A 115,343-nucleotide genomic window follows, 5' to 3' on the forward strand; every position below is an offset into this window, starting at 1 on the left:
CCGACGAGATCAAGGCGATCAGCACCAAGGCCCTCGCCGGCCTCGACGTCACCAAGCTGAGCACCGGCAACGTCGCCGCCCTCAGCAAAGCACAGGCGGCAGCGCTCTCTTCGGCACAGTTCGCAGCTCTGTCGACCGATCAGATCAAGGCCCTCGGTTCGGAGCAGGTCTCCGGTCTCAGCTCCGCTCAGATTGCGACCCTGAGCAGCGCCGAACTGGCTCTGTTCTCGACCGATGAAATCAAGGCCATCAGCGCCACCGCCATCGCCGGTCTTACCCTGGCTGGTCTCGGCACTGAAAACGCCGCCGCTCTGACCAAGACGCAGATCGCCGGCCTGTCTTCGACGCAGCTTAACGCTCTGTCCTCCGACAGCCTTGCCACCTTCTCGACCGACGAGATCAAGGCGATCAGCACCAAGGCCCTCGCCGGCATCGACGCCAGCAAGCTGAGCACCGGCAACGTCGCCGCCCTCAGCAAAGCACAGGCGGCAGCGCTCTCCTCGGCGCAGTTCGCAGCCCTGTCGACCGACCAGATCGCAGCCCTCAACTCCGATCAGGTCTCCGGCCTCAGCTCCGCGCAGATCGCGACCCTGAACAGCACTGAACTGGGCCTCTTCTCGACCGACGAGATCAAGGCCATCAGCGCCAATGCCATCGCAGGCCTTTCCACCGCTGCCATCGCTGGTCTCAGCAGCAGCCAGGCCGGTGCACTCTCAGCCCAGCAGCTGAGCACAATGAACGATGCACAGGTCGAGGCGGTCATCAAAGCCTACAGGGCAGTATAAGCCTTAAACGACCCGACAAAACCTGCGACGCGGCTCAGGCCGCGTCGTAACATTTTAATTGCAGAATGCCCCAGAGGACATTCAGTATCTGTCATGGCAAAAATATCCGTCATCATCCCGGCCTATAACATGGCCAGTCTTATCGGCGAGACACTCGACAGTGTTCTGCGCAATGAAACCGAGATGGATATCGTCGTCGTCGACGATGCCTCCACCGACAATACCTGCGACATCGTCGAGCAACACATCGCGCGGCACGACAATATAAGGCTGATGCGCAGCGAGACGAACACCGGGCCGGGCGTTGCCCGCAACAGGGCGCTGGCGACCATCGACAGCGAATATTGCCTGTTTCACGATGCTGACGACCTCCTGCATGAAGGAGCCGTCGATACCGTTCTGCCCTTGATGGATGAGACGAATATCGATGTCGCCGCATTCAGATATAGCGTGCTGAGAACGGCCGATGGTCCTGCCGGAGAAATGGCGCCTATCGACAAGAATATCTGGGATAGCGTCCTCGGCAGCCGCGACAGCGCAATGATCGACCTCGACTCGACCGCGCAATTCCTGGTGACGATCAATTACCCGTGGAACAAGATACTGCGGACATCTTTCATTCGCCGGACGAACTGGCGATTCTCCACGGCGCGGATCAACGAAGATATCCTGCCGCATTGGGCGGTCTATATGAATGCCGGACGGTTTCTGGCCATTAACAGCAGCCTGACAACACACCGCCTCGTCCCGGGGCGGGAGCAACATACGAGCACGTTCGACGAGCGCCGGCTTGAGATGTTCGCGGCGCTGAGAGACATCGAAAAGCTTTTCCTGGACAATCCGATCTTCAGGGCAAAATATTACCCGATCTTCATCGTCTTCAAGGCGGGTTTGCTGGAATGGGCGGCCAAGCAGATGCGGCAGGACCTGCACGGTCTTTTCCGCGAATATGTCGCACATTCATATCAATACTTCACGGATGAAGACTTCGACAGTGTCTATCGGATCAACCCGTCGATCGCGCTGGCGAGCTACAGGATGAAATACTCTCATCGTTAGACATGAGAGCGATCCTTACTGCGGCATGACAGCATCAATCTCCCGGAAGCCGGCGCCTGACCGGGAGGAAACTTCGTCCGGCCACGCCACCGGCTGATCTGGGCAAGCAACCCCGCTTCAAACACATCCAGCCACAGGCAAGTTACCTGCGATAGCTAAGGACGGCCCATCAACAGGCTGTTCTTATCTTCGACCCTTTGTCGCTTGCCGCAGGATGTCATGACCGCCAATCCCGTCTCACCTTCAAACGACGCCGCCGCTCCCAGCGCCCTTGATCTTGCGCGGAACCAGCGGATGAGTCTCATGGATCTGCTGAGCGTAACCGAGGCGCTCAGTGCTGCCGGTCAGCGAGCCGCGGCTGCGGAACTCTACAAGACCTGGGTTGCGTTCAACGACAACAATCCCGTCATTCATCTCGCCTATTTCAACTATGCCGTTGCGCTCAGCCAGCTTGGCGACCGCGCGGGCGCCGTCCAGGCGTTCCGCGCCTGTTTGAAGGCCAATCCGCAATTCGCTCCCGGTTACATCAATCTCGGTCGTGTCCTCGAAGATAGCGGGTTGATCGGCCAGGCCGTGGAACAGTGGTCGCATTATGCCGAAACGACGAAGCACCTCGACGCCGAAGCGATCGGCCATCGGCACATGGCCCTGCAGAACATCGGCCGGGTTCTTGAAGGCGCCGGAAAGCTCGAGGACGCTGAAACCGCTCTGCTGCAGGCATTCGAGCTGCGGCCGGAATTGCCGGAGGCAGGCCAGCACTGGGTGTCGTTGCGGCAGCGCCAGTGCAAGTGGCCGGTGCTTGCTCCTTCAAACCACGTCTCTGCGCGCAAGATGCTCGATGCGATGTCCTCGCTGACGCTGAGCTGTTACGCCGACGATCCTATGTTCCAGCTGGCCAAGGCATACCGCTATAGCAAAACGGTGGTCGGCACGCGGCCGGACCTCAGCCGTTTTCCGCGCAGGTCGCCGAAGCTGAAGTCCGGAACCGGTGAACGACTGCGCGTCGGTTACCTCTCGTCGGATCTTCGGGATCATGCCGTGGGCTTCGCTCTCTGCGAGGTTCTGGAATTGCATGACAAGGACAGCCTTGAGGTCTTCGCCTATTATTGCGGTAACGTCCGCAACACGGACAGCACGCAGGAGCGGATCAAGGCAGCGGTCCATTGCTGGCGGGATATCCATGGCCTGGACGATGCCGCTGCGGCCTCGCAGATCATCTCCGACGAAATCGATATTCTGATCGACGTGAACGGCTACACCAAGGACGCGCGCACGAAGATTTTCGCCTATCGCCCCGCGCCGGTCATCGTCAGTTTCTGCGGTTACCCGGGATCGATGGGAAGCCCGTTCCATCAGTACCTGATTTCGGACGGCTACATGATCCCGCCGGAGAACGACATCTATTACTCCGAAAAGGTCCTGCGCATCGCCTGCGACCAGCCGCTAGACCGCAAGCGGCCCATCGCCGCCCGGCCAAGCCGGGCCGAGGTCGGATTGCCGGAGGATGCGTTCGTCTATGCCAGCTTCAACGGCATGCAGAAGATTACCGAAAGCTGCTTTGCGCGATGGATGACGATCCTGTCGCAGACGCCGGGCAGCCTGTTATGGCTGCTGGCAGGCGATGAAGACGTCAATCAGCACCTGCAGGCCATCGCAGAAAAAAGCGGCGTCTCACCTGACCGGCTCGTCTTTGCGCCGAAGGTTCCGAACCCGCAGCACATCGCCCGTATCGGCGTTGCCGATCTGTTTCTGGACACGTTCCCCTATGGCGCTCACTCCACGGCCGCGGACGCCATAACATCCGGCCTGCCCGTCCTCACCATGTCCGGCAAGACATTTGCGGCACGCTTCTGCGGCAGCATCGTCACCGCAGCGGGCGTTCCGGAAATGATTTGTTCTTCGCCGGAAGACTATGTCGCCCGCGCCATCGGTTTCGAACGCGACCGGAAGAAGCTTCTGGAGGTCAGGGAATCGATCGCCCGACAGCGGGATACCAGCGTATTGCGGGATATTCCCGCTCTGGCGCGCCGTCTCGAAGAGCTGTTCTGGCAAATGCAGGGCGAATGCGAACGCGGCGAGACGCCGGTGCCGGATCTTGGCAATCTCGATCTTTATTACGAGCTGGGCGCGGAAGCCGTTTTCGAGAACATAGAGTTCGAAGACGAGCAGAGCTATCGCAATCGCTATCTCAAGAAACTCGCCCAATGGCACGACTATTCGCCAATTCCCTATGACAATCGCCTCTGGCGGAAACCGGATAACTGAGCAGGGGATAGTCTCGACCGGCCGGGGCATGCGCTGCACGGCACCTCTTCGATGCAAATCTCGACCGCCCGCCGGGCGACATATGAACGGGACTGATTACCAATGTTCGCGGACGAAAGAATTGTCATTGTGGGCGCCGGGCTTTCCGGCGCGGTCATCGGCCGGGAGCTGGCGCTGGCAGGCCACAGGGTCGATATCGTCGATGCCCGCGATCACATTGCCGGCAATTGCCACACCGAACGCGACGGTGAGACCGGCGTTATGGTGCATGTTTACGGTCCACATATTTTCCATACCGACGACAAGGAAGTCTGGGACTATGTGAACAGCTTTCAGACATTCATGCCTTACAAGAACCGGGTCAAAACGACGAGCGGCGAGCGCGTCTATTCGCTGCCGGTCAATCTGCACACGATCAACCAGTTCTTCGGCAGGAATTTCCGGCCAGATGAAGCCAGAGCCTTCATCGAGGAAAAGGCCGACAAGTCGATTACTGATCCACAGACCTTCGAAGAGCAGGCGTTGCGCTTCGTCGGCCGCGATCTCTATGAAGCCTTCTTCAAGGGATACACCGAGAAACAATGGGGCTGCTCGCCGACGCAACTGCCGGCCTCGATCCTGAAACGCCTGCCCGTGCGCTTCAACTATGACGACAACTACTTTTTCCACAAATATCAGGGCATGCCGGAAACCGGCTATACCGATATGATCGAACGCATCCTCGATCATCCGAACATCAGCGTCAAACTTGGCACACATTTCCAGCGCGCCGAAGCGCCTGCCTCTGCACACGTCTTCTATTCCGGTCCGCTCGACGGCTATTTCGACTTCGAATTCGGCCGTCTGGCGTATCGGACGCTTAATTTCGAACGCTTCACCTATGACGGCGACTACCAGGGCTGTGCGGTGATGAATTATGGCGACGTTTCGGTGCCCTTTACCCGCATCACGGAACACAAGCACTTTTCTCCGTGGGAAGACCATACCGGCTCCGTCTGCTACAGGGAGTTCTCCCATGAATGCGGCCCGCAGGACATTCCCTACTATCCCATCCGGCTGGTCGAGGACAAAGAACAGCTCGCCGAATATGTGGCGCGCGCCGAACGGGAAGCGTCGGTAACCTTTGTCGGGCGGCTCGGGACCTATCGTTATCTCGACATGGATGCGACCATTCGCGAGGCGCTCGACACCGCCCGGCTCTATCTCGCCCGGCGAGCGGAGGGCGCTCCCATGCCGGCATTTCTGCATTCACCCGTTTGAGGCGGACACGCTCGTTCTCTTCCATAAATGCAGGCACTTAACGCTCCGGCGGCCGAAGCGTAGCAACTTCAGGTTCAGGCAAGCCCGATTGCGTACTCAACATCTGAAAAATGGTGGACCTGAGTAACCGATGCCCCTCCGGGGGGGCTCGGGCGGAAAATCCACCTGTTGGGCCTGGACTTTAGGATTTTTCAGACATGACGTCGATCATTTCTTCCCTGAACGTCAATCAGATCAGATATCTTTCGACAGAGGCGGTCGCGGCCTGGACAACCGACGACGTGGCGTCGCTTTCCACAACGCAGATCAAAGCGCTCTCGTCGGCCCAGATCGCGGCACTGGATGTGGAGGATGTCAAAGTCCTCAACTCACAACAGTTGAGCGCCATTTCGCAGGGCGCCATCGTTGGCTTGACACTGGATCAGCTCAATATTCTCGATCAGTACGCCATCAAAAGCCTGAATTCGAGCCAGATTTCTGCGCTCACCACCACCCAGCTCCATGCCCTGACGACGGAACAGGCGGAGGCTTTGACCTCATCTCAGGTGCGCGCCCTCAATGCGACGCAAATTGCCGCCCTGAGCGCGGAAGATATAGCGACGTTCTCAACCGCCGACATCGCCGCAATCACGAGCAAAGCCATGCCGGGCTTGAGCACCGAGGTGATCGCAGGGCTGACCCCGGATCAGATCGCGGCCCTGAGCACGAGCGCCGTTGCGAGCCTGACGACCGACCAGATCGCGGTCCTGAACCCGGAACAGGCCGAAGCCCTGTCGCCGGCGCAGGTCAAAGTGCTGAGCTCGATGCAACTCGCTGCCCTCGGCACAGACGATATAGCGACATTCTCGACCGCCGACATCGCGGCGATTACCGTCAAGGCCATGCCGGGCCTCAGCACCGAGGCAATCGCAGCATTTAGCCCGGATCGGATCGCCGCCCTCAGCGCAAGCACGATTGCCGGTCTGACGATCGACCAGATCGAAACCCTGAGCACCGCCCAGATCGCCGCATTGACCACGGCGCAGATTGCCGCACTCAAGACGACGCACATTGCCGCCTTAAGCACCAGCCAGGTCGAAGCCCTGTCGCCGGAACAGGTGAGGTCGCTGAGCGCGGCGCAATTCGTGGCCCTGAGCGCGGAAGACATCGCGACATTCTCAACCGCCGATATAGCGGAGATCACCGGCAAAGCCATGCCCCGTCTGGGCACGGAGACGATCAGCACGCTGACCAAAGAGCAGATCGCCGCATTGACGACGGCCCAGATGAACGCCCTCGGCGTAGCGCAGTTCCAGGCCTTGAGCGCTGCTCAGATCGAGGCCCTGTCAACCGCTCAGATTGCCGCCCTCAGCACCGGCGTGGTCGCAAACCTGATAGCCGACCAGATCGAAGCCTTCAGCACCCAGCAGGTGGAGGCCCTGTCCTCGGCACAGGTGAAGTTGCTGAGCTCGATCCAGCTTGCGGCCCTGAGCGCGGAGGACATAGCAACATTCTCGACCGCCGATATCGCGGCGATCACCGGCAAAGCCATGTCCGGCCTGAGCGCGGATGCAATCGCGGCGCTGTCCACCGCCCAGATCGCCGCCCTGACCACCAGCGCCATTGCCGGCCTGACGGCCGATCAGATCGAAGTTCTGAGCACCGAGCAGGTCGAGGCGCTGTCGCCGACGCAGGTGAAGTCCCTGAGTTCAGCGCAGCTTGCAGCCCTGAGCATCGAGGATTTGGCGACATTCTCGACCGCCGATATCGCAGCGATCACGAATAAAGCCATGTCGGGCTTGAACACCGATGTTATCGCGGCCTTCACCACGGCTCAGATCGGCGCCCTCACCACCAGCGCCATTGCCGGCCTCACTTCCGATCAGATCGAAGCCCTGAGCGGCAATCAGGTCAGCCTTCTATCCACCGCGCAGATCAAGGCGTTGAGCTCGGTTCAGGTCGCCGCCCTGGGCAACGATGTGGCCGCCCTGTCCACCAGCCAAACGGCCATGTTGAGCACATCGGGCATCAAGGGCCTGACCAGCGATCAGGTTGCGGCCCTCAGCATCGATCAGTTCGCGGCCCTGACCACGGCCCAGATCGCGGCTTTCGGCTCGGGACAGATTGCGGCATTGAGCACGGACAATATAGCATCGCTTTCCGTGGCCCAGCTTGCGGCAATGAGCACCTCCGGCATCCTCGGACTTTCGACCGGCCAGATCGCCGCCCTCAGCACCGATCAGGTTTCCAGGCTGTCGACCAAGCAGATGGCGCGGTTGAGCGCGGCACAAATTGCCACCCTCGGCACAGACGACATAGCCGCTCTTTCGACAGCCCAGATCGCCTCCCTGAGCGCTGCGGGCATTACGGGACTAAGCGCGCAGCAGCTGGCGACCCTCACCACCAGCCAGGCCGAAGCCTTAACGAGCGCGCAGATCGTCAATCTCGGCTCCACACAGATTTCGCAGCTGGGGACGGACGATCTGGCGAAATTCACAACCAAGGACATCGCCGCGATCACGTCCAGCGCAATCGCAGGACTGTCGGCAGAAACCCTCGCTTCCCTGACGACAACCCAGATTGCCGCCCTGAATGTACAAAGCATCGGTGCGTTGAGCACCGCGCAGATCGCCGCCTTGAGTATCGCCCAGGTCGAAGCCTTGACCACCGCCCAGGTCGGCGCTCTCAGCTCGAAACAGATCGCCGCCTTGAGCGCGGACGACATTGCGACATTCTCGACCAAGGATATCGCCGCGATCAGTTCCAGTGCGATCGCCGGATTGTCGGCAGAGACCATCGCCTCCCTGACGACAGCGCAGATTGCCGCCCTGAACGTGCAAAGCATCGGTGCGTTGAACACCGCGCAGATCGCCGCCCTCAGCACCGCTCAGGTCGAGGCCTTGACCAGCGCCCAGGTCGGCGCTCTCAGCTCGACGCAGGTAGCGGTCCTGAGCGCGGAGGATATGGCGACGTTCTCGACCAAGGACATTGCCGCCCTCAGTTCGAATGCCATTCCGGGCCTGTCCACGCAAACCATAGCGTCGCTGACAACAGCGCAGATCGCAGCGCTGAGTACGGCTGGCATTGGCGGGTTGAGCACCGGACAGGTCGCAGCGCTTACTGGCGATCAGGTGGACGCCCTGACCAGTACCCAAATCGCGGCACTCACCTCCAAACAGGTTGCGGCCTTGAGCGTGGCTGACATCGCCTCGCTTTCAGCAGTCCAGATAGCCGCCTTCAGCACTGCGGGCATAACGGGCCTGACCACTGACCAGATCGCAGCCCTCGACACCGCGCAGGTCGAGGCTTTGACCGATACACAGGTCGGTGCTCTCAGCTCGAAACAGATTGCGGTCTTGGGTACGGACGATATGGCAACGTTCTCGACCAAGGACATTGCTGCGATCAGTTCAAATGCCATCCCGGGCTTGTCAACGGAAACCATAGCATCGCTGACCACGGCCCAGGTCGCGGCCTTGAGTGCGGCTGGCGTTGGAGGGCTGAACACCGGGCAGGTCGCCGTCCTGACGAGCGATCAAGTCGACGCCCTGATCAGTATTCAGGTCGGCGCCCTCACCTCCAGACAGGTTGCCGCCCTCAGCGTGGCCAGCATCGCCTCGCTTTCGGCAACCCAGATAGCCGCCCTCAGTACGGCGGGCATAGCGGGCCTGACCACCGATCAGATCGCCGCTCTCAACACCGCTCAGGTCGAGGCCTTCACCAGTGCTCAGATCGGCGTCCTCAGCGCAAAACAGATTGCGGCCCTCAGCGCCGGTGGCCTTGATACATTTACCGCCGCCGAGCTGGCTGTCATCAGCTCGAGCGCGATCTCGGGCCTGTCGACAGCGGCAATCGCTTCGCTGACGACGGCGCAGATCGCAGCCCTCGGCGCGGCGGCAGTACCCGGCCTGACCACCGCCCAGATCGCGGCCCTCGGCACCGGTCAGGTGGATGCCCTCACCAGCGCCCAGATCGCCGCCCTCACCTCCAGGCAGGTTGCGGCTCTGAGCGTCGCCAGTATCGCCTCGCTCTCGGCAGCCCAGATCGCCGCCCTCAGCACGGCGGGCACGGCGGGCCTGACCACCGATCAGATCACGGCCCTCGACACCCTTCAGGTCGAGGCCCTGACCAGCAGTCAGATCGGCACTTTCAGCTCGAAACAGATCGCGGCCCTCAGCGCCGGCGATCTCGATACATTCACTGTCGCCGAGCTGGCCGCCATCAGTTCGAATGCGGTCGCGGGCCTGTCGACAGCGACCATCGCCTCGTTGACGACCGCTCAGATCGCCGCGCTGGGCGCGGCGGCAATACCGGGCCTGACCACGGATCAGATCGCGGCTCTCGGCACCGGTCAGGTAAGCGCACTGACCAATGCGCAGATCGGCGCCCTCACCTCCAAACAGGTTGCGGCCCTGAATACGGCCGACATCGCCTCCCTTTCCGTCAGCCAGATAGCGGCTCTGGACGCCAAGGCGATTGCGGGCCTTGGCAGCGCACAGACCGGCGCGTTGAGCATTGAACAGGTCCAGACATTATCCACCCGGCAGATAGCATCGCTGAATTCGGATGCGCTCAAGGGCCTGTCCGCGGAGATGCTGGAAACCTTCTCGACGGAGGAACTCGCGGCTATCGGCTCAAGCGCGATAAAGGGACTGTCCACGGACTTTATCGCCGCTCTTTCCACCGCCGAGGTTGCGGCCCTGAGCACGGCTGGCGTCGCCGGATTGACCAGCGATCAGATCAATGCCCTCGGCAAGGACCAGATCGAAGCACTCTCCACCAGCCAGATCGCCGCATTGAGTTCGGCCGGACTTGCGGGATTGACGGCGGATGATCTGGATGCATTCTCGACCGGCGAACTCGCCGCCATCAGTTCGACGGCGATAAAGGGACTGTCCGCCACCGTCGTGGCCTCCCTGTCGTCTCAGGAGATCGCCGCATTGACGACGGGCCAGGTGGCTGCGCTGAGCTACGGTCAGGTCGCGGCGATGGGGTCCGCGCAAATCGGAGCGCTGTCACTGTCACAGGTCAGCGTCCTCAACGCGCTGCAGGCAGCCGCGCTTGGCGGCGACGACCTGACGGCATTTTCCACCGAGCAGATCATCAGCCTGAGTTCGAGCGCGATCTCGGGATTGGGCACCGGTACGCTCGCTGCCCTGACGGCATCCCAGGCGGCGGCCTTCACGCCAGGCCAGGTCGCCGCCATGACATCGGCGCAGGTTACGGCCTTGAACAGCGCCAAGACCACCAACAGCTCTGTGCAGGATATCGCCTCCCTGATCTCAACCACCGACGAGACGACTTCGACCCAGGACAGCGCGACCAGCACCTCAGTGGAGGCTTCGAGTGAAACGCAGGAGGCGTCCGACGTCGCTGCAACCATTTTGTCCTATCTGGACGTCTGACTTTAGCCTGCGAATAGGGAAATAACCGGGCCGGGATAGCTGCCGTCGCCTGATGGCAGCCGCCATTTCGCCGGCTCATCAACCATGCGTCGGTTTGCGTTCAGACCGGGGCCGGGCTGCTCGTCGCTGGCGCAAGGTTCCGTGCGATTTCTCCGGCAACGAAGATCGCATGCTCGGTAACCTGGGGCAGGCCCATCAGCTCACCGAAGGTTCCGCGCGCCAGCGGACCGCCGATCAGCAGCGTTTCAATGGCCTGGCCGCGGCTATCGATGGCGCGGGATCGCTCGTCGCAGTGGATGCCCAGCCCCGTCGGGCAAAAGGTCAGAAGACCCGCCTGCTCCAGACCGGAAAGAAAAGCCTGCGATTTCAGAATTCCACCATGGGCGGGACCGGTCGTCACGACAATCGCATCGACATCGAGCCGCGCGATGTCCCTTTTACCGCGAAACCGCAGATCGACATGCAACGAACCGTCTTCGCCAGCCTTTGCGGACACAAGCGACCCGGCGACGATCTGTAACCGGCCCGAAATTATGGCCTCATCCAGAAGTTTCTCCACCTGCGGCGCGATCCTGAACCGGTGCGCGTCCCAGAAGGGCCGCAGCCACCGCACCACCCTGCGCTTTTCGATCAGCGGAAGGTTCCGCCATATGTCGCGTCCCTGCAGGCGAACGGCGTCCAGAACGCCATGCCAGCTCGCACCGCCCGCCTGCGACACTCGTACAGCCTCTCGAATCCGCCGCAATAGTTCCGACGCGCTTTTGGACGGCGGATCGACAAAATCGCCGTAGGGTTCCTGCGGCAAGGCCGGATGGCCACGCGACCGCAAGCCGCGGCGCGACAGCGAGACGACCCGCGCATGATGGCCGCGCCGGTGGAGCGCGGCAAAGGCATCAGCCGCGGTCAAGCCATTGCCGACGATCAGAATGCGGTCACCCGCAGCGATATTTTCCAGCGCAGCGTCCGCATTCAAGTCCGCCACCAGTTTCGGATGACCGGCAAGCGGTTTCAACACCTGCGGAAGCGCCGGCGGCGGATGGCTTGTCGCAACCACCACGATGTTCGCGAAGTGGCTATCGCCGTCTGCGGTTTGCAGCTCCCAGCCATCCGCATGGCGGGCCACATGTTCCACAGTGCTGCGCCTGTGCTCAACGATGCCAGCATCCAGCAGGGGCGCGATCTCGGCCGCGACATACGCGCCGAAGACCCTGCGTTGCGGATAGGCCTGCCCGTCGGGCAAAACCGCTGCTGCATCGCCCGCAAGCGCGTTCGACCTGTCGAGATAATGGAGGAAATTATCCGGATCATCAGGATAAAGCGTCATGCGCCCGGCCGGCACGTTGATCCGGTTGGCCGGCTCCGGCGTGGAATAGGCAAGCCCCGCACCCAATGCCGCTCTCGGCTCGAACACGACGATCCGCACATTTTCGAACGCCCCAGCGGCTCGATGGAGATGAAGGGCAATCGCTGTCCCGCTAAATCCACCGCCTATGATGGCGATAATGGCATTCTTCCGGCTCACTGACATTTCAACTCACGCGATCTCGGCGGCACGCCCCGAATAACGTCCAATTTTAGCAGCCGGGATGAAAAATTCACAGCGATGCGTGTCAGGCCGCGCAGGTTCGAACGTATTCGTCCCGTCCGGTTCGGCTGCGGCACTTTCGGCGGATGAGCGGCAAAGGCCGCCGCTCCACCTTTTCTGCCTGCGTTATTCGGCTGCAATCGCCGCGCTTTCTTCGGCCCCTTCGAGTGCGCGCACCAGCGGAATGACGTGCTTGCCGAAATACTCGACCTCCTCCTGGAAATGCAGGAAACCGAGCAGGATGAGATCGGCGCCGGCGCGCTTCAGGCGCACGATGCGTTCCGCCACCTGTTGGGGGGTGCCGATGAGGTTTGAGCGGAAACCGTCATTGTACTGAACGAGATCCTCGAAGCTGGATTTCGCCCAGTTGCCCTCTCCTTCCGGGGAGGCCTTGCCGGCATTCTTCACCTCATGGCCAAACGCATTGACTGCTTCCGGATTGGCCTTCTCGATGATTTCGGCAAGCACGGCCTTTGCCTCTTCCTCCGTCTCACGCACGATGGCGAAGGCATTTACGCCGACCTTGACCGAATGATTGTTCTCAGCCGCCTTGGCACGGATGTCATCGACCTGCCTTGCAATTTCTTCCGGGGTATTACCGTTAGTGAAATACCAGTCGGAAACGCGGGCCGCCATATCGCGGGCTGCGCGCGAAGAACCGCCCTGAAAGATTTCAGGCTGCGGATCGATCGGTTTCGGCTTCAGGGAATAATTGTTGAATCGATAGAAATCGCCGCGGAAGGTGAAGCTGTCTTCCGTCCAGATGCCGCGCAATGCACGGATGAACTCCTCCGAGCGACGATAGCGCTCGTCGTGATCGAGCCACGGTTCGCCGATGGCATGGAACTCGCCGCGAAACCAGCCGCTAACAATGTTGACCGCGACGCGGCCATTGGTGAGGTGGTTAATCGTGGCAATCTGTTTTGCAGCGAGCGCCGGGTTCCACGGCCCCGGCAAAATGGCGGCAATGACCTTCAGCGTCTTTGTCGACTCCAGCAGGGAATGGCTGAAAGACACAGATTCATGCTGGAACTCGGCGCCGTAACCGGCCGTGAATCGAATCTGGCTCAGCGCATAATCAAAACCGCTCGCTTCCGCGATCTGCGCGAGCTTGCGGTTATAGTCGATGGTCCAGCTGGTGCGTTGCTCGATATTCGAGATGACGAGGCCACCGGAAACATTCGGAACCCAATAGGCGAATTTAACGGGCTCGGCTGTGCGTGCGGTCATGATAAATTCCTCTCTTGCAATCTCAGTTGGCAGCCGCTTCGCGTGAAACGACGGAAAGGGTCGGATGGTGATCGCCGCCGCCAAGCGCTTTGGCGGGTAAAAGCTCGAACAGATCGGCGACGGCGCGCTCAATGCGCGCTTCGACAGCCGGGTTTGAAAGCGTGTATCCGGTAAAATCCGCCTCGACGGCATAAACCGTGGTCGGCACGGTAACAGCGCCGAAGAAGCCGAACAGCGGACGGAACTGGTGTTCCAGCATCAGGCCATGCAGCGGCGAGCCGCCGGTCGCGGCAAGGATCACGCGTCGACCCTGCAGGGCACGGAAATCGACGAGGTCGAATAAATGCTTGAGCGCGCCCGTATAGGAGGCGCGATAGACCGGCGAACCGACGACGAGCACATCGGCAGCCTCCACGGCATCGACAATCGCACGCCCGGCCTCGTCGAGCTCATCTGCGCGCAATGCACGAAATAGAACCGGGGCGGCATCGGCAAGATCGATGAGGTCGGTTTCAACCTTCGCCGTCCGCCCGATCGCGGCAACAATTCGTTCAACGACATGCGCCGTGCGGGATGGCCGCTTCACACTACCGGAAATGCCAAGGATCTTCATATCCATTCGCCCTTCTTTTGTGTGTATTTTCTATGTTTTTAATAGTCTATCAAAGACGCTCATTCCAAAAGCCGTATATTTTGAGAAATGCTTTCGCGTATTGAGCCGAAGCGCCGACTGTTTCACACGGGGCAAGGCGGTCGCTGCAAGCGCCGAAGCGGAAAGCCGCTCATGCCCCGGCCGAGCGGATATTGCCCAAAAGCAGGACACCGGGGATCTCCGATCCCCGGTGCCAATATTTAGAGCGATGCTTTCAGCGCCTCAACTGAAGGCGACGTAAAGGCAGGGCAAGGATCAAAACTCCTCCCAGTTGTCGGGGGCGGTATTCAACGCGGCATTGCCTGAAAACGCCGCCCTTATCCTGCCGCCAAGCGCACGTGCGGGAGATGCTGCGGGCCTGTCGGCGACCGATGCCGTGCGAACGGGCGCGGAGGCCTCGCCATAACCGCCTTCGGACAGTTTGAACTGCGCGATCAGCCCGTTGAGCGAAGACGCCTCGCGTGCAAGCCCGTGGCTGGCGGCCGTGCTTTCCTCCACCATGGCGGCGTTCTTCTGGGTATCCTGATCCATCTGGTTCACGGCCGTATTGATCTGCTGAAGACCGGAGGACTGCTCCTGTGCCGATTCCGCGATGGCCGCAACGTGCCGGTTGATTTCCTGCACCTCCGTTACGATCAGTTCCAGCGCCTTGCCGGTTTCACCAACCAGCTGCACGCCCTGTTGAACCTGACCGTTGGAGGTCGTGATCAGGTTCTTGATCTCCTTGGCCGCACCGGCGGAGCGTTGCGCCAGTTCGCGAACCTCCTGCGCAACAACGGCAAAGCCCTTGCCCGCCTCACCCGCACGGGCAGCTTCAACGCCGGCATTCAGCGCCAGAAGGTTCGTCTGGAACGCGATCTCGTCGATCACGCCGATGATGTTGGAAATCTCATTGGCGGATGTCGCGATCTGCTCCATTGCAGCGACGGCCTGCTGCACCACCTCTCCGGATTTTTCAGCGCCGACTTTTGCACGGCCGACGAGGTGACCCGCTTCCTGCGCCCGTTTCGTGGCGTCCTTCACCGTCGTGGTGATCTCTTCCAGCGCAGCCGCAGTCTCTTCAACGGCGGCAGCCTGCTGCTCCGTGCGTCTCGCCAGATCGTCCGCTGCAGACCTTATCTCATTGGCGCCGGCGTCGATGCCGCGCGCGTTCTGCGCCACCTGACTCAAGGTCGACTGCAACTGTTCCGCAGCCCGGTTGAAATCGCCGCGGATACCGTCAAGACCGGAGACGAACGGCTGAACGATCCGGTAAGTAACGTCGCCCTGGGCGATCTTCGAAAGGGCCGTGGCAAGATTGTCGACGGCAAACTGTACGTCGGCAGCTTCCCTGGCCTTCTGTTTCTCGCGCTCGATCCGGTCCTTTTCCGAAGTCGACCGGTTGGCCTCCGTTTCATTCTCAAGCCGGAGGCGTTCGATTGCGCTTTCGCGAAACGCCTGAACCGCAGCGGCCATCTGGCCGACTTCATCCCTGCGATCCATTCCGGAAATTTCGCTTGCCGTATCACCGGCCGCCAGCGATTCCATGCGCGCGCGAAGCCGCGCAATCGGGGTGGTGATGCCCCGGGAGGAAATGAGCAGGCCAAGTGCGATCACAGCCAGCGAAACGAGCGCGAGCGTAATCAGGCCCGTCCAGATCGTCGTATTGGTGCTGGCTGTAAGGCGTTCTCTCCCCTCATTCATGACCTGGATGAGCTGCTCATTGCCGGCGCTGATCTTTGGCGAGACTTCGGCAATTTTCCGAAGCACGTTGAGCGCCATCTGCTGCGCTTCGGCGCGTTGCCCTGCCTGCATGAGGGCGATGACCTGATTGCCGATCTCCTCGACTTCGACAACACCCTTGAGGATATCGCGGGCGGCATCCGTGCGCGCCGGCACCAGCTCCATGATCTTGTTCTGGCGTTCCTCGAGCTGCTTACGGTCGGCTCTGAAGGTTTTGACGGCAGCTTCGAAATCAGCGCTGGCCGGGTCGTTAAGGCTGGCGCGAAGCATCTGCATGCCGAGTGCATTGAGGTTCCCGCTGGTTCTGGCGTTCAGAACCGCAGCAAGGGCCTCATGGCCGATGAAATCGCTATAGACGCTGTCGGTGCCTTTATATTGCAGGCTGACGTAGCTTATTCCGGAAAGCGACATCAGGCTCATCAACGAGATGACAAAAACGACCTTCGTTTTTATCTTGGTATTGTTCAGGAAAGACATGAATGGCCTCAAGGCAAGCACTCCTCCAGCCGCCCTCTCAGGAGGCCGGGGAATATATAATGAAACATCGCGGGTAGCTGTTGCCCCTCCTCATAGGGCGACAAGCGGATGCCTTTTTCGAGCCGCCGCCGGGCGGGTCGTCATGGGTCCGCTTGTTCTACCGGCTCCGCCGATGAAACCTTGGAACCTGCGTATTTTAGATTTCACAAAATCACTAAATGAAGTGTTACCCGGGATAGGCAAGTGCTGACAATTCGCCGCGCCGCAGACCGGTTCGAGCATCGTTTTCAAGCCTGGCAGCAGCCGGTGCCGTTATCCGGAAACCCGTAACCTACGCAACAACGGCGGTGCCCGCTCGGGCAATCAGGCTATCGTGCCTGCAATGGGCCGGGACTGGATCGTTCGGCCCGATAAAACGAAGCTGCAGATGAAGATGCAGCCGCGCCTGCAAACGCTCAAACAGCCGCTTGCAGGCGGAAGCGTTCCTGTCCTCCTCGCCGGTCAATTTGCCGATGAGGCGCATGAACCAGCCGTCATAGGCCTGCACATAAAGGAACCATCGTGTCGGGTCCGGCGCACCGGGCGGCGTGTCGCGGCAGAGCCAGATGGCGTGCGCATGCTGAAACAGCGGATGAAGCGTGCCTTGCAGCAAGGTGAGTTCGGATGCTTCCAACCCGTGAGGATGGAGACCGGTATGGTTGGCGGCGGATCGGACGGCATCTTCGCTCGTCCACAGGCGGTCGGCGATCTGCCGATGCTGCTCCCCCGCCGGCCTGTCTCCCACCCGCAGGCAGAGTTCGCAGAGGTGGCGATGGAGCCGATACTTCGAGAAAGAGGGATTCCGGCCGATACGGTGCCACAAGGACATCGCTCCGTGTATGTCTCCGGCTTTCTCCATATCCTCTGCCCGTAGCTGTAGAAGCGTCACCTCTTCAGGCGAATACCGCAACCCTTCCGCGATCGCCTCGGCGCGAAGCATGCCTGACGGATCGAATTTCTCCGCCAGCAGCGCCAGTTGCAGCCAGTCCTGCTCGTCGAACATCTGTTGTTCGCGACGCTGCAGGAGCCTTGAGAATTCGCTGCGCTGACGGATATGCCAGTCTTTTGCGTCCTGCCAGCCTCGTGCGGCTTTGTCGCGCCAGTCTGCATCAAGCCGTGCCGCGATGTCGGGGGCTTCTTCCCCCAACCATTCCGTGGCAGCGGAAGTCTCTTCGAGACGCCAGGGCAGATGATCGGGAAGCGGGCCTGCCGGATCAAACGCCGTCGCGGCAATGCGCTCCGACAAAACGGGATGGGTGCTATGACTATCCGGTTTCTGGCAGAGGTCTTCATGCAGCCAGACGGCCGCCTGCGCGCCATCTCGCGGGCGACTGTTCTCCGGCTCTGTCAACATCAGGGCGAAGGGCCGCGCCTCGGCGATGTCATCCTTGTCTGCCCCAGCAAACATATCCGGCCAGAATTGGCTGGACAGGGCTCTTTGCCGCAATGTGAGAGCGATTTCCGTCTCAAATGCGATGTCGGCGCCGCAGACCGTGATCGCCCGCGCATCGGCAACCGCCTCGCAGCGACGGGAAAACTCCAGCGTCTCGCGCATCATGCGCGGCACATACCAGGCAAGAAACAATCTGAGCGGCGCGGTGACCAGCCGGTGATTGCGCTCATGCAATTTACCGAGCGCCGCCCAGCGTTGGCGAGCCACATAGGCCCAGCGCGCGAAATGACCGTGCAACCGGGAAATATGGGCGTATTCATGCGCGATGACGGTCGCGGCCTGCCGTCCCGTCAACAGGGCGAGAAGCGGCAGGCCGAGCACCAGAACATGCCTCGACTGGCCGCCGCGGGAGCCTGTCTGATAGATGGACGCGTTAAGCTCTGCATTGATATAGACGGCCGTGAAGGCTGGCGCATCGCAGGCGAGGCGCAACCGTTCAAGCTCTTCGGCAAGGGCGGGAACCTCGTCGGCCTCCAGCAATATTCCATCCGAAACCGGTGGGGGCGGTACTGCCGCATAGGCTCGCAGGACCATCAGCCCGTAAAAGACCCATGACAGCGCCGGCAAGGTAAGAAGCACCAGCAGAAGCCGCGAAGGCACCAGCAACACAAGCAAAAGAGGCGACAGGATCAGCGCAAGGCCGCTGGCCAACAAGAACATGTCGCCAAAGGCGAGCCAGGCCAGGGCTCGCCATCTGCCTTCGCGCGGTGACTGGAGGGGGCCCGCCATGCCGACGCTTATTTCGGTGGGAGATGGTCGCTTGAAAGTTTCTTGCCGAGGAAGAAGGCCTTCAACGCCCGCCCGGCCATCTGCAATCCGCTCGATCCATAAACTTGCGTTTCCATCCACTCCAGTGACGAATGATCGGGGAAGAGTTCCTTATAACGGTCGAACCATTGCATGGCGATAAACTCGCTTTTGGGAACGCCATCGCCGTATTTATAGGCGAGAACGACCTGGCCATAAGCCTCTCCGGCAATGTGGTCGTCATGATAGTCGATGAGGGATTTCATATTGGCGACGGCCTGCTGTTTTTCCTCCGCAGTGCCATGCCTGCGATCAACGCTCGCCAGTCGAATGAGGGACATATCCACGCCGCCTTCCATCGCGCCACGGTAATATTCCTGAACCCGTTCGAAATTTTCCCGGAGCGACAGATCGAGATTGTCGACATTTTCCAGCCGCCAGGCATAGTTATAAAGCGCAACCGGTTCGCCCTCCTCGACTGCCTGCTGAAGCCAGCGACCCGCTTCGTCGCCGTCGAGCAGTTGCGGGTCTGTATCGGGCCGGAATCCCGTTGCGATGTCATACATGCTTGCCGCGGCCGAATAGACGCGCCGTTCAGCGAATGCGCGGGTCAACCAGGCCGACTCCTGCTGGAAGCCTCCATCCCAGATCATCCGGCAGGCATGCATCGGCGTGAACTCATCGGGCTCGTAGAGCGGTTCGAGTTGCGCAACCCGGTCGACCAGCTGCGTGGCGATGGCCGGGTTCGCCTCTATTCCCCACATGCCGAACTGCCAGGCAAATGCCGCCATGGTCAGCATGGTCGGCTCATCAAAACGACGGACGGCCGTTTGCAGCACGTTTGCATAGGCGCCGTCGTGATCCTCGAAATGATGGATCAGCATCAGATTGGTGAAGTCCCGGAACGGGCCGTCAATGGCCGGATAGGTTCCCGGCGCCTTGCAATAACGGATGGATTCGACATGGCGCTGGTGCGCCAGTTTTTCGTCCTGGAGAGAATAATGGGTGAAATTGGCGTATTTTCCGAGGGAAACGAAACGCAGGCGATCGGTGAGATCCCGCGCCAGCCAATTCTTGAAAACCCTCTCCCGGGCGGCAATTTCGCGGGTATCGCCAGGTTCGGGATAATCGGGGATGGTCAATGCATCCTGCACCCCGGGCCAGCGCACGGAATTGCGCTCCTGTTCGCTCAGTGCGGAACATAAGGGGCCTTTGGCGAATTTTTCGACCTCGCCATCATCGCCACCCCATCGCGGGCTCAAATATTGCGCGTAAGAAACCAGGATTTCCGGCCACCGGGGCCGAAGCGAAAGGCAGTAACGCAACCAATAATAGCCGGGATTTTGAGCGTCCCCCTGCTGCAGGGGCGGAAGCGAGGCAGGAAGCGTCGCCGTTATGGCGCCGGGCGGCGTCAATCCGTGTCTGGCAAGCCGGGCGCATGCGGCCTCGTAAAGCTCCGGTTCCAACTCATCGCGCGCTACTGTCTTTTCAACGGGCGTACCCAGAAACAGCGCATCGACGAAATCCGGCTGCCCGAGATACTGGCTCATCTCCATCATGGTTTCCGCGGCAAGAGCAGGCCGCGCGGAAAGGGCCATCGCCTTCAGCAAATGCTCTGCCGCAATTGTGCAGGCCATGTGGGCGGCGGCCCACTGGTCTTCCCCAACATCCGATGCCCAGCTCGCCGTTCGGATGTCACAGGCCCGGCGGAAATAATAATGGCCGGCGACCTGCCTTGCATGATACGAAGCCGGGTATGCCTGCCTCCAGGCATCGAGCAGTTCCAGTCTGAGGGCCGCGTCGACGCTCGCGCTGTCGAACAGGCCCGTGTCGGTCGAAAGATGGATATAGTGATCGTCCGCCAGATCGTCGGACTGCCACCATGCCGCCTCAAGCACCGCGATCATACGCTCGACCTCGTCGAAACGCCGTTCAAGCATCGCCTTTTGCAATTCATCCTGCTGACGGAATCTCGCCCATTGCGGGCCATCCAGTGGCAGGGGAGACGAACTTGTGACTGTTTTCATGAATGGCTCCTCAGCGGATACGTCCTTCCTTGGAGCACCAAAGAACCCCCTGTGTCGAGATATGGAAGGAGACTTTTCCCGGCACTTTTACAAATCTCACCGCCAGGAACACAACACCGACCCGGCACTCAATCAGCAAAAGCCACAAGCCCCACGCCTCGCTTCGCAGCCCGTTGCACGAGATCACGTATCGAATTGAACGCGGCCAGCGCGTGTTCATTACCTTCAAGAACATCTTCGTTTGTCAGGAGGATGTTCAGCAATATCGCGACCTGCCTCGGTTCAAGCAGCGTATCATCGAAATATCTGAGATCGGCACCGGCCCGCCGGGCCTTATCGAACAGCGCCGCAAGCGAACGGTGCGCATGAAGATCACTGGAGCCGGCGAGTTCCAGGCAGCCCGGATCCGAGGGTATGACGGTGGTATCGAAATCAGCGTAATAGATGTCCAGCATGTGCAATTTGTCCAGCGGATGGAAGGATTTGGACGTCCCATTTCGCTTGCAAGGCTCAGCCATTTAAAAAGGGGCGATCACGGACCGCCCCAACGAAAATAGTCTTGTTTCAGTCCGCTTACGCGGGACGCTCCTCGCCTGCATTGGGTCGCCAGGTAATCAACCTCTTCTCCGCAAAATCCAAAATGAGGTCAATAACAAGAACGAAGACCGCCAGAATGATGATGCCCGCGAAGACGCCGACCGCATCGAAGTTGCCTTCCGAGCGGGCGATCAGGTAGCCGAGACCGGCGGAAGCTCCCAGATATTCGCCGATGATTGCGCCGACCACTGCAAATCCGACGGAGGTGCGCAGCGACGACAGAATCCAGCTCGCCGCAGCCGGGAAATAGACGTGACGCAGCAGGTCCGAGCGCTTGGCGCCCAGAATGCGGGTATTGGAAAGCACGACCGGGTTCACTTCGCGCACGCCCTGCATGGCGTTGAAAAAGGTGACGAAGAAGACGAGCGTAACCGCAAGCGCAACCTTCGACCACAGGCCAAGACCGAGCCAGAGCACGAAGATCGGAGCCAGAACGACACGCGGAATGGCGTTCACGGCCTTGATGAACGGATCGAGCACCCGAGCGACAAAGGGGCTGAGGCCCAGCCAGACGCCGGCGCCGACGCCGAGACCTGTACCTATGAGATAGCCCAGCACCGTTTCGCTCAGCGTGATGCCGACATGCTTGTAAAAACCGGCATCGGCAACCCAGTCAATCACCTGTTTGACGATGTCATAGGGTGCCGGAAAGAAGAAGCGGTCGATAGCGCCCGAGGTCACACCGAGCTGCCACCCGCCCAAAAGCACGACCAGAAGAGCGATCTGGATGATACGAACATTAACGGCTTGCATAGCTTTTCTCCACTTCGCCACGCAGGGACGCCCATATATCGCGATAGAGCGTCATGAATTTTGGATCGAGTTTGATTTCCGCGACGTTGCGGGGCCGCTCGAGATCGACAGGGAAGCTCTCGATGACGCGGCTCTTCGGGCCTGCAGCGAGAACGACAACCCGGTCTCCGAGCGCAATCGCCTCTTCCAGATCATGGGTGATCATGACCACCGCACGGCGGTCCTCCTGCCACAGGCGCAGCAACTCGTTCTGCATGAGGTGACGGGTGTGGATATCCAATGCGGAGAAGGGTTCATCCATCAGGATGACCTTCGGCTCGGTGATGAGCGCCTGCGCCATCTGCACGCGTTTGCGCTGTCCGCCGGAGAGCTGATGCGGAAAGCGGTCTCCGAAGCCCTTGAGGCCGACCTTTTCAAGCCAGGCCTGAACCTTGGCGCGCCGCTCATTTTCGGGAACGCCCCGGAACATCAAGCCAAGCTCGACATTCTGAAACGCTGTCTTCCAGGGAAGAAGCGCGTCCTGCTGGAACAGATATCCAATGTTGTTCTGTACGCCCTTAACGAGCGAACCGTCGATGGAAACCTTGCCCTGCGCTGGCTTCAACAGGCCTGCGATGGCGTTGAGAATGGTGGACTTTCCGCATCCCGTCGGCCCAACGATGGAGAGAAACTCGCCATCGCCGACCTTGAGATTGACGTTTTGAACCGCAACAAACGAACCGAACGCCATGGTCACGTCGTCGATTGCCACCATCGGCTGGGGTTCGAGTTGCGTCACGGGTTCTAGCTTTCTGGCTGGCGAAGACATGGCGGCCTCTCAGTTTGCGGCCTTCGAGGCCGCAGCCTCGACGAACTTGTTGGTGTAGGTGGTGTTGAGATCGATCGTCGCCTTGGCGACCGCATCATTGAAGCTTTTCAGAACGGCCAGCGGCGTTTCGAGATCCGCAGGCTCAAACTTGCCATCTTCGGAGAAGATCGCCTTGGCCGCTTCAACGGCCTTGATGTAGGTCTGCTTGTCGCCGGACACGAAATCATCGGGAAGCTTTGCGACGATTTCCTCCGCAGAATGCTGCTTCATCCAGTGCAGCGCCCGAACCGTCGCATTGGTGACCTTCTGGATCACTTCCGGATTGGCATTGATGTAGTCCTGCGTGGCGTAAAGGACCGAGGTGGGATAGATGCCGCCATAGACATCCCTTGCGCCCTGATCGCTACGGGCATCGATGAGGATCTTGCCCAGCCCGCGCTCCACGACGATGGTTGCAGCAGGGTCGTAATTGACGAGCAGATCGATCTTGCCCTGCTGCAGGGCTGCAACGGCCGCAGCGCCCGAACCGACACCGATGATGGAGATGTCGTTGTCGCTGAGATCATGCTGCTTCATGTAATAGCGAATGAAGAAGTCCGAAGAGGAGCCGGGCGACGTGATGCCGACCTTCTTGCCCTTGATCGTCTCGGGCTTGGCCGGATCGAAATCCGTGTCGTTCTTGCCGGCGAGAACCAGGCCCGAGTTGCGGGCAAGCTGCACAAAGCCTACCACGTGCTTGTTCTGCGACTGCATCTGGATCGTATGATCGTAGAAGCCGACGGCAACGTCCGTGGAACCCGCGACAAGCGCCTGCAGGACCTTCGATCCGCCCTGTGCAAAGTTCTCGGTCGTTACATCAAGACCTTCCTCCTTGTAGAAGCCGAGACTGGCGGCCACGGGGAAAGGCAGGTTGTTGAGGTTGTACGACCCAACGCTCATCCTGACGGATTCGGCATTGGCAGATGCCGCCAGCGCACAGAGCGCCGCGGTTGCAAGCAGATATTTACGCATAAGGGTCTCCTCCCGGTTTGACTATATTTTGCGCCACTATGGCCGCGTCTAGGCTGCGTCTTCAATCGCAGCGGTTGGTTTGGCGAAGGCAAAGCCTTCAAAAAGCCTGCGCGCCGTTCTTACGAGTCCGGCCGTTATTGCGCCGTTTCGCATCTCCAGCTGCACGTCGAGGCAGCCTGCGGGATGTTCGATGCGGATCTGGGTCGGCACCGAAAGGCCACCGGCCGCATCATAAGCGATGGAGCCTTTGGTGACAGCCGCGGTTGCGATGCCAACGGCACCTGTCGTCGCCAGTGCAGGATGACACTCGTTGGGCATGAAATACCGTACCGAAAGAGTGCCGCCTCTGCGGGCCGGTGCAATGAGCACCGGTTTCGGAATGACCATGTCTTTCACATCACCCATTCCCATCAACTTTCCGGCCTCGATACGGATGCGGGTCATCCGTGCGATGAGATCCTTGTGAGCGCTCAGAGTTTGCGGATCCTCGTACCCCGTCACGCCGAGATCGGCGGCGCGGATGAGAACCATCGGAATGGCGCAGTCTATGGCCGTCACAGTGACGCCATCGATCAGATCGACCGGCTTTCCGGTGGGCAGAAGCTTGCCGGTTTTCGCACCCGCCGCATCCATGAATGTCAATGCGATGGGCGCCGCCAGACCCGGAACACCGTCGATCGAGGCGTCGCCGAGATAAATAACCTCGCGGCCGCGTGTCGGAACCTTCGCCTCGATCAGCTTGCCGGTATTCACGTTATGGATTCGCACAAGAGTATCCTTACTCTGCGCTTCGACAAGTCCCGCTTCGATGGCAAAGGGCCCGACGGCGGCCAGCATGTTTCCGCAGTTTGGCGAATAGTCGACATACTGCCTGTCGGTGCGAACCTGCGCGAACAGATAGTCGATGTCAGCGCCCCTGACCGTGGAAGGGCCGATAATCGCAACTTTGGAGGTGACCGGATTGCCCCCGCCAATGCCGTCGATCTGCAACGGATGGCCAGACCCCATGATGGAAAGAAGGGCCGCGTCCCGGTCTGCCCGATCACGGGGAAGATCGGATGCGAGAAAGAACGGTCCACGCGACGTTCCACCGCGCATCAGCACACAGGGTATCTTCAGCAGATCGTTCATGGGTTGCCTCAATATTGCATTTGGCGGATCAATGCGCCGTGTTGTTGCAATATGAGCAAAAGAGTCTAATCTGTTAAATGCAATGTTTTGGAGTTTTATTGCGGTATGAGCATCAATTGTGAAATTCTGGATTTGCGGGCGTTTCAAGCGGTGGTTGAACTCGCCAGTTTCCACAGGGCCGCCGAGGCGCTGCATATCTCACAACCGGCGCTCACCCGCCGTATCCAGAAGCTGGAGCAGGCGATTGGGGCGCCACTTCTGGAAAGAACGACGCGCCACGTTGCCCCCACCGCCATGGGACAGGAAGTCATGCCGCTCGTCCGGCGCATGCTCGAGGAATTTGACGGATCGCTTTTTGCCATGAAGGACGGCGCGCAACGGCGCGGGCTTATCACCATGGCCTGCGTTCCCACCGCCGCCTTTTACTTTCTTCCGACCGTCATCAAGACCTTCAGCCAGCAATATCCCCATATAAGGCTGCGGATCAGGGATCTGACAGCCAATGAGGGTCTGCAGGCGGTCGCCAGAGGCGAGGTGGAATTCGGCATCAACCTGATGGGCAATTCCGATCCCGAGCTTTCATTCGAGCCACTCATCGATGACCCGTTCGTGCTGGCAATGCGAAAAGACCACCCTCTGGCAGCTTTCGAAACGATCGAGTGGGACCAGCTGGAGGCCTATCCGCTGGTCGTCGTGGACCGTTCGAGCGGCAACAGGACGCTTCTCGACAGTGCGCTTGCGCGACACAATCTAAAATTGAACTGGTTTTATGAGGTGACGCACCTCAACACGTCGCTCGGTCTGGTCGAAGCCGGACTTGGCATTTCCGTCCTGCCGCGGCTGGCAACGCCACAGGACGATCACCCATTCCTTATCACCCGGCCAATCGTCAACCCGGTGGTATCCCGTACGATAGGCATCGTGCAAAGGCGAAGCAGCGCTCTTTCCCCAGCCGCCGAAAAATTTGTGCGGATGCTGCTCGAGACCTGGAAAACACAGTGATCGCGCGAAAAAGATGGGCCTGCTACGGCCGGCAGCGGCGCAAGCCGCAGATGCCCGGTAAACAGTTCAGACCTGCAGGTTCGCTCGAATGAAAAAACCTGCACCTACGCACGGGCCTCGATATCCAGCACCAGCTTTTTCAGCAGCGCCGAAAGGTTATCGCGCTCCTCCGGAGTGAGGCCCTGCAGGAAACTCAGTTCGCTTTTCATGTCCTGGCGAAACGCCTTTTCCGCCAGCTCTATGCCCGCCGGCATGAGGCAGACAACGACGCTGCGCCCATCGAGCTTCGATTTTCTGCGCTCGATGAGGCCGGCCTTTTCCAATCGATCAAGCCGGTGGGTCAGGCCACCTGAGGAGAGCATCAGCGTCGTATACATTTCCGTCGGCGTCAGCTGGTAGGGTGGTCCGGACCGGCGCAATGTTGCGATGACATCGAACTCGCCGCGGTCGAGACCGAAGCCGGCAAACGTCTCTTCGATTGATGGCGCGAGAAGGTTGCTGAGCCGTTTGGCGCGCCCGAAGATGGCCATCGGTTCCGTGTCGATATCAGGCAATTCTCGCGCCCACTGGCCACGGAGACGGTCGACGTGATCTTCCCTGTCAGCTTCCGTCGTCGTGTCCGGCATCGCCTGCTTCATCTCATCACCCCATCAGCATTTCGAAAAGCATATACGGCTTTGCCTGCTCCGTGAATATATCTTTGCGAGAAGATAGATATCTTGACAGGAAGATAAATTGCACATATATCTTCTCGCGAAGATAGTTTTGTCTCAGGGAGGAGACCAGATGTTTTCCATCCGCCGTCATCAGGAACCGAACCCCGGCCAGAGCCGGACGGTGCGTTATGAAGGATGCGAATACGGAAGCGCCGTATCCATCTTTCTCGTCAATGCCGATCCGGGTCGCGGCCCTGATCTGCATGTTCACCCCTATGCCGAAACCTGGGTGGTGCGCAAAGGCGAGGCCGAGTTCACAATCGGCGATCAGCGGACACGCGGCTCGTCGGGAGACATCGTCGTTGGGCCTGCCAATATCCCCCATCGCTTCGAAAATATCGGCACTGACCGGCTGGAGATCATCTGCATCCATCCGAGCGAGACCTTTCAGCAGACTTTCCTGTAACCCCATTCCACCATGAGGAGAAAGACAATGGCTAAAATGATTTTCCTGAACCTGCCGGTGAAAGACCTGGCCGTTTCGACCGCCTTTTATGAGGCGATCGGCTGCGTGAAGAACGAAGAGTTTTCCAACGAAAACGCTAGCTCGATGGTGTGGTCGGAGACCATCACCTTCCAGCTTCTGCGGCACGATTATTACAAGACCTTCACCGCCAAACCGCTCGCCGATGCCCATACAACAAGCGGCATGCTGATCGCTCTTTCGCGCGACAGCCGCGAAGAGGTCGACGCCATGGTTGGCGCCGCGGCAAAAGCGGGCGGGCAAGCGGATGTCCGAGAACCGCAGGATCTGGGTTTCATGTATCTCCGCACCTTCGCCGATCCCGATGGCCACGAATTTGAACCCGCTTACATGGATTTAAGCAATGCGGGCTGACGTCATCATTCACGCACGTGGCGAGGGGTTGTTCCCATGAGAACGGCCTCCCGTCACAAGCTTGTCCTTGGCTTTCTCGCGATCCTGCCGCTTACGGGATATGCAAACGAGAATTCACTGACGGCCCGGCAGATGCGGGAGGATCTGTCGGCGCTTAAACAGCAATGGGCGCCCCTCGATAAAAGCTTCAGCCCGGATCAACGGCAGGCATTCGAACGCCATGTCAGCTCTATCGAAAGCGAAGTTGAGCGCTTGAGCCCGGAAGCTTTCGCAATGGAGATCATGCGATCCGTCGCGATTGCTCGAAACGGTCATACGAACGCCAATATCGGCGCTTTTCTGGGCGGCGACCTGCCCATTCGCCTGTGGTGGTTCGCCGACGGCCTCTATGTCGTAAAAGCCCATCCGGACTATGCGCATCTGCTCGGTGCACGCATAGAAAAGATCGGCTCGCTCACGGCAGCGGAGGCGGAAAACCGGCTCAAGCCCTATCTTGCGGGCACAGATCAGAGAATCCACTTTCTCAGTCCCGGTTATCTGGTGACGCCGAGGGTGCTGCGGCATATAGGCGCCATTGACGACACCGCAAAAACACCGCTGACGCTGAATCTGGGCTCCGGAACGCTGGAGACGGCGGATTTGCCTGTTGTATCGAAAGACCCGGGCGATGAGCGGAGCGCCGGGCTAAACAGGGGCTATGCGGTTCTCATCCCGGATGCGGAAGAGACCGCAGGGCGCTGGCCGCATGTGCTCGACCAGCTAAAAGAAAGGCCTCGCTTATACAGCCAACGAAGCGATGTAACCGCGTCTTTTCTCGATGACGGAAAAACCACGCTCTACATTCGAAACGATACGGCGCGGAGTGTCGACGATAAGCCGCTCGTCGAAAAATTCGGCGGCATCATTCACAAAGACATCCTGCCTTTCCAGCCGAGGCACATCGTCGTCGATCTCCGTTTCAACAACGGCGGTGATTTCTTCAACAGCATTCTCTTCGCACAGGCACTGCCACGACTTCTCCCTGATAAGGGGCGGATTTCTGTCCTTGTGGGACGCGCGACCTTCTCCGCAGGCATCGTCACCGCAGCCTTGATAAAGGGAAGCGGAGGCGAGCGGGTATCTCTGATCGGCGAAAAAATGGGGGACGGCGGCAGCTTCTGGGCGGAAGGCGATAAAATAACGCTGCCAAACTCAGGGATAAGCGTCCGCTATAGCTCCGAATTCGAAGACTACGAGCAAGGCTGCAGCGATGTCCGAACCTGCTACTGGGCGACCGTCGCATTTGGGCCCCGCAATATCTCCCTTTCACCCGACATCTCTGTTGATCTCAGCTTCGACGATTATATGCGCGGTCGGGATCCGGTGCTGGAAAAGGCATTGGAGCCTGCACGATAGGTAGCCGGCGACACATTGATAACGTAAACCGCCTCCCGATATGTCAGGCGGCGTTGCGCGCCCACGAGACGAAGAAAGCGCCGGCTCGCGCCTCTGTCGGGCGGGCCACGACGCCAACATCGCAAGGCGCGCGCGCCGATAAAAAGTTCGCCCGGGAGAAGGAACGCAGTTGTCCCATTCGGGCGTCAGGCGAAACCGCCCGACGCCAGTCGTCCAGGAACATCTGCTATGCCTGGATCAAATCCGCGCACCGCCTGTCGCATCGATCATCTGTCCGGTCGTCCAGCGGGCATCGTTCGAGGCAAGGAATGTGATGACGTCCGCAATATCGTCGGCGCGTCCGACTCGTGAGAAGACAGACAGGGCTTCAGCACCCGCGCGGGCTTCCGGCATTGCCAGCCATTCGGCGTTCATATCGGTTTCAGTAACACCCGGCAGCACCGAATTGACCGTAATTCCGCGCCGGCCGAATTCCGGGGCAAGCGCCAGCGTCAATGTCTCAAGCGCACCCTTGGACGCCGCATAGGCGGGGTGCGTCGGCGCCGCGATGCGCGTGAAACCGGTCGAGACATTGATGATGCGGCCATTGTCGCGGAGATGATCGGCAACGGCCTGAATGAGAAAGAACGGCGCCTTGAAGTTGATCGTCATCAACTCGTCGAACGCGGCTTCCGTTGTTTCTTTCAACGGTGTCGCCGGGGCAATGCCCGCATTATTGACGAGAATATCAAGCGATGGCGAGCCGGTGAAAGCGACAGCGGCTTCCCTGAACTGCTCCCACAAGCTGTCCGTCGCCGCTTTCCCGGCCCGCAGATCGGCATTGAGAGCGACCGCCTTCGAACCGAGAGCCTCGATCTCGCGGACCGTTGCCTGTGCCGCCTCTGGGTTCGCGCCATAATGGACGCCGATAAGACCTGCACCCTCTTTCGCAAACGCCAGGGCTGCCGCACGGCCGATACCGCGTGAACTGCCCGTTATGAGGGCGACTTTGTTCGATAGTTTCTGAGACATGGATCACTCCGTTGCGATTTAACTAGCGGTCGCTATAATAAAATCCGACCATGATCTGTCAATATTTTTATAGTGATCGATACAAAAATGTCTGAAATGACGCGAAAACAACGCGGTAGACCGCGCCTGCTTGATCGGAATGCCGGGCTCGATGTCGCAGCCCGGCTGTTCTGGGAACACGGCTATGAGGGAACCTCGATAGCGGACCTCACCCAGGCGATGGGCATCACCCCGCCGTCCCTTTACGCGACCTTCGGTTCAAAGGAAGAATTATTCCGGCTGGCGCTCGATCATAGCATTGCGCAGCAAAGCGAACGTCGCGCCGAGGTGCTGCAGGCGCAAATACCCGCCTACGAGGCGCTCGCCTCTTACCTTTACGATATCGCTGAAGGACATACCCAGCCCGACAAACCGCGCGGATGCATCGTTTCCACCGCCGTTCTCCAGCATTCGGAAGCAAACGCCTCTGTCGCCCGCACAACGGCAGGATTACGCGAGGCGGCAATACAGATTCTCAAGACGCGGTTCGACCGCGCCGTCAGCGAGGGCGAACTACCCACGCAAACCGACACGGATACGCTCGCACGCTTTTACGGCGCCATCATTCAGGGCATGTCTGCGCAGGCTTGCGACGGTGCGTGCAGGGCTAGGTTAAAGGCTTTGGTCGACGTGGCGCTGACAGCCTGGCCCGGAAAGCGTGGAGCCGCTGGCCCTTAAGATTGCATCGGAACCTCTTGAACGGATCGTCCGAGGACCGGACGAGCAAAACGGCATTCGGCCAGGAAAACGGGCTGACGGCGAGGCGGACCCCCGTCGGCAAAATCTCGCCAATATTCATTTTCTTTTCCACCGCGCAGAACCTGCGACTTTCACTTTCACAGGGAAAAATCTATAAAAAACTCTTTATGTTACGCCCCTTTCCTTCCGACAGTACGTGCGTGCGAAAAACCCGCCTGAATTGGCTGAACCTATCAAAGCCCAGCGAGTTGGCGACACGGACGACGGTGGATGGAGACACGGCGCATTCGCTGGCGAGGGAACCGATCGTACCAAAGGCGACGATATGCGGACGAGCCAGAATGGTTCGCGCGACATGGTCCTGCTGCTGCGACAATCGCAGGCTCCCCGTTACGATCAGACCTTTCATGTCCTGAATGCTGGTCGGCGTTTTAAAGGTCTGCCGCGTACGCATGGAGCCTGCTCCTTGTCGATCGGAAAGCACGCCGGCAAGCCAGCGCGCATGGGGTTCAATTCAGGGCAACGGGCTGTTTCCGGGATACCGATTGAATGGCCGCAAGGGCGACCGCCAGTGCGTTGCGTGCATCCTGGCCCGTCGGCCCTTCACTCATTGCCCCGTGACGGACGGCGGTTATGAAAGAGGCGAGTTGCGCCGTGTAGCCATGGACAAAGTGATCGGTATCGCGACGCCAGGTCTCATTCGAGACGCCGCGCCCATCGAACAGCGTCATGCTTGAACGACGCACATCGCCCATCGTCACCATGCCGGCCGATCCAAAAACTTCGCCGCGAATGTCATAGCCGTAAAGCGCCGAAAAATTGGCTTCCGCAACGGCTATGGAGCCATTGTCGAAACGGATATTGACCACTGCCGTATCCAGAAAGCCTTCACCTTTTGCGTCAGGGCGAACGAGCGCATCCGCCATGGCGAAGACTTCGACGGGTCTGGCGCCGGGGTTCAGCCATAACAGCGTGTCGAAATCGTGGATGAGGGTCTCGTAGAAAATCGTCCAGAGCGGAATACGGCCGGGGTCTGCTGCGAATGGGCCGGGATCACGCGTCAGCGAGCGGATGAGCTGCGGCGCGCCGACCTTGCCGGCGTCGATCGCGGCCCGGCCTTCCGCAAAGGCCTGATCCCACCGACGGTTGAAGCCCACCTGGAGGGGAACGCCGGCCGAGATTGCCGCGGCAATCGCCCGATCGGCATCCTCCAGCGTCAGCGCCATTGGTTTTTCGCAGAAAATCGCTTTTCCCGCCTCGGCAGTCTGAACAAGAACATTGGTATGGAAACGGGCCGGCGTTGCGATGATGACGGCGTCGAGACCGGGATGTGCAAGCAATGCTGCAATGTCGGTATAGGCGGCGTCGACGCCGAGTTTTTCCGCAAGACCTGCTGCCGCACCCGGTGCGGGATCGGCAATGGCGACGAGTTCGGCATCGACCAATCGCCGGGCGACGGTTTCACCGTGGAAAGAGCCGATGCGGCCGGCGCCGATGAGGCCGACATTGACGGGTTTTGTCTTGGGCATGGAGATCGTCCTGTGGGTTTATGTTGTCAGATTGTGAATGCGGCGCGGAAAGCCGAGAGCGCTGCGTCGGCATCACCGGATGCCCAGGCCTCCATGCCGACCGGCCCGGCATAGCCCATCGCTTTCAGCGCCCGGGCAACGCCGTTCCAGTTGACTTCGCCCGTACCGGGCTCGCAGCGGCCGGGCACGTCGGCGACCTGAATCTCCCCGATCCACGGCAGGGCCCTGCGGCAAAGCTCGATGAGGTTTCCTTCGCCGATCTGGGCGTGGTAAAGATCGAGATTGAGGCGCAGACGCGGGTGGTTGATGCTGGAAACCAGAGCCAGTGTATCTTCCGCGCGCGCAAACGGTACGCCGGGATGGTCGACGGGAAGGTTGAGGTTCTCCAGGGTGAAAACCACATCCTCTTCTTCCGCCAGGTCAACGATACGGCAAAGCGTGTCACGCGCCTTTAGCCACATGGCGCCCGTGACCACCTCGACAGGCTGCACCGGCAGCCCGCGATCCCCAAGGCCCGTGCCATGCAGGTTCAGCCGCTGAACGCCAAGGCGTTTGCCCACCCGGGCGGTCTGCCGGGCCGTGCTGAGCAACTCTGCCGCGCCTTCGTCATCCGTGAGCCGGCCGGTGAGATAACCGTTCATGATGGTGAAGGTCGCACCGGTCGCTTCAAGTCTGCTGATGTCATGTTCTGGCCAGTTCCACAGGCCGACACCGAAGCCCAGATCCTTGAGCCGGGAAGCACGCCATTCGATCGGCTTGTCACGCCATAACATCTCGGCGCAGGCCGCCAGTGGGAAGGAGTTCGCAGAAGCGCTCATGGGTAATACCTTGCTGATGAGTATGAGGGATCGTGGCGCGGCGCGATCGCGCCGAACCGGATATTCGTTCGGGAATGTCTAGTCAGATGGTTCCGCCCAGCTCCTCGGAGATGGACTGCAACTCCTTGCCGCCTGCCATCAGGTTCTGCAGATCGTCGATGCCAATTTCACTCTTCGAATAGGTCCCGAGGGTCTTGCCGCGATTCAGCGCCGTGAACCGGTTGCCGACGGCATAGGCGTGGCGGACATTATGCGTGATGAAAATGACGCCGAGCCCGTTATTGCGGACCTGGTTGATATATTTGAGAACCATCGAGGTCTGCGCGACGCCGAGCGCCGACGTCGGCTCGTCGAGGATGAGCACCTTCGCCCCGAAATAGACGGCGCGCGCGATGGCGACGCATTGCCGTTCACCGCCCGACAGGGTGCCCACCGCCTGATCCGGCTCGCGCACATCGATGCCGATTTTGCGCATCTCCTCACGCGTGACCCTGTCGGCAAAATCCATGTCCATGCTCTTGAAGGGACCGAAACCCTTCAGAGGTTCGCGGCCCATGAAAAAGTTCCGCGTCACCGACATCAGGGGGATCATCGCAAGATCCTGATAGACGGTCGCGATGCCGGCATCGAGCGCATTCCGCGGACCGTCGAATATGCGTGGCTGGCCTTCGACGAGGAATTCTCCCGATGTCGGCTTGAACACGCCGGACAGGGTATTGATGAGGGTGGATTTGCCGGCGCCATTGTCTCCGAGAAGGCAGAGAACCTCGCCGGCATTGACACTCAGCGATACGCCGTTGAGCGCAATGATGGAGCCGAAATATTTGACGAGGTTCCGTACCTCGACGATTGGCGTCTGAGATGTGCTCATCAGCGTTCTCCCGTGACGCGTTTGCGGATCACATTGTTGAAAATGACGGCCGTCAGCAGCATGCCGCCGAGGAACACGAGGTACCAATCCTGATCTATCGACGTGTAGGTGAGGCCGATCAGCACCATGCCGAAGACAATCGAGCCGAAGAACGCGCCGATCGCCGAACCGTAACCGCCTGTCAGAAGGCAACCGCCGATGACGGCCGCGATGATGGCCTCGAATTCCTTCTGAAACCCACGGCGGGCATCCGTGGAGCCGGCATCCAGCACGGTGAGGATCGCTACGAGTGTGGCGCACATGGCCGTTATGATGAACAGGGTGGTCTTCACACGCGCCACTGGCACGCCCGACTTGCGCGCCGCACGCGGGTCACCGCCGGCGGCAAAGATCCAGTTGCCGAAACGCGTCCGCAAAAGCACCCAGGTAGCAAGCAGGGCGATCAGGAGGAACCACAGGATCTCCACCGGAATGCCGGGGACCTTCGGTGTTCCATTTGGAAATGTTTCGATGATGCCCCGGCTGCCGAGCCAGGAGAACAGGCCGGTAAAGGCGTCGCCGGAAAAAATCGGGGCAAGCGGGCTGTCGGCGGCGGCTTCCTTCATGCCACGAAGCTGTGTCGCTCCGCCGCTTGCCCATTTGAGGCCAACCAGCGTGAGGCCACGCAGAATGAAGAGGAATGCAAGCGTGACGATGAACGAGGGAAGACCCGTTCGCATCGTGAGCTGGGCATTCGTGACGCCGATGACCACGGCAAATCCGAGCGCAATCAGGATCGCCACACTGAGCGGAAGATTGAGAACCACCAGCGCCGTGCCAAATACGAGACCGGCAAAGGCGACCATCGATCCGATCGACAGATCAAATTCACCGCCGATCATCAATAAAGCGGCGCCGATGGCAAGAATGCCGAGCTGGGCAGCCGGGGCCATGAAATTGACCACGCCGGCCAGCGTGAACATGGCCGGATTGGCGGTGAAGAAAAAGAAGATAGTGACAAGCACCAGCCCGGCGACAGCGCCGAGTTCCGGACGACGCAGGAGAGCGGTCATCATCGAAACCTTTTTTAGCCGCTCGTCGGATCGGGTCGGGGACCCGTTCTGTTCGTTGGCCAGCGTCATGGGTTTGTTCCTCAGATTGGGTGTCGTCTTTGCGCGCAACGGCGTTCGGCCGAAAAGGTCGCGCATCGAGGCAAAGGTTGCATTCGGGGTGGCTCCCGCTCTGGCGGGAGCCACGCTTCCATCCGGCCTAGCGGATGCCCTGGGAGGATTTTTCGATGACTGCGGCCGCCGTGTCCTTCTCGACGAAGCTTGGGCCGGAGGCGACGTTGCCCGCCGGAATGGTGCCGTAACGTGCGTTCAGCGCAAGAAATGTCACCGGTAGATAACCTTGCAGGAAGGGTTGCTGATCAACCGCAAAGAGTGCCTTCCCGTCCGCGACCGCCTTCAGAAAACCCGCCGACAGATCGTAGGATGCAACCTTGACCTTGTCGCCGACACCCAACTTTTCGACGACCGCCACCGCGCGTTCGCCGACCAGCGGCGCAGAAAGGCCGAGAACAACATCCACCGAGGGATCTGAGGTGAGCGCCGCCTGAATCTTGGCTTCGATTTCTGCCGGGTCGGCCGTCGTCGGCAACACCGTTACCTTGCCGCCTGCAAAACCCTTTTCCGTTCCGGCGCAGCGCTGGTCCAGAGCCGCATTGCCCACCTCCTGGTTGACGCAAAGAACATGCTTCAAACCGAGAGACTTCAGCTTCTCCCCAACCTTGACACCGGCAGGCAATTCATCCTGACCGACATGCAGCCTGATACCGAGCTTTTCCGTGGCCGAAATGCCGGAATTCATCGAGATGACCGGAATGCCCGCGGCAACTGCTTTTTCAATCGCTGGGCCAAGGGCATCTGGGTCCGGATTGGAAATCACTATCCCCGCCGGGGTCTGGTTTGCGGCCGCATCGATGAGTTGACCCATCGCGACCATGTCGAAGGTCTCGGGCGCGCGATAATCGACCCGGACATTGCTGTCCTTGCCCGCCTGCATCATGCCATTTTTGACGATAGACCAGAAAGGATCGGACGCCTGACCGTGGGTGACCGCGATGATGGTCAACTGATCCTGCGCCCTGGCCGTTGCAGAGCATGACACGGCTATTCCGGCGACGAGTGCGCCATGGGCGAGTTTCCTGAGAATAGATTTCATATGGTTCCTCCTCCTTGTACCGGCCCACTCCTCAAGCCGGCAAAATGTGAATGCTACCGGGTGCAAATATCTTGCTACCGGGTGCAAGCAGGTGCATCATAGCCGCGAATGGGTTAAAAGCAAGCATTCATTTCATCGGAGTCCGAAATGGAATGTTCGTTCCATTTCGGTCGGAGGCACTATGCGCAAGCGGGAAACTACCAGGAGAGCAACGGCGAAAGAGGTGGCGACCGCAGCCGGCGTATCGAAATGGACCGTTATCCGGGCTTTCACACCCGGTGCGTCGATTACCGAGGAAAGCAAACGGCGCGTGCTGGAAGCGGCGGCTGCCCTGAATTACTCGCCAAATCTTCTTGCCCGAAGCCTTGCCACCAATCTGACCCATCAGGTCGCCGTCTTCGTCGATGATTTCGCCAATCCCCAGAAACTGCCGTTTCTTGAAACGCTGACGGAACGTCTGCAGGCCGCCGGCCTCGTTGCCATGCTCATCAACATCAATAACCACTTCGATCATGTGCACGCCCTGCTGCATGCCGACCAGCGTCAGGTTGACGCCATCATTCTTTTTGGCACCGCATTTCGCGATGAAACGCTGACGGACCGTCAGCTCGGCCACGGAATGCCACCCATGTTCGTTCTGGCACGCGATAGCCAGATCGACGGCGTCCCCGCCGTCGTGTGCGACGCCGAACTGGCGCTGAGAGACATCGTCAACCATTTATACGAACGGGGATATCGAAAGCCCGGCTTCATGAGCGGCGCGACGGCGCTTTCGACGGCGCTCAGACGCCGGCAACACTTTATGGATTTCTGGGCGGAAAAAGGCGTCGGCGAAATCGAATTGCTGTCTGCCGAAAAATACAGCGCCGCAGCGGGAGCAGCCTCCGTCCGCGGATATCTGTCGCGAACTGCACCTTCCGAACGCGTCGACGTCCTTATGTGTGAGAACGATATCCTGGCTTTCGGCGCCATGGATGAAATTCGCGGGAACTTCGGTCTGAGAGTACCTGAAGACATGGCCATCGTCGGATTCGACAATTATGAACTCGGAGGTTCACCCGCATACGGCCTCACCACATATGAACAACCGCGCCACGAAATGGTCGAGGCCATCATCGGAATGATCACCGGTGCCATTGAAGCCGAAACAGTCACCTTGCCCGGTAAAATGATCGTCCGAAATTCCACGTGAGGCGGGCTTTTCTCTGGTTGCGGCGTGATCATACAGAGACGCCGCCGACAGATCGGCGAAGCCTTGATCATTACGCAGGCGCTCATAAAGACCGCCCATAATGGCGAAGCTGTAATTGAAGAACGTACTGCCCGCAAAGGTGTTGGCGATCTCACAGGCGGTCGGGAGATCGCTGCGATGATGTACTGCTTCAAACCCGGCCAGCAATTCGGTTAGACAAGAGCTGTAATATCCACAGAGGCGAATGCACCATTTTTGGGAACAACGCCATGACAAGGCTTTTCTTCAACGTAATCAGCGGTGACAATATCCTTGACGACGATGAGGGAAGCGAACTCCCCTCCCTCGAACAGGCGATCGGGGATCATCGCCGCCCCTTGTGCGCCGGCGAGAAAGCGTGCCGTAGTCTTCGCGTCGCAGCCTGATCGCAGTAAATGCAACATCCGTTAGTTTGGCCTAGATACATCAAGGCCGACCAAAGCCAGTCCATCTGCCACACTGTCAATAATGCCTTCAGAGACATTGCCGTGTCGAAGATCGTGATAAACATTTCGCTCATAGTTGGGACGCAGAGCATGAAGTTCCGCGAGTGCTACTTTGGCCTCCTCCAGACGGCCGAGCTTAGCCAATGAAACAGTTTTAAGGAGAGGAACCATATAGTGGTCGGTAACGCCGGCTTTCCTCACGAGGGACAGCGCGCCCTGATAGTCTTTAATATAATATTGGCGATAGGCCAACGTAATATAACCCAAGCTAAAATCTTCTCCGGCCTCTTTAATTCCTTCGATCAATATTTCTGAACCTTCGTCTAATAATCCAATATTCATGAATGCGGAGCCGATACGCATCTTCAGGTGTGGATCTTTATATTCCTGGATAATCACTCTCGATATATCTTCGAAAGTTTTAAGGTCTTTGCTATTAAAAGCGTAATACATAAGAGCCTGTTTGGTTAAAATGGAATTTGGAGAAAGGTCTTTTGCCTTCATTGCGGCATCTTTCAGTTTAACATCGTATTGCCCTGTATCCTCACCAAAGGAGGCAGCAATATAACTCAATCTGTAGTAAATCTGCGCGAGTATTGCCCAGGCCTCGGCATTATTTGGCTGCGAAGAGACAACCTTTTCCAGGCAATTTTTCACATCTTCCTGAAAATCGAAATGATAGAACATCGCCAGGCGGTGCGGCTTCGAGAGGCATCCAAGCTGATCGTGTGTCTCATTGTAAAGCGAGCCCATAAGTGTGGGAAGGGCCCCTTCCAACCCTAAAACTCGCCCTGCCAATATGTCAGCAGCGCCATCAATACTTATATTTTCCTGAAGCTTTTCTTCAGATGCCCAGGCCACTTCTTTTGACTTGGCGTCGTCCAGTTGCCAGACGATCGAAATCGATTGGTCCGTTTCCCTGACGCCGGTTTTAAGGACGTAGACATCGCTTTCACGAGCGAGAAATTCATCCAGTCTAACATCGCCATGGCGGTCGTCCACCACGCGCGAATTTCCGTAGGCGCTTAAGTTTGAAACCAGTAATTCGGAGAGCCCTATGGCGATTTTTCCAGCCTGCGGCTGGTTCGGGTCAGCAGTAACACTCGTAACGATCAAAACAGGCGGGGCCTGCGGCCTGACATTTTGGGACCGATTGGACAAAAAATAAAAGCTAACAAATGCAACGGCAACGGCTGCACAGATACCAATAGCCCAAGCCGAAAACCACGAGGGCTCCTTCTTGAATAACGGTGGCTCAGCAACCATCGGTACAGCCTCAAGCCCCTCATCGGGAACATCCTCAATGCCTGTTGCGAGTTGTGTGAAGACGGGAACGTATCGCCCTTTCGGAAGCGTTATCTGTACCCCGGTGGTATTTACTGCGTTCTGATTGTAACGCTCCAGAGCCGCTCGCAATCGGTTTGCACTTGTCCGCACGATGGGATCATGTGATGCGTCAAAATCTGCATCGCGCTTGAATACCTCAATTGCGATCGCGTAGGATTTGATGCGATTGGCGCGTCCATTCAAAGTCTCGGTAACGACATACTCGAGAAATTCGCGCATCCGCTCCGCATTAACGAAATATTCCGATGCGAATATCAGGGCAAGCTCTCGGTCAATGACGGACCTGTCGATGGTTAGTGGGTTTGTACTTTCCATGGCATGCACCGATTGACCACGAGACATTGACGAAACCAAATCAAGATTTGGGGGTGGTGTATGTATCCGGATCGAGCTTCTGATCCCGACAGATGCCGCTGGATTTCATGCCGATCGAGCGCCGGGATCCGGTCGCGGCGGCATAATTGTATCCGGAAACAGGGACCTCTCGCCATATGCTAACTTTGCGAAAAGAAGATGCTCTGGCTCGCCGTTGAGATATCATTATAGCTATTTGTTCAGCCTTCGGCGCCATGAATTATCATCGACGGCTTTCCAACGAAAAGGCCCTGAACATGCGTTGCGCCTGACGCGAGCGCAATCTCCCATTGTTCCTGATTTTCCACGCCCTCAACAACGACAACGCCCGCAATACTCATGCCAAAACTTACAATGTGGCTCAAACTATTGGCGCCCTTCGGGTGCCCGCGGACGTTCCAAAGCATGGACGCATCGATTTTTATGATATCGGGCTCCATCTGCAGCAACTGGCTCGGCGAAAGATAGCCGGCCCCAAAATCGTCTATGGCAATTCTGCAGCCGATTTTTTGGGCCTGCGCCAAAAGCGAATTGATCTGGGTGCCGTCCCTAAATGGGTATGTCTCCGTAATCTCCAAAATCATTCTGGATGCGACGCCCGACCTTGAAATGGTGTCGAGAATGTCACACCAGATCTCTGGATTCTGAACGGTCGCCGCCGAAATGTTACAGCCCAGGACGAGATGTGGCACACGCGTCAAATCATCAATCACGATGTCGACAATCTGCCGGTCGAGACGACAGATTTCGCCTCGGGATTCCAGTTGCGGAATAAATTGAGCGCCGGCCAATATCTGGCCATCTTGCGCTATCAGCCTCGCCAGACCCTCATGATAGAGGGCTTTCTCAGCGGTATGGGCGTCCTGGATGATTTGATAGGCACATTGTACGCGGGCTCCGGCAACGGCCGAGGCGGGACAAGTATTCGCTGTCATTGCGGGGCTGACCAATCTCTCAATTCGTAGCGGGAATAGAATTCTGCTCGGCCACTTAGCCGAAACGGCAGCCGCTTTATCGGCACCGAGTAATCTCCTTCCGTGATTGATTGAAGTTACATACCGATACAATTCCGGCTGGAACGGTATCGAACCTCTATTCAATCCGTTGGATGCGTCGCACAAACAAAAGGAGCGGCGTCGGCCGCTCCTTCTTTATTGGCGCGAATTGTCAACAGCGAGACAGGCCCTGATCCGGCCCGATCTTAAATCATTCCACGAGCAGCGGCGATAAGAGGCCGGTGTTCCAGTTCCAAGGCAGGTTGCCGGCAGCACGGCGCCGTTGCACGGCCGCGTCGTGTAACTCGTACATGCCGGGCAGGAGATTGTTGGCCGCCCTTGGCGCGGCGTTGCCGAACTCCATATACGCCTTGCCTGCCCCATATGCCGGCCATGCGGGCTGGCCCGGCGCTGCGGGCGTTCCTTCACGCGCAAAGCTCGCCCAATAGCCCGTCATGGCGTCCGCGAAAGCAAGCTCACGCGGTGTGACCGGGTTCATCGGCCAGAGCGGAGGCGTATGGGCAAAGGTACCGAACACGTAAGGAATTTCGGCGGCGTGGAATGCGTGCAGGTTGGCGGCATCCGCTGCCGGATAACCGTGGTCGAAATAATACAGGTAAGCCGGTTGACCGATGGTCGCCTGGCTGCGCACCAGCCGTTTCGACGTCCAGCCATACATCGCATCGCGCGTGTTGGCGAAAATGCTTTCCTGCATATCGCCCGATGGGTACAGGCGCAAAAATCGATCGGCCAGATCGCCATAGTTTTTGCGAATGGTTTTTTCGTACTCCTCTTTCGAGTTCGGTACAGGCGGAGCAAGGAAGGTGAGCGAACGAATCTCGCCGCTGTTGAAGCCGCTCAGTACGGGAACGGGTGCCTGCTCGCCGAGCTCGAAGGTCTCCACCAATTGTCTGGTCAGGACGATGCCGTCGATCGTGCCCGAAGGCGCAAACCCCGCGACTGTGGCGGCATCGGTAATCTCCTGCCCGTTCAGCGCCCGCAAATCTCGCAGATCTTTTGCGTCGAGCTTGGCCGCAACATGTTCCCCCAGGCTTTCCTGCGCAAGTTCACCGTGCACGCTGTTTTTAAGGGCGGGTGTGGAGATCATGTAGGCGCTTTGGAGGATTGACTTATGAAATAGCCCACGCGCCGATGGCGATGCCATGAGATACATCACACTGAGCGCGCCCGCCGATTCTCCCATGACGGTAACCTTGTCGGCATTGCCACCGAACGCGGCAATATTGTCGCGCACCCATTGCAAGGCTGCTATCTGATCCAACAAGCCATAGTTTCCCGAGATACCTTGAGGAGATTCCGCAGACAGTTGCGGATGGGCGAGATAACCGAGCACGCCAAGGCGATAGTTGATCGAAACCACGATTAGGCCCTGCCTGGCAAGCTTCGACCCATCGAACATCGGCTCCGAGGCCGAGCCGGAACGCAGCGACCCGCCGTGGATCCAGACCAGGACCGGCATATTCTTCGCGTCCTGCGGCGCCCAGACATTCAGGCTCAGGCAATCCTCGCTGGTCGGCCCCAGAACCCGACCATAGATACTGTCCTGCTTTGAGGCTGGCTGGATACAGGACGCCCCGAAATCCTGTGCTTCCTTCACACCTTCCCAAGGCGTCACCGGTGCAGGCGGCCGCCACCGCATCTCTCCCACCGGCGGTGCCGCATAAGGGATGCCTTTGAAGACGGTCAGCGACTGTTGCTCGACCCCCTTCAGCTTTCCATCCGACGTCTGCACTATCGGCAGGACCGTTTCAGCGCGCGCCGACCCATTGGCTGTAAAAGAAGCCGTGAGTATGACGAGCGCCATACCGATCAGGGAGGAAAGAGACGTGCTGTTTTTTGTCATGGTCCGGGTCTTTCAAACAGAAATTCAATCGATAATGGCTCCAGACTGTTTGAGACAGGGAGCAAGGGTGCGCTCTGGCTTGCAACCGCCAGAATAGGCCGCCTTATGGGTATGCGAGCTGTCGAGCCGCTCCATAGTTGCCTGGCGGCAAACAACCTCCCGGTCGACAGGTGGCCGGGAGGGTTGAATTCGGTCAGAACTTGACGCGCAGACCGAGCTTGCCGCCCACTTCGTGGCTGTCTGCGAAGTTCTTCAGGCTGGTGTCGACCGACACCTCGCCATAGATGGCATATTTGTCATTCGCCCAGCTGTAAGCGCCGCCAAGGCCAATGCCACCGTTCAACCGGTCGGCACGGCTGTCGAACTTCGTGCCCGAAACGTCGACCCGTGTTCCATCGAGGAACTCTGTGGTCAGGTTGACGGTGCCGTAGATCTGTATACGGCTCGTCTGGCCGCCAGCATCCTTCCAGCCGCGCTCATGTCCGAGCGCAAGGCCGAGACGTCCCTTCAGGCTGTCACCCCTGTCAAGCGATACGCCTGCGCCATAAGGATCGGCGAAGCTGTCGAAGTCGACGGACGACCAGGTCAGCTGCGCCTGCGGCGTCAGCGTCCAGTTCTCGCTGAGACCGATACGTTGACCGGCTTCGAGGCTGAAGGCGTATCCAAATCCGTCATTGCCATCGGCAAGGCCCCGGCCCAGCGTGTTCGAGGAAAGATCGCTGTCAAACCAGGTAAGCTGCCCCTGCGCATCGACATAGAAACCGTTATTGCCATACCAGGTCAGCGTGCCGCCAAAACCATAACCCGACGTGTCGATGCCGCCATGACCGAAGAGCGAGGAGACATCGGTGTTGACCTGACCATAATGAACGGTAAAGCCGCCGATCAGCTTGCCGGCATCGCTTTCGTAAAGCAGGCCGTCGATCCCGGCCTGGAACTTCCACAGATCGTAATCGTAATCCGAGCGGCTCGTCGTGGCGTCAGGCTGCCGGTGGCCATGCAGGCCTTCAATGCGGCCCCAGACATTATTGCCGGTGACGATTGCTGCACCGTCCTGGGAATAGGCTGCCGGCGCCTGTTCATGCCAGTAACGATCCCCCATCCGTTGGAAGAGGCTCGGTAGACGATTGAGGATCTGCAACGTCGCCGGATAGGTTTCATAGACCGGAACGCCCGGATGATAACGCGGCAGTTCAGGCTCGGCGATTGGATCAACCAGATCGATCAGGACCGAACGCAGATACCAGTCATTGGCCGCATAGCTGTCACCATAGACATCCGAGCCGTTTGAGGTCGTGCTACGGTTCAGCGTATAGGCATAAGCGCCGGCGACCTTGGCGTTCTGGCCGTCTGCGGTGACATAGTCACCATTGCCAAGGAAGAACGCGTCTGCATTGGTCGTACCGCCATTGATGGCGTCGACAAGCTTGATACCGTCGGTGGTCGGCGCGCCCGTACCGGCGACATTATTGACGACAAGTCCGGTCCGGCCGATGGCCGCACCGCCATCGATCACGATCCGGTCCGACGGCGAGGCATCCGCGCCAAGCGTCGCATTGAGCACGACAGTGCCGTTGTCGCCGACGTAATTCGTTGTCGTCAGCGTTTTGAAGACGCCGGCGTCAGGCGCGGCAAAGGCAATCCTGCCGGCATTGGTAACGGTGTCGGAGACCGTCGAGCTATCGGTCATCGTCCAGACGCTGCCGGCATCGAGCGTGATGTTGGTCGCATTGTAGGCCGCGCCGGTCAATTCACTGCCGGCAAGGCTGACATTGGCAATGTTGTCGGCGGCGACGAGGATATCCCCCGTCAGACCCGTGTCGATGGCATTGAAATTAACCACCCCGTGGTTGCCGGCCGCGTCATCGAGAACGTTGAGGACCAGGCCGCTGCCATTGCGCGTTGTCATCGTATCCAGCGTCACGTCAAGGGCTCCGCCCTGCGAACGCACCAGGTCGCCCTGTGCGCTTTCCAGCCGACCATTCGCGATCGAGACAGTGCTGACCCGATTGGCTCCTGAGAAAAGGGTTTGGATGCCCGCTGCGGCCGCACCCTGTGTGGCAATATCACCTTTTGCAATCTCGACCGTGCTGCCGTCCCGCACGTCAATGCCATGGCTTTCCGTACCCGAAGTCCGGATGGACAATGGGCCGATTGCGGTAACCTTACTAGCGATAGTCGAAACCAGCCCCTGTGATCGATTACCGATTGTTACAACATTAACCGTGCCATTGAGGGATATGACGCTGGCGCTTCTAGCATCGAGTCCCCGAGAGTGGTCATTGCCCGAAGTCTTGATGGACAATGGGCCCTTCGACGTAACCGTGCTAGCAGTGTTCGAGAACAGCCCCGCGGATAGATCGCCGGTGGTTGCTATGTCAGTAACACCGTTAAGGGTAACGGTACTGCCGGCTTGGGCACCAATGCCTCGAGCGACATCATTGCTCGAAGTTCTGATGAACAATGGGCCGTTTGAGGTAACCGTGCTAGCCCAAGAATGCAGGCCCATTGATGGGCCACCTTTCGTTGCAATATCAACCGGGCCGTTGAGGATAAGCGTGCTATACGACTGAGCATCGATACCGTGAGCATACGGTAAGGTTCCTTCCGTCCTGATGGTCATTGGGCCGTTTGAGGTAACCGTGCTAGCGTTCGAACGCAGCCCTATTGAGTCTTCGCCTTTGGTTCCAATATCAACAGAGCCATTGAGGGTAACGGTGCTGCCATTCAGAGCATTGATACCATGAGCGCGATTATTGCCCGCAGTCCTGATGATCAATGGGCCGCTTGCGGTAACCGTACTTGCGTTCGAACGCAGCCCTATTGAGTCATCGCCTTTGGTTCCAATATCAACCGTGCCGCCAAGGGTAACTGTGCTGGTGGCGAAAGCATTGATGCCGTTAGCGCGATCATTGCCCTCCGTCCGAATTGTCAGGTTCCCGCTGTTCGTCAGGGTGCCGCTATTAACAGCAAGGCCGTTGGCGATATCGCCAGTGGTTGTAACCACACCTCCGTTGAGATTTATTGTCCCACCCTGGAAGGAAAGTGCGGCGGGAGCCTGAACGCCACTGGTGGTGAGGTTCACCTGACCCCGTGTGTTTATGACTCCGCCATTCTGAGTCAAGAACGCTGAACCCGCAAGGCTGCCCGCTGCTTGCGTTGTGATAATCGTATCGGCTGGAACCTCAACGGTCACTCCGTCGGCCACGATCTGCTGCGATCTCGCAGGAAGGCTGAATGCGACGATTGCCAGTGCACTGGCGGTGAAGAGAAGCTGCGAATGTTTAATCTTACCCATTGTCCCGAATCTGTTCAGACGTCAGCATGCATTTCGGCGTTCGGAAAAACGGCTGCGAAAAGAGGCTTCAACGATTTCAGAGAATCCACATTTCAATAGCGGATTGGCCTTGGACTTACCGGGAGTCGCAGGGAGGCCACAGTTTGAAACGGTTACATTTGCGGCAGGATACCGTTTCACCCCCGCCCATTCAGCGGGAACATTCAAGCTAAACGCATCAGTCTGGCGCGCCATCGGCGAGGGAATTTTCCGCGCTGCGGTATCGCACCGTTTGTAACCTTCCCGTCACCGGGATCTACCGCTTTATTTGTTTTCCGGCGAATCTCAGGAGGTTTCACCCGGACAAGCGGCGACACATCGGTCAACGGGTTGCCGGCAACAGCATGCGAGCAAAAAACTTGAACACCATGCAATCCAGATCATTGAGCGGAGTTTCGTGCGCACAAGCGGAGCCGCCATTTGCGTGACCGCCATCCATGGCCATGCCGGGACTTACAGGGTTCCCCGCCAAAATCCGCCAATTCCCTGACGTCTCAAGGAGACTATCGAAAGATGCACCGTTTTACGACCGGCCTCGCCGTTGCCGCTTTATTCTGCCTCGATGTGAGCGCCGCCACGGCACAGGATCATGTGTACTTCCCGACCGGAAGTGTTGAGCGCCAATATTTTGTCAACGGGCCTTCCAGTGTGCTGCGCATGACGTCTGTGGAACCATGCGATCGGCGAGGCCATCTCTGCGACGTCTGGTATCCCTCGGACATCAGAAGCGGCAAGCCGCTGGCGGTCGTCCTCTGGGCAAACGGCACCGCCAATGCACCGGTCGAGCCCAGAGTTTACGGCTATCTTCTCTCCCATTTTGCCAGTTGGGGATTTGTCGTGATTGCGACGCGAGACCCAAGTACGGGATACGGCAACACGGTTCTCGACTCTCTCGATTATTTGAAAAGGCAAGCGGCCAAACCTGGCAGTCCTTTCTATAGACAGATTGATTTCGGCAGGGTGGGGGTCGCAGGGCATTCCCAGGGTGCCACCGGCGCGATCAACGCAATGCTCAAGTCGAAGGGAAAGGTGCGGACAACGGTCGCGTTTCAGCTTCCCAGCCAGAAATGGTGTTCACCGGCCGATCTCTGCGTCCTCACCAAAGACCTCAAGGCGGCAAAATCAGGGTCGATCTTCTATGTCGGCGGCACATCCGATGTGGTCGTCTCGCCGGACAGACAGAACGGCGAGGGACAGCTCAACTCACTCACGGCATATTTTGAGGCGACGCCGAATGCTCTTCTCAAGGCCAAGGGCCTCGTCAATCTGGCGAACCACAATGACATCCTTGGCAAGCGGGACTGTAAAACAGCGGAATTGGTCAGCCCGCTGACCTGCACGCTTGGCGTCTATGGGTATCTGGGCCTGCCGACCAGCTGGCTCGCCTGGCAACTACAGGGAGCGCATGAAGCAGGCGCGGCGTTTCGCAAGGAACGAGGTGAGTTCTTCAGGGCCCACGGATGGAGCGGGCAGGTGAGCAACGTTCCCTAATGCGCCATCCGCGCTCGCTCCTTTCTGAATGCTGGGTAAATCTATGGCAGCCAATTGGTCGTCCGCTTTATCGATGCTTAAATCGAGTGACGAAAAATACGCACGATTTGCCGCCCGATGTCCTGCGGCGTCAGTCGGCCTTCGCGATACCAGCCCGAGACGTTGTTCAGCAGCGTGAGCAGCAACAGGCGGTAGACACTGCGATCGAGCGCGGGATCAAGGGGGAGGTCATTGACGAGATTCCGGAACAGGTTCTCGAAGGCGTCGCGCTTGGCGACCAGCCGCTCGCGAACCTCTGGTGGTGTCACGGCAAAATCGCTCATCAAAGGCATGGTGATCGAGTTTTCGTCGAGCTGGATTTCGAGCATGGTGACACAAGCCGTTTCCAGCCGCTCCCACGGATCGGACAGCCCTGCAATTGCAACACGGATGCGATCTTCCGCAACTTGGAGTGCAATTTCGTGGACGCGAATGAACAGCGCTTCCTTCGACTTAATGTAGTGATAGAGCGAACCGCCAAGCAGACCCACACGCTCACCGATATCTCGGACCGACGTCGCCGCATAGCCGCGCTCGGCAAAAAGCGAGGCAGCGGCCTCCAGGATTTCACAATGGCGGTCGCTGAGTCCACTCGACCGCATCGACGCTGCTGCCTTGCTCCCGGCTGGATCGGCGGCCGTCCGGCGTTGCCTCCCACTCATAACGTCTCCTGTCTGTCGCGATATTCAGAATCTCTTAGACGCTGTGTAACCCAAGTACGCATCTTTCCCAACTCTGTAGCACCAGAACAGGCCGGCGGGGGCGGGCACATGATTTCACGCTTGCAAACTGTAACAATTGTTTGATACACACAGCGACATCAACTGAAGGAGGAAAGGTTGAGCGAAAGAATCAGGGAGGCCATGGATTTCGACGTGGTGATCGTCGGCGCGGGACCGGCCGGTCTTGCCGCCGCAATCCGCCTCAAACAACGCGCGGTGCAAGCCGGCGCGGAAATTTCCGTCGTCGTCGTGGAAAAGGGTTCGGAAGTCGGCGCGCATATCCTCTCGGGCGCGGTGATCGACCCTTCCGGCCTCGATGCGTTGCTGCCCGACTGGCGGACCGACCCTGCCCGCCCGCTCACCACAGAAGTCACCGATGACCGCTTCCATGTGCTTGGTCCCGCCGGCTCTTTTCGCCTGCCCAATGCGCTGATGCCGCCACTGATGAGCAATCACGGCAACTTCATCGGATCGCTTGGCAATGTAGCCCGCTATCTCGGCGCGCAGGCCGAAGCCCTCGGGGTCGAGATTTATCCGGGCTTTGCGGCAACCGAAGTGCTTTACGATGACAATGGCGCGGTTGCCGGCATCGCCACCGGTGACATGGGGATCGGCCGCAACGGCGAGCCGAAGGATGATTTCACCCCCGGCATGGAGCTTCGGGCGAAATACACCGTGTTCGCCGAGGGTGCGCGTGGCAGCCTGACCAGGCAGCTTCTCGCCCGCTTCAATCTGACCGACGGCCGCTCGGTGCAGAAATTCGGCATCGGCATCAAGGAACTCTGGCAGGTCAGGCCGGAAAAGTTCCGCAAGGGGCTGGTGCAGCACTCATTCGGCTGGCCGCTCGACTGGAGGACCGGCGGCGGCTCGTTCCTCTATCATTTCGACGATCATCTCGTGACCGTCGGTTTCGTCTTGCATCTCGACTACAGGAACCCGACGCTCTCGCCCTTCGACGAGTTCCAGCGTTTCAAGACCCATCCTCTGATCCGCGACACCTTCGAGGGCGGCAAACGCATCGCCTATGGTGCGCGCGCCCTGACCGAGGGCGGCTACCAGTCCGTGCCGCAGCTCGCCTTCCCCGGCGGCGTGCTCGCGGGCTGCGCCGCAGGCTTCATGAACGTGCCGCGCATCAAGGGCTCGCACAACGCCATCCATTCCGGCATGCAGGCGGCGGATGCCGCGTTCAACGGAATAACCAGCGGCCGCGCCAACGATACGCTCGACGATTATGAAACCAGCTGGCGTGGTTCGGCGATCGGGCGGGATCTGAAGCCCGTTCGCAACGTCAAGCCGCTGTGGTCGCGGTTCGGCACCGTGCTCGGGGTCAGCCTCGGTGGCATCGACATGTGGCTGCAGACGCTCTTCGGCGTTTCGCCCTTCGGCACGCTCGCGCACAAGAAGGCTGATTTTCAGAGCCTGAAGCCGCTCTCCGAGGTAACACCGATCCGCTACCCGAAGCCGGATGGCGTTCTGACCTTCGACAAGCCGTCCTCGGTGTTCCTGTCGAATACCAATCATGTGGAGGACCAGCCGGTTCATCTCAGACTTGCCGATCCCGCCATCCCCATCAAACACAACCTGCCGCTCTATGGTGAACCGGCGCGGCTCTACTGTCCCGCGGGGGTCTATGAGGTCGTCTATGACGACGAACAGGCCAAGACTGATCCGCGTTTCGTGATCAACGCGCAGAACTGCGTGCACTGCAAGACCTGCGACATCAAGGATCCTTCGCAGAACATCACCTGGGTCCCACCCGAAGGTAGCGGCGGCCCGAACTACCCCAACATGTGACGCCCGTTCTGGACAGGAAGAAGAATATGACCGCAACCTATATCGTCGATTACCTGCGCAGCCCCTTTGCCCCCGCCTATCGAGGCGCGATTGCCGACGTTCGTCCCGATGACCTCGCCGCAGGTGTCATCAAGGCGCTGGTCAGCCGCTCCGGCATCGACGCAGCCGAAATCGAGGACGTGAACCTCGGCTGCGCCTTCCCCGAGGGCGAACAGGGCCTCAACATCGCCCGCTGCGCAGCGTTGATCGCGGGCCTGCCGCAATCGGTCGGCGGCTCCGTCGTTAACCGCTGGTGCGGTTCCTCCATGCAGGCGATCCAGATGGCGGCCGGCGCAATCGCGATGGGCGCGGGTGATGCCTTCATCGCCGGCGGCGTGGAAAGTATGAGCCGCGTACCGATGATGGGCTTCAACCCCATGCCGAACCAGGCCTGGAGTGATGCCCGGCGCATCGCCTTCCTCAATATGGGGCTGACGGCGGAAAATCTGGCCGACCGCTACGGCATCTCGCGCGAGGAACAGGACGCCTATTCGCTGGAGAGCCAAAGGAAGGCGCTCGTCGCCCGAGCCGATGGCCGCCTGGCTGCCGAAATCGCGCCGATCGGCGATGTTACCTTCGACGGTTGCCCGCGTGAAACGGACGCCGAGAAACTCGCCGGCCTCAAGACCGCCTTCAAGGCGGGCGGCTCGGTGACAGCAGGTAATTCCTCGCCGCTCACCGACGGCGCATCCGCAACGCTGGTCTGCTCGGAAGGCTTCGTGAAACGCCATAATCTTGCACCGCTCGCCCGCATCTCGGGCTATGCCATTTCCGGCTGCGCGCCTGAAATCATGGGAATTGGCCCCGTCGAGGCGAGCCGCAAGGCGCTGAAACGCGCCGGCATTTCCGCAGCCGACCTAGACGTGATCGAGATGAACGAGGCCTTCGCCGTGCAGGTGCTCTCCTGCTGCCGCGATCTCGACATCGACCCCACCCGCCTCAACCGTGACGGCGGCGCCATCGCGCTCGGCCATCCGCTGGGTGCGACGGGCGCCCGCCTCGTCGGCAAGGCCTCGCTGCTGTTGAAGCGCGACGGCGGACGCCATGCGCTCGCCACGCAATGCATCGGCGGCGGTCAGGGCATCGCCATGGTTCTGGAGGCGGCATAATCATGGCTGAAATCAGGAAAGCTGCCGTCATCGGCGCGGGCGTCATGGGTTCGGGCATCGCCGCCCATCTCGCCAACGCCGGGCTCGACGTGGTGCTGCTGGATGTGGAGAAGGCGTTCGCCGATGGCGGCGTTGCCCGCCAGTTAAAGGCGAATGGCTTCATGGACCCCATTTTCGCGCAGAGAATCCGCACCGGCTCTACCGGGGATCACCTCGCGCTGATCGCCGACGCCGACTGGATTATCGAGGCCGTGGCGGAAAAGCTGGAGATAAAGCAGACGCTCTATCGCGCCATCGACGGCGTGCGGAAGAAAAGCTCCATCGTCTCGTCCAACACCTCGACCATCCCGCTGCACTCTCTGGTCGAGGGGCTGCCGGAGAGCTTCACTGTCGACTTCCTCATCACCCACTTCTTCAATCCGCCGCGCGTCATGCGGCTCGTCGAACTTGTATCGGGCAAGGCGACCAGGCCTGAGGTAACCGCGACGATCCAGGACTTCGCGGATCGCGGCCTCGGCAAGAGCGTCGTTATCTGTAAGGACACACCCGGCTTCATCGGCAACCGCATCGGCAATTACTGGATGGTGGTGGCGCAAAACGAGGCGATTGAGCTTGGCCTCGATGTCGAGGAAGCCGACGCCATCATTGGCAAACCCTTTGGTATTCCCTCCACCGGCATCTTCGGGCTGCTGGATCTCGTCGGCATCGATCTCATGCCGACGATCCTGCGCAGCTTGCAGAACGCAACGTCGCCTGGCGACGCGGTGAAGGATTACGACGCCGAACCGGCGCTGATCGCCCGCATGATTGCTGAAAACCGCCTCGGCCGCAAAAGCGGCGCGGGCTTCGTACGGCTGTCTCCCGACCGTAAGTTTCGCGACGTGACCGATCTCAAGACCGGTGACTACCGGCCGCAGCGGGCGGTGTCCTCCGAAAGCCTGGATGCGTCCGGCGGCGATCCGCGCGCACTGATGGAACATGCGGGCCTCGGCGGTCGCTATGCCGCGGTGGTCATGGAGAAGACGCTCGCCTATGCCGCCTCCCTCGTGCCGGAGATTGCCGACACGCCGGACGCCGTGGACGAGGCGATGCGCACCGGCTACGGTTGGAAGCAGGGTCCTTTCGAACTGATCGACCGGTTTGGTGCTGGCTGGCTGAAGGCGCGGCTAGAAGCACGCGGTGTTGCCGTGCCCGCTTATCTCTCGCTCGCAACCCAAAACGGTGGCTTTTATTCGGTCGTCGGCGGCGAGCGCGCCAACCTCCTGCCTGACGGTCGCGTCGCGCCCATCGCCAAGGGTGACGGCGTATTACTTCTTTCCGATCTCAAACTTACCGGCAAGCCGGTGGAAGACTGGGGTGCGGCAAGCCTCTGGGATCTCGGCGACGGCGTTGCCTGCCTCGAATTCCGCACCAAAATGAATACCTACAGCCCCGCTTTGCTCGATGCCATCAGCAAGGCGGTGGAACGGACCGCCGGAGATTTCAAGGCGCTGGTCATCGGCAGCGATTCTCCCATGTTCAGCGCCGGCGCAGACCTGCGCATCCTCCTGGAAATCTTGGAAAAGGGTGACTACGAAGCGGCGAGCGCATTCATCGACCATGGTCACCGCTCCTTCAAGGCGGTTAAATACGCCCCCTTCCCGGTCGTCGGCGCAGCAGCAGGGCTGGCGCTCGGCGGCGGCTGTGAAATCCTGCTGCATTGCGATGCGATCCAGGCCCATGCGGAGCTTTCCATCGGCCTCGTCGAGACCCACATCGGTGTCGTACCGGGTTGGGGTGGCTGCAAGGAATTGATGCTGCGCTTCTCGGCTTCCACAGCCGCCCTGCGTGGACCGGTCGCACCCGCGATTGCCGCCTTCAATCTGATCGCACCCGGAACGGTATCGACCAGCGCCTTCGAGGCCCGCAACCTTGGCTACCTGAAAGTCACCGATGGCATCACCATGAACCGCAGCCGGCTGATTGCCGACGCCAAGGCGAAGGCTCTGGCCCTCGCTGAAACCTATGTCGCGCCGGAACCGCCAGTGATCACGATGTCCGGCCCGTCGGGTGCTTCGGCGATCCACAACATTATCGAAAACGAAGAACTCGCCGGCCGTGCCACCGTTCACGACGGCGTGGTCGGGCGCGCGCTTGCCAAGGTGCTGACCGGCGGTCCCTCCACCGATCCGCTGAAACCGCTAACGGAAGACGATGTGATCGCGCTGGAGCGCGAAGCCTTCATCGATCTGCTTGCAACACCCGCAACCGTCGACCGCGTCAGGCACATGCTGGCGACCGGCAAGCCGCTGCGCAACTGAACAAAGAGGCAAGGAACCCCATGGCTGGTTATACCCCTCCCATCGACGACATCTCCTTCCTGCTCGGCGAAGTCTTCGACTTCGACGCGCAGATGGCAGCCCTTCCCGGCTTTGAAGAGATCAATACGGAACTTGCAGCAAGCGCTCTCGAGGAAGGCGGCAAGTTCTGCGCCGAGGTCATCGAGCCGCTCAACCGTCCCGGCGACGAGGAAGGCTGCAGGCTGGAAAACGGGCTGGTAACAACGCCGAAAGGCGTCGCGTCCGCCTACAGGGCCTTCGTCGAGGCCGGCTGGTGCGGTCTGTCGGGCAATCCGGAATTCGGTGGACAGGGCCTGCCGCGCGTATTGCAGATCCTGCTCGACGAGATGCTGTCCTCCGCGAACCTGTCCTTCGGCCTGTTTCCGGGTCTGACCCGTGGAGCCGTCGAGGCCATTGCACACCATGCGAGCGACGAACTGAAGCAGAAATATCTGCCGAAGATGATTTCGGGCGAATGGACGGGCGCCATGGCGCTCACGGAATCCTCTGCCGGCACCGATCTCGGCCTGCTCACCACCCGCGCCGAGCCGGTCGGGGACGGCTCCTACGTCATCAGGGGCACCAAGATCTTCATCTCCTCCGGCGATCATGATTTCGGCGGCAACATTGTGCACCTGGTGCTCGCACGCCTGCCCGACGCGCCGAAGGGCGTAAAGGGCATCAGCCTGTTCCTGTCACCCAAATTCCTCGTCAAGGAAGACGGCTCGCTCGGAGACCGCAACCGTCTGTCAGTTGGCTCGCTGGAGCACAAGATGGGCATCCACGCCCAACCGACCTGCGTGATGAACTATGACGGCGCCACCGGCTGGCTGATCGGCGAGCCCGGCCGCGGCCTCAACGCCATGTTCACGATGATGAATGCCGAGCGCCTGTTCGTCGGCATCCAGGGCCTCGGCATCGGCGAAGCTGCCAACCAGAAGGCTGTCGCCTATGCCCGCGAGCGCCTCCAGGGCCGTTCCGCCGACGGCGCGCGTGGCCCCGTGGCGATTATCGAGCATGCCGACGTGCGCAAGATGCTCCTGACCGGCCGGTCGCTGACCGAGGCCGGCCGCGCGCTCGCCGTCTGGACCGCACTGCAGATGGACATCGCCGAGCGCCATCCCGACGAGGAAACCCGCCGCGGGGCGGATGGCCTCGTCGCGCTGTTGACGCCGGTGGTGAAGGCCGCCTTTACCGATTTCGGTTTTGAGATCGCCGTCCAGTCCCAGCAGGTCTTCGGCGGCCACGGCTATATCCGCGAATGGGGCATGGAGCAGTATGTGCGCGATGCCCGTATCGCCCAGATTTACGAAGGCACCAACGGCGTGCAGGCGATGGACCTCGTCGGCCGCAAACTACCGATGGAAAACGGCAATGTCGCGCGCCGTTTCTTTGCGCTGATACGCGACGATCTCTCGACAACGACGGGCTCGGCCGAACTCGAGGCCGTGAAGACATCTGTCGTCGAGGCTCTCGCCCGGCTCGAGAAACTGACGGAAGACCTGCTGGCCAAAGACGCCGACTCGGTGGAAACAGGAGCGAGCGCCACCGAATATCTGCGCTTCTTCGCGCTTGTGAGCTTCGGCTGGCTCTGGGTGCGCATGGCCGAAAAGGCCGAAGCCGATGCAACGACACCGCTGAAGCAGCGCAAGCTGGCGCTTGCCCGCTTCTTTGCTGCCCGATTGCTGCCGCAGACCACAGCGCTGGAGGCCGCCATCCGCACCGGTGCCGCCGGCATCATGGCGCTCGACGCCGACCTGTTCTGATTGAAATTTATCCTGGGAGGAGAGGACCATGCTTGGCATGATGATGAATGTACCGCTGCTCGTGTCGTCGATCCTGCGTCATGCAGCGACCTATCACGGCAGCACGGAGGTGGTTTCGAAGACGGTCGAAGGTCCTGTTCATCGTTATACCTATGCGGATCTTTCCAAGCGCAGCCAGAAGCTTGCCAATGGGCTGAAAAAGCTTGGCCTGCAGCATGGCGACCGGGTGGGCACGCTCGCCTGGAACGGCTATCGGCATATGGAGCTCTATTACGGCGTCTCGGGATCGGGCTTCGTGTGCCACACGATCAATCCGCGGCTCTTTCCTGAACAGATCGGCTATATCATCGAACATGCCGGCGACAGCGTGCTGTTTTCGGACCTCACCTTCCTGCCGATCCTCGAAGCGCTTGCCGACAGGCTGGCACCGCTGAAAGCCGTCGTCATCATGACAGACGAAGCCCATATGCCGAAGTCCGAGGTGCTGCCGAACCTCGTCTGTTACGAAACGCTGATCGCGCGGGAATCTGACCAATTCGAGTGGCCCGTATTCGATGAGAACACCGCATCCAGCCTATGCTACACCTCCGGCACCACGGGCGATCCCAAGGGCGTGCTCTACAGTCACCGCTCGACTATATTGCATGCCATGGCGGCCACCTTTGTCGACGTGCTTGGTCTCTCCGCCTCGGATACAGTCGTTCCCGTCGTGCCCATGTTCCATGTCAATGCCTGGAGCCTTCCCTATGCCGCGCCAATGGTCGGCGCGAAACTGGTCATGCCCGGTCCAAACCTCGACGGCGCGAGCCTTCATTCGTTGTTTGATAGCGAAGGCGTCACCTTCTCTGCCGGCGTGCCAACGGTATGGCTCGGCCTGCTCGACTGGATGGACGCCAAGGACCAGAAATTCTCTGCGCTGAAGCGCGTCGCCATCGGGGGGGCGGCTCCCCCGCCGATCATGATGGACCGTTTCCGGGACAAGGGTATCAAGGTGCGCCATGCCTGGGGCATGACGGAGACGAGCCCGGTCGGGCTAGCGGCAACGCTTCTGCCGAAGCATGCGGCGCTTTCGGCGGAAGAGAAATGCGTCCTCGAAGCCAAGCAGGGCCGCCCGTTATTTGGCATGGAGTTCCGCATCGAGGGCAGCGACGGCCAGCCTGTGGCGCACGACGGAAGGGCCTTCGGTTCCATGCTGGTGCGTGGCTCATGGGTCGCGGCCGGTTATTACAATACTGAAGAAAGCCCGGCGCACGCTGTCGAAGGCTGGTTCGATACCGGCGACGTCGTTACCATGGACGCGGACGGCTTCGTTCAGATCGTCGACCGCACCAAGGATGTCGTGAAATCCGGCGGCGAGTGGATCAGCTCGATCGAACTGGAAAACATCGCGCAGGCCCATCCGGCCGTCAAGGAAGCGGCCGTGGTCGCCGCCCCCGATCTCCGCTGGGGAGAGCGCCCCGTCCTTGTCGTCGCGGTGAAACCCGGGCAGACATTCACGCGCCAGGACATGCTCGACGTCTATACCGGCAAGATCTCCAAATGGAGCATTCCCGACGATGTCATCATCGTCGATGAACTACCGCATACCGCAACCGGCAAGTTGCTCAAGACCGCCATCCGCCAGATCGTGGCCGATCGGTGGGCACAGCGTATCCCTGACGACAGACGATAAAATCCGCCTCCGCATTCGTCCTTCGCTTTCCACAGACGAAATACGAAAATGCCCGCAGCATAGCTGCGGGCAAATCGGACTGCTTTTGGCGGAGCAGTCCTGTCGCTGACATAGTTTACCTGATGCCAACAGCGACGATTTAAACCGGAATCGAAGCAGATATGAAGGCGTGATACCGTATGGAGCGGTGTCAACCGGCATGAAAGAGGGCCTTTTTTCGGCTTCCCAAGACCCCTTCAGTGGCAGACTGCTTCTGTGCGATATCTGCTGTCATGCGACAATTCCCCTTGCGCGCCAGCCCATCAGAAGCCCTAAAAACAGGCTGGCAAAAGCAACGGCTGAGATGGCGATATGTCCGGCGAATAAAAAGCCCATTATTGCACCCGACGCTGAGAAGGTAGCGCCCAAAAATAGCATGTGTGTCCCTGGAGTCGTCCGCTGGTTTGCGATTTCTTCAGAGGTGTCGCGGGTATGATCAGTCTTCAAAAAACAAACCTCAATGATTGCGACCAGGCGCGCTTGTGGACATTCACCGGGCGACCCGCAGAAAATGAAGAGCCAGAAGGGAGCCGTGAAAAAGCGAGCGGGTTGAGAACTGGCTTGCCAGCTGGCGGTGTCAAGAGTGACGCGATTTGTGAGTAAATCACATGCCGTATAGTCTGCGGTGGAACACATATTACCTTCGGGTTCATTGACATTATCAATATGCGACTCTCGATTTTTCGATCTTCTTCAAAGAAAGAACTGAAACTGGACACAAACTATGGTGCCGTTGCGCCTGTTTTGAAGCAACAAAGGGTGCGATACTGTTTCAGGAACACGTTACGCCGATGCATGGGCTCTCAGCCGGTCCCACCTATTAGCCTGCCGCCTGAAGACGAAGGCCTTCCCTCATCGAGCGCGCGTCCTGCGGGAATGTGCGGGCGGCAAGGAATATGCCGATCGCGGTGATCGCTAGCGAGACGGGAACGAGTATGAACGCTCCGTGTAGACCAGCGGCCTTGAACTGCCCGGTCATTTCGGTCGCTCCCGCGGTCAGCATGGCCGCCTCAGCATAGCGATCGGAGAAATAGCCGACGACCATCGGGCCGAATGCACCACCAAGCAGGTAAAGCGCGGCGAAGAACAACGCCATCGCCGTTGCGCGTAACTGCGGTTCCACGACGTCCTGGATGGCCGGATAAAGGCAGATGTAATAGAAATATTGCAGCAGCCAGCCGATGGTGAACAGCGCGATGAATGCTCCAGCCTGACCCGATCCGAGTTGCAGAGCCGCCCATGTGGCTGCCGCCGCGATCGCGAGGCTCGTCGCGCCCAGCATCAAGCGCCCCCGTTCGGAGCGCCGGTGCGCGCGGTCCGCGATCCAGCCGCCAGCGACCAGCCCGATCAATCCGCTGATACCAACGATTACGCCGGTCGAAACCGCAGCACTTTGCAACGACAGGCCGAAGAAGCGCTGCATCAGCGGAACCATGAACGAATTTGTGGCGTATGCGGAGAAGTTCGCGGCGATGCCGGCAAGGATAATCCACCACATCGTCCTGATGCGCATGACTTTGGCGATTGGATTGGTGACAGGTGCATTGCTGACTTTGACCGTCTCAGCCGCGCCTCGCTCCGGCTCCCGGATCATGAACATGAAGATCGCGATGACAAGGCCGGGAACCATGGCGATCACGAAAGGCGCGCGCCATGAGTCGAACGCCTTCACCATTGCTCCCACGGTAAAGAAGGCGAGCAGAAGCCCGAGCGGCAGCCCAAGCATGAAGACGCCTGTTGCGCGGGATCGCTTGTCGGCGGGAAACAGGTCGCCGATCATCGAATTTGCCGCCGGCGCATAGCTGGCTTCGCCGACGCCGACACCGATGCGAGTGAGCAGGAAGGTGAAAAACCCGGTGGCTGCGGCGCTCAGCGCGGTGAAGCCAGACCACACGATCAGGCCCCAGCCCATGATCTTCTTGCGAGGACCCGTGTCGGCAAGCCGGCCAAGCGGCAGGCCCGCGACGGCGTAAACGACGGTGAAGGCGGCGGCAATGACGCCGAGCTGCAGATCGGTCAGACCCCATTCCAACCGCATCGGCTCCATGAGGATGGAGGGGACCGCCCGGTCGAAGAAATTGAAAAGGTTCGCAAGGAAAAGCACAATGAGGACTTTCCACGCATTTGGCGCTTGCTTGGCTTGAGCCATGATGCCTCTCTTTCTCGTCGCTCAACTCTTCAGGTCTTTACCGAGCTCGCAGCATAAGTCTGTCCAGGGACGAGGCCGTCTTTGAAAGGGGACAAATTTTGCCACGAAGCCACTTACGCGGCATCTAACCCATTTTTGACGCGAACGGAGGCGTGATACCGTTCGAAGAACTGTTACGCCGATGAGCTAGTTTCAACCTGGGCCTCTCCCACCGGGTTGGCTTGTTCCCATGTTCCTGAACCTAGCAAAACGGATTCATCTTTTTAGAAACTGTTCCCGCACCGTGGCGCAGCTTGGCCGTGTGGCACTCTCGATCGCCGCCAGAGACCGGGTCAGCATCGCATCGATGGCGGCATAATCGACACCGGGCAGATTTTTGGGGTCGTCATCATCGTCCCCTTCCCTTCCGGATCGTTGGCGACCGTAGGCCGAATGACGCCGGTCGTCTTCGCCTCACCCGCGCCAGTCGACGCGATCTCGGATGTCTCCGGCAGAAGGTTGTGCTGATAAAATATTCAAAGGTACTTATTCCGACATAGAGGTTACGCGCGGAAAATGTACGTGTTGTTCCAAAGGCCCATGTAGACTGTGTGAAGCCGAAGCCCTGAAAGAGCGTGGCCAGGAACTGGAGGAATTGTACTTTCAAAGGCTATCTAGGGGATATTAGTGTTTCGAATCGAGCGCGGTGAAACGCGCGGCGCGACATGCGCGAACGCTACGGCGAATGGAACTCTGTCTATGTCCGTTTCCGACGGTGGGCTGAGCAAGGCGTCTGGGACGCTCTGCTTGAGACCCTTGTTGAACTTGGCTTAACCGACGACTGGCAGCATATGATCGACAGCACGACCGTTCGGGGTCATTCGCAGGCTGCTGGCGCAAAAGGGGGACTGATACGGAGGCTTTTGGTCGATTCACGCGGCGGCTTTACGACAAAAATCCACGCCCGAGCAGACGGTCAGGGACGCCCTCTCGGCTTTGTCCTGAGCGGCGGTCAGGCATCAGATTACAAGGCCGTTCCCCAACTTCTTGCTATTCCCGTCAGCAGACCGCGCAAAATGCTGGCGGACAAGGGATATGATGCAGATGCAATTCGCGAAGAACTCCTGTTGCATGGCACTCGTCCTGTCATCCCATCGCGCTCGACGCGGAAGCGCTCACCGCTGCGGCACGAAACATCCTTTATAGCAGCATGATCCCTGTGATCTCAAAAGCTGGACGATGCAACGCTTTTGTAGCGTGACCACATCTTTTCTGTCCGCAAAGCAAATTGCACAGCGTAAAATTTTGTAAAGAAATTTGCGGGCAACACTTGACCGAAATTTCCTTTGCAGTAATCTGATAATCAGCAAATAATATTGCAGGACGATCAATGTCATTTTTAGAACGCATCAAGACACACTCGTCGAAACTCACAGATTCCGATCAGAAACTGATTGCGATGTTGCTCGAGCGTCGGGCCGAGGCAGCATTTCTGTCGGGTCCGCAGCTTGCGCAGCGTGCCCATGTTCATGAAGCCGCAGCGACGCGGCTGGCGCAAAAGCTCGGGTTCAAGGGGTTTCCTGAACTGCGATCACAATTGCAGAAGGAGGTTTTAGAGGGGCAGGATGCCGCAGATAGAATGCGTCGTTCTGTCTCCAAAGTGGAGCACGGTGCGTTCCTGACGGATCTCATCCATGCCGAGATTTCTGCTTTGGAAACCTTGTCGCTATCGGTAACGCAGGCGGATATCGACAAGGCGGCGGACATGATCTTCTCCGGGCGAAGGATTTTTGTGTTCAGTCAGGGCCATGCGCTGTCGGTCGCCACGTTTCTTCAGCGTCGGCTCGACCGTTTCGGGGCAACGACGACTGAGCTGACAGGGCGTGGTCGCGACATTGCCGAGCGTATGGTGAGCATGGAGGCTGGGGACGTCGTGGTCGCGCTGGCATTCCGCAAGCAGCCGCAGAGCTACGCGCCTCTTCTGCACCATGCAAAAGCAGTCGGCGCAAGCACGATATTGATATCGGATCTCGCCGGCGCCGCGATGGATCCGCAGGCCGACCTCACTCTCGTAGCACCTCGCGGTCGCTCGGGAAGCGAATTCCAGACGCCCACCGTGCCTTTCGCCATTGTGAACGGCATCGTGTTGACCATAGCCGGCCGCCATGAACGGGAGATCATCGCCAGGCTGGAAAAACTGTCGGAGCTGTTCGACCAGTTCGACTAGCGCAACGGCTCTAAAGTAACTTTTTGATTCAATGGCTTAGATAATTGTCTGCGCGTCTGAACGGACGCGCGGCGTTCTAGAATTTGTCAGGGGACCGTGGGAGCGGTTTTCTCGAAAGGGCAAAAGAATCTGAACAGACTTCAGGGGAGGAGAAGGAAATGGGAGGAAACATCATGAACAGGGTTTTGACAGCGTTATGTCTTGCCGGCCTGTTTGCCGTGCCAGCAATCGGCCAGACCAGCGATCTCGACAAGATGACACCCGAGCAACTGCTGCCGCTGGCACAGAAGGAGGGTAGCGTCACGGTCTTTTCGCTCTCCAGCCGCATCGCCAGGGTCGAGAAAGCCTTCGAGGCAAAATATCCGGGGGTCGATTTCATCGGCCTGGATATGAGTTCGACCAAGCAGATCGCGCGTCTGGAAGCCGAACAGCAGGCCGGCGTTCATGCCGTCGACGTGCTTTACCTTGCCGATACGCCCGTCGTGTTCACCAAACTGCTTTCGAAAGGTGCGGTGACGAATTATCTGCCGCCAAGGGTTGCCGGGCAGATAAACGATAACAACAAAGCGCCGCTTCTGGCACACCGACTTTCCACCAAGGTATTGATGTATAATGAAAAAGCCTATCCGAAAGGCTCACCGGTCACCAATCTCTGGCAGCTTACCCTGCCGGAATGGCGTGGAAAAGTGCTGATGGTCGATCCGTCGCAGCGCGGCGAACTGCTTGATCTTTTAACCGAGATCACGCTGCATCCCGACGAGATGGCTGCGGCATACAAGACCCAGTTCGGCAAGGAGATCGAAGTCGAGGCGAAGCTTCAAGGCGCGGGAGAACAGTTCGTCAAGGATTTGTTTGAAAACGACCTGATCCTCGTCCCCAACAGCGATGTCCTCAACAAGTCGATTGGCGATGTCAATGCCAAGGCTCCCCCGGTCGCCTTCGGCACCTATTCGGACCGGCGCGACAACAAGAAGGAGGGCTGGGCGCTGCAGGTCGCCAACGATGTCGAGCCTGCAAACGGCATCCTGTTCCCGGCAGTGCTGGCCCTTGCCAATAAGGCCCCGCATCCGGCGGCGGCGCGGCTGGCGATCGACTTCATGTTTGGCGACGACAGCCCGACGGGCGGCGCGGCATACGAACCTTTCGACGTGCCCGGCGACTATGCCACACGCGAGACCATTCGCGACAATCCCGACTCCGTCAAACTCGAAGAGCTCGAGGCATGGACGATCAACCCCGAGAAGACGGCCGCCGCGCGCAACCGCGTCGCCGATTTGATCATCACCTTGCAGTAACCCCGCCGACCGACACTAGCTTCCTGCCGTGTCGGTCACCATCGGAGTGTCCAATGTCATCCCAATCCGTACTTGCATCGTCGGGCAGCAGGCTGCTCCGATCAGGCATCGTCATGCCTGCCATTCTGATTACCATCGTCGCCCTGCTCGTTGTCGCGCCGCTGCTGCGGATCGTGATGTCCACGCTGACGCCGGAAGGTCTCGACGCCTGGCAGGCAGTGCTGTTCAGCCCGCTGTCGGCCAATCTCTGGTGGCGGCCGCTTCTCAACACCATGCTGCTGGGCTTCGGCGTCGCCACCGGATGTCTTTTATTCGGAGGCTTTCTCGCCTGGCTCGTCATTTTGACGGATGCTCCCGGACGCCGTCTTCTCGGCCTTGCCGGAACGCTGCCCTATATGATTCCAAGCTTTGCCGCCGCCCTTGCATGGGGAACGCTTTTCCGCAACTCCCGGCTCGGCGGTTCGGCCGGCTTTTTTGAGACGAATGGCATCGCCATTCCGGACTGGCTCGCCTGGGGCATCGTTCCGGCGATGATCGTGCTGATCGCGCATTATTACTCGCTGGCCTATACGATCATCGCAGCGGCCCTCAGCTCGGTCGGTGCGGACCTCATTGAAGCGGGGCAGATGGCCGGCGCGCAGCGTCCGCGCATCTTCTTCGGCATCATCCTGCCCGTCGTCACACCAGCTTTGATAGCAGCATCTTCACTCACCTTCGCCGGTGCGGTAGCGAATTTCGCCGCCCCCGCATTGCTCGGACTGCCGGTGCGGATGCAGACGCTTTCGACGCGTCTTTTCGGCATGATCGAAACCGGACAGGAAGAGCGCGGCTTTGTGCTGGCGCTGCTCTTGATTGCCGTATCGGCGGCGTTGCTGTGGTTCTCCGACCGGATCGTCTCCGGCCGCCGCGCCTTCATCACCGTCACCGGCAAGGGTGGACGCACGAAACGCTTTCCGCTGGGTCGCTGGCGCTGGCCGCTTTTCGCAATCGCCCTGTCGATCGGGTTTTTGACAACCGTTGCCCCGGTGCTCATTCTTCTGGCGTCAAGCCTTGCGCCGCAGAGCGGACTTCTATTCTCGAACTGGACGCTGGCTTTCTGGATCGGAGAGGGCGGCGGCGAGATCGCCCAGGGTCAGGCGGGTATATTCCGAAACCCCGTGCTGCTCGACGCATTGTGGAACACGGTCCGCCTCGGCCTGGTGGTCGCCGCAACCACCATGCTGCTCGGGCTGGCGTTGGCTTATGTCATCGTTCAACGCCGTGGCAGCCTGCTGGCGAAGTTGCTCAGCCAGCTTGCATTCATTCCGCTGCTGGTGCCAAGCATTGCCTTTGCCGCCGCCTATATCGCGCTTTACGGCGCGCCGATCGGCCCATTGCCCTCGCTCTACGGCACCTTTCTTCTTCTCGTTCTGGCGGCGTCGGCACACAATCTTCCCTTTGCCGTGCAGGCGGGGCGCTCTGTTCTTGGCCAGATTTCGGCCGACATCGAGGAAAGCGCCAGACTGACCGGTGCAAGCCTCGTGCGCAGGCTCATGGTCATCACCTTTCCGCTGGCGATCCGGGGCCTGCTGGCGGGCGCCATTCTGGTGTTCGTCAAGATGGTCCGCGACCTGTCGCTTGTCGTGCTCTTGTTCACCTCCACATCGCCTGTGCTCAGCATGGTGGCCTATCGTTTCGCGGCGGAAGGTTTCATGCAATTCGCCAACGCCATCACGCTCATCATTCTTGTCATCTGCCTTGCCGCATCCTTCCTTGCCGATGTGCTGCAGAACCGCGTCCAGAAGTGGAAACAGTCATGATCAACGCCCCGATAGACACAAGTCACGCGGACGCAAATCCCGCAATCCGGATCAAAAATCTCGTCAAGCGCTTCGGTTCCTTCACCGCCGTATCCGATATTAACATATCGGTCCCACCAGGCGCCTTCCTTGTTCTCGTGGGTCCGTCCGGTTGCGGAAAATCCACGCTCCTGCGCATGCTGGCAGGGCTTGAAGGGCCGAGCGAAGGCGAAATCGACTTCGTCGGCAAAACGGTTTCGAGCGGCCGCCACGGGGTGATTTCAGACGCCGCGACGCGCAATGCCGGTCTGGTGTTTCAAAGTTATGCGCTCTGGCCGCACATGACCGTGGCTGGAAACATTGCCTGGCCGTTGAAAGTAGCGAAATGGCCAAAGGAAAAGCGCGACGCACGGGTCCGCGAAGTCCTGACGCTGCTGGGGATCGATATGCTGCGTGATCGTTATCCGGCGGAGATTTCCGGCGGACAACAGCAGCGCGTCGCCATTGCCCGCACCATAGCGCCAAAACCCAGCATCCTTCTCTTCGATGAACCGCTCTCCAATCTCGATGCCAAATTGCGCATCGAGATGCGCAGCGAGCTGATGCGGATACACCGGGCGACCGGAGCGACTTCCGTTTACGTGACGCATGATCAGGTCGAGGCCATGACCATGGCGACGCATGTAGCCGTCCTGAACGGCGGCCGCGTCGAGCAATTCGGCAAGCCGATCGAGCTTTTGCGCTCACCGCAAACCGCCTTCGTGGCGACGTTCCTCGGCACGCCGCCAGCCAACCTCATTCCGGTCCGGCGACAGGGGGATCACTTCGTGTTTGCCGATACGGTCATGGCGGATGCGGGGATGGCGCCTTCAGTCAACGAGGCGCAATTGCTGTACCGTGCGGAGGATGTGGTTGTCGGCTCGGTTACCGATACGCCCTCGATCGTGGCGCGCTTCGCCGAGGCCGCTCCCATCGCCGGCCAGACGATGGTGACAGCCATGATCGGCGGACTGCGCGTCACCGCCATGGCCCAGGGCCATTTTTCCTCCGTACCGGCAGAACCGGTCACGCTTTCATTCGTACGCAGTCCCGATGCGGTCTTCTCGCAGCAAGGACAAAGGATCAAGTAATGCGCCTCATTCTTCTTCGTCATGGTGAAACGCTCTGGAACGCGGAACAGCGCCTTCAGGGTCAGGACAATTCAGAGCTTTCCGAAAGGGGTATCGAACAGGCCCGCCGCTTTCGTGGATATGCCAGGGCCCTGTCACCGACCCTCGTCATATCCTCGGATCTCGGCCGGACGCGTCAGACCGTCGCGCTGATCGGACATGCCAACGCGCCGTCGGACGCAAGGCTGCGGGAACTCGATATGGGCGAATGGACGGGCCTGACCAAGGCCGAACTGATCGAGCAGCGACCGGAAGATTACAAGGCATGGCGGGCAGGAACCTTCACGCCTGACAGGGGCGAGACATGGCCCGATTTTCGCAAACGCATCGCCGCCGGTGTCCGCCACTGGCTGGCAAATGCGCAAGGTGACGTGCTTGCGGTGGTGCATGGCGGCGTGATCCGCGCCGCATGCCACGAATTTCTCGACCTGCCGCCGTCGCGCGTCATTCCGGTAACGCCTGGCACTGCAACGATCCTGAATTTCCCAAATGCCGACACCGCCACTGCTCAGCTTGAAGGTTACAATATCGGCTCCGTCGCGCCGGACGTTTCCGTTGCCGACTGAGGCATTCCAGCTATCCACGACCATGCGTCAGCCCGGATCGTTTGTGTTCGGGCGCGCCTGGCCACGCGCGGGAGGGAGGGTTTTTGCATGCAGTCCACAATCGTTCTGATAAACCTGCTGGGGGCCGTCAGCCTGCTTCTGTTCGGACTGGGCCGCGTCAAAGACGGCATCTCCCGCGCCTTTGGAGCCAGATTGCGTTACGGTCTGGCGGCTGGAACGCGCAGCGTCAGTCGATCCTTTCTTTCAGGCTTCTTTGCAACGGTCGCGTTGCAAAGTTCCACCGCGACGGCGCTGATGGTCGCTTCCTTTTCCGAAAGGGCGTTGATTGCGCCACGCATGGCGCAGATTGTAATGCTTGGGGCCAATCTTGGTACGGCGGTCACCGCCTGGATCGTTGCATCCGGGGTGAGCTGGCTGTCGCCGCTCGTCATCGTCACGGGCTACGCTCTTGGGCGTAATGGATCCGTGACGCGACAGGGAAGCGGTAATGCCCTCGTCGGCATCGGGCTCATGCTGCTGTCGCTGCATCTGCTCGATGGCGCGACGGAAACACTGAGGACATCGCCAGCGCTTTCCGCATTCATCCAGCTACTCGGAAACGCCCTGCCCGTCGCGATGAGTCTGGCGGCCATCATTGCCGTTATTTCGTCTTCAAGCCTGGCGACGATCGTGCTTATCGTGTCCCTTTCTGCGACGGGTCTTCTCCCGACGGAACTGACGATGGCGCTCGTGCTCGGCGCCAATCTGGGTGGCGCCGTACCGCCTGTCCTTGCCACCTTGTCTTCACCGACGTCCGCGCGACGTGTCACCATGGGTAATCTGCTGGTTCGGGCTACCGGCTGTCTCGTCTGCCTTCCCGTCATCGGGGTTCTGACCGACCTGCTTCGGCTGCTTCCGGTGGAGCCTGCCAATTTGCCGGTGGACCTGCATCTGCTGTTCAACCTGCTTCTGACGCTATTGGCCTTGCCTTGCGTCGCTGGGGTTTCGCTCCTCATGCGGCGTCTCGTGCCGGACGATCACCCGTCCGACGATGCGCCGCGCTATCTCGACCCGGCCTATCTGGCGACCCCCGTCGTTGCACTTGCAAACGCCACCCGAGAAGTTCTCGGTGTCGGCGATCTGATCGACCGCATGTTAAGCGCTGCTCACGATGCGCTCGACGGCGGCGACCCAAAAAAACTCGAAGAAATATCGATCTGCGAAAAGCGCATCGACAGGGTGCACCGGGAGGTGAAGTTTTACGTTTCTGCCCTGATGCGCGAAAGCCTGGAGGAGCACGATGCGTCGAGGGCGCTGGAAATCATCGATTATGCCCTTAATCTGGAACATGTCGGCGACCTCATAGAGAAAGGCGTTTTGAACCAGTTGAACAAGAAGGCGGCGCGAGGAGTAAGATTTTCCGAAGACGGCCAACGGGAACTGAGTAGGTTCTTCCGCTTATCTATCAATAATCTGCGCATCGCACAGACGGTATTCGCAACCGGTGACACCGCACTTGCACGGCAGTTGATGGAGCTGAAAGTCGATGTCCGGAAAATGGAGAGACAGTCATCCACCCGGCATTTGATACGCCTGAAAGACGGGCAGGCGGAAAGTCTTGAAACAAGCTCCATGCATCTCGATATGCTCCGCGATCTGAAAAGGATCAATGCGCATATTGCCTCTGTCGCCAATTCTATCCTCGACAGGGAGGGTCAACTTCTCGAGAGCAGAGTATTGTCCGATGGTTTAGCATCACTTGCATAAAGCACTGCTGGTACGGCAATTTCGACGTCGCTACGACCCGTCAACGCCTTTAACCCGGAAAACAGCGTGCTCTGGCAGGCTACACGATCTCAATATTGATTCCGTGCTGTCGCATTCTTGCAATGGCATCCGCCGGAACGTTTTCCGAGACGAGCACCACATCGAATACGGAAAGTTCGGCGACGTAATTGAGTGCCGAATAGTGGAATTTGCTTTCATCCACCAGGAGGATTTTCTTTCGCGCAATCGAGATCATAGCCTGCTTGGCCCGCACGACCTGCTCGTCCTGTGTAAAAAGCGAGAGGCCCTGAATGGTTGTAGTCGACAAAAGCGCCACATCAACATGAAACGTTCTGATCATGTTCTCACATGCCAGTCCGAAGAAGCCGTTATAACTCCGATGAAATTTGCCGCCGAGTCCGATCAGCTCGATGTCCTGGACGTCGCGAAGGCGGTCGATAACCGGCAATGCGTTGGTCAGAACGGTGACGGGAGCGACCTGTTCGATGAAATCGCAAACCTGAAACGTGGTGGATGAATCGTCCCAGACGACAGCATTACCAGGTTCTATGTGGCGAACGGCGGCGCGCGCCAATCGCCTCTTCTCGTCAACGTGCTGGCGCGCGCGGTAAATATAGCTGCTTTCGAACAGCATGGATTTTTCCGCAGAGACAGATCCGCGTATTCGCCGTACGAGGCCTTGGTCCTGAAGGTCGTTCAGGTCCCTGTGTACGGTCATCAGGCTGACTTTGAGCGTTTCGGCCAGGTCCTTGATTTGGGCAGAACCATTTTCCATCAGCATCCGGATGATCTCTGACCGCCGTTTTTCGGTCTTCGACAGGTTCATCTCTGCCGGTGCCTCAGTCGTCATATTCGTTTCGTGGTCGGTCATCGCATCCTCCTCCGGGCACCTTAGATGGCAATTCGGCGTCGCTCAAGCGAAATGTTAATATATCAAAAAATCAAGAAAAATGTGAAGAGTGGGATCGTCGTAAAATTGCGGCACCATACGCTTATTTCGTGGAAATAAATGTAAAAATGCCGAAAACAGAGGATTTTTACCACGTTGTTTGAAAATGATAAAGTATCAAAAAAATGAAAGCATGACCATTAAATAACATTATTTTTGAGAAAAACACATATTCTTATTGATAACTTAGTGGCGATCGCCTAGAGTTTTGTCGTCGGAGGCCCTCAGGGAGAGAGGGTGCCGGACAATCAACAAAACAGGGGAGGAGAGCATGAGCAGTATTGTGCGCAGTCGTCGCATGGTGTCGACTTTAGCCGTCGCGGCCTATCTGGCCGCATCAGGGACATCCAGTGCCGAAACGACCTTGACGTTTGTGTGGCACGCCGGCACCTGTGCCGATGCGCTTGTGGAAATCTCCAGGGACTATCCCGACAAAAGCGTGAAGATCGTGCCGGCGCTGGTTCCTTACGGGCCGGAATGGCACAACAAGATCGCGTCGGAATTCGCCATCAAGGGCGATGCCTTCGATTTTGCGATGTGGGACAGCCAGTCGACGGCTGAATTTGCCGGCGGCGGCCATGCCGTCAGGATCAATGATATTTTCGCCAAGTCGAACTATTTGAAGCCGGAGATTTTCCCTTCCGCCTCCCTGTCGCGCTATGGCGAATATCCCGATGGTTCGGGCGAATTCTACGGGCTTCCGGCCAATCAGGACGCCTATGGCCTGATGTATCGCAAGGATTTGTTCGAGGATCCGAAGGAGAAGGACGCCTTCAAGGCCAAATATGGCTACGAGCTTGCCGTGCCGCAAACCTATCAGCAGGCTCGTGACATCGCCGCCTTCTTTACCCGTCCCGAAAAGGGTCTTTACGGATGGGGGCAGATGGGCGGCCGCGAATATGATTTCGCCACGACGGCGTCGAACTCGTTTCTATGGTCGTTCGGCGGCGAGCTTTATAATCCGAAAACCTATGAGGTGAAAGGATATCTCGACAGCCCGGCCTCCATTGACGGTGTCCAGGCCTATGTCGACATGTTCAAATTCGGACCACCCGGCAGCGGCAACTGGGGTTTCGACGAGGTGAACGCCGCCTTCCAGCAGGGCCAACTGGCCATGGCGATGCAATGGTTCTACTTCAACGGCTCCAACGCCGATCCGAAGGTGAACAAATTCGCCGATCGCACCGCCTTTGGTGTACTGCCCGGCGCCGTCGGGCGCGACAAGAAGTTCCGCCGCCAGTTTTCGGTGGGTGGACAGGGCATGGGTATCAATAAATATTCCAAGAAATTGCCGGAACTGACCAAATTCATGGAGTGGTATTTCCAGCCCGCTCAGCAGGCCCGCTATGCGAAAGTGTGTCAGACCGGTTTGAAAGCCGTGCTGGAAAGCCCGGAGTGGCAGGGTCTCAATTCCTACAATCGCCAGTTTTCCGTCGCCTTGCAATATCTGAACGATTATTGGCACCTGCCGGAATATCCGGTGCTGCTCGATCAGCTCCAGGAGGAAATCTCCAACGCGGTTTCCGGCGCCAAGACCGTCAAGCAGGCCTTGTCGGATGCGGCCGAAAAGCATGAGCGCACGCTGAAGCGGGCCGGCTACGAGATCAAGCGAGGCGAGACCGTGCCGGAAGTGCCGGATCAGCTCATCTCACCGGTCGGTGTTAACGAGGTTGCTGCGGTCGATTGACCGCAGCCTCTCCCGGATGCGCGGGAAAACCTGTCCCGCGCATCCGGAAACTCATCCCTTTCCGTTTCGAAAATGCCCTTGCGAAGGGGGGAAGCATGTCCCGTTCAAGAACATCAGGGATAGATCTCGCGGCACGCTGGATTTTTCTTGCGCTGCTCGCCCTCTACACCCTCTACAATCTCGGGCCGATCCTTTGGCTCCTCATCTCGTCGTTCAAAAGCCGCATGGATTTGTTCGCCATGCCGCCCAAACTCATCTTCACACCGGATCTGACCGGTTATGAGAGCGTTTTCGGGGTAGGAGCGGCCAGGAACAGCGCTTCCGCCTATGGCGTCTTCGATGCGCTGATCAACAGCATCATTGTCTCCACCGCCGGCACGACGCTGGCGGTTTTCCTCGGCACGCTCGCCGGTTACGTCTGCTCGCGCTTCAACTTCATCGGCAAGGGCGATTTCATGTTCTTCGTTCTGTCGACGCGGATGCTGCCACCGGTCGCGGTGCTGGTGTTCTACCACCTGATGTTCGCGGAACTGGGGTTGGCGGATACGCGCCTCGGGCTTATCCTCGTCGCGGTCTTTGCCAATATCGGCCTTGCCACCTGGATCATGAAGGGTTTCTTCGACGGCGTGCCAAAAGAGGTGGAGCAGATCGCCATCGTCAGCGGCTATACCCGCATGTATGCTTTCCTGCATCTCGTCCTGCCGATGGTGAAGGGCGGCATCGCGGCCACCGCGGGCTTCTGCTTCATCTTCGCCTGGAACGAATTCGCCTTCGCGTCGATCCTGACCACCACGGCCGCCAAGACGCTGCCGGTGAAGATTTCCGCCGCATCCGGCGCGACCGGTATCGAATGGACGCAAATCTGCGCGGCCGGCGTCGTCCTCATCATTCCGGTGCTGATCTTCTTCTATCTTATCCGAAAGCACCTGCTGATGGGCATGACTTTCGGCGTGCTGGGGCGGAGATAAGCCGATGTCCGATCAAATCACCGTCAATTCAACCAATGCCGCAACTGTCGCTGCCGCTCCGGCTGCCCGCAGGCGTTCCTCCGGCCGGCTGATGATCCTCGGTTTCCTGTCGCCCAGCCTGCTGATCCTGATCTTCATGGTCGCCTATCCGATCTTTTCGCTGGTCTATTACTCGTTCTTCAACTTCTCGGCGCTGAGACCCGCCGTGGCGATGAAGCCGGTCGGCTTCGGCAATTATGCCTTCCTGCTGTCCGACCCGGATTTGTGGCAGCGCTTCGTCTTCACCGGCAAGTTCGTGGCACTGTGCGTGACCTTGCAGATGCTGATCGGCATCTTCGTCGGCTACCGGCTTCAGAAGAATTTCCGTGGCAGGGATGTCATCTTTACCGCGCTGATGATGCCGATGATGCTGTCGCCGGTCGTGGTGGGCTTCCTGTGGCGCTATATGTTCAATTCCGAATGGGGCATCATCAACTATCTCATGACCACGGTCGGACTGGCGAAGATCGACTGGCTCGGACAGACCAATGCCGCGCTGTTCGCCGCCGCCGCCGCCGATACCTGGATGTGGACGCCCTTCATCATTCTGCTCGCCACCGCCGCTTTCCGCGGCATTCCGGACACGATCTACGAGGCGGCGGAGGTGGATGGCGCAAGCGCGGCCTATACTTTCTTCAGGATCACCCTGCCGATGTCCGCGCCGGTGCTCTTCATCGCGCTGATCCTCAGGCTGATCGACAGTTTCAAGCAATACGACCTGTTCTTTGCACTGACGGGCGGCGGGCCGGGATCGAGCACGGAAACCGTTTCCTTCGCCGTCGCCAAAACCGCCTTCAGCTATTTCTACACCGGCGAGGCGTCGGCGCTGGCGGTGGTTCTGCTGGTCATCATCATCGGCCTGTCGATGATCCTGGTGCGACATCTCAACAAGATGGGCGAGAGGTTCTGATCCATGGCTGAAATCCGTCTCGAAAACCTCAATATCGAATTCGGCGCGTTCAAGGCCGTGCAGGATGTCAACCTGACAGTCAAGAACGGCGAGTTCGTCGTCTATCTCGGCCCCTCGGGCTGCGGCAAGACGACCACCCTGCGCTCCATCGCCGGGCTTGTCGCCGCCACCTCCGGCGACATCCGCTTCGACGGGCAGCGCGTCAACGATCTGTCGGCAAGCGAGCGCAACATCGCTATGGTGTTCCAGTTCGTCTCGCTCTACCCGCATCTGAAAATCCGCCAGAACATCGCATTCCCACTGAAAGCGCGGGGCGTGGCGAAAGCGGAGATCGCCCGCAAGCTCGACTGGGTCACGGAGATCTTCAAGCTCGGCGATGATCTCGACCGTTATCCGGGAGCGTTGCCGCCCGGTGTGCGCCAGAAAGTCGCGCTCGCCCGCGCCGTGATCCGCGATCCCGCCGTGCTGCTGCTCGACGAGCCGTTGTCGGCCATCGACGAGCAATTCCGCGAGGAGATGCGCTGGGAACTCGGCCATCTGCAGCGCCAGCTTGGTGTGACGACGATCTATGTCACCCACGATCAGCGCGAGGCAATGTCGCTCGCCGACCGTATCGTCCTGATGAGCGACGGCCGCATCGTGCAGGTGGCGGAACCGGATGCGATGTTCCTCGAACCCGTCAGCGTCTTTGCCGGCCAGTTCATAGGTTCGCCGAGCATGAACCTTATCGACCTTGAACCAAACGGTGGGGGCCTGAAGCTTGGCAGGAATGGCGCCGTGACATTGATCCCGGAAAAGGACGGCATTCCGCCATGGGTTCTGAAAAGCCAGCGGCCGCTGAAACTCGGCATCCGCCCGCTGAACATCCATCTCGTTGATTCCCGCCGACAGGGCGACGGCGTCGCTCTCCCCGTGGACGATGTCTATTCGGTCGGCCGCGAACGCTTCTTCACCTTCCGTATCGGCGATGCGCTGTGCCAGGGCGTCGACAAGCGCGATGCAAAGGCCAGCGGCACGGCGGGTCAGGTGCATTTTTCGCCGGAAGGCTTTCTGTTTTTCGACGCGGAGACCGGCCGCCGCGTCACCGGGGAGGCGACACTATGAACACGCCGATGCTCAGTCTCAAGGGGTTGGTGAAATCCTACAAGCGCAAGCCGGCGCTGAACGGTCTCGATCTCGACGTGGCCGACAATGAAATCTTCGCCCTGCTCGGTCCGACCGGGGCGGGAAAGAGTTCGACGCTCTTGGCCTCGGCTGGCCTCATCGATCTCGATGGCGGCAGCGTCCATCTTGGCGGCCGGGACGTGACCGATATCGATCCTTCCGGGCGCGACGTATCCATCGTCTTCGAAGGGTTCAACCTTCTGCCGGTGCTCGACGTGAAGGACAATATCGCCTTTGCGCTGCGGTCTCCGACCTATCGCGAGAAGGAGGACGAGATTGCCCGGCGCGTCGGCCGTACCGCCGAACTGTTGCGCATCTCGCATCTCTTGAACCGCGATGTCGGCACGCTGTCGGGCGGCGAGCGCCAACGCGTGGCCATCGCCCGGGCGCTGGTGCGCCGGCCGAAGCTGTTTCTGCTCGACGAGCCGCTGTCGGCGCTCGATCTGAAACTGCGCGAGGGCCTGCGGGCGGAATTGCGGCAGATTCACCGCCAGCATCGCTCCACCATGCTTTACGCGACGCATGATTATCACGGCGCCATCGCCATTGCCGACCGGATCGGCATCATCGACGGCGGCGTCATCCAGCAGGCGGGCACGATCGCCGAAATTTACGCCCGGCCCGCCAGCGTCTTCGTCGGCAAGCTGATCGGCAGCCCCTCCATGGCTTTCTTCTACGCGGCGGTGGAGGACGGAAAAGCCCACCTGCCGGGCGGCCAGGGCGTGGAGCTTTCGTCGCTCGGCGGTCTTACCGGTCGTCCGGAACGGGGGGTTCTCGTCGGCGTCTGGCCGGAGGATCTGGAGATCGTTGCGCCCGATACACCGGGCACGACCGCGGGCCGCGTCTATGCCGTCGACAATCGCGGTTTCGAGCGCGCCGTTCAGGTCGATGGTCCGGCAGGCTCATTCCGCAAGGTTTTGGCGCCCGGCGTCGAGCTGAAACAGAACGACAATTGCGCGTTTCGCATTCCGCAAGGGGCCGCGTTTCTCTTCGACGCCGCGAGCGGCAAGCGCATTTCGCAGCAGCATGGGGAGGTGGCGCGATGAAAAAGGCAGGCACGCTCGGCTGGTTCTACCGGCTGGCCAATACGCTGATCCTTGGCGGTTTCGCCATGCTGTGCCAGCCGTTCACCCATGACCTGTTCGTGGTGGGTTTTCCGGTGCTGCTTTCCGGCGTCATTCTGTTCATGGTTCTGGATCACGTTCCGGACAATCTAACTTCATCGGGCCAGTCATAATTGTGGGAGACGGTAATGGCGAAAGCCGCAAAGAAAATCATCAACGACCCGAAGAACGTCGTGGAGGAAATGCTCGAAGGTCTCGTGCTGGCCAATGACGGGCGGGTGGTGCGGGTGCCCGGATACGCCGCCATCGTTCGCACCGATCTTCCGGAAAGCAAGGTGGCGCTGCTGATCGGCGGCGGCTCCGGTCACGAGCCGTTGTTCCACGGTTTCGTCGGGCGCAACATGGGAGACGGTGCGGCCTGTGGGCAGGTCTTCGCGGCTCCGTCTCCGGATATCATCTGCGCGGCGGCGAAAGCCGTCAATCGCGGCCGGGGCATCCTGTTTCTCTACGGCAATTATGCCGGCGACAACATGAATTTCGACATGGCGGCCGAGCTGCTCGCCGATGACGGCATCGAAGTGCGAACGGTGCGCGTCTGCGATGACGTCGCCGCCGCGCCGCCGGAACGCATGCATGACCGTCGCGGCATTGCCGGCGATCTCTTGATGATCAAGGTGGCGGGCGGCGCGGCGGCCGAACTGGATACGCTTGAGGAAGTCGAGCGCGTCGCGAGGAAAGCCGCCGCCAATGTGCGCTCGATGGCGGTCGCCGTCTCGCCCGGATCGATCCCGCAAACCGGCAAACCCACTTTCGAACTAGCCGATGACGAGATCGAAGTGGGCATGGGCGCCCATGGCGAGGCGGGGATTTCCCGCCAGAAGCTCGCGCCCGCCGATACCGTCGCCGACCAGATGATGGAGAAAATTCTGGCCGACCTGCCCTTTGCCAGGGGCGACGAGGTGGCGGTTCTCATCAACAATCTCGGGGCCACCACGATGATGGAGATGCTGATCGTCAATCGCCGTGTCCGCCGGATTCTCGAAGAGCGCGGCATCGGTGTTCATCGCACGGATGTCGGCACCTTTGTGACGACGCAGGAAATGGCGGGTTTTTCCGTAACGCTGCTGAAGCTCGACGCGGAATTGAAACATTATCTCGATCTGCCGGCGGATTCGCTCGGCTATTCCAGAATGTGAGGGGGCCTCATGACAGAGATGATCAAGACAGAGACCGCAACGCTCGATCTCGCACGGACGGTGGCATTGCTCGATCACGTATCGACCCGGATGATCGAGCAGGTGGATATTCTCACCGATGCCGATCTCGCCATAGGTGACGGCGACCACGGTATCGGCATGCAACGCGGCTTCGAAGGCGCGCTTGAGAGCCTCAGGACATCCCCTCCCGAAACCATAGAGGAAGCTCTTCGCGCAGTCGGCAGCAGCATTCTTTCCAGAACGGGCGGTGCGGCGGGGGCGATATTCGGCACCCTTTTCCGTTCCGGTTCGAAAGCGCTTGCGGGCAAGAATGCGATCGATGCCGGCGGTTTCGCCGATTTTCTAGAAACCGGTCTGGATGCAGTGCTGAAACGCGGCGGTGTCACCGAGGGGCAGAAAACCATCATCGACGCGCTGGCGCCGGCGGCTCGCGCTGCCCGTATCTCGGCTGGCGGCTCACTACCGATAACGATCTCTATGGCAAGCCGGGCGGCGGATGACGGTGTGGAGGCGACGAAGGGAATGATCGCCACCACCGGGAAGGCGCGCTCGCTCGGCAAGCGCAGCATCGGCCATCCCGATCCGGGCGCGATTTCTGTTTCGCTGATTTTGAAGGCGATGGACGATTTCGTCAGATCGGCCTGAGGGTCCAACCATAAGCAAGGAAAGGATATATACCATGGCGGACTTAGACGACATCAAGGATGGCAAGGACTGGGGGCGTGAGCGCCCCGCTGACACAAGCCGATTCTTTCTGAAGGGTGCGGCCCATCACGACTGGGGGATGAAGGCGCGGCTTTCGCGAATCTTCAATCCAAAGAGCGGGAAAACCGTAATGCTGGCCTTCGATCACGGCTATTTTCAGGGGCCCACGACAGGGCTGGAGCGGATGGATATCACCATCGCGCCGCTTGCCGAACAGGCCGATGTGCTGATGTGCACGCGCGGCGCACTGCGCGCCACCATTCCTCCGGAGGTGAACCGGCCGGTCGTGTTGCGTTGCTCGGGCGGTAATTCGATTCTGACCGAGCTTTCCAACGAACTTGTCGCCGTCGATATCGACGATGCGATCCGGCTCGGCGCAGTGGCGATGGCGGCGCAGGTCTATGTCGGCGCCGAATATGAACACAAGTCGATCGGCAATGTCGTGAAGCTGATCGACGAGGGCACGCGTTATGGCATTCCGACCATGGCGGTGACGGGCGTCGGCAAGGCCATGGCGAGGGATGCCCGTTACTTCGGGCTGGCGACGCGGATCGCCGCCGAGATCGGCGCGCAGTTCGTGAAGTCATATTATGTGGAGGAAGGTTTCGAGAAAGTCGTGCTCGGTTGCCCGGTGCCGATCGTGATCGCCGGCGGCAAGAAACTGCCGGAACGTGAAGCACTGGAAATGGCGTGGCTGGCGATCGATCAGGGGGCGGCGGGCGTCGATATGGGCCGCAACGTCTTCCAGTCGGAAAATCCGTCCGGCATGCTGGCGGCGCTTGCGGCGGTCGTCCACCAGGGCGAGACAGCGGAGCGGGCTTACGAACTCTTTCGCGATACCAGAAAGGCGGTAGCGGCATGATCGGGGACATTTCGCTCCCGCTTCCCGGCGATGCGGTCGAAGGCCGTGTCGTCGCCATCACCGGTGCCGCGAGCGGCATCGGCCGCGAGGTCGCACGCGTCTTCGTGCAGGCCGGCGCCACTGTCGTCGCCCTCGATATAAACGGGCAGGGACTCGGTGAACTCGTCCAGTCGCTTGGATGCCATTCCCGTTGGTGTGATGTAACCGATCCCGCTTCGGTGGAGGAAGCGTTTCAATTCATCGATGCCGCCTTCGGGCGGCTCGATATCCTCGTGTCGAATGCCGGCTCCGCGCAGCAGGGTCCAATCGGCGACATATCGGTCAGTGACCTGAGACGCAGCTTCGATTTGAATTTCTTCGGTCATCAAAACGCCTGCCAGGCGGCGATCCGGTTATTCCGGCGGCGCGGTGAGGGCGGCACGATCCTCTTCAACATCTCCAACCAATCGGTCAATCCCGGCAAAGATTTCGGGCCATATGGCATTCCTAAAGCCGCGACGATGGCATTGATGAAACAATATGCGCTGGATCATGGCAGGGAGGGGATACGCGCCAACGGCGTTAACGCTGGCCGGATTCGGACCGGGCTGATGACCGACCAGATGATCGTCGAGCGCGCAGAGGCGCGGGGCATGACACCTCACGACTATATGGCGGGCAATCTGCTGGGGGTGGAAGTACTTGCGAGCGATGTGGCCGAAGCTTTTCTTCACCTTGCGCGGATGGGTAAGGTCAACGCGGTTGTGCTGACGGTGGATGGTGGCGCGATTGCCACCTCACTTCGGTAGATGAATGAGATTAAGATGGACGGCGAGCCCGTAAAACTCCTTGGGGGTGGTCCTGAAATCGGAGTCGAGGGTCACCGTCTCATCGGTGGTCGAGACTGCTTCTTTGAGCCTATGCACATCGTTGGCTGTCGCCGCAGGGCGGGTAGGCTCAATTAAAATCCTTCAACGCGGGATAAAGCCCGCTCTGGCGGACGGAGAGGGCTTGCCAGTCGTCGCGCGTGGAGAAATCGGGATCAACTTGCGCAGACAGTCGGGTCATGGCGTTGGTTGCCGTTGCGAAATTTTGGTACCAGCCATGGCCGACGGCTGCACTGATGCCTGCGCCCAGCGCGGAAGCTTCATTGGAAAGGCTGCGGATGACCGGCAGGCCGCTGGCGTCCGCGACCATTTGCAGCCACAGTGAATTGTCGGCCCCGCCGCCGATAACGAAGATGCGGTCCGCTTCAACCTTCGCCATGCGCATCTGCTCCAGCGACCGGACGAATTCCAGCGTAATCGCTTCCATCGAGGCGCGATAGAGATGACCAATGCCGGTCTCCGGACCCATGCCAACGAAGGCGGCACGCGCGTTCATGTCCCAGTGCGGATCCATGCAGCCGACGAGATAGGATGAAACGGTGACGCCGCCGGAGCCGACCGGCAACAGGCGCGCCTGCGCTTCGAGCCGCCCGAAAATCTCCGCGTTACCGCGGCCGCCGGCAAAGGTATCGAATAGCCAGTTGATGAAATAGGCTCCCCCGCGCTGGCAGTTCTCCAGCAGATAGCCCTCTCCACTCGGGGATGTCAGGGTTCGCCAGTATCGGCTGAGTTCGGCCGTCGGCGACCACAGCCCGCCAACCACGGCAGTTCCGAGATTGAGATAGGCGACACCCGGGTTGATGGCGCCGACGCCGAGAGCTGCACAATGGCCATCACCGCCGGCGGCATAGACGGGCGTACCGGCCCTCAGGCCCGTCAGCAGCGCGGCTTCCTGCGTTACATGACCGATGAGAGATGCGGGGCGATGGACAGGTGGAAGTTTCGCAAGCGGAATGCCGAGATGATCGAGAATTTCTTCCGACCAGACCTTCTTCTCTATGTCGAAGATGCCGAAGGGGTCACCGCTCGTCCAGCTCGCCTGTGCTTCGCCGGTGAGCTTCAGGACGAGAAAATCGTGGACGCTGAGAATCTGTGCGGTCTTGTCTAAAAGGGCCGGATCCGTCTCGCGCAGATAGCGCAGACGATAGACGCAGGGGATGACATCGACCGGCTTTCCTGAAATAGCGTGCAGTCGGTTAGCGCCGATTTCTCGTGCCAGTACCGGAACAGTCTCGTTTGCACGGCGGTCCAGCCAGAGGGTCGCTGGAGCGAGCGGTCTGCCGTCGATGTCGAGCAGAACCATGGTTTCGCGCTGGTTGGAAATGGCGATGCCGTCGATTCTGTCGGGAGAGACCTGTCGGACTACGGCTTTCAGCGCATCGGTGGCCGCCGTCCACCAGTCCTCGGCGTTCTGCTCGGCTTTCAGTGGGTCCGGTGCGCTGATGGAATGCGGCGCGCGGCCCTCGGCGCGCGGCGTGCCATTCATGGCCCAGGCGATCGCCTTGACCGACTGGGTCGATGAATCCATGCCGATGACATAGCGTTCCCTGTCCTGCATAAGCACTCCTCCCATCCCCGTGCCGTCTTCCCCCGACCCAGTTCATTCGCTGTTTTATGCCCCTCTCCCACCGGGCGGCGTCTTCCCTCGCCATCCGGGTGTCGTGCAGTGCGCCTCAGCCGGACAACAAAATTTCGGCCGTTGCGATGTCAGTCACGAAATGCGTCGCATAACCGGCCTCCAGCGTCGCCCTGATCGCGGCAATTTTCGCTGGCCCTCCCGCCAGGCAGATGCGGTTGCGCACCCGGCGCAGCTCATCGAGCGTGATGCCGACCATGCGCTCGTCATGATCCCCGCCGAGCGGGCGGCCGTCCGCACCAATGAAGCGGCCGATGATGACGGCGACCGCTCCACGCGTCACATAGTCATCCATCTCTTCCTGGCTGGCGATGCCCGAGAGACGCACCGTACTTTTCGGTCCGATATCGCCGACCCCGAAAAGAACATGATTGGTCGAATGCACCAGTTCCATCTGTTTCTTGAGGATCGGTTCGGCAAGAAGCTGGGCCTTGAGTTCCCGCGTTGTCAGAAAAGCGGGCGCGAGCAGGTTGACGCATCGCGCATGAATGCGGTTCGACAGGAGCGAAGTGCAGAATTCCGGCGAGAAATCCCGCTCCCCTGTCGAGCTTCCAGAAACCTGTACCACGGTGAGGTCGTTGATCGGCCGGGTCAGCGAAATGCGGTCGGCGGCGGCCAGCACGGTGCGTCCCCAGGCGACGCCGATCGTATCGCCATCGACCAGCATATCGGCGAGGACTCGCGCCCCGGCGTCCCCCAGCCTGTCGGAGAGGTGCTGCTCTTCGCCGCCCGGTATGACGAAGGCGCCGTCGAGACGATATTTTTCCATGAGCGCCCGGGCAATCGTGGTGCGGCTGCCAGCGGCCGGGCTGATGTTCACCGAGACGACGCCGCGCTCCCGGGCTTCCTGCAAATAGTTCACGATAGTCGCGCGTGAAACGCCAAGCTGTTTGGCGATTTCGCTCTGGGTCATCTGGTCGGCATAATAGAGCCAGGCGGCCCACATGATTGCGTCATCGAATTCCGTGGGCACGAGGGCCCCGGTCTCTCCGGTTGATCTTCCTGAAGTTTTTTCCTGCGTCATGAACCTATCTGGCGCATGACGATGTCATTTGTCAACTAGTGTTGTCATGTGTATTGACAAATGACAGCCTATGTTGTCACTTGTTGAAAACATACATTCGAGGTGGGGTTGGAGATGGAAACTGCAAGGACGGGGACGTGGGGGGATGCGCCTGCGGGAGGCTGGACGGCCTTGATCGACGAGGTCGTCGCCGGCGACTGGACCAACCCTGAAACCGGCAAGCGCGCTAGGGTTCCCTATGAGAAGATCGTCATCGAAGACAATCTCGACGGCGCGGAGGCAAGCCTCGTCGCAAGCCTCAATCTCGGCAATCGCTTTACCGTTGTTGCCGATCCAGATACCTGGGATGCCATGGGTTCGCGCGTGGCCAATGCGCTTGGGACGCTCGGCCCGGTCGAAACGGTCATCCTCGATCATCCCCATGCCGACATGGCCGCCGTCGCGGACCTGACCGAAAAGCTGAAGGATGCCGAAGCAGTCATCGCCGTCGGTTCCGGCACGATCAATGATCTCTGCAAGTTCGTGACCGGCAAGACGGATCGGCGTTACGCCGTCTTTGCGACAGCCGCGTCGATGAACGGCTACACCTCGACGACAGCCTCCATCACGCTGGACAACGGGTTGAAGGTGTCACTGCCGTCCCATGCGCCGGCGGGTTTCTTCGTCGATCTCGGCGTGACCGCCGCTGCGCCACGTTTTCTTTCGGCCTCCGGCTTCGCGGATTGTCTGGTGCGGTCCGTCGCGCAGATCGACTGGTGGATGTCGCACCGTCTGCTCGGCAGTCTCTATTCAACTGTTCCCTATATTCTTCAGGAAAAGGATGAGGCTGAGTTGAACGCCCGCGCACATGGCCTCGCTGCCGGCGATGTCGCTGCCAATGGCTATCTGCATCGCGTGCTGGCATTTTGCGGTCTCGGCGTGTCCTTCACCGGCATGTCCAACCACGGGTCGATGGGCGAGCACCAGATTTCCCACTATATTGATTGCTTTGCCGGCCGGCGTCATGGCGGCACGCTGCACGGGCAGCAGGTCGGTGTCGCGACGCTGACGATGGCGCGTCTGCAGGCGCATTATCTTGCCAGCGAAGCGCCGCCGGTTATCCGTCCTACCATTATCGACCCGGCTGACATGGCGCGGCGCATGGGCGGCGATATCGCCGCGCATTGCCTCGCCGAAATTCAGCCGAAACTCTTCGACGCGCGCGCCGCCGCTGCGATAAACGAGAAATTCGCCGAATTATGGCCTGTTCTTCGCGAAGAATTGAAGGCTTTCGCCCTGCCGGTTTCAGAAATGGAGCGGCTGCTTCGCGAAGCCGGCGGCCCGATGACGGCTGCCGATCTCGGCCTGCCGGTCGAATTTTATCGCGAGTCGGTTCTCCATTGCCGTGAGATGCGCAATCGCTATTCCTTCCTCGATATCGCCGCCGACGAGGGCATCCTCGCGGATTTCGTGGCTGGGGAGGCCTGATCCGATGAAGGCGATCGCGGACATGCCAATCGATATCGCCCGCCGCATCGCGGTGCTGTTTTGCGATATCGACGATACGCTCACCAATGAGGGGCGTCTTCCGGCTTGCGCTTACGAGGCGCTGGAACGGCTGACGCGGGGCGGCATTGCGGTGGCACCGATTACCGGCAGGCCTGCCGGCTGGTGCGACATGATCGCCCGCCTGTGGCCGGTTGCCGGGGTTGTCGGCGAAAATGGCGCCTTCTATTTCTCCTATAATGAGACAGCACGCCGCATGCGTCGTGTGTTCGCCATTGAAGACGGTCAACGCGCCCACGACCGGGAAAGGCTTGAAAGGGTTCGCGCCCGCGTGCTGGCCGAAGTCTCCGGTGCTGCGGTGTCCGCCGACCAGCTTTATCGCGAAGCCGATCTCGCTATCGATTTCAGTGAGGATGTGCCGCCCCTGCCGGTTGCCCATATCGACCAAATCAAACGGATTTTCGAGGAGGAGGGCGCTGTCGCGAAAATCTCGTCCATTCATGTCAACGGCTGGTACGGCGCTTACGACAAGCTGACCATGGCTCGCCGTTTCGCGGCCGAAATCCTCGATCTCGACATCGATCGGGAGCGCGACCGCGTGGTCTTTGTCGGCGACAGCCCGAATGATGCGCCGATGTTCGGTTTCTTTCCCTATGCCTGCGGGGTCGCGAATGTTCTTCAATTTCTCGGCCGCATCGATGCGGAGCCGGCCTATGTGACCGTCAGGGAAGGCGGCCACGGTTTCGTGGAGGTTGCGGATCATATCCTCGGCGCGCGCGGCGGAAGGAGTGCGGCATGACGGAACCGGTCTACGATCTCGTCATCATCGGCGGCGGCATCAATGGCACGGGCATCGCGCGCGACGCCGCCGGCCGTGGCCTGAAAGTGCTTCTGGCCGAACAGGCCGACCTGGGCTCCGCGACATCGTCAAATTCGACGAAACTTATCCATGGCGGCCTTCGCTATCTGGAACAGTACGAGTTCAGGCTCGTGCGGCATGCTCTTGAGGAACGCGAACGCCTGTGGGCGATTGCGCCGCATATTATCTGGCCGCTGCGGTTTGTTTTGCCGCATCGCAGGGGGCTGCGTCCGGCATGGCTGCTGCGCCTCGGCCTGTTCATCTACGACCATCTGGGTGGACGCAAGCTTTTGCCGGCGACCACGACGCTTCGGTTGAGAACGGATCCCGCCGGCGCACCGTTGCGCGACGTTTCGTCGGTCGGCTTCGAATATTCAGACTGCTGGGTGCAGGACAATCGTCTCGTTGTCCTCAATGCGCGCGATGCGGCGTCGCTGGGCGCGGATGTGCGCGTTGGAACGCGGTGTGTCTCCGCCCGCCGCGACGGCGGGCTGTGGCTTGTGCGGCTTCAGGATGCCGAGACCGGCGTCGGCAGCGAGGTCCGCGCCCGCGCCATCGTGAATGCGGCCGGCCCCTGGGTCGACAAGGTCGCCTCCGGTGTCGCGGGTATCTCTTCGTCGGCGCGGGTCCGTCTCGTGCAGGGTTCGCATGTCGTCGTGCGCAAGCTTTACGATCACGACCGCTGCTACATCTTCCAGAATCCGGATGGCCGCATCTTCTTCGCCATTCCCTATGAGGAAGATTTCACACTGATCGGTACGACCGACAGGGACTACCACGATGCGCCGGAAAAGGTCGGAGCCTCAGGAGAGGAGATCGACTATCTCGTAGCGGCTGCTTCATCCTACTTCAAGACTGGGCTTGCCGCGGCGGATGTGGTCTGGACCTATTCCGGCGTGCGCGCCCTTTACGATGACGGTGCTGCCAAAGCGCAGGAAACGACGCGCGACTATGTGCTGCTGCTCGACCGGCCAGGCAACGAAGCGCCGATCCTTTCGGTCTTCGGCGGCAAGATCACCACGTTTCGATGCCTTGCGGAAGACGCGCTCGACGAGCTTGCCACGATCTTTCCTGTCTGGGCCAGAGATCGCGGCTGGACCGCCAGACGTCCATTGCCGGGTGGCGGCTTTGCCGTCGGCACGGTCGATGAGGTCATATCCTCGGTTCGCGCCGATTTCCCATTCCTGTCGGACCGGGAGGCGCGCCGACTGGTCCGCCACTATGGCCTAGAGGTAAGAGACGTCCTCGGTGCCGCGAAGAGCAGAGTAGACCTCGGGCGAGATTTCGGGGGCTCCCTGACGGAAGCGGAAGTGAACTTTCTGATGGATCGGGAATATGCGCGCACCGCTGCCGATGTGGTCTGGCGGCGCACGAAATCGGGTCTGCGAATGACGGCTGAGGAGATCGAGGCGCTCGAGAGCTGGATGCGCGCTCGCCGCTCCTTTCCAGGGAGGGTGAGCGCCGCACGATAGGAATGCCGCCGCCCTGGGAGAGGCAGGCGCAGAAGCGGGTAAAACGGATTTCCGTGGCTATGACAAAAGAGGAAGACGCGGAGCGCCAGGCGTGTTCGGCGATCATGCGAGGAGGAGGAACAGCATGTCGGTTGCACAGGTAAAACGTATTGCGATTTCAGATTCGCCATGGCCATGGCTGCTGCCGCTGATCGCGCTTTTGACGGTCTTCACCATCTATCCGCTGATTTATAATGTCTGGCTGAGCTTCCATGAATTCGTGCCGCGCAAGCGTACGCTTGCTTTCGTCGGCTTCGATAACTGGATACAGCTCTGGAACGATACGCGGTTCTGGGGGGCGCTCGGCGTCACCTTCGTTTATTTCATCGTGGCGCTGACGATCGAGATTATCCTCGGCATGGCTGTCGCACTGCTTCTCGATGCCGAATTGCCGGGCTTCGGGGCGCTGCGCGCCATACTGTCGATGACGCTCGTCATTCCTCCGGCGATTGCCGGAATGATGTTCCTGCTGATGCAGGATCCGCAATTCGGCATCATTCCCTATCTTCTCGATACGCTCGGCCTGCTCGACAAATCGACGCCGATCCTTGCGACATCCTCGCTGGCGCTGGCGGGTGTTCTGGTTGCGGAAATCTGGCAGTGGACGCCGTTCATGGTGCTGATTTTCATGGCCGGCCTGCGCTCGCTGCCGAGCGAGCCTTACGAGGCGGCGATGATCGACGGGGCCTCGTCGTTCCAGATGTTCCGCCGCCTGACGCTGCCGATGATGTCGCGGGTAATCGCGGTTGCGGTGCTCCTGCGCGGCATCGATCTGTTCCGGGTCTTCGACTACGTGTTCGTGATGACATCAGGCGGGCCGGGCACCTCCACATATACGCTCAGCCTCTATGCATGGCAGCAGACCTTCTCCTTCCTGAAATGGGGCTACGGGGCGACGCTCAGCCTGACGAGCCTGGTGATCGTCATGGTGCTGGCCAATCTGTTCATCCGCGTCGCCAAGGTACGGTGGTAATCATGCATCAGAGCCGTTTTGCCCGCACCCTCAGGACTATCGCCGGCTGGCTGGTCGTCGGAGCGTTCTTCTTCCCGATCTATTTCTGGACCTCGGTCGCCTTCCGCGATGCGAAGGATATTTTCAACTGGCCGCCAATCATCGCCGATTTCCAGCCGACAGTGCGCAATTTCGAGCAGGTCTTCGGCATCTCGCTCGGTTTTGCCCGCGATGCCGGCGTCTCGCCCGGCGGCGGCAATTTCTATATGGGGCCGCGCCTGTGGGATTCGATCGTCGTCGCGTCGCTGTCGACCGTGCTTGCAATCGTCGTCGCCACGCTCGCCTCCTACGCGCTGTCTCGCATGAACTTTCGCGGCCGCCACGACTTCGTCAACTGGGTGCTTTCCACCCGCATGATGCCGCCCGTCGCCGTCGCGATCCCGATGTTCTTCATCTTCAAGCAATTCAGCCTGCTCGACACCTATATCGGCATCATCCTCATCCATGGGCTGATGAACCTGCCGCTCGCCGTGCTGTTGCTGAAGAGCTTTTTCGACGACATACCGGTCGAGATCGATGAAAGCGCGCTGCTGGACGGCGCGTCGCGCTGGACGATCTTCCGCCGCATCGTCCTGCCGATGGCCAAGGGCGGCATCGCGGCGACCGCGGTCCTTTGCTTCATCTTTTCGTGGACCGAGTTCCTGTTCGTACTGACGCTGACGCAGACCGGCATCAAGACCGTGCCCGTCGTCTCGTCCACCTTCGTGACTTCGATCGGCACCGCCTGGGGCAACATGGCTGCGCTTGGTGCTGCGGCGATCGTACCGGCCTTCATCGTGATCCTTCTCGTCCAGCGCCATCTGGTGCGCGGTCTGACCATGGGTTCGCTGAAGCAATGACAGAGCCTGCGCATGAGGAGTGCGTTGATCAACTGGAGATATCCCGAAGCCAAGCACGGTGAGGGACAAGAGGAGGAGAGAGAAATGAAAGAGGAAGACCGAAAGCTTTATCTCGCATCCATTACGGACCGGTTCGTCCGCGGGGCGATGGATCGCCGTTCGTTCCTGAGTTCGGCCGGCAAGCTCGGCCTCGGCGCCGCAGCGCTCGGCATGGGCATGGGAAGCCGCCCGTTCGTGATGAACAGGGCGCTTGCCCAGGAGCAGCTCGCGCCCAGTCCGGAAATCCTCGCCTGGCTGAAGGACGTCGCCAAGCCCTTCGCCGGCACGACGTTGAAGCTTGCGACGGAATCGACCCCGCCATCCAACGCCATCAACTCGCAGCTCAAGAAGTATTTCGAGGAGGCCACCGGCATCAAGGTGGAAATCGAGGTGCTGCCGCTCGAACAGGTCCTGCAGAAGCTGACACTCGACGTCGCCTCCTCGCTCGGCACCTACGACCTCTATTACATCGACCAGAGCTGGGCGGCGTCCTTCAGCCAGGATGTTTTCGATCCGCGCGAGCAGCTTCAGGAAAAGCCCGATCTCGCCATGCCGAACTACAATATCGACGACTTCATGCCTGCGCTGGTCGACGGCATCGCCAAATACGAGGACCGCTGGGTCGGTGTGCCTTACGATATCCCGATCTTCATCATGATCTATCGCAAGGATATCTACGAGAAGCTCGGCCTCAAGGCCCCGGCCACTTTTGCCGATCTCCTCAACAACTCTGTCGCCATCACCAAGGAGATGGGACCGAAGGCTTACGGCTATGCCGGTCAGATGAAATCGGGCCACTACGCGCTCGAATGCGAATGGACCTCGATGCTCTGGGGTTACGGCGGCTCTGTCTTTACCGCCGACAAGAAATTCTCCGGCAACGACGAGCGGGGCATCGCCGCGCTCGACTACTACACCGAATTGAGGAAGGTCATGCCGCCCGGCGTCGATCAGTGGACCTGGGACGGTCAGGGGCAGGCGGTCGCGCAGGGCGTCGCCGCCTCGATGCTCTCCTGGGGCGAGTTCTTCCCCTATTTCGACGATCCCAGCCAGACCAAGGTTTCCGGCCTTTGCGAGGCGGTCATCCCGCCGCAGCCGATTGCGCTGCGCAAGCCCTCGGAATGCGGCTATGGCGAAATCCCCGGCGTCGGCCATCAGGGTGGCTCATCGCTTGCCGTATCGCGATATTCGAAAAGCCCGGATGCGGCGTGGCTGTTCATGCAATGGGCGACCTGCGCCGATACGCAGGCCCTCATCACCACGCTTGGCGGCGGCACCGGGCCGACCCGCACCTCTGTCTATAACGATCCGCGCGTCAAGGCGAACGCCCGTATCGGGGCCGGCACGACCCGCCATCTGCCCGTCGTGCGCGAGACCATCGACAAGTACATGGGTTCCGAACCGGATCTGCCGGAATGGGCGCAGCTTTCCAATGACACGATCCCGGTCGGTCTCGGCAAGTATTTCGCCGGCAATTACGGCTCGTCGAAACAGGCGATGGACGACATCGCCTCGCAGGTCGAAGCGGTGCTGAAGGGCTGATCTGAACAGAGGAAGGGCGGCGGCGCGGCCGTCGCCCTTCCGGTCGGCAAGAAGAGGAAAACGGGAGGAAATCATGGCGGACAAACCCCTGATCGCGATTACCGGCGCGAGTTCCGGCATCGGCGAAGCCGTGGCGCGCGCCTTTTCCGCGGCGGGCCACCCGCTGCTCCTGATCGCCCGCCGGCTCGACCGGCTGGAGGCGCTCGGTCTGCCGAATGCCCTTTTGCGGAAGGGCGATGTGCGCGACCGTGCGAGCCTCAATGGGGCGGTAAAGGACGCCGAGGCGATATTCGGCCCGGTGGACATGATGTTTGCCAATGCCGGCATCGCCCGGCTTGGCGATATCGGCAGACAGCCGCCGGAAGAATGGGACGAGATGATCGACATCAACACCAAGGGCGTGATGAACAGCGTCCATGCGGTGATGAATGGCATGATCGAGCGCAAATGCGGCACGCTGGTCATGATGAGTTCGATTGCCGGCCGCAAGGTCTATCCCGATCATACCGTTTATTGCGGCACCAAGTTCTTTGTCCACGCCGTGTCCGAAAGCCTGCGGGAATATCTGGCGCCGCACGATGTGCGCGTCATCGTCGTCTCTCCCGGCATCATAGATACGGAAGTGCTCGATCATGTGAAGGATGAGGCGACACTCGCCAGCTACCGGGCCAACAAGGCGGCCATCGGCGGCGGGATATCAGCGGATACCGTCGCGGGTCTTATCCTCGACGCCTACCGGCTTCCGCAGCGGGCCATCGTGCAGGAAATCGTCATCACGCCGACCCGGCAGAAATATTGACCATGCCGCCGCCGGCTAAGTCCGGCTGGCCGATTTAAGAAAAATGGAGTGGGAACCCCATGGCGACCGTGGAATATCAAGGCATCGGCAAGTCGTTCGGCGCTTTTACGATCATGCGCGACATTTCCTTCAGAATCGAGGACCACGAGTTCGTGGTGCTGCTGGGCCCGTCTGGATGCGGCAAGACGACCCTTCTGCGCATGACGGCGGGCCTTGAAACCGTGAGCGAGGGCGATCTTTTGATTGGCGGCCGGCGCGTCAATGAGGTTCATCCGCGCGACCGCTCGATTGCGATGGTGTTCCAGAACTACGCGCTTTATCCGACAATGAAGGTTTACGACAACATCGCCTTCAGTCTGGAGGTCGCCAAGGTGCCGGTGGCGGAGATCAGGCAGCGGGTGGAATGGGCGGCCGCGACGCTCAATCTCACGGCCTATCTGGATCGCTACCCCAAAGAACTGTCGGGCGGCCAGCGCCAGCGCGTCGCCATGGGACGCGCCATGGTGCGCGAGGCGCAGGTTTTCCTGTTCGACGAGCCGCTGTCCAATCTCGATGCGAAGCTGCGCGCCCATATGCGCACGGAAATCCGCCAGCTTCACAACCGCCTGAAAACCACGACGGTTTACGTCACCCACGACCAGATCGAGGCCATGACCATGGCCGACAAGATTGTTGTGATGCGGGCCGGCAAGATCGAGCAGATCGGCTCGCCCGACGATGTCTACGACCGTCCGGCCAGCAAATATGTCGCCGACTTCATCGGAAGCTCGTCGATCAATTTCCTCCCCGGAACGGTCGTCGCGTCGAACGGCGCACCCGCCGTCGACACGGCGACCGGACGGGTACCGCTCGAAGCGACGACCACGGCAAAAGCCGGGCAGAAGGTCATTGTCGGTGTTCGTCCGACTGATGTCGTTGTGGATGAGGCCGGTCCGCTTGCCGCGAAATCGGTGCTGCTGGAACGGCTCGGCCACGACGCCCAGCTTTTCTGCGACGGACCGGACGGCCGCTTTCTGGCCGTGGTCGACAAGGCGGCGCGGTTTGCCGAGGGCAGCGATGTGCGTTTTTCCATCGCGCCCGCCAAGGTTCACGTCTTCGATGCAGAAACGGAAATCCGCATCTGACGATGCGGCATCCCAAATCCCACAATATCGCGGCAACCCGGCCGTAAAAACTATCCGCAGGAAAGGAATTCGCAATGAAATCGCGCTGGTCGGAGCCGGAATTCAAATCCGTGGTCGATGCCTATGTCGCCAGGGGAATAAACCGCGACCTCGCCATCCGCACCTATACGACGCGGCTTCTGGGCGTGGACCCGGAACTGGTGCTGCATGGCGGCGGCAATACCTCGGTCAAGACGGTTTTCACGGAAATGGACGGATCGGAGGTCGATGTGCTGTGCGTGAAGGGCAGCGGCTGGGACATGGGCACCATCGAGCCACAGGGCCTGCCGGCCGTGCGTCTCGATCCGCTAAAGGCGATGGTCGCCTTCGAAACGCTGTCCGACGACGACATGGTGATGTTGCAGCGCCGCCTGCTTCTCGATCCGGCAGCCCCCAATCCTTCGGTGGAGGCGATACTGCACGGGCTGCTGCCGTTCAAACATATCGACCACACCCATGCCAACGCGATCGTGTCGCTGACCAACCAGCCGCATGGCGAGGAGATCGTGCGCGAACTGTTCCCCGACAGCATCATCGTGCCTTACGTCATGCCGGGCTTCGACCTTGCCAGAGCCTGCGACGCCGCCTTCAGGGCCAACCCGAAGGGCGACGGGATGATCCTCCTCAAACACGGCATCTTCACCTGGTCAGAGGATCCACGCCAATCCTATGAGGATATGATCGAAAAGATCGACAGGGCGGAACGCCGCATTGCTGAGGGGCGGCCGAAGCCGTTCAAAAGCGTCACCATCCCCGCCAGAATCGCGACCGCTGCCGATATCGCGCCGATCCTTCGCGGAGCGATCGCCATCGACACCGGCATCGAGGGCGCGCCAAAACGCTTCGTGCTTGAACACCGCACGAACGAGAAAATCCTCGACTTCTGCAACGCCGAAAATGTCGCAAGCCTCGTCAGGCGCGGCAATGCGACGCCGGAGCACGTCATCCACATCAAGCGCTTCGGCGTCTCGCTGCCTGCGCCGGTGGAGGGAGAGCTGGAGCAATGGGCCGAGACGGTTCGCAAGGCGGTAAGCGCCTACCAGGCCGAGTACGGGGATTATTTCGAGCGCAACAATGCCCGTGTCGGCGGCATCAAGCATATGCTCGACCCGATGCCGCGGGTCTTTTACGTCGCCGGCATCGGTCTTTTTGCGGCCGGCGCGGCGCGCAAGAATGCGATAGTCGGTGCGGATGTGGCCGAAGCGACCATTTCGGTCATTACCAATGCCGAGGGCATCGATGCCTTCGAGGCGCTTTCGGAAGCCGATCTGTTCGACATCGAATATTGGTCGCTCGAACAGGTGAAGCTGACGAAAGTGCAGGAAAAGCCGCTGACCCGGCAGGTCGCCATCGTCACCGGCGGGGCGAGCGGTCTCGGTCTTTCCGTGGCGGAAGCGCTGAAAGCGGAAGGGGCGGAAGTCGCGTTGTTCGATATTTCTCAACAAGCGGTGGGGCGCGAAGCCAAACGGATCGGGGCGTTCCCGGTTGTCTGCGACGTCACCAGTCCCGAATCCGTTGACGCGGCGGTGGCCAGCGTGGCGCAGCATTTCGGCGGCGTCGATATCCTGATTTCCAATGCCGGGGCGGCCTTTCAGGGCAAGCTGCTTTCAGTTGACGAAGCGACTTTCCGCAAGGCTTTCGACCTCAATTTCTGGGGTCATCATTATATGGCGCGCGCCGTCGTGCGGGTGATGGAGAAGCAGAAGACCGGTGGCGCCATCGTCTTCAACGTCTCGAAACAGGCGGTCAATCCGGGTGCCGATTTCGGTCCCTACGGTACGTCCAAGGCGGCATTGATGGCGCTCATGCGTCAATACGCGATCGAACACGGCGCATCGGGCATCACCTCGAACGCCGTCAATGCGGACCGCATCCGCACCGGGCTGATGACCGATGCGATGGTGCAGGACCGCTCCAAAGCGCGTGGCCTGACGCCGGAGGCCTACATGCGCGGCAACCTCGTCGGTCGCGAGGTGACGGGCACGGATGTGGCGGCGGCCTTCGTGCACCTTGCCAAGGCGCGCACCTCGACGGGTGCGGTGATCACCGTCGATGGCGGCAATGTCGCTGCCATGATGCGCTGAACAATATCGGTGAAAAAGGGCGAAGACGACGTGGCTTCGCCTGATCAGGGAAGTTTGAAGGAAGAAACCATGGCAACGATCCTCATCCTCGGCGCTGGCGTGATGGGCAGCGCCCTTTCGGTCCCGGCGGCAGACAATGGCCATAGGGTCATGCTGGTCGGCACGCCTCTCGATGGCGAACCGATCCGCCGCATGAAGGCGGGGGACGCGCATCCGAAGCTCGACCGGCCGCTGCCGGACAGCGTTAATGTCCTTGCAGATGACGATCTGACACCCGATCACATTGCCTCTGCCGATCTCGTCATCATCGGCGTCAGCAGTCCGGGGATTGCGTGGGCGGTCAAACGGCTGAACGACATGCTCACGATACCGAAACCGGTGGCCTTCGTGACCAAGGGCCTCGACCGCAGGGATGGCGGTATCGTCACCTATGCGCAAACCATGCCAGAGCAGGTGGCAAATATCGCGGCCTTCATCGGCATAGGCGGGCCCTGCATCGCGCGGGAACTCGCCAATCGCTATCCGACGACGAGCGTTTATGCCTGCCGCGACCGGGACGCTGTGGCTTTTGCGGCGAGCCTTTTGCGCACGCCCTATTATCGCCTCGCGGTCAGCGACGACGCGACCGGGGTCGAAGCCTGTGCGGCGCTTAAGAACTTCTTCGCCATCGGGGTCAGCGCCATGCAGACCCGCTATCCTGATAATAGCCGGACAGACGGGCAGTCCAAGAACCCAACTGCCGCCGCCTTTACGCAGGCCGCCGCAGAAATGGCCGCACTCTGCGAGCGGATCGGCGGACGGTGCGACACCGCTTTCGACCTTGCCGGCATTGGTGATCTGCATGTGACGGTGGGCGGCGGTCGCAACAGCCGTCTCGGCCACGGGCTTGGCCACGACCGGACGGTGGCAGATTTGATGGCAGGCGAACTCGCAGGCGAGACGGTGGAAGGCATCGACACCGCCCGCGTGCTGGCGGATCTGGTCAACGCCTTGCCCTCGGCGAAGACCGATTTTCCGTTGGCCTGCGCGATCATCGCCTCCGTGCTCGATGGCGGCACGCTGGACTTCGATTTCTCCACGCTTTTCGCGTGAACCCCCGACCGGACGCACCACTTCATGCGGCCACAGACCCGTTCTTCAAACACAGGCAAGGAAAACCGTCATGAAAATCGCCCTTGGAGCGGATAGCGCAGGTAAGCCGTTGCTGGATGTCATCGCCGCGCATCTGGCCGGGCGACCGGATATTGAGGTCGCCGACCTCAGCCAGTCCGGCTATTACGCCGATCTGGCCGCCCGGGTCGGGCAGGATATTCTCGACCACAAGCATGATAGGGCTATCCTGTTCTGTGGCACCGGGATCGGGGTCTGCATCTCGGCCAATAAGGTCGCCGGCATCCGGGCGGCTCTCACCCACGATACCTATTCGGCGGAGCGAGCCGCCAAATCGAACGACGCGCAGATCATTACGCTGGGCGCCCGCGTTGTCGGCCCTGAACTTGCCAAGGCGATCGTCGACACCTGGCTCGCCTCCAGTTTCGATCCGGACGGTCCTTCGGCTGGTAACGTTCAGGCCATCAATAAGCTGGATATCATACGGTGAACTGGCTTGGCTCCGCCGCTCGTCAGAACCTCATGGTCAGCGACGCTTTGAATGTCCGTCCCCGACCCGGCATCATGCTGAGCGACAGGGGGTCGATATAATAGCGGTCAAACCCGTTTTCGACGCTGTCGAACGCCGTCGAGAAAGCACTCCAGCGATTGGCCCTACGGGGTGACATTCGGTGTCCCTACCGTGGTCTCTACGGTAAGCCAGGAACAAGCACGCTGACTGGCAAGATGGTGTTTCCAGCGCGATCGACCATCTATGCGGACACCTATCCTCGAACTATCGAGATCGAAGCCAATGCCAGCGATCCGAACGCGACAAAACCTGTGATCTATACGCTCGACTTCAAACGCATCGCCGCCAAAACAGCCTATTGGGTCGGACGGCCGGCCATGCGGATCGTTCAGGCCCTTAGCTGGTTTCGTGACGATCGATCCAGTCTTGAACCCGCAGTCAGTGGCATCATCCGTCATCTGGCACAAAGTCCACACCGGCAGGCGATCCTCCAGGATCTCCGGGAAAACATTCAGGCCCTTCCCGCCTGGATGTTTTCTGTTATGAGCACCATCACCGCAGCGTTACCGCCTGCAGACGACAATGAAAAACACCTCTACGTCTGCTGGGTGCTCGATTTTCACATTGCGGTGTCAGATCGCTTTGGCCTGCGTATTGCGCGAACTTTGGGGCTATCGCCAGCCCCGCAGAAAAACCGATCGCGTCCGTCGGATTCAAGCCCCGAAACTGCCATTCCCGCCGGCATATCCAACCGCTCCAATACTTCACCGGTCGAAGGATCGATGCGGCGGACATCGCTTTGATCGTTCTCCCACGTACCGTGCCAGAGCTCGCCGTCGACCCACGTGACCCCGGTAACGAAGCGATCGGTTTCGATCGTTCGTAGCACCTTTCCCGTCTCGGGATCGATTTGATGGATTTTGCGGCCGCGATGTTGCCCGACCCAGAGCGAACCTTCAGCCCAGGCAAGGCCGGAATCGCCTCCATTGCCGGGGGCGGGAATCGTGGCGAGCACCGCGCCGGTCTTTGGATCGAGCTTCCGAATCACCGCCTCAGCAATCTGGAACAGATACTCGCCATCGAATGCCGTACCGGCATCGGCGGCAATATCGAGCGAGGTCAGCACGTCCCCGCTGTCCGGATCAAACGCCTCCAGTTTTGCACCTGTCGCCATCCAGACCCGGCGGCCGTCAAAGCTGACCCCATGGACGTGATCCACTCCGGGAAAAGGGCCATATTCGCGGATAATTTCAGCGGCTCTGTGTCTCATCCCTCATCCTAGCCTGAAACGCCGATGGCGGGGAGTAACAAGCTTGTCGGGAAACCTGGAACGCTCGTCGCAATCCAGCGACGGGCGCGTCCGTGGCCGAACCACTCCACCTTATCATTTTTCGCAAGGGTATCGAGCGCCCGCTGCATCGTGCGCGGGCTGACGTCGAGCGCGAGCGCCAGCGCGGAGCTGGACCAGGCCTCGCCATCGGCGAGAAGCGCCAGCACATCGCCATGCTCGTCTTCGACGGGCGGCGCAAGCACCGCGACCGCGCCGGTGCCATGTGGCTCCAATACAAACCCCTGCTCGGTGGCGCGTATCTCCGCCATAGGCCTGATTAGTTCGCGCAGACGCCCGATCTCAACCCGCAGCCGAGCGCGATGCGATTCATCTGCCTCCCGTGCACGAAAGGCGCGGGCGAGAAGTTCTTCCCGCGTAACATCTTCCGGCCAAGCTTCACCGAGCACGCGGATGAGCGCGAACAGGACAGGACGACTGTCGAGAAAGACCCTGGCTTTATTGACTTGCACGACGTTACGGCACACATCGATGATGAGCGCCCCCGGTGCAATGAGCGCCTCGACCTCATCGAGCCGAAGAAACCGTTGTCCATTGCGCGCGACCAGCCGCACGGCAGGCACTTCGAAGGCCCGCACGGCTCTATCGACCTCGGCCTTCAATACAGCATTGTCGACGGCGGCTGCGGCGCTTTCTGCGCGATTGAGCGCATCACGAGCCGGCTTCGCGCGTATGCGGCGCATCGCGATGCCCGCGACTACCAACTCGTAGCCTACCCGCGATGTCATCGGCAACGCACCAGCATCGAGGCCCTCCAGAACCCGCTCCGCCTCGTCGAGACGGCCGATCAACAGCAAACGCCTTGCTTCGAGATAGCGGGCATGCGCGGCGTTCGCGAAGTCTCCAAATGCCTCCAGGGTGGATCGGGCGGCGGCGAGCCCCTCCATGGGACGGCCAAGGTCACGCAAGACCAACGCGATCTCTGCCTTCGCAACGTTGCATCGCGCACGGGCCATAGGCTCCCGGTTGCCGAAAGCGCGCGCCGCGCTTCCCAGCAGTTCTTTCGCCCGCGTAAGGTCGCCGAGCTGCGCCATTGCAATGCCGCGCAGGGCGAGTGCGGGAGCATCGGCGCGTAGGGCGATGCGCTTGAGCGCTGCAAGCGGATCACCCGCCGCTAGCGCCCGCGCCGCGAAGATCATCAGAGAGTCCATTCAAATCCCGTCACACTTGTTACTCACATTCTCCCGCCATTCGGACATAGATTTTTATCAGGTTAAGCATCGGAGGAAGCATTGTCGAACCTCAATGGGAATTCAGAAATGACAATGTCCAAACCAACGAGAAAACGCTCTTCAGACACCATGCGATCAGGCGGCGTCACAGGCTGGCTCGTTCTTGCAGCTTCGCCAACCTTCGCGTTGATGGCCTGGATTTCTGCGAACGACATGCAGGCGAGAATCTGCGCGTCCCCACCCCGCATGCTGCCGATCAGCGGCATGGCCTTCATGTATCTGCTGATGAGCGTCATTCACCTGTCGCCCTGGCTGAAGCTCGCTTCCGCTTACTGGCGGCAATGTCCATCCCCTAAAACCCGAGGAGACTGACAATGAACCACAAAATCGTTTCAGCCCAAGACTGGCTCGCCGCCCGGCGGGATTTTCTGAAAGCGGAGAAAGAACTTACTCGACACCGGGACGAGGTCGCCCAAAAGCGGCTGGCGCTGCCATGGGTGCGGATCGAGAAGGAATATGTGTTCGATACGCTCGATGGCCCCCGAACGCTTGCCGATCTGTTCGGTGGCCGATCGCAGCTTCTGGTGCAGCATTTCATGTTCGCGCCGGGATGGAAGGAGGGTTGCCCGAGCTGCTCTTTCATGGCCGATCATACCGATGGCATGAACAATCATCTTTCGCATCACGACGTTACCATGATCGCCGTATCGCGCGCACCGCTCGCCGACCTCGAGCGCTATCGTAAACGGATGGGCTGGCAGTTCAAATGGGTGTCGTCCTTCGGAAATGAGTTCAATCACGATTTCCGTGTCAGCTTCACACCTGACGAAGTCGCGTCCGGCAAGATCGACTACAATTTCGGAGAGTGGCCGGAGCTCGGCGAGGAATGGCCGGGCATCAGCGCCTTCTACAAGGACGACGCCGGCCAGGTCTTCCGCACCTACTCCACCTATGGGCGCGGCGTCGAGACGATGATGGGTACCTATCAGTTGCTCGATCTCGCCCCAAAAGGACGCAATGAAGTCGAAGGAATGGACTGGGTGCGCCGCCACGATCGGTACGAATAGCAGTCCTTACGTTTGCCCATGCAATTGCGGCCAGCAGTGATGGGGGAGGATATGATATCCGAAACGGTTTCAAGGAAAATCTCTTGGCCGATCTCGACATGGCTGTTGGTCGTCTCGCTGATCTTCGGCAGCTTTGCCCTGATCAGCAGCGAATTACTGCTCATGGCAGTGCTCACGCCAATGGCCGCCTATCTCAGCGTCTCGGAAGGCGCGGCGGGTCAGGCGGTGACCCCTTACAGCTCTATTTCTCTGTATCGCAGCCGGATGGTAGCGGTCGTTATCCTCTCGCCCGGATCGCAGTTTGATCCATCTGGACCTCTGCGTTCCAGTTGCCGATGGCGGCAAGGCACAGGTGTGGCTCTGGCGGAGGCGGCTTGGGCCGCCCTCGAACTGCTGCGTTCCTCAAAGCGAAACAAATCCTAGCTCTTGAAGAGATACGCACCGCCGAACCATCATTTCGCAGCCACGCAGGGACCCGAACCAACGACACTGTCATTACAAAAGTCCGATGGCGGAAGATTCATAGTCGAGCCGATAACCTGACCATGCTCGAATGACTGATTTAGGGCCGCGAGCAGATCGTCCAATCCTGGACGCGGGGGACGAAATAGCTGCTGAGGAAAGCGGGCGTAGCCAAACATTGCTAACCTGGACCGACATCTAACCTTCTCAGCCAATTTCGGTCACCTGGATTTACAACTCCGCCTGATCGTAAGCGCGCCGGCGTGCTCTGATGGTTTCCAGATTTTCGTGGACCCAGAAGTTAAATCCCTCAAGGGCGCGCAAAGCTCCATGGGCGATCTCCGTCAGTTCGTACTCGACACGCGGCGGCACTTCGGGAAAATAGTGACGCACAACAAATCCCTCACGCTCGAGATTACGCAGCGTGAGCGTCAGCATGCGCTGGGTGATCTCACCGACCTCTTTTCTCAATGTCGAAAAGCGGAGCCGATGATCTTCCGCGAGAGAAAGACGCCAAAGAACCGGCACAGTCCATTTGTCACTCAGCAGGCTGCAGACCCCGTTTGACGGAATGGGTCTGAAGTGTCTGTCGTTTTCTGATCCGCGCGATGGGCCGGCATCGATCTGTTCTTCCAAGGGTATCATCCTTGTGCCTGATGCTGAAAAATGTGCCGTCTTCCGGCAGAATTACATTCGTATATATAGACGGTCCTTGTTTAACGCGAGGGTTTCAAGTGACCAATAGCAAGCACCCCATTCTGGTTTTCGGCGCTACCGGAAGGCAGGGAGGATCTGTCGCCAAAGCTTTGTTGAAGGCGGGATGGCCTGTTCGCGCACTCGTTCCGGATTCCACCAAAGCTGCATCGCTGCAATTGCGGAATTCAGGTGTCGAGCTTGTGCAGGGTTCATTTGAAGAGACCAAAGTAATCCGCACAGCGATGAAAGATGCTTACGGTGTCTTTAGCGTACTGCCAGCCAGCCTGGCTGCCGAAGACGAAGTCCGTCATGGTATATCGATTGCGGATATCGCTGCTGAAACCGGCATCAACCATTTTGTTTATTCCTCAGGCGCCAGCGTGGGGAATGAACTGACAGGCGTTCCGCGTTTCGACGCCAAGCCACGTATCGAAGCCCATATTCGACAGCTCGACATAGCTACGACCATCATCCGGCCGATGATTTTCATGGAAATGCTGGTGCGACCTGGCTTCGGTCTGGAGGAGGGCCGGCTGGTGTCCCTGATCCGACCCGACCATTCCATCCAGCTTACCGCCGTGGAAGACATCGGCAGGTTTGTCGCTGCCGTGCTTGCCGACAAGTCACGCTTCGGCGGCGCAACACTTAAAATCGCCAGCGATCGACTGACCGGCCCCGAGCTTGCGGCTGCCTTCAGCGAAGCAGCCGGTCGCTCGATAGCCTATGAACGGTTTCCGGACGATGTTTTGGCTGCAAACGCTGATCTCGCGCATATGGCAGAGAGCCTGGTAGACGGGCCGCTCGCCGAGCTCGTCGATCTGAAAGTCATGCGCGAAATTAACCCCGACCTTCTCACCTTCAGGTTCTGGCTCGCTGGCAATGGGCGCAAGCTGCTCGATGCAGCCTTGCAACCGTCGGTCTAGGGACATACGCCAGCCTCAATAACGACAAGCGAACCACAACGGCTACCGAGCAGACGTTTGCAGTTCATCAGTCGCGCGCCAGGGCTTCGATCGGGTCCAGCTTTGCCGCATTGCGGGCGGGAAGGAAGCCGAAGACGATTCCGATCAGGGTTGAGCAGGCGAAGGCCACCATGATGGAGCCCGAAGAGAAGATCATTTTGAAGTCGGGGCTCAGCAAATTGAAAAGAGCGCTGATCCCGAGGGCGAGCATCACTCCCATGAAGCCGCCGACAAGGCAGACCAGAATGGCCTCGATCAGGAACTGGGAGAGAATATCGCTGCGGCGCGCGCCGACGGCAACACGAACCCCGATCTCCTTGGTACGTTCGGTCACGGACACCAGCATGATATTCATCACGCCGATGCCGCCGACAATCAGCGAGATTACGGCGACAGACGAAATCAGCAGCGTCAAAGTTTGCGTGGTGGTCTCGATAGTCTCGCGAATGGTCGCCGAGTTGGTGAGGAAGAAGTCTTTCGCGCCATGCCGACGCTCGATGAGGCGGGAAACTGCGGCCTCGACGTTGCCCGGGTCGACATCGTCTCTGATACGGACCGTTATGCCGTCGACGTTCGGACGACCCAGCATGCGGCCCATGACGGTTGTGTAAGCCGCATAAACCGTCAATGTATCAACCGCCGGGCCGAAGGAGTTTTCCCGTTTCGTCACACCCACAACCCTCGCCGGCATTGTGCCCAGAAGGATGACCTGCCCCACCGGGTTAACCCGGTCTGGAAACAGGTCTCGCGCGGCGTTTGCATCGATCACCACATTCTGGCTGTAGGCGGCAACGTCCTGGGCGTCGAACAGTTGTCCATGCTCCAGTTCAAGGCCCCGTACACGAAAGAAGTCCGCGCCAACTCCGGTGACTGACGCATTGACGGCCACGGCGGCGCGCTTGACAGTTACACTCGTCGTGACGGTTGGTGTCACGCTGTCGACATAGGGCTGGTTCACCAGCGCTGGGGCATCGGCGGGAACCAGGGTCCGTATCTTGCCCGCTTCCAGATCGCCGAAGCCTTTACCGGCCCGCACCTCGATCGTGTTGGTGCCGAGCGAACTGATACTGCTCAGGATTTGTTGCTGCGAGCCGGCTCCCAGTGCCGAAATAGCCGCCACCGAGGCGATACCGATGATGATGCCGAGCATGGTCAGAAGCGAGCGCATCTTGTGCGCCCAGATTGCCGCGCCCGCCATACGAAAGGCCTCAGTCATCCGGTCAATTGCGCCGCGCCAGCCAGCGCCCGGCGCGTGCTCGCGGATAGGACGGGCCGTCGCGGCGGACCTGGATATATTGCGCTCGTCGGAAATGACAACGCCGTCGCTGATCTCGACGACCCGATCCGCGTGTTCGGCGATCTTCTTGTCGTGAGTGACGAGGATGATGGTGTACCCCTCGGCGTGAAGCTCGCGCAGGATCTTCATGACTTCGGCGCCACTGTGCGTATCCAGCGCTCCGGTCGGTTCATCGGCCAGAATTATCTCGCCGCCATTCATCAGGGCGCGGGCGATCGACACCCGCTGCTGCTGGCCGCCCGAAAGCTTGCCCGGGATATTGCCCGTCCGCTCGGCCAGGCCCAGTCGGGTCAACAAGGAGATCGCTCGCTTGTGCCGGTCGGATCGGCTGCGTCCGGCATAGATGGCTGGCACCTCGACGTTGCTGGCTGCGCTGAGGTCGCCAAGCAGATGATAGCGCTGGAAGATGAAACCAAACCGCTCACGGCGTAGCGCCGCCAGCTCGTCCACGGACATCTTCGACGTCTCGCGCCCTTCGATCCAGTAGCTGCCGTCCGTCGGACGATCGAGGCAGCCAAGGATGTTCATCAGCGTCGACTTGCCGGAGCCAGAAGCACCTATGATGGCCATCATCTCGCCGGCCTCGATGTCCAGGTCGACGTCTTTCAGCACCCGCACCATCTCGTCGCCTGCGGGGAAAGCGCGGGATACTCCACGGACGCGGATCAGTGGTTCCGTCATAGCGCGCCCTACCGCTTCGCTGCGGCCAGTTGAGCCTGGCCATCCGTGCGTTCGTCGGTGGATGCTCCCAGGACGATGGTCTCGCCGGCCTGAAGTCCGCCAAGGATCTGGATGTCCGCGCCGTTATCGATGCCGACCTGGACCTGCCGGATCTGGACCTCGCCCATCGCATCCAGTATGCGCACACGCGCGGTATCCCCGGCCCGCGGCGCGCCTTCCACCGCGCTGAGCGGAACCAGCACGGCGCCGCTGACGCGGCTCAAGACGATGGACACCTGCGCCGTCATGGAGGGCCGCAGGACCCCGTCCGCATTCGCCACGTCGATCAGCCCGGTGTAATAGACCGCGCCGTTGGTTGAGCCAATCCGGCTCGCGGCGGCGTTGCTCTCGTTGGCGATGGAGGCCGGGGCCGGTTCCACCTGTCGCAACTCCCCATCGAAACGGCGCTTCGGATCGCCAAGAATGCTGAACCAGACCGGAAGGCCCCGCTGTACACGCACGACGTCAGCCTCGGAGATATCCGCGCGCACCGTCATTGTGTCCAATCGCGCGATCATGACGATGGTCGGCGCGGTCTGCAGGGCATTCACGGTTTGGCCCTCGTCGGTGACGATCGCCACCACCGTGCCGGCGATTGGGGCAGTGATGCGCGTATAGTCCAGTTCTATACCCGCAGACTCCAGCGCGACCTGCGCTTGGGCGACCTGAGCGTCCAGCGACTGAACCTCAGCCCGTGCGGTGTCTCGCATCGCAACCGCAGCGTCATACTGGGCGCGCGGCGTGGAACCACCTGCCAGCAGGTCACGCTCGCGCTCGAAATCCTTCTCGGCTTTCACCAGACCGGCGCTGCGCGCGGCGTGAACGGCGCGGATGTTGGCCAAAGCGGCCTCGCGGTCCCGCAAGGTGTTGCGCCGGGTCTGGGAATCGATCTCGGCCACCAATTGGCCAGCCTCGACGATGTCACCGATCTTGACAGCCAGATGCTCAATGCGACCCGAGGCCTGAGCGCCGACACGCACCAGCTCGAGCGGTTCGAGAACCCCGATCGCCAGCACCACCTCTTCAATATCACCCGTTCGCGCCTGCGCCGTCACCAGTTCAAGCTTCGCCGGCGGACGCAGAAACAGCAGCCAGACGCCCAGCAGACCGACAAGGGTTGCCGCCCCCAGGATCAAACGCTTGCGGGTAATGTGTCGTGTCATTTAGTCGTGGCCCATGCTATTGAAATTTGCGGGCTTTCTCTGTCACGAGAGTTACCTGAAAATTACGGGGAACCATCGTCGTGCCTATCCGTTTGGCACGCGCTGTAAAATCAACCGATCGGCAAAGAGTGTTTGCGATGTGGATGGCGTGCCAGAGATTGCCCGCCAGGCATCAAGTGATCGCGGCCGTGCTCAGCCAACGTCGACGGATGAAAACGCCTTGACCTGTTGGCGCAGGCGACGGACCTACCGCTGCTGGAAAACGCGCTTCTCGCGCCAGCGTACGGCAAATGTGCTGCCCTTGCCTGGAGCGGACGAAAGCTCAACGTAGCCGCCGTGACGGGTGACGATCTCGTTGACCATGCTGAGCCCCAGCCCCGCACCTGAGCCGTGAGGGCTGACACGGTAGAACGGCTCGAATATGCGCGACTGCTTGTCACCGGCAATTCCGCAGCCCTGATCGGCGACAGTCACGCTGCCGTCAGCCTCAATACTGACCGATATCTGTCCTCGTCCGCCTCCGTACTGGACTGCATTACGAACCAGATTGACGAATGCACGCTCCAGAGCTTCGGCATCCCCGGGAACGAACAGGTTTTCCGCATCGCTATCGAACGAAATCTCGTAACCTTCGGCGATCGCCAGGGGCGCGAGGTCGGCGACCACCTTCGACACAATGCTGTTGAGATCGACAGGTGCATTCTGCTGGGGCTTCTGCCGGTACTTCTCGGTGTCGAGAAGCTGGTTCGCGATTGCTGTAAGTCGCTTGATGGCCGTCTGCAGGTGTGTCTTGTCCGCACCTGGTGAAAGCGTATCTATTCTCACCTGCAGGACAGCAATCGGCGTTCGAAGTTCATGGGCCGCGTTGACAAAGAAGCGCTCCGTAGCCTCGAAGCCGCTATCGAGACGACGCAGCGCCCTGTTGATGTCGCGCACCAGACGAAGCACCTCAGTGGGCAGGCCCCGCTCTTCCACCAGGGCGCCACGTGTGTCGAGATCGATCCTGTCGAGACGCCTGGTCAGGTCGCTGAAGGACCGCAAAGCCCAGCGTGTGACAAACGGGACGCCAATCAGGGAAATGGCGACGAGGATCAGCGCCGGTACGCCGATGGCAAGGTTCCCCAACAGCACGGTCACACCATATTGGGACATCGAAACACCGCCGGCAAAAATCGTTGCCTCACCGGCCTCTGTGTCGAAACGCTCCATGCGGGCGACACTCAGCGGATCGTTCAGGTCACCATGGAGTTCGACACTTCTGAACGCCCGCAGGAATGGCATGTTGTCGGCAATTTTCCCGGGAGGCGCGCCGTGTGCAAGGACGATATCTTTTCCAAGGTCTGCCACGAACCACAGGTCAGGCGCTTCCTCCATAATCTCTTTAAGCTCGGCCGTCGGAACCAGATGGGGTCGGCCATTCGGCTCGAGACGAACCGAGTCTGCGATTTCCTGAGACAGCCAGATGGACGTGATCGCCACATCGGGCTTGAGGCCAGAAAGGAGATAGAAAACTAGGCTGAGCGAGGCGATGACCGCGCAGAGCTGCAGGACGATAAAACCAAAAGTGAATCGCCAGCGAAGGGATGTGCTGGTCATCCTATTTCTGCTCATGAAGGTAGTAGCCTATGCCACGAATGTTCTTGATAACAATGTCGGCCTCCGCTTCGACAAGCTTTCGGCGCAGGCGAGACATATTGGATTCCAGTGAGTTCGACTGGATCTCGTCGTCAAAGGAATAGACCTGCCCCTCAAGGGACGAGCGCAACACGGTACGACCACGGTTTCTCAAAAGAGTTTCGATGATGAGCAGTTCCCTTCGGGTGAGCGCAAGCCTGACACCGTTGACATGCACATCGCATGAAACCCGATCATAGGTAACGTTTCCTGCCGACAGGACGAATGGGCCGGCTGTCGGCACCCGCCTCAGCACAGCGCTCATTCTGGCAATCAGCTCGGGAATTTCGAACGGCTTCGGCAAATAGTCATCGGCGCCGTCATTGAGGCCGGAAATTCGCTCGTCGGTCGATCTCAGAGCGGAGATGATGATCGATCGTGTATTTGAACCCACGCGACGCAAATCGGCGAGGAAGGTACTGCCATCGCCATCCGGCAGTTGCCGGTCGATAAGGACGATGTCGTAATCCGCCATGGCGATTGCTTCCCGCGCCGTCGCCAGATCTCCAACAGCATCAAATACGATGCCATGCTGCGAGAGGGCCACCCTCAACGCATCCGTCATTTCTGGATCGTCTTCGATAAGTAGAAGTTTCATAGTGGCCTGATCAGTCAAGTCTCGGACCGTCATTCCCGATAGTCTTTACAGCAAAACTACGGTTCTGGTTCAGATAAATTCGACAGTCGTGACGTCCTGACCGTCCGGTTGTGGGGCATCATGAAACTGCTGCGGACGTGGAGACCGGAGAAACCGAAGTCCGTCCGATATCCATCTCGCCTTTGACGCGTGCCTCTCAGGCCGCAATCTTTATCGGCAGCGACCGTAATGATCCCGGTATCTGCATCCGTAGTCGCGGCGGTCCCGTTGTTCCCAGCGGTCGCGGCGGTTCCTGTCGTTACGTTCGCTGATGTTGCCTATCACAGCGCCACCCGCGCCGCCTGCCGCGGCTCCCACTGCGGCGCCTTCCCAAGTACCGCTTGCCAACCCACCGATGATAGCGCCGCTCGCCGCACCAATGCCGGCGCCCTTTTCCGTCTGGCTGCACGCTGTCAGCGTCAAGCAAACGAGTACGCCTGAAATGATCTTTTTCATGTCTGTCCTTTCGAGCCATCGCCGCTACGGTCGCCAGTCGACCGTTGAGACGCACCAAGGCGGAGGCATATGGACACCGAAAATTACGTGGAAGTTACGCAGAATCGCCGCGACCAGCAGATTCGCCGTATTCCCGTCCTCGACCGCAACAAGCAGCTGGTGGGAATCCTGTCCCTCGGCGATGTCGCCGTGGAAACCGACGGCACCGGCGTGGGCGAGGCATTGGCCGCGATCTCCCGTCCCGGCGGGACCCATAGCCAGTCGGGCGTGCAGCCGCATTAAACCTATGGCCCGGGGCCTGTTTTTTTGACAGGGCCCCGCCAATCAGATCATCACCGGCGAGGGTTGCACCCCTCCCCCAGGGCAAGCCGCTGTGCGGCAACGGGAGCACCAGATGGACGACAATCACAGCGCCAATCATGAGGGGAAAGCCCACGCCGCCAGCCATCCCTATGCGGCTTTCGCCCTTCGCCGGCGTCTCTGGCAGCGCCTCTTGACGTCGCCGCGTCGTCATCCGGCGTTTCCCGGGGGAATGGCGCGTCACAGGAGTTCCGGGACTTAATATTGCGTAGGAGCGATTTTACTGCACGGCCCCGAGCCCTCCTTCGGGGCTCCGCGCGATAAGGGCCAAGCGCACATGCGTCTATCGCGATTTGCCGAATTCCTTGCGAAGCTCATCCTTCGCATCTTCCAGCACTTCCTTGCGTTTTTATTTCGTCTTCCGTGAGATGCTCGATCCCGATAAAATCAGCGCGTGCCTGCTCCATCATGAGGAAAGTGACAATGGTCGTGCCCGTGTTGATGACCAGTTGCCATTGGCAGGTCCACAGAGAGGGCGACGTCCTGAAGGGCAAGCTCATTTGCGCGCGGTGCGAGGAGATAACGAACGAGAAAATCGACGCGCCAGCGGTACGCTTTCTGACGGCCGACGTTGCGTTCGTCGGCATCGCTATCATCTCAATCTGTGCCTTCGGTGTTAGTTTTACAGTTCGGCTGCTGGAGCGAATTCTTGCTCCTTGGAAAAGGAAGGCCTCGCGGCCTTTCCCCTCTTCATAGAGCGCAGCTGGAAAAAGCATGCGGAACGCGGAAAAGATTAAGGCAACGCCATCCTCTCATCCAGAGAAACGCCGTGCCGACAATTCGAAAAATAAGCAATTGCCTTTTCTAAAAGCTTAAATTTCGGGCAATCGATCCCTCGTTTATATATTCCATAAAATTACTATACTATTAGGTTCCGGCCATCGGGGGATCATCGGTGGGCGGTAAACCTGATCATTTCATCAGGAGCATTTTTAGATGTCATCTCAGGGATTTATCGGCGGCTTCGTCAGATCGGCAATTGCGGCGGCGCTGCTCGCATCCGTAACACTATCCGGCACAGCCCATGCCGGTCCGACACTCGACAAGATCAATCAGCGCGGCACGATCAAGGTTGGCGTGGGCACCACGCCTGGCTTCTTCTCACCGGACAGCAACGGCCGCTGGCAGGGTTTCTTCATCGATTACGGCCGCGCATTGTCCATCGCAGTCTTCGGCAATCCGGACAAGGTGGAATTCACCAATTCCTCTCCCCAGCAGCGTCTGCCTGCCTTGCAGAGCGGTGAATTCGACATCCTGCTTTCCGGTGTCACCGTGACCATCACCCGCGCCTTCAAGCTCGGTTTCCACTTCGGCCCGACGATTTTCTATGACGGTCAGGGCATTCTGGTCCGTAAGGATCTTGGCGTCACCAAGGCTGCCGATCTGGACGGCGCCACCATCGGCGCCCAGAGCGGTACGACCGGTGAACTCAACGTTGCCGACTTCTTCCGCAAGACCGGCAAGAAATTCACGCCGGTCACGATTGAAGATACCGGGCAGTTTATCGCGGCGCTGGAGTCCGGACGCGTCGACGCCATCACGCAGGATTCTTCCGATCTGGTCGGCAAGCGCACCCAGTTGAAGAAACCCGACGACTATATCGTCCTGCCGGAGCGGCTGTCGAAAGAACCACTGGCACCCGCCGTTGCCGGCGGTGACGACCGGTGGCTGGAAATCGTGAACTGGACCGTCAACGCCACCATCCAGGCGGAAGAATGGGGCATTACCTCCAAAAACGTCGATGAGTTTCTGAAGTCTCCCGACCCGGCAATCCAGCGTTTCCTCGGCGTTGATCCGTCGCTTGGCGAGGCCATCGGCCTTGATCCGAAATGGGCCTATAACATCATCAAGACGGTCGGTAACTATGGTGAAATCTTCGACCGGCATCTGAAGCCGCTCGGCTGGGATCGCGGCTACAATCGCCTCTGGACTGATGGCGGCCTGCTTTATTCGCCACCCTTCCGTTGAGACGGCCGAGTTTCACAGATGTCCTCAATCGTAACGCCGGGCCCTCACAGGCCCGGCATCCATCATCGGCTCCTCATCTGGTGGGGCCATCGCCCCATCGCTCAACTGGCGGTCATCGCCTCGTTTATCGCATTGCTCGTCTATCTCGGGATCAACGTCACGACGACGATGGCGCGCATCGGTGTCTCACCGGGCTTTGATTTTCTCTGGCGTTCGGCAAACTTCGAAATCGGCGAAAGCCCGATCACTTTCGCCGCCGGCGATCCATATCTTCGCGCCATGCTGGCAGGCCTGCTCAACACGCTAAAAGTCTCACTGACCGGCTGCGTATTCGCAACTATCCTCGGAGTAGCCGTAGGAGTCGCGGGCCTGTCAGGAAACCTGCTTCTCGCCTCCCTTGTGCGATGGTATGTGGAGTTGATCCGCAATACACCGCTCCTGCTGCAACTCTTCTTCTGGATTTCGCTCGCCAAGGCATTTCCGGCGCCGCGCCAGGCAGGCGCTTTGCTGGGATCGGTCTATCTGACCAATCGCGGCGTTTATCTACCGGCCGTCTCGATGGAGGGCCTCCCCGTCACTGGGCCGGTGTTTGTAACACTTATCGTCTTTGCCCTTGGCCTTACTCTCGCCGTGCTATCCAATTGGAAACGGCTGAACGGGCAAACCATGGCTGTCGCCACAATCGTCATTCTCGCAGCCGCGACCACCGCTTTTATGGCGCTTGGCGCGAAGTTGGCGTTTGAAACGCCCGCATTGGCCGGCTTCAACATCCGCGGCGGCTATAATCTGACACCGGAATTTGCCGCACTCCTGACCGGTCTTATCGTAAAGTTCTCCGCCGCAATCGCGGAGATCGTCCGGGCCGGTATCCAGTCAGTCAATCGAGGCCAGTGGGAGGCCGCCCGGGCACTCGGCCTGCACAATGGGCAGATCATGCGGCTGATCGTCCTTCCGCAGGCGCTGCGCGTCATCACCCCGCTCGCCACATCGAGCTATCTCGATCTGACGAAGGATTCCAGCCTGGCGGTCGCAATCGGCTACCCGGATCTCGTCAGCATCGTCAACACCACCGCCAATACGACCGGCCAGTCGCTGGAAGCCCTCATGATTCTCATCGGCACTTATCTCGGTATCAACCTGGTCGTTTCCGCCCTCATGAACCAATACAACAAGAGGGTTGCGCTGAAGGGAACGGCACGATGACCAGACAGGCCCGAAACATCTCCGCCCATCGGCTTCATGGGTCTCTCGGCAAGCTGCGAAGCGGGCTCTTTGGCACGCTTTCCAACAGCGCCATCACTCTCCTGACACTGGCAGGACTGACCTGGCTGCTGCCGTCCTTTTTCCGGTGGGCACTGCTTGACGCGACATGGAGCGGCACGTCAGCAGACTGCGCGGCGCGCGACGGCGCGTGCTGGGCTTTCATTGCCGCCAAGCTGCGCTTTATCCTGTTCGCCTTCTATCCGCCGGAACTGCAATGGCGTCCGGCGCTCGTCATTCTGATCCTCACGGCCGTACTCGTCATAAGTGCTCTTCCGCGCTTTTGGCGCAAGGAACTGCTACTCATCTGGCCTGTTGCCGCTCTGGTTTCCTGGATGCTTTTGACCGGTAGTCCGGCAGGCTCGCCAGTTCCGTCGAACCAATGGGGTGGGCTGCCGGTGACGCTGTTTGTTTGGGCCATCTGCTTTGCGTCCGCGACGCCGATTGCAATTCTTCTGGCGCTCGCTCGCCGCTCGAGCCTTGGCGGGCTGCGTACCCTTTCGATCGTCTATATCGAGGTGATGCGCGGCACACCCATGGTCGCGATCCTCTATGTCGCCATGCTGATCCTGCCGATGGCGCTGCCGGAAGCACAGTTCGACAAGATGATCAGGGCGATGATCATGATCACTCTTTTCTGGGCGGCCTACATAGCGGAAGTCGTGCGTGCCGGCCTGCAGGCGATACCATCCGGCCAGGAGGAGGCGGCCACCGCGCTGGGTATCGGTTACTGGCGCACGATGCATCTCGTCGTTCTGCCCCAGGCATTGCGGATCGTCATTCCCGGCATGGTCAATTTGGCAATCGGTTTCCTGCTGGCCACATCCCTGCTCGCGGTTATCGGCGTTTTCGATCTGCTGAACGCCGCCCGCGCAGCGGCGGCCGATCCGGGCTGGCTCGGTTTTTATAACGAAGCCTATCTGCTCGTGGCTCTTGTCTACTTCGCGATCTGCTTTGGCGCGTCCCGGTACAGCCTGTGGCTGGAGCGCCTGCTGCGAAACAGACCAACCCAAGTGGAATGACAATTCTTCAACCGGGTTTTTTTGAGATAATTACCTACGCATGCTCGCGAATATGGAGAAGCATAGATTTTTCTTCCGTATCGACATCGAAATCAGTGGTTTCATTGCTCAAGTTAGTATATATTTTTTGTAGAAAATTATCGCAAAAAGGAACTTCGGAAATGGCCTTTGCATCCGCTTCGCCTGCATCGACATCACGCCATATCCGTCATTCCAGATCGTGTTGTCGCTTCTTCCTGCCCCGAATGTCGGCGCCGTCGAAAGACGGCCCGTCCCGAGCAAACACACAAAGCCCAAATTGGCGGAGAAGCGAAATGCAAAGACAAACGATTGAATACCAGGGACTGCCGGTCGGCATTGTTGTCCCGGCCGAGGACAAGCTGCGGTTCATCGCAGTCAAATTTCACGTCATCGATCTGGACAACCGGCGGTTTTCCAGCGTTGCCGAGCTGACGTCGGCGATCCGGGCGCATCTGGACGGCGAACAGGCACTGGCAGCCTGAGCTACCCGAAAAGCGATCATCGTGAGCGCCGTGTACCGGCCGACCAAGCAACCACCCAGAAGCCGGAAACAGGAAATGGCATTTCAAATCGCCCCCATCGAAAATACGGCTTCGCTGCCGACACTCGACTTTTCCCGTTTCCATTCGCCGGAAGCGCGTGCTGAATTTATCGGCGACCTGCGCAACGTGCTCCACGATCACGGTTTCTTTTATCTCACCGGCCACGGTGTCGACCCCCGGCTGGTGGAAGACGTGCTGTCGACCTCGAAACGTTTTTTCGCCCTGCCGCTGGAGGAGAAACTCAAGATCGAGATGGTGAAATCACCCCATTTTCGTGGCTATAACCGGGCCGGCCAGGAGCGGACGCGCGGTGAACAGGACTGGCGCGAACAGCTCGATATCAATACCGAAGGCGAACCGGTCAAGATCGGTCCAGATTCACCGCCCTGGAAGCGGCTGTTTGGACCCAATCAATGGCCGGAGGCTTTGCCCGAACTCAAACCCCTGCTGCTGCGATATCAGGCGGAGGTGACGCGGATCGGCATCGATCTCCTCAAGGCGATTGCCGCTGCTCTCGGGCAACCGGAAAATGTCTTTGCCGAGATTTACGAGCCACAACCGACACAGCTTCTCAAAATCATCCGTTACCCGGGGCGGGATGTCGCGGAAACCGATCAGGGCGTTGGCGCTCACAAGGATGGCGGCTTTGTCACCGTGCTTCTCCAAGACACAACACCGGGGCTGCGGGTGCGCACCGAGACAGGAGACTGGATCGACGCACCGCCGGTGCCCGGAACCTTTATCATCAATACCGGTGAATTGCTGGAACTCGCCACCAACGGCTTCGTCCGTGCAGATGTGCATGACGTCGTGGCGCCGCCAGCGCGCGTGGAGCGCTTCTCCGTCGCCTTTTTCCTCGGCTCCCGCTATGACGCGACCATACCGGTCATCGACTTGCCGGACGAGTTGAAGCGCTCCGAACGGGGCATCACGGTCGATCCCCTGAACCCGATTTTCCGGGAAGTCGGGCAGAACCACCTGAAAAGCCGTTTGCGCTCGCATCCCGACGTCGCGCGTGCCCATCACCCCGATCTTCTGTCTCCAGAACAAAAGAACGCTTAGTCCGGTCCAAAGTCGAAGACCGTTTCGGCCGGCTTAGTTCCGCAACAGCGACCTTGATGGCGAGCATTGGTTTTGACGCCGCCTGTTGGGGTGAGGTGATCTTTCCCCTCACCCGTTACGATCAAACATCCTTCGTCGCGGCATCGACAGGCGATACCCCGAGATGACGGGGATGACGGGGATCGTCATGGGGTTTCAGGAAGAAGCGGCGGGCGACGTCGAGATAGCCGTTATAGACCAGACCGCCATTGATCGTGACAAGCGTGTCTCGATGGCGGCGGTAGAGAACGGGGATGCTGTACCAGGGGATGGCGGGCAATTTGTGATGCAGCACATGCAGATTGTTGTAGAGAAACAATAGCCCGAACAGCGGGCTGTTCTCGACGATCGCGGTGCGCTCATCCTGATGGTCGGCATAACGGTGCTCCGCATAGGACCGGAGCCTGCTCAGCGCCGCGCCGACATAAACGAAACCAAAGAGATAGAGCCAGAGCGGCATTCCGCAAATCCCCACCACCCAGGTCAGGACACCCGCAACACCAATCGCATGCCGCGCCCAAAGCGCCGCCCGTGTCCTGTCGCCCTTGAAGATCAGGGATGCCTCCTGCACCAGGAAATTGACAATCATGACCAGCGGGCCAAGCGTCAGCCGCCCCAGCAAGGTGGTGTTCCAGAGCGCCAGATACCGGCCGATCAACCCCATTCTTTCCCAGGCCGCCTGAGTAAAATAAGAGGATTCCGGATCTTCGATCGGATCGGTCAAATGTTCGTCGCGGTGGTGGGTCAAATGCCCTTCCCGGTAGATGGCGTAGGGCAGCCAAAGAGGTAAAGGCGGCCAGCCGATTGCGTCGTTGATGGTGCGATAGCGGGTTGGATGCCCATGAATGACCTCATGCTGGAGCGACCCATGCCAGGCAACCAGCCATGCGCCAAGGGCAATCACAACCGGAACCGGCAAAGTTTGCCAGAACCATGTCACCGCCAGAAAGCCACCATAGATGACGACCGCCAGAGCCACCGTCTGCCATTCGATGCGGGCTATGGTGAGAGAGGTGGTGGACGAGGAAAAGATATCAGGAGATGGAAGACGAGACATGAATCGGGTTCCGGCTGAGACGGGTTTCGCGCATCACTATAAAGCTAGGCGCCGGAGGCCGCGCCGCACGGCTTTACAGCGGAGACGACAAAAAGGGAAAAATGGTTTTGCAACAGAGTTCTACGGAAAATATTTATTCTATAAAATTTGTAGGTTATTGGCTTTAATCCCTCCATCGAATTGAGGAGCGCTGCCCGCCTCATGCTGGCAGGCGCTTCATAGCGGAGGGCCATTTCTTGACATTCGACACCACACGCCGGCAGGTGCTATTCGGCGGCGCATCCATCGCAGGTCTTGTCGCTCTTGGCGGCGTTCATCCCGTTTTTGCCAATGCCGACCGCTCCAGGATCGTCGTCCGCGTCGAGAAAGACCTTTCAAACCTCGATCCGGCCAATCGTTCAGGCCCGATCGATCTTAACGTCCTCTGGTCAGTGCAGCAGGGCCTGATCTCCTTCAAGCCGGGCTCGACGGACTGGGAACTCGATGCCGCAGAAGAGCTGGAACAGGTAAGCGACACCGAAATCCGTTTCAAACTGCGCAGCGGGCTCAAATTTACCGACGGCTATGGCGAACTGACCGCTGAAGACGTGAAATTCTCCTTCGAGCGTTTCCTCAAGCCGGATGCCGAAGGCAAGCCCGTTACCTACGCCAAGGACTGGTCAGCCCTTGATCGTGTCGAGATCACCAGCCCCCTCGAAGGCCGCATCATCCTGAAGCAGCCGGCACCGGCACTCTACACGATCGCGCTCGCTGATGGATCTGGCCGGATCATTTCCAAAAAGGCTTTCGAAGCGCTCGGCAAGAATATCGCCACGAAACTGATCGGCAGCGGCCCCTACGTTCTCAAGGAATGGGTTCCGCGTGAGCACTTTACTCTGGAAATCAACCCCGATTACAAGGGACCGATCAAGCCGCACTTCCAGCAGATCGTCGGCAAGCCGATCGGAGAGCAGAAGACCTCGGAAATCGCCTTCCAGTCCGGCGAGATCGACTTCACCGCGATCGACCCTGAAAGTGGCAAGGCGCTCGCGAACCTGCCGGATGCAAGCGTGACGGAAATTCCGGCCATCGACTATGTCTGGTTCGGGCCCAATATCGAGAAGGCTCCCTTTAACGACATCCGCGTCCGTCAGGCGATCCGTTATGCCGTAGACATCGACGCGATCCTGCAGGGTGCCTATTCCGGCATCTATCCACGCGCCAATTCGCTGCTTGCGCCAAGCCTGCTCGGATACTGGAAAGAGGCTCCGGTCTACGCAAGAGACCTGGAAAAGGCGCAGGCATTGCTTGCCGAAGCCGGCCACGCGAGTGGTTTCAAGACCAGGCTCACCATCGAAGCAACGGCACGTTATGAGGCGATTGCCCAGATCATTCAGGCCAACCTCTCCGAAGTCGGCATCGAGGTCGAGATCGAGGCGCTGGAATCCGCCGCCTACTGGGCGCTCGGCAAAAACGACGCCAGCAAGGATCTCGAACTTTCGCTCGTCAAATTCAACGGAAAGTTCGACCCCGGTTTTCAGACTCAATGGTTCACCTCGGCGCAGGTCGGCCAATGGAACTGGCAGCGTTGGAAAAACGCCGATTACGATGCGTTGCATGAAAAGGGAGGCGTCACGGTCGATCCCGCTGAGCGTGAAAAGATTTACATCGAGGCGCAGAAGCTGCTCGACGAATCTGCGGCCTTCATCTGGATCACGCATAATCTGAATGCTTTTGCCTCACGAAAATGGCTGAAGCCCGGTGTTCTTCCGAATGGCAATAACTGGCTCTATACAGCCTTTACGGAAGCGACGGCCTGATCCGGTGCGTGTTTTCTCAATGACCGACAGGGATGCGCTGCGATGAGGAGCGCATCCCTGCACATTCACCTCACCTTCAAGCTCGTTACGGCGCTTCTCGCCGTGGCGGGCTCCGTCGTATTGCTGATGGCGCTCACACGGCTGATCCCCGGCGATCCCGCAACGGTGATCCTCGGTTCACGCGCAACGCCCGAGGCAGTGGCGGCGCTCAACGCCCGCATCGGTCTCGACAAGCCGCTGATCGAGCAGGTGTTTGCCTTTTTCGGCCGGTTGCTTTCCGGCGATCTCGGCGAAGATGTTTTCAACGGTCGCCCGGTTATCGCCCTTGTTGCGGCAGCCTTGCCGAACACGGCGGCGCTGGCCGTTTCCGCCATGCTCTGTGCCATCGCGCTCGGCGTGCCGCTTGCGCTTGTCTCCGCCCGCTGGCCGGGCGGCAGGGCGGACCGGCTTATCGCATTCCTGAGCGTCGGCTTCATCTCGACGCCAAGCTTTGTCGTCTCGGTGTTCCTCCTGATGATGTTTTCGGTAAAACTGCGATGGTTTCCGGTGCTGGGCGCCGGAACGAACGGCGACATCGGCGACCAGCTATGGCATCTCGCCCTGCCGACAGCGGCGCTTGCCGCCGGCTGGATCGGTTATATCGCCCGGCTGCTGCGTGCCTCCCTTTTGGAGGTGCTAGGTGAAAACCAGATCCGCACACTGCGGGCCTATGGTGTCAGCGAGACGAAAATTCTGGTGAAATACGCTCTCAAACCAGCAATATTGCCCACAATCGCGGTGCTCGGCATGGGGTTTGGCGAACTGCTGGGCGGGGCAGTTTTTGCCGAAGTCATTTTCAATCGTCCCGGTCTCGGCTCGCTCATCTATGACGCCATCCGCACCCGCAACTATCCGGTGGTCCAGGGCGGCGTCTTTA

At 59.7% G+C, this 115,343-nt stretch carries 94 protein-coding genes and 4 pseudogenes (1 of these 98 cut by a window edge); 57 read left to right on the forward strand and 41 right to left on the reverse strand.

Annotated features, from left to right (window positions below):
• From ACQZ5G_RS17195 to ACQZ5G_RS17215, 5 genes and pseudogenes are all read left to right on the forward strand, one after another.
• A pseudogene (locus ACQZ5G_RS17195) lies at positions 1-785 on the forward strand (ice nucleation-like protein); the annotation flags it as partial.
• 93 nt (positions 786-878) lie between these two features.
• On the forward strand, positions 879-1,844 hold the full coding sequence (locus ACQZ5G_RS17200) for a glycosyltransferase family 2 protein (protein WP_448738392.1): 966 nt from the start codon (positions 879-881) through the stop codon (positions 1,842-1,844).
• Between the two features lie 219 nt (positions 1,845-2,063).
• Entirely contained in the window at positions 2,064-4,109 is a 2,046-nt protein-coding gene (locus ACQZ5G_RS17205; protein ID WP_448738393.1) for an O-linked N-acetylglucosamine transferase, SPINDLY family protein, read from the forward strand.
• Positions 4,110-4,211: 102 nt separating this feature from the next.
• Positions 4,212-5,369: a UDP-galactopyranose mutase gene (glf, locus tag ACQZ5G_RS17210; protein ID WP_448738394.1), complete on the forward strand. Its 1,158-nt coding sequence runs from the start codon at positions 4,212-4,214 to the stop codon at positions 5,367-5,369.
• Between the two features lie 197 nt (positions 5,370-5,566).
• A complete protein-coding gene (locus ACQZ5G_RS17215) occupies positions 5,567-10,753 on the forward strand; it encodes a beta strand repeat-containing protein (RefSeq protein ID WP_448738395.1) in 5,187 nt (1,728 codons plus the stop codon).
• Positions 10,754-10,853: 100 nt separating this feature from the next.
• Here ACQZ5G_RS17215 and ACQZ5G_RS17220 read toward each other — a convergent pair whose 3' ends face one another.
• From ACQZ5G_RS17220 to ACQZ5G_RS17270, 11 genes are all read right to left on the reverse strand, one after another.
• Complete coding sequence (locus ACQZ5G_RS17220; protein ID WP_448738396.1) at positions 10,854-12,281, reverse strand: FAD/NAD(P)-binding protein; 1,428 nt, start codon at positions 12,279-12,281, stop codon at positions 10,854-10,856.
• Between the two features lie 183 nt (positions 12,282-12,464).
• The gene (gene sfnG, locus ACQZ5G_RS17225) at positions 12,465-13,568 is read right to left on the reverse strand and encodes a dimethylsulfone monooxygenase SfnG (RefSeq protein ID WP_448738397.1); all 1,104 of its coding nucleotides are present in this window, start codon (positions 13,566-13,568) and stop codon (positions 12,465-12,467) included.
• Positions 13,569-13,590: 22 nt separating this feature from the next.
• Positions 13,591-14,181, reverse strand: coding sequence for an FMN reductase (gene msuE / locus ACQZ5G_RS17230; protein WP_080853938.1), 591 nt, complete (start codon positions 14,179-14,181; stop codon positions 13,591-13,593).
• Between the two features lie 294 nt (positions 14,182-14,475).
• Positions 14,476-16,419: a methyl-accepting chemotaxis protein gene (locus ACQZ5G_RS17235; protein ID WP_149743416.1), complete on the reverse strand. Its 1,944-nt coding sequence runs from the start codon at positions 16,417-16,419 to the stop codon at positions 14,476-14,478.
• A gap of 331 nt (positions 16,420-16,750) precedes the next feature.
• A complete protein-coding gene (locus tag ACQZ5G_RS17240) occupies positions 16,751-18,571 on the reverse strand; it encodes a M48 family metallopeptidase (protein WP_244432192.1) in 1,821 nt (606 codons plus the stop codon).
• 77 nt (positions 18,572-18,648) lie between these two features.
• Entirely contained in the window at positions 18,649-20,685 is a 2,037-nt protein-coding gene (locus tag ACQZ5G_RS17245) for a DUF4034 domain-containing protein (protein WP_448738398.1), read from the reverse strand.
• A gap of 128 nt (positions 20,686-20,813) precedes the next feature.
• The gene (locus tag ACQZ5G_RS17250; RefSeq protein ID WP_448738399.1) at positions 20,814-21,140 is read right to left on the reverse strand and encodes a hypothetical protein; all 327 of its coding nucleotides are present in this window, start codon (positions 21,138-21,140) and stop codon (positions 20,814-20,816) included.
• A gap of 118 nt (positions 21,141-21,258) precedes the next feature.
• The gene (locus ACQZ5G_RS17255) at positions 21,259-22,035 is read right to left on the reverse strand and encodes an ABC transporter permease (protein WP_003523941.1); all 777 of its coding nucleotides are present in this window, start codon (positions 22,033-22,035) and stop codon (positions 21,259-21,261) included.
• On the reverse strand, positions 22,022-22,789 hold the full coding sequence (locus tag ACQZ5G_RS17260; protein ID WP_003510194.1) for an ABC transporter ATP-binding protein: 768 nt from the start codon (positions 22,787-22,789) through the stop codon (positions 22,022-22,024). Before ACQZ5G_RS17260 ends, ACQZ5G_RS17255 begins: the two co-directional genes overlap by 14 nt.
• A gap of 63 nt (positions 22,790-22,852) precedes the next feature.
• On the reverse strand, positions 22,853-23,854 hold the full coding sequence (locus ACQZ5G_RS17265; protein ID WP_174045821.1) for an ABC transporter substrate-binding protein: 1,002 nt from the start codon (positions 23,852-23,854) through the stop codon (positions 22,853-22,855).
• A gap of 48 nt (positions 23,855-23,902) precedes the next feature.
• The gene (locus ACQZ5G_RS17270; protein ID WP_448738400.1) at positions 23,903-24,985 is read right to left on the reverse strand and encodes a 4-oxalomesaconate tautomerase; all 1,083 of its coding nucleotides are present in this window, start codon (positions 24,983-24,985) and stop codon (positions 23,903-23,905) included.
• Between the two features lie 105 nt (positions 24,986-25,090).
• Between ACQZ5G_RS17270 and ACQZ5G_RS17275 the strand changes: the two genes are divergently transcribed.
• A complete protein-coding gene (locus tag ACQZ5G_RS17275) occupies positions 25,091-25,987 on the forward strand; it encodes a LysR family transcriptional regulator (protein ID WP_003510199.1) in 897 nt (298 codons plus the stop codon).
• Positions 25,988-26,091: 104 nt separating this feature from the next.
• Here ACQZ5G_RS17275 and ACQZ5G_RS17280 read toward each other — a convergent pair whose 3' ends face one another.
• Positions 26,092-26,625: a MarR family winged helix-turn-helix transcriptional regulator gene (locus tag ACQZ5G_RS17280; RefSeq protein ID WP_448738401.1), complete on the reverse strand. Its 534-nt coding sequence runs from the start codon at positions 26,623-26,625 to the stop codon at positions 26,092-26,094.
• Positions 26,626-26,773: 148 nt separating this feature from the next.
• On the opposite strand from ACQZ5G_RS17280, the gene ACQZ5G_RS17285 reads away from it, so the two are divergent.
• The 3 genes from ACQZ5G_RS17285 to ACQZ5G_RS17295 are packed head-to-tail and all read left to right on the forward strand — an operon-like array spanning position 26,774 to position 28,936.
• Positions 26,774-27,109 carry a cupin domain-containing protein gene (locus tag ACQZ5G_RS17285; protein WP_448738402.1) on the forward strand — a complete coding sequence of 112 codons (336 nt, stop codon included), beginning with the start codon at positions 26,774-26,776 and terminating at the stop codon, positions 27,107-27,109.
• Between the two features lie 27 nt (positions 27,110-27,136).
• Entirely contained in the window at positions 27,137-27,541 is a 405-nt protein-coding gene (locus ACQZ5G_RS17290; RefSeq protein WP_448738403.1) for a VOC family protein, read from the forward strand.
• A 36-nt stretch (positions 27,542-27,577) separates the two neighbouring features.
• A complete protein-coding gene (locus ACQZ5G_RS17295; RefSeq protein WP_448738404.1) occupies positions 27,578-28,936 on the forward strand; it encodes a peptidase S41 in 1,359 nt (452 codons plus the stop codon).
• Between the two features lie 237 nt (positions 28,937-29,173).
• Here ACQZ5G_RS17295 and ACQZ5G_RS17300 read toward each other — a convergent pair whose 3' ends face one another.
• Positions 29,174-29,947, reverse strand: coding sequence for an SDR family NAD(P)-dependent oxidoreductase (locus ACQZ5G_RS17300; RefSeq protein ID WP_448738405.1), 774 nt, complete (start codon positions 29,945-29,947; stop codon positions 29,174-29,176).
• An 87-nt stretch (positions 29,948-30,034) separates the two neighbouring features.
• Between ACQZ5G_RS17300 and ACQZ5G_RS17305 the strand changes: the two genes are divergently transcribed.
• Positions 30,035-30,664 (forward strand): TetR/AcrR family transcriptional regulator, encoded by a 630-nt coding sequence (locus tag ACQZ5G_RS17305; RefSeq protein WP_035239859.1) that lies wholly within the window; start codon positions 30,035-30,037, stop codon positions 30,662-30,664.
• 172 nt (positions 30,665-30,836) lie between these two features.
• Here ACQZ5G_RS17305 and ACQZ5G_RS17310 read toward each other — a convergent pair whose 3' ends face one another.
• The 6 genes from ACQZ5G_RS17310 to ACQZ5G_RS17335 form a co-directional block, all read right to left on the reverse strand.
• Positions 30,837-31,139 (reverse strand): MurR/RpiR family transcriptional regulator, encoded by a 303-nt coding sequence (locus tag ACQZ5G_RS17310; RefSeq protein WP_003523952.1) that lies wholly within the window; start codon positions 31,137-31,139, stop codon positions 30,837-30,839.
• A 55-nt stretch (positions 31,140-31,194) separates the two neighbouring features.
• Positions 31,195-32,214, reverse strand: coding sequence for a Gfo/Idh/MocA family oxidoreductase (locus ACQZ5G_RS17315; RefSeq protein WP_448738406.1), 1,020 nt, complete (start codon positions 32,212-32,214; stop codon positions 31,195-31,197).
• Between the two features lie 26 nt (positions 32,215-32,240).
• A complete protein-coding gene (locus tag ACQZ5G_RS17320) occupies positions 32,241-33,032 on the reverse strand; it encodes a TIM barrel protein (RefSeq protein WP_448738407.1) in 792 nt (263 codons plus the stop codon).
• A gap of 82 nt (positions 33,033-33,114) precedes the next feature.
• Entirely contained in the window at positions 33,115-33,903 is a 789-nt protein-coding gene (locus ACQZ5G_RS17325) for an ATP-binding cassette domain-containing protein (protein ID WP_003523955.1), read from the reverse strand.
• Positions 33,903-35,024, reverse strand: a complete 1,122-nt coding sequence (locus tag ACQZ5G_RS17330; RefSeq protein ID WP_448738408.1) for an ABC transporter permease — start codon at positions 35,022-35,024, stop codon at positions 33,903-33,905. Before ACQZ5G_RS17330 ends, ACQZ5G_RS17325 begins: the two co-directional genes overlap by 1 nt.
• Positions 35,025-35,151: 127 nt before the next feature.
• Complete coding sequence (locus ACQZ5G_RS17335) at positions 35,152-36,105, reverse strand: sugar ABC transporter substrate-binding protein (RefSeq protein ID WP_003523957.1); 954 nt, start codon at positions 36,103-36,105, stop codon at positions 35,152-35,154.
• A 181-nt stretch (positions 36,106-36,286) separates the two neighbouring features.
• On the opposite strand from ACQZ5G_RS17335, the gene ACQZ5G_RS17340 reads away from it, so the two are divergent.
• Positions 36,287-37,297 (forward strand): LacI family DNA-binding transcriptional regulator, encoded by a 1,011-nt coding sequence (locus tag ACQZ5G_RS17340; RefSeq protein ID WP_448738409.1) that lies wholly within the window; start codon positions 36,287-36,289, stop codon positions 37,295-37,297.
• A 212-nt stretch (positions 37,298-37,509) separates the two neighbouring features.
• Here ACQZ5G_RS17340 and ACQZ5G_RS17345 read toward each other — a convergent pair whose 3' ends face one another.
• From ACQZ5G_RS17345 to ACQZ5G_RS17365, 5 genes are all read right to left on the reverse strand, one after another.
• Entirely contained in the window at positions 37,510-37,740 is a 231-nt protein-coding gene (locus tag ACQZ5G_RS17345; RefSeq protein WP_448738411.1) for a hypothetical protein, read from the reverse strand.
• A 3-nt stretch (positions 37,741-37,743) separates the two neighbouring features.
• Positions 37,744-39,444 (reverse strand): hypothetical protein, encoded by a 1,701-nt coding sequence (locus ACQZ5G_RS17350; RefSeq protein WP_448738412.1) that lies wholly within the window; start codon positions 39,442-39,444, stop codon positions 37,744-37,746.
• Between the two features lie 239 nt (positions 39,445-39,683).
• Positions 39,684-40,418, reverse strand: coding sequence for an EAL domain-containing protein (locus ACQZ5G_RS17355; RefSeq protein ID WP_448738413.1), 735 nt, complete (start codon positions 40,416-40,418; stop codon positions 39,684-39,686).
• A gap of 271 nt (positions 40,419-40,689) precedes the next feature.
• On the reverse strand, positions 40,690-42,342 hold the full coding sequence (locus ACQZ5G_RS17360; RefSeq protein WP_448738414.1) for a carboxylesterase/lipase family protein: 1,653 nt from the start codon (positions 42,340-42,342) through the stop codon (positions 40,690-40,692).
• 193 nt (positions 42,343-42,535) lie between these two features.
• Positions 42,536-44,488 carry an autotransporter family protein gene (locus ACQZ5G_RS17365; protein WP_448738415.1) on the reverse strand — a complete coding sequence of 651 codons (1,953 nt, stop codon included), beginning with the start codon at positions 44,486-44,488 and terminating at the stop codon, positions 42,536-42,538.
• A 1,704-nt stretch (positions 44,489-46,192) separates the two neighbouring features.
• On the opposite strand from ACQZ5G_RS17365, the gene ACQZ5G_RS17370 reads away from it, so the two are divergent.
• Positions 46,193-47,170 (forward strand): hypothetical protein, encoded by a 978-nt coding sequence (locus tag ACQZ5G_RS17370; protein ID WP_448738416.1) that lies wholly within the window; start codon positions 46,193-46,195, stop codon positions 47,168-47,170.
• A gap of 77 nt (positions 47,171-47,247) precedes the next feature.
• Here the strand turns inward: ACQZ5G_RS17370 and ACQZ5G_RS17375 are convergent, their stop codons facing one another.
• Complete coding sequence (locus ACQZ5G_RS17375; RefSeq protein ID WP_202960817.1) at positions 47,248-47,871, reverse strand: TetR/AcrR family transcriptional regulator; 624 nt, start codon at positions 47,869-47,871, stop codon at positions 47,248-47,250.
• A 201-nt stretch (positions 47,872-48,072) separates the two neighbouring features.
• Between ACQZ5G_RS17375 and ACQZ5G_RS17380 the strand changes: the two genes are divergently transcribed.
• From ACQZ5G_RS17380 to ACQZ5G_RS17400, 5 genes are read left to right on the forward strand one after another with little or no spacing between them, the layout of a single operon-like run.
• Positions 48,073-49,725, forward strand: coding sequence for an electron transfer flavoprotein-ubiquinone oxidoreductase (locus ACQZ5G_RS17380; protein WP_448738459.1), 1,653 nt, complete (start codon positions 48,073-48,075; stop codon positions 49,723-49,725).
• A gap of 26 nt (positions 49,726-49,751) precedes the next feature.
• Positions 49,752-50,873 (forward strand): thiolase family protein, encoded by a 1,122-nt coding sequence (locus tag ACQZ5G_RS17385; RefSeq protein ID WP_448738417.1) that lies wholly within the window; start codon positions 49,752-49,754, stop codon positions 50,871-50,873.
• Between the two features lie 2 nt (positions 50,874-50,875).
• Positions 50,876-53,173: a 3-hydroxyacyl-CoA dehydrogenase/enoyl-CoA hydratase family protein gene (locus ACQZ5G_RS17390; protein ID WP_448738418.1), complete on the forward strand. Its 2,298-nt coding sequence runs from the start codon at positions 50,876-50,878 to the stop codon at positions 53,171-53,173.
• Positions 53,174-53,193: 20 nt separating this feature from the next.
• Complete coding sequence (locus ACQZ5G_RS17395; RefSeq protein ID WP_448738419.1) at positions 53,194-54,957, forward strand: acyl-CoA dehydrogenase C-terminal domain-containing protein; 1,764 nt, start codon at positions 53,194-53,196, stop codon at positions 54,955-54,957.
• 28 nt (positions 54,958-54,985) lie between these two features.
• Complete coding sequence (locus tag ACQZ5G_RS17400; protein ID WP_448738420.1) at positions 54,986-56,629, forward strand: long-chain-fatty-acid--CoA ligase; 1,644 nt, start codon at positions 54,986-54,988, stop codon at positions 56,627-56,629.
• Positions 56,630-56,899: 270 nt separating this feature from the next.
• Here the strand turns inward: ACQZ5G_RS17400 and ACQZ5G_RS17405 are convergent, their stop codons facing one another.
• On the reverse strand, positions 56,900-57,304 hold the full coding sequence (locus tag ACQZ5G_RS17405) for a hypothetical protein (protein WP_448738421.1): 405 nt from the start codon (positions 57,302-57,304) through the stop codon (positions 56,900-56,902).
• A 184-nt stretch (positions 57,305-57,488) separates the two neighbouring features.
• A complete protein-coding gene (locus tag ACQZ5G_RS17410; protein ID WP_448738422.1) occupies positions 57,489-58,817 on the reverse strand; it encodes a spinster family MFS transporter in 1,329 nt (442 codons plus the stop codon).
• A gap of 698 nt (positions 58,818-59,515) precedes the next feature.
• On the opposite strand from ACQZ5G_RS17410, the pseudogene ACQZ5G_RS17415 reads away from it, so the two are divergent.
• From ACQZ5G_RS17415 to ACQZ5G_RS17445, 7 genes and pseudogenes are all read left to right on the forward strand, one after another.
• A pseudogene (locus ACQZ5G_RS17415) lies at positions 59,516-59,974 on the forward strand (IS5 family transposase); the annotation flags it as partial.
• A gap of 212 nt (positions 59,975-60,186) precedes the next feature.
• Positions 60,187-61,023, forward strand: a complete 837-nt coding sequence (locus ACQZ5G_RS17420) for a MurR/RpiR family transcriptional regulator (RefSeq protein ID WP_448738423.1) — start codon at positions 60,187-60,189, stop codon at positions 61,021-61,023.
• Positions 61,024-61,196: 173 nt separating this feature from the next.
• A complete protein-coding gene (locus tag ACQZ5G_RS17425) occupies positions 61,197-62,318 on the forward strand; it encodes an ABC transporter substrate-binding protein (RefSeq protein ID WP_448738424.1) in 1,122 nt (373 codons plus the stop codon).
• Positions 62,319-62,371: 53 nt separating this feature from the next.
• Positions 62,372-64,117 carry an ABC transporter permease gene (locus tag ACQZ5G_RS17430; protein ID WP_448738425.1) on the forward strand — a complete coding sequence of 582 codons (1,746 nt, stop codon included), beginning with the start codon at positions 62,372-62,374 and terminating at the stop codon, positions 64,115-64,117.
• Complete coding sequence (locus ACQZ5G_RS17435) at positions 64,114-65,226, forward strand: ABC transporter ATP-binding protein (RefSeq protein WP_448738426.1); 1,113 nt, start codon at positions 64,114-64,116, stop codon at positions 65,224-65,226. The genes ACQZ5G_RS17430 and ACQZ5G_RS17435 overlap by 4 nt, the downstream gene beginning before the upstream one ends.
• Complete coding sequence (locus ACQZ5G_RS17440; protein WP_448738427.1) at positions 65,226-65,831, forward strand: histidine phosphatase family protein; 606 nt, start codon at positions 65,226-65,228, stop codon at positions 65,829-65,831. The genes ACQZ5G_RS17435 and ACQZ5G_RS17440 overlap by 1 nt, the downstream gene beginning before the upstream one ends.
• Positions 65,832-65,918: 87 nt before the next feature.
• Entirely contained in the window at positions 65,919-67,577 is a 1,659-nt protein-coding gene (locus ACQZ5G_RS17445) for a Na/Pi cotransporter family protein (RefSeq protein WP_448738428.1), read from the forward strand.
• A gap of 79 nt (positions 67,578-67,656) precedes the next feature.
• Here ACQZ5G_RS17445 and ACQZ5G_RS17450 read toward each other — a convergent pair whose 3' ends face one another.
• Entirely contained in the window at positions 67,657-68,469 is an 813-nt protein-coding gene (locus ACQZ5G_RS17450; RefSeq protein WP_003523978.1) for a DeoR/GlpR family DNA-binding transcription regulator, read from the reverse strand.
• 349 nt (positions 68,470-68,818) lie between these two features.
• Between ACQZ5G_RS17450 and ACQZ5G_RS17455 the strand changes: the two genes are divergently transcribed.
• The 10 genes from ACQZ5G_RS17455 to ACQZ5G_RS17500 all read left to right on the forward strand — a co-directional run bounded on the left by ACQZ5G_RS17455 (position 68,819) and on the right by ACQZ5G_RS17500 (position 77,951).
• Entirely contained in the window at positions 68,819-70,234 is a 1,416-nt protein-coding gene (locus ACQZ5G_RS17455; RefSeq protein WP_448738429.1) for an ABC transporter substrate-binding protein, read from the forward strand.
• A 95-nt stretch (positions 70,235-70,329) separates the two neighbouring features.
• Positions 70,330-71,202 carry a carbohydrate ABC transporter permease gene (locus ACQZ5G_RS17460; RefSeq protein ID WP_003523980.1) on the forward strand — a complete coding sequence of 291 codons (873 nt, stop codon included), beginning with the start codon at positions 70,330-70,332 and terminating at the stop codon, positions 71,200-71,202.
• Positions 71,203-71,206: 4 nt separating this feature from the next.
• The gene (locus ACQZ5G_RS17465; RefSeq protein WP_448738430.1) at positions 71,207-72,151 is read left to right on the forward strand and encodes a carbohydrate ABC transporter permease; all 945 of its coding nucleotides are present in this window, start codon (positions 71,207-71,209) and stop codon (positions 72,149-72,151) included.
• Between the two features lie 3 nt (positions 72,152-72,154).
• Positions 72,155-73,255 (forward strand): ABC transporter ATP-binding protein, encoded by a 1,101-nt coding sequence (locus ACQZ5G_RS17470; protein WP_448738431.1) that lies wholly within the window; start codon positions 72,155-72,157, stop codon positions 73,253-73,255.
• Positions 73,252-74,361: an ABC transporter ATP-binding protein gene (locus tag ACQZ5G_RS17475; RefSeq protein WP_448738432.1), complete on the forward strand. Its 1,110-nt coding sequence runs from the start codon at positions 73,252-73,254 to the stop codon at positions 74,359-74,361. The genes ACQZ5G_RS17470 and ACQZ5G_RS17475 overlap by 4 nt, the downstream gene beginning before the upstream one ends.
• Positions 74,358-74,552 (forward strand): hypothetical protein, encoded by a 195-nt coding sequence (locus tag ACQZ5G_RS17480; RefSeq protein ID WP_003523984.1) that lies wholly within the window; start codon positions 74,358-74,360, stop codon positions 74,550-74,552. The genes ACQZ5G_RS17475 and ACQZ5G_RS17480 overlap by 4 nt, the downstream gene beginning before the upstream one ends.
• A 15-nt stretch (positions 74,553-74,567) precedes the next feature.
• A complete protein-coding gene (locus tag ACQZ5G_RS17485; protein WP_448738433.1) occupies positions 74,568-75,575 on the forward strand; it encodes a dihydroxyacetone kinase subunit DhaK in 1,008 nt (335 codons plus the stop codon).
• Positions 75,576-75,584: 9 nt separating this feature from the next.
• Entirely contained in the window at positions 75,585-76,241 is a 657-nt protein-coding gene (dhaL, locus tag ACQZ5G_RS17490) for a dihydroxyacetone kinase subunit DhaL (RefSeq protein ID WP_448738434.1), read from the forward strand.
• Between the two features lie 34 nt (positions 76,242-76,275).
• Positions 76,276-77,163, forward strand: coding sequence for a 3-hydroxy-5-phosphonooxypentane-2,4-dione thiolase (lsrF, locus tag ACQZ5G_RS17495; protein WP_448738435.1), 888 nt, complete (start codon positions 76,276-76,278; stop codon positions 77,161-77,163).
• Positions 77,160-77,951, forward strand: a complete 792-nt coding sequence (locus ACQZ5G_RS17500; protein ID WP_003523988.1) for an SDR family oxidoreductase — start codon at positions 77,160-77,162, stop codon at positions 77,949-77,951. The genes lsrF and ACQZ5G_RS17500 overlap by 4 nt, the downstream gene beginning before the upstream one ends.
• Before the next feature lie 148 nt (positions 77,952-78,099).
• Here ACQZ5G_RS17500 and ACQZ5G_RS17505 read toward each other — a convergent pair whose 3' ends face one another.
• Together ACQZ5G_RS17505 and ACQZ5G_RS17510 are read right to left on the reverse strand one after the other, a co-directional pair.
• Positions 78,100-79,587, reverse strand: a complete 1,488-nt coding sequence (locus tag ACQZ5G_RS17505) for a xylulokinase (protein ID WP_448738436.1) — start codon at positions 79,585-79,587, stop codon at positions 78,100-78,102.
• Positions 79,588-79,702: 115 nt separating this feature from the next.
• The gene (locus ACQZ5G_RS17510; RefSeq protein ID WP_035239878.1) at positions 79,703-80,689 is read right to left on the reverse strand and encodes a sugar-binding transcriptional regulator; all 987 of its coding nucleotides are present in this window, start codon (positions 80,687-80,689) and stop codon (positions 79,703-79,705) included.
• 114 nt (positions 80,690-80,803) lie between these two features.
• On the opposite strand from ACQZ5G_RS17510, the gene ACQZ5G_RS17515 reads away from it, so the two are divergent.
• From ACQZ5G_RS17515 to ACQZ5G_RS17570, 12 genes and pseudogenes are all read left to right on the forward strand, one after another.
• Complete coding sequence (locus ACQZ5G_RS17515) at positions 80,804-82,156, forward strand: sn-glycerol-1-phosphate dehydrogenase (protein ID WP_448738437.1); 1,353 nt, start codon at positions 80,804-80,806, stop codon at positions 82,154-82,156.
• 4 nt (positions 82,157-82,160) lie between these two features.
• Positions 82,161-82,973 carry an HAD-IIB family hydrolase gene (locus ACQZ5G_RS17520; protein WP_448738438.1) on the forward strand — a complete coding sequence of 271 codons (813 nt, stop codon included), beginning with the start codon at positions 82,161-82,163 and terminating at the stop codon, positions 82,971-82,973.
• Positions 82,970-84,505 (forward strand): glycerol-3-phosphate dehydrogenase, encoded by a 1,536-nt coding sequence (glpD, locus tag ACQZ5G_RS17525; RefSeq protein ID WP_448738439.1) that lies wholly within the window; start codon positions 82,970-82,972, stop codon positions 84,503-84,505. Before ACQZ5G_RS17520 ends, glpD begins: the two co-directional genes overlap by 4 nt.
• 124 nt (positions 84,506-84,629) lie before the next feature.
• Positions 84,630-85,517 carry a carbohydrate ABC transporter permease gene (locus ACQZ5G_RS17530; RefSeq protein ID WP_003523996.1) on the forward strand — a complete coding sequence of 296 codons (888 nt, stop codon included), beginning with the start codon at positions 84,630-84,632 and terminating at the stop codon, positions 85,515-85,517.
• Between the two features lie 2 nt (positions 85,518-85,519).
• Positions 85,520-86,395 (forward strand): carbohydrate ABC transporter permease, encoded by an 876-nt coding sequence (locus ACQZ5G_RS17535; protein ID WP_003523997.1) that lies wholly within the window; start codon positions 85,520-85,522, stop codon positions 86,393-86,395.
• Between the two features lie 84 nt (positions 86,396-86,479).
• Positions 86,480-87,976 carry an ABC transporter substrate-binding protein gene (locus ACQZ5G_RS17540; RefSeq protein ID WP_448738440.1) on the forward strand — a complete coding sequence of 499 codons (1,497 nt, stop codon included), beginning with the start codon at positions 86,480-86,482 and terminating at the stop codon, positions 87,974-87,976.
• A 73-nt stretch (positions 87,977-88,049) separates the two neighbouring features.
• On the forward strand, positions 88,050-88,775 hold the full coding sequence (locus ACQZ5G_RS17545) for an SDR family oxidoreductase (protein WP_448738441.1): 726 nt from the start codon (positions 88,050-88,052) through the stop codon (positions 88,773-88,775).
• Positions 88,776-88,834: 59 nt separating this feature from the next.
• Complete coding sequence (locus tag ACQZ5G_RS17550; RefSeq protein WP_448738442.1) at positions 88,835-89,899, forward strand: ABC transporter ATP-binding protein; 1,065 nt, start codon at positions 88,835-88,837, stop codon at positions 89,897-89,899.
• A 74-nt stretch (positions 89,900-89,973) separates the two neighbouring features.
• Positions 89,974-92,022, forward strand: coding sequence for a bifunctional aldolase/short-chain dehydrogenase (locus tag ACQZ5G_RS17555; protein WP_448738443.1), 2,049 nt, complete (start codon positions 89,974-89,976; stop codon positions 92,020-92,022).
• A gap of 69 nt (positions 92,023-92,091) precedes the next feature.
• Positions 92,092-93,114 (forward strand): glycerol-3-phosphate dehydrogenase, encoded by a 1,023-nt coding sequence (locus ACQZ5G_RS17560; RefSeq protein WP_448738444.1) that lies wholly within the window; start codon positions 92,092-92,094, stop codon positions 93,112-93,114.
• Between the two features lie 70 nt (positions 93,115-93,184).
• A complete protein-coding gene (gene derI / locus ACQZ5G_RS17565; protein ID WP_003524004.1) occupies positions 93,185-93,622 on the forward strand; it encodes a D-erythrulose-4-phosphate isomerase in 438 nt (145 codons plus the stop codon).
• Between the two features lie 125 nt (positions 93,623-93,747).
• A pseudogene (locus ACQZ5G_RS17570) lies at positions 93,748-94,218 on the forward strand (DUF6088 family protein); the annotation flags it as partial.
• Between the two features lie 44 nt (positions 94,219-94,262).
• Here ACQZ5G_RS17570 and ACQZ5G_RS17575 read toward each other — a convergent pair.
• The 3 genes from ACQZ5G_RS17575 to ACQZ5G_RS17585 form a co-directional block, all read right to left on the reverse strand.
• Complete coding sequence (locus ACQZ5G_RS17575) at positions 94,263-94,913, reverse strand: Vgb family protein (protein WP_003524006.1); 651 nt, start codon at positions 94,911-94,913, stop codon at positions 94,263-94,265.
• Positions 94,914-94,921: 8 nt separating this feature from the next.
• Positions 94,922-96,142 (reverse strand): helix-turn-helix domain-containing protein, encoded by a 1,221-nt coding sequence (locus tag ACQZ5G_RS17580; protein ID WP_448738445.1) that lies wholly within the window; start codon positions 96,140-96,142, stop codon positions 94,922-94,924.
• A 62-nt stretch (positions 96,143-96,204) separates the two neighbouring features.
• A complete protein-coding gene (locus ACQZ5G_RS17585; protein ID WP_448738446.1) occupies positions 96,205-96,459 on the reverse strand; it encodes a hypothetical protein in 255 nt (84 codons plus the stop codon).
• A 78-nt stretch (positions 96,460-96,537) separates the two neighbouring features.
• Here ACQZ5G_RS17585 and ACQZ5G_RS17590 point away from each other — a divergent pair, with 78 nt between their 5' ends.
• Both ACQZ5G_RS17590 and ACQZ5G_RS17595 read left to right on the forward strand, forming a co-directional pair.
• Entirely contained in the window at positions 96,538-97,230 is a 693-nt protein-coding gene (locus ACQZ5G_RS17590) for a DUF899 domain-containing protein (RefSeq protein ID WP_448738447.1), read from the forward strand.
• A 51-nt stretch (positions 97,231-97,281) separates the two neighbouring features.
• Complete coding sequence (locus ACQZ5G_RS17595; protein WP_448738448.1) at positions 97,282-97,653, forward strand: hypothetical protein; 372 nt, start codon at positions 97,282-97,284, stop codon at positions 97,651-97,653.
• A gap of 270 nt (positions 97,654-97,923) precedes the next feature.
• On the opposite strand, the gene ACQZ5G_RS17600 is transcribed toward ACQZ5G_RS17595, so the two are convergent.
• Positions 97,924-98,337, reverse strand: coding sequence for a winged helix-turn-helix transcriptional regulator (locus ACQZ5G_RS17600; protein WP_269832909.1), 414 nt, complete (start codon positions 98,335-98,337; stop codon positions 97,924-97,926).
• Positions 98,338-98,426: 89 nt separating this feature from the next.
• Between ACQZ5G_RS17600 and ACQZ5G_RS17605 the strand changes: the two genes are divergently transcribed.
• Positions 98,427-99,311 (forward strand): NmrA/HSCARG family protein, encoded by an 885-nt coding sequence (locus ACQZ5G_RS17605; protein WP_448738449.1) that lies wholly within the window; start codon positions 98,427-98,429, stop codon positions 99,309-99,311.
• A 67-nt stretch (positions 99,312-99,378) separates the two neighbouring features.
• On the opposite strand, the gene ACQZ5G_RS17610 is transcribed toward ACQZ5G_RS17605, so the two are convergent.
• From ACQZ5G_RS17610 to ACQZ5G_RS17630, 5 genes are all read right to left on the reverse strand, one after another.
• Complete coding sequence (locus tag ACQZ5G_RS17610; protein WP_448738450.1) at positions 99,379-101,328, reverse strand: MacB family efflux pump subunit; 1,950 nt, start codon at positions 101,326-101,328, stop codon at positions 99,379-99,381.
• An 8-nt stretch (positions 101,329-101,336) separates the two neighbouring features.
• Positions 101,337-102,530, reverse strand: a complete 1,194-nt coding sequence (locus tag ACQZ5G_RS17615; RefSeq protein WP_448738451.1) for an efflux RND transporter periplasmic adaptor subunit — start codon at positions 102,528-102,530, stop codon at positions 101,337-101,339.
• A 246-nt stretch (positions 102,531-102,776) separates the two neighbouring features.
• Positions 102,777-104,126 (reverse strand): sensor histidine kinase, encoded by a 1,350-nt coding sequence (locus tag ACQZ5G_RS17620; protein WP_196378799.1) that lies wholly within the window; start codon positions 104,124-104,126, stop codon positions 102,777-102,779.
• A 1-nt stretch (position 104,127) separates the two neighbouring features.
• On the reverse strand, positions 104,128-104,802 hold the full coding sequence (locus tag ACQZ5G_RS17625; RefSeq protein WP_448742675.1) for a response regulator transcription factor: 675 nt from the start codon (positions 104,800-104,802) through the stop codon (positions 104,128-104,130).
• Positions 104,803-105,012: 210 nt separating this feature from the next.
• Positions 105,013-105,297 carry a YMGG-like glycine zipper-containing protein gene (locus tag ACQZ5G_RS17630; RefSeq protein ID WP_337353011.1) on the reverse strand — a complete coding sequence of 95 codons (285 nt, stop codon included), beginning with the start codon at positions 105,295-105,297 and terminating at the stop codon, positions 105,013-105,015.
• A gap of 69 nt (positions 105,298-105,366) precedes the next feature.
• Here ACQZ5G_RS17630 and ACQZ5G_RS17635 point away from each other — a divergent pair, with 69 nt between their 5' ends.
• Complete coding sequence (locus ACQZ5G_RS17635) at positions 105,367-105,579, forward strand: CBS domain-containing protein (RefSeq protein WP_003524017.1); 213 nt, start codon at positions 105,367-105,369, stop codon at positions 105,577-105,579.
• Between the two features lie 425 nt (positions 105,580-106,004).
• On the opposite strand, the pseudogene ACQZ5G_RS17640 reads toward ACQZ5G_RS17635, so the two are convergent.
• Positions 106,005-106,157, reverse strand: a pseudogene (locus ACQZ5G_RS17640) (low affinity iron permease family protein); the annotation flags it as partial.
• A 436-nt stretch (positions 106,158-106,593) separates the two neighbouring features.
• Between ACQZ5G_RS17640 and ACQZ5G_RS17645 the strand changes: the two are divergent.
• The 5 genes from ACQZ5G_RS17645 (at position 106,594) to ACQZ5G_RS17665 (ending at position 111,532) form a co-directional block, all read left to right on the forward strand.
• Positions 106,594-107,625 carry an amino acid ABC transporter substrate-binding protein gene (locus tag ACQZ5G_RS17645; RefSeq protein ID WP_003524020.1) on the forward strand — a complete coding sequence of 344 codons (1,032 nt, stop codon included), beginning with the start codon at positions 106,594-106,596 and terminating at the stop codon, positions 107,623-107,625.
• Between the two features lie 18 nt (positions 107,626-107,643).
• On the forward strand, positions 107,644-108,828 hold the full coding sequence (locus ACQZ5G_RS17650; RefSeq protein ID WP_448739277.1) for an amino acid ABC transporter permease: 1,185 nt from the start codon (positions 107,644-107,646) through the stop codon (positions 108,826-108,828).
• Positions 108,825-109,907 carry an amino acid ABC transporter permease gene (locus ACQZ5G_RS17655; RefSeq protein ID WP_448739278.1) on the forward strand — a complete coding sequence of 361 codons (1,083 nt, stop codon included), beginning with the start codon at positions 108,825-108,827 and terminating at the stop codon, positions 109,905-109,907. Before ACQZ5G_RS17650 ends, ACQZ5G_RS17655 begins: the two co-directional genes overlap by 4 nt.
• Positions 109,908-110,221: 314 nt before the next feature.
• Positions 110,222-110,410, forward strand: a complete 189-nt coding sequence (locus ACQZ5G_RS17660; protein ID WP_003524024.1) for a hypothetical protein — start codon at positions 110,222-110,224, stop codon at positions 110,408-110,410.
• Between the two features lie 75 nt (positions 110,411-110,485).
• Entirely contained in the window at positions 110,486-111,532 is a 1,047-nt protein-coding gene (locus ACQZ5G_RS17665) for an isopenicillin N synthase family dioxygenase (protein ID WP_448739279.1), read from the forward strand.
• A gap of 121 nt (positions 111,533-111,653) precedes the next feature.
• Here ACQZ5G_RS17665 and ACQZ5G_RS17670 read toward each other — a convergent pair whose 3' ends face one another.
• On the reverse strand, positions 111,654-112,628 hold the full coding sequence (locus tag ACQZ5G_RS17670) for a fatty acid desaturase (RefSeq protein ID WP_448739280.1): 975 nt from the start codon (positions 112,626-112,628) through the stop codon (positions 111,654-111,656).
• A gap of 236 nt (positions 112,629-112,864) precedes the next feature.
• Between ACQZ5G_RS17670 and ACQZ5G_RS17675 the strand changes: the two genes are divergently transcribed.
• Both ACQZ5G_RS17675 and ACQZ5G_RS17680 read left to right on the forward strand, forming a co-directional pair.
• Positions 112,865-114,427: an ABC transporter substrate-binding protein gene (locus tag ACQZ5G_RS17675; RefSeq protein WP_448739281.1), complete on the forward strand. Its 1,563-nt coding sequence runs from the start codon at positions 112,865-112,867 to the stop codon at positions 114,425-114,427.
• 42 nt (positions 114,428-114,469) lie between these two features.
• Positions 114,470-115,343: the 5' portion of an ABC transporter permease gene (locus ACQZ5G_RS17680; protein WP_448739282.1), read on the forward strand. Its footprint extends 107 nt past the window's final position; only the first 874 of its 981 coding nucleotides appear in the window; the start codon lies at positions 114,470-114,472; its stop codon lies off the right edge, out of view.

Source organism: Agrobacterium sp. 22-214-1, from assembly GCF_053522465.1.

Bases quoted from the DNA above. Each gene is read 5' to 3' on its own strand.
- ACQZ5G_RS17555 (WP_448738443.1), top strand. From the start codon at position 89,974: ATGAAATCGCGCTGGTCGGAGCCGGAATTCAAATCCGTGGTCGATGCC.
- ACQZ5G_RS17630 (WP_337353011.1), bottom strand. From the start codon at position 105,297: ATGAAAAAGATCATTTCAGGCGTACTCGTTTGCTTGACGCTGACAGCG.
- ACQZ5G_RS17430 (WP_448738425.1), top strand. From the start codon at position 62,372: ATGTCATCCCAATCCGTACTTGCATCGTCGGGCAGCAGGCTGCTCCGA.
- ACQZ5G_RS17450 (WP_003523978.1), bottom strand. From the start codon at position 68,469: ATGACCGACCACGAAACGAATATGACGACTGAGGCACCGGCAGAGATG.
- ACQZ5G_RS17470 (WP_448738431.1), top strand. From the start codon at position 72,155: ATGGCTGAAATCCGTCTCGAAAACCTCAATATCGAATTCGGCGCGTTC.
- ACQZ5G_RS17345 (WP_448738411.1), bottom strand. From the start codon at position 37,740: ATGTTGCATTTACTGCGATCAGGCTGCGACGCGAAGACTACGGCACGC.
- ACQZ5G_RS17425 (WP_448738424.1), top strand. From the start codon at position 61,197: ATGAACAGGGTTTTGACAGCGTTATGTCTTGCCGGCCTGTTTGCCGTG.
- ACQZ5G_RS17635 (WP_003524017.1), top strand. From the start codon at position 105,367: ATGGACACCGAAAATTACGTGGAAGTTACGCAGAATCGCCGCGACCAG.
- sfnG (WP_448738397.1), bottom strand. From the start codon at position 13,568: ATGACCGCACGCACAGCCGAGCCCGTTAAATTCGCCTATTGGGTTCCG.
- ACQZ5G_RS17625 (WP_448742675.1), bottom strand. From the start codon at position 104,802: ATGAAACTTCTACTTATCGAAGACGATCCAGAAATGACGGATGCGTTG.
- ACQZ5G_RS17235 (WP_149743416.1), bottom strand. From the start codon at position 16,419: ATGTCTTTCCTGAACAATACCAAGATAAAAACGAAGGTCGTTTTTGTC.
- derI (WP_003524004.1), top strand. From the start codon at position 93,185: ATGAAAATCGCCCTTGGAGCGGATAGCGCAGGTAAGCCGTTGCTGGAT.
- ACQZ5G_RS17665 (WP_448739279.1), top strand. From the start codon at position 110,486: ATGGCATTTCAAATCGCCCCCATCGAAAATACGGCTTCGCTGCCGACA.
- ACQZ5G_RS17320 (WP_448738407.1), bottom strand. From the start codon at position 33,032: ATGAGCGCTTCTGCGAACTCCTTCCCACTGGCGGCCTGCGCCGAGATG.
- ACQZ5G_RS17370 (WP_448738416.1), top strand. From the start codon at position 46,193: ATGCACCGTTTTACGACCGGCCTCGCCGTTGCCGCTTTATTCTGCCTC.
- ACQZ5G_RS17615 (WP_448738451.1), bottom strand. From the start codon at position 102,530: ATGACACGACACATTACCCGCAAGCGTTTGATCCTGGGGGCGGCAACC.
- ACQZ5G_RS17385 (WP_448738417.1), top strand. From the start codon at position 49,752: ATGACCGCAACCTATATCGTCGATTACCTGCGCAGCCCCTTTGCCCCC.
- ACQZ5G_RS17660 (WP_003524024.1), top strand. From the start codon at position 110,222: ATGCAAAGACAAACGATTGAATACCAGGGACTGCCGGTCGGCATTGTT.
- ACQZ5G_RS17585 (WP_448738446.1), bottom strand. From the start codon at position 96,459: ATGACGCTCATCAGCAGATACATGAAGGCCATGCCGCTGATCGGCAGC.
- ACQZ5G_RS17300 (WP_448738405.1), bottom strand. From the start codon at position 29,947: ATGTCTCAGAAACTATCGAACAAAGTCGCCCTCATAACGGGCAGTTCA.
- ACQZ5G_RS17485 (WP_448738433.1), top strand. From the start codon at position 74,568: ATGGCGAAAGCCGCAAAGAAAATCATCAACGACCCGAAGAACGTCGTG.
- ACQZ5G_RS17475 (WP_448738432.1), top strand. From the start codon at position 73,252: ATGAACACGCCGATGCTCAGTCTCAAGGGGTTGGTGAAATCCTACAAG.
- ACQZ5G_RS17460 (WP_003523980.1), top strand. From the start codon at position 70,330: ATGTCCCGTTCAAGAACATCAGGGATAGATCTCGCGGCACGCTGGATT.
- ACQZ5G_RS17250 (WP_448738399.1), bottom strand. From the start codon at position 21,140: ATGCTGGACATCTATTACGCTGATTTCGATACCACCGTCATACCCTCG.
- ACQZ5G_RS17355 (WP_448738413.1), bottom strand. From the start codon at position 40,418: ATGACAGCGAATACTTGTCCCGCCTCGGCCGTTGCCGGAGCCCGCGTA.
- ACQZ5G_RS17240 (WP_244432192.1), bottom strand. From the start codon at position 18,571: ATGTTCTTGTTGGCCAGCGGCCTTGCGCTGATCCTGTCGCCTCTTTTG.
- ACQZ5G_RS17325 (WP_003523955.1), bottom strand. From the start codon at position 33,903: ATGAGCACATCTCAGACGCCAATCGTCGAGGTACGGAACCTCGTCAAA.
- ACQZ5G_RS17580 (WP_448738445.1), bottom strand. From the start codon at position 96,142: ATGGACTCTCTGATGATCTTCGCGGCGCGGGCGCTAGCGGCGGGTGAT.
- msuE (WP_080853938.1), bottom strand. From the start codon at position 14,181: ATGAAGATCCTTGGCATTTCCGGTAGTGTGAAGCGGCCATCCCGCACG.
- dhaL (WP_448738434.1), top strand. From the start codon at position 75,585: ATGACAGAGATGATCAAGACAGAGACCGCAACGCTCGATCTCGCACGG.
- ACQZ5G_RS17310 (WP_003523952.1), bottom strand. From the start codon at position 31,139: ATGCGTACGCGGCAGACCTTTAAAACGCCGACCAGCATTCAGGACATG.
- ACQZ5G_RS17305 (WP_035239859.1), top strand. From the start codon at position 30,035: ATGTCTGAAATGACGCGAAAACAACGCGGTAGACCGCGCCTGCTTGAT.
- ACQZ5G_RS17405 (WP_448738421.1), bottom strand. From the start codon at position 57,304: ATGTGTTCCACCGCAGACTATACGGCATGTGATTTACTCACAAATCGC.
- ACQZ5G_RS17220 (WP_448738396.1), bottom strand. From the start codon at position 12,281: ATGTCAGTGAGCCGGAAGAATGCCATTATCGCCATCATAGGCGGTGGA.
- ACQZ5G_RS17265 (WP_174045821.1), bottom strand. From the start codon at position 23,854: ATGCGTAAATATCTGCTTGCAACCGCGGCGCTCTGTGCGCTGGCGGCA.
- ACQZ5G_RS17260 (WP_003510194.1), bottom strand. From the start codon at position 22,789: ATGGTGGCAATCGACGACGTGACCATGGCGTTCGGTTCGTTTGTTGCG.
- ACQZ5G_RS17420 (WP_448738423.1), top strand. From the start codon at position 60,187: ATGTCATTTTTAGAACGCATCAAGACACACTCGTCGAAACTCACAGAT.
- ACQZ5G_RS17270 (WP_448738400.1), bottom strand. From the start codon at position 24,985: ATGAACGATCTGCTGAAGATACCCTGTGTGCTGATGCGCGGTGGAACG.
- ACQZ5G_RS17650 (WP_448739277.1), top strand. From the start codon at position 107,644: ATGTCCTCAATCGTAACGCCGGGCCCTCACAGGCCCGGCATCCATCAT.
- ACQZ5G_RS17315 (WP_448738406.1), bottom strand. From the start codon at position 32,214: ATGCCCAAGACAAAACCCGTCAATGTCGGCCTCATCGGCGCCGGCCGC.
- lsrF (WP_448738435.1), top strand. From the start codon at position 76,276: ATGGCGGACTTAGACGACATCAAGGATGGCAAGGACTGGGGGCGTGAG.
- ACQZ5G_RS17560 (WP_448738444.1), top strand. From the start codon at position 92,092: ATGGCAACGATCCTCATCCTCGGCGCTGGCGTGATGGGCAGCGCCCTT.
- ACQZ5G_RS17465 (WP_448738430.1), top strand. From the start codon at position 71,207: ATGTCCGATCAAATCACCGTCAATTCAACCAATGCCGCAACTGTCGCT.
- ACQZ5G_RS17535 (WP_003523997.1), top strand. From the start codon at position 85,520: ATGCATCAGAGCCGTTTTGCCCGCACCCTCAGGACTATCGCCGGCTGG.
- ACQZ5G_RS17410 (WP_448738422.1), bottom strand. From the start codon at position 58,817: ATGGCTCAAGCCAAGCAAGCGCCAAATGCGTGGAAAGTCCTCATTGTG.
- ACQZ5G_RS17255 (WP_003523941.1), bottom strand. From the start codon at position 22,035: ATGCAAGCCGTTAATGTTCGTATCATCCAGATCGCTCTTCTGGTCGTG.
- ACQZ5G_RS17435 (WP_448738426.1), top strand. From the start codon at position 64,114: ATGATCAACGCCCCGATAGACACAAGTCACGCGGACGCAAATCCCGCA.
- ACQZ5G_RS17575 (WP_003524006.1), bottom strand. From the start codon at position 94,913: ATGAGACACAGAGCCGCTGAAATTATCCGCGAATATGGCCCTTTTCCC.
- ACQZ5G_RS17550 (WP_448738442.1), top strand. From the start codon at position 88,835: ATGGCGACCGTGGAATATCAAGGCATCGGCAAGTCGTTCGGCGCTTTT.
- ACQZ5G_RS17545 (WP_448738441.1), top strand. From the start codon at position 88,050: ATGGCGGACAAACCCCTGATCGCGATTACCGGCGCGAGTTCCGGCATC.
- ACQZ5G_RS17515 (WP_448738437.1), top strand. From the start codon at position 80,804: ATGGAAACTGCAAGGACGGGGACGTGGGGGGATGCGCCTGCGGGAGGC.
- ACQZ5G_RS17350 (WP_448738412.1), bottom strand. From the start codon at position 39,444: ATGGAAAGTACAAACCCACTAACCATCGACAGGTCCGTCATTGACCGA.
- ACQZ5G_RS17505 (WP_448738436.1), bottom strand. From the start codon at position 79,587: ATGCAGGACAGGGAACGCTATGTCATCGGCATGGATTCATCGACCCAG.
- ACQZ5G_RS17595 (WP_448738448.1), top strand. From the start codon at position 97,282: ATGATATCCGAAACGGTTTCAAGGAAAATCTCTTGGCCGATCTCGACA.
- ACQZ5G_RS17285 (WP_448738402.1), top strand. From the start codon at position 26,774: ATGTTTTCCATCCGCCGTCATCAGGAACCGAACCCCGGCCAGAGCCGG.
- ACQZ5G_RS17445 (WP_448738428.1), top strand. From the start codon at position 65,919: ATGCAGTCCACAATCGTTCTGATAAACCTGCTGGGGGCCGTCAGCCTG.
- ACQZ5G_RS17620 (WP_196378799.1), bottom strand. From the start codon at position 104,126: ATGACCAGCACATCCCTTCGCTGGCGATTCACTTTTGGTTTTATCGTC.
- ACQZ5G_RS17295 (WP_448738404.1), top strand. From the start codon at position 27,578: ATGAGAACGGCCTCCCGTCACAAGCTTGTCCTTGGCTTTCTCGCGATC.
- ACQZ5G_RS17205 (WP_448738393.1), top strand. From the start codon at position 2,064: ATGACCGCCAATCCCGTCTCACCTTCAAACGACGCCGCCGCTCCCAGC.
- glf (WP_448738394.1), top strand. From the start codon at position 4,212: ATGTTCGCGGACGAAAGAATTGTCATTGTGGGCGCCGGGCTTTCCGGC.
- ACQZ5G_RS17440 (WP_448738427.1), top strand. From the start codon at position 65,226: ATGCGCCTCATTCTTCTTCGTCATGGTGAAACGCTCTGGAACGCGGAA.
- ACQZ5G_RS17590 (WP_448738447.1), top strand. From the start codon at position 96,538: ATGAACCACAAAATCGTTTCAGCCCAAGACTGGCTCGCCGCCCGGCGG.
- ACQZ5G_RS17340 (WP_448738409.1), top strand. From the start codon at position 36,287: ATGCGCAAGCGGGAAACTACCAGGAGAGCAACGGCGAAAGAGGTGGCG.
- ACQZ5G_RS17655 (WP_448739278.1), top strand. From the start codon at position 108,825: ATGACCAGACAGGCCCGAAACATCTCCGCCCATCGGCTTCATGGGTCT.
- ACQZ5G_RS17380 (WP_448738459.1), top strand. From the start codon at position 48,073: ATGGATTTCGACGTGGTGATCGTCGGCGCGGGACCGGCCGGTCTTGCC.
- ACQZ5G_RS17335 (WP_003523957.1), bottom strand. From the start codon at position 36,105: ATGAAATCTATTCTCAGGAAACTCGCCCATGGCGCACTCGTCGCCGGA.
- ACQZ5G_RS17610 (WP_448738450.1), bottom strand. From the start codon at position 101,328: ATGACGGAACCACTGATCCGCGTCCGTGGAGTATCCCGCGCTTTCCCC.
- ACQZ5G_RS17290 (WP_448738403.1), top strand. From the start codon at position 27,137: ATGGCTAAAATGATTTTCCTGAACCTGCCGGTGAAAGACCTGGCCGTT.
- ACQZ5G_RS17600 (WP_269832909.1), bottom strand. From the start codon at position 98,337: ATGATACCCTTGGAAGAACAGATCGATGCCGGCCCATCGCGCGGATCA.
- ACQZ5G_RS17400 (WP_448738420.1), top strand. From the start codon at position 54,986: ATGCTTGGCATGATGATGAATGTACCGCTGCTCGTGTCGTCGATCCTG.
- ACQZ5G_RS17500 (WP_003523988.1), top strand. From the start codon at position 77,160: ATGATCGGGGACATTTCGCTCCCGCTTCCCGGCGATGCGGTCGAAGGC.
- ACQZ5G_RS17510 (WP_035239878.1), bottom strand. From the start codon at position 80,689: ATGACGCAGGAAAAAACTTCAGGAAGATCAACCGGAGAGACCGGGGCC.
- ACQZ5G_RS17540 (WP_448738440.1), top strand. From the start codon at position 86,480: ATGAAAGAGGAAGACCGAAAGCTTTATCTCGCATCCATTACGGACCGG.
- ACQZ5G_RS17280 (WP_448738401.1), bottom strand. From the start codon at position 26,625: ATGAAGCAGGCGATGCCGGACACGACGACGGAAGCTGACAGGGAAGAT.
- ACQZ5G_RS17390 (WP_448738418.1), top strand. From the start codon at position 50,876: ATGGCTGAAATCAGGAAAGCTGCCGTCATCGGCGCGGGCGTCATGGGT.
- ACQZ5G_RS17395 (WP_448738419.1), top strand. From the start codon at position 53,194: ATGGCTGGTTATACCCCTCCCATCGACGACATCTCCTTCCTGCTCGGC.
- ACQZ5G_RS17520 (WP_448738438.1), top strand. From the start codon at position 82,161: ATGAAGGCGATCGCGGACATGCCAATCGATATCGCCCGCCGCATCGCG.
- ACQZ5G_RS17645 (WP_003524020.1), top strand. From the start codon at position 106,594: ATGTCATCTCAGGGATTTATCGGCGGCTTCGTCAGATCGGCAATTGCG.
- ACQZ5G_RS17455 (WP_448738429.1), top strand. From the start codon at position 68,819: ATGAGCAGTATTGTGCGCAGTCGTCGCATGGTGTCGACTTTAGCCGTC.
- ACQZ5G_RS17215 (WP_448738395.1), top strand. From the start codon at position 5,567: ATGACGTCGATCATTTCTTCCCTGAACGTCAATCAGATCAGATATCTT.
- ACQZ5G_RS17245 (WP_448738398.1), bottom strand. From the start codon at position 20,685: ATGAAAACAGTCACAAGTTCGTCTCCCCTGCCACTGGATGGCCCGCAA.
- ACQZ5G_RS17480 (WP_003523984.1), top strand. From the start codon at position 74,358: ATGAAAAAGGCAGGCACGCTCGGCTGGTTCTACCGGCTGGCCAATACG.
- ACQZ5G_RS17670 (WP_448739280.1), bottom strand. From the start codon at position 112,628: ATGTCTCGTCTTCCATCTCCTGATATCTTTTCCTCGTCCACCACCTCT.
- ACQZ5G_RS17200 (WP_448738392.1), top strand. From the start codon at position 879: ATGGCAAAAATATCCGTCATCATCCCGGCCTATAACATGGCCAGTCTT.
- ACQZ5G_RS17360 (WP_448738414.1), bottom strand. From the start codon at position 42,342: ATGACAAAAAACAGCACGTCTCTTTCCTCCCTGATCGGTATGGCGCTC.
- ACQZ5G_RS17530 (WP_003523996.1), top strand. From the start codon at position 84,630: ATGTCGGTTGCACAGGTAAAACGTATTGCGATTTCAGATTCGCCATGG.
- glpD (WP_448738439.1), top strand. From the start codon at position 82,970: ATGACGGAACCGGTCTACGATCTCGTCATCATCGGCGGCGGCATCAAT.
- ACQZ5G_RS17275 (WP_003510199.1), top strand. From the start codon at position 25,091: ATGAGCATCAATTGTGAAATTCTGGATTTGCGGGCGTTTCAAGCGGTG.
- ACQZ5G_RS17375 (WP_202960817.1), bottom strand. From the start codon at position 47,871: ATGAGTGGGAGGCAACGCCGGACGGCCGCCGATCCAGCCGGGAGCAAG.
- ACQZ5G_RS17330 (WP_448738408.1), bottom strand. From the start codon at position 35,024: ATGACGCTGGCCAACGAACAGAACGGGTCCCCGACCCGATCCGACGAG.